The sequence below is a fragment of the Caballeronia sp. LZ028 genome (assembly GCF_031451415.1).
Classification (GTDB): domain Bacteria; phylum Pseudomonadota; class Gammaproteobacteria; order Burkholderiales; family Burkholderiaceae; genus Caballeronia; species Caballeronia zhejiangensis.
Window position 1 is genome coordinate 739,598 of the sequence record NZ_JARUXN010000001.1, and the last position, 100,537, is coordinate 840,134.

Annotated in this window: 91 protein-coding genes, 1 tRNA gene, 2 pseudogenes and 1 CRISPR repeat array (1 of these 95 only partly in view); of the genes and pseudogenes, 51 read left to right on the plus strand and 43 right to left on the minus strand. The window is 64.2% G+C overall.

Going from position 1 to position 100,537, the window contains the following annotated elements:
• A protein-coding gene (locus tag QCE58_RS03505; RefSeq protein WP_033536572.1) for a hypothetical protein crosses the window boundary here: on the plus strand, positions 1 to 270 show its 3' portion. It extends 243 nt beyond the left edge of the window; only the last 270 of its 513 coding nucleotides appear in the window; its start codon lies off the left edge, out of view; the stop codon is at positions 268 to 270.
• A 15-nt stretch (positions 271 to 285) separates the two neighbouring features.
• On the opposite strand, the gene QCE58_RS03510 is transcribed toward QCE58_RS03505, so the two are convergent.
• The 4 genes from QCE58_RS03510 to QCE58_RS03525 all read right to left on the minus strand — a co-directional run bounded on the left by QCE58_RS03510 (position 286) and on the right by QCE58_RS03525 (position 4,810).
• On the minus strand, positions 286 to 1,794 hold the full coding sequence (locus QCE58_RS03510) for a DEAD/DEAH box helicase (RefSeq protein WP_175979824.1): 1,509 nt from the start codon (positions 1,792 to 1,794) through the stop codon (positions 286 to 288).
• A 236-nt stretch (positions 1,795 to 2,030) separates the two neighbouring features.
• The gene (trhA, locus tag QCE58_RS03515) at positions 2,031 to 2,651 is read right to left on the minus strand and encodes a PAQR family membrane homeostasis protein TrhA (RefSeq protein WP_008351409.1); all 621 of its coding nucleotides are present in this window, start codon (positions 2,649 to 2,651) and stop codon (positions 2,031 to 2,033) included.
• A gap of 92 nt (positions 2,652 to 2,743) precedes the next feature.
• Entirely contained in the window at positions 2,744 to 4,042 is a 1,299-nt protein-coding gene (locus QCE58_RS03520; protein WP_008351407.1) for a cytochrome c, read from the minus strand.
• A gap of 21 nt (positions 4,043 to 4,063) precedes the next feature.
• Entirely contained in the window at positions 4,064 to 4,810 is a 747-nt protein-coding gene (locus tag QCE58_RS03525; RefSeq protein WP_008351405.1) for a cytochrome c, read from the minus strand.
• Positions 4,811 to 5,271: 461 nt separating this feature from the next.
• Here QCE58_RS03525 and QCE58_RS03530 point away from each other — a divergent pair, with 461 nt between their 5' ends.
• The gene (locus QCE58_RS03530) at positions 5,272 to 6,204 is read left to right on the plus strand and encodes a copper resistance D family protein (RefSeq protein WP_250433747.1); all 933 of its coding nucleotides are present in this window, start codon (positions 5,272 to 5,274) and stop codon (positions 6,202 to 6,204) included.
• An 18-nt stretch (positions 6,205 to 6,222) separates the two neighbouring features.
• Here QCE58_RS03530 and QCE58_RS03535 read toward each other — a convergent pair whose 3' ends face one another.
• From QCE58_RS03535 to hda, 7 genes are all read right to left on the minus strand, one after another.
• Positions 6,223 to 6,522 (minus strand): hypothetical protein, encoded by a 300-nt coding sequence (locus QCE58_RS03535; RefSeq protein WP_008351402.1) that lies wholly within the window; start codon positions 6,520 to 6,522, stop codon positions 6,223 to 6,225.
• A 109-nt stretch (positions 6,523 to 6,631) separates the two neighbouring features.
• Entirely contained in the window at positions 6,632 to 7,447 is an 816-nt protein-coding gene (gene panB, locus QCE58_RS03540) for a 3-methyl-2-oxobutanoate hydroxymethyltransferase (protein ID WP_034470688.1), read from the minus strand.
• A 38-nt stretch (positions 7,448 to 7,485) separates the two neighbouring features.
• Positions 7,486 to 8,166, minus strand: coding sequence for a deoxynucleoside kinase (locus QCE58_RS03545; protein ID WP_008351398.1), 681 nt, complete (start codon positions 8,164 to 8,166; stop codon positions 7,486 to 7,488).
• Positions 8,163 to 8,717: a 2-amino-4-hydroxy-6-hydroxymethyldihydropteridine diphosphokinase gene (gene folK / locus QCE58_RS03550; RefSeq protein ID WP_008351396.1), complete on the minus strand. Its 555-nt coding sequence runs from the start codon at positions 8,715 to 8,717 to the stop codon at positions 8,163 to 8,165. Before folK ends, QCE58_RS03545 begins: the two co-directional genes overlap by 4 nt.
• 78 nt (positions 8,718 to 8,795) lie before the next feature.
• Complete coding sequence (gene pcnB / locus QCE58_RS03555; protein WP_008351395.1) at positions 8,796 to 10,373, minus strand: polynucleotide adenylyltransferase PcnB; 1,578 nt, start codon at positions 10,371 to 10,373, stop codon at positions 8,796 to 8,798.
• Positions 10,366 to 11,052, minus strand: a complete 687-nt coding sequence (locus QCE58_RS03560; RefSeq protein ID WP_008351393.1) for an HAD family phosphatase — start codon at positions 11,050 to 11,052, stop codon at positions 10,366 to 10,368. The genes pcnB and QCE58_RS03560 overlap by 8 nt, the downstream gene beginning before the upstream one ends.
• Positions 11,053 to 11,063: 11 nt before the next feature.
• Positions 11,064 to 11,858, minus strand: a complete 795-nt coding sequence (hda, locus tag QCE58_RS03565; protein ID WP_008351391.1) for a DnaA regulatory inactivator Hda — start codon at positions 11,856 to 11,858, stop codon at positions 11,064 to 11,066.
• Between the two features lie 250 nt (positions 11,859 to 12,108).
• Here hda and purM point away from each other — a divergent pair, with 250 nt between their 5' ends.
• Complete coding sequence (purM, locus tag QCE58_RS03570) at positions 12,109 to 13,164, plus strand: phosphoribosylformylglycinamidine cyclo-ligase (protein WP_008351388.1); 1,056 nt, start codon at positions 12,109 to 12,111, stop codon at positions 13,162 to 13,164.
• A gap of 63 nt (positions 13,165 to 13,227) precedes the next feature.
• Here the strand turns inward: purM and QCE58_RS03575 are convergent, their stop codons facing one another.
• The 3 genes from QCE58_RS03575 to mutL form a co-directional block, all read right to left on the minus strand.
• Positions 13,228 to 13,665 carry a hypothetical protein gene (locus QCE58_RS03575; RefSeq protein ID WP_250520936.1) on the minus strand — a complete coding sequence of 146 codons (438 nt, stop codon included), beginning with the start codon at positions 13,663 to 13,665 and terminating at the stop codon, positions 13,228 to 13,230.
• A 155-nt stretch (positions 13,666 to 13,820) separates the two neighbouring features.
• Positions 13,821 to 14,768, minus strand: a complete 948-nt coding sequence (gene miaA, locus QCE58_RS03580; protein ID WP_250480293.1) for a tRNA (adenosine(37)-N6)-dimethylallyltransferase MiaA — start codon at positions 14,766 to 14,768, stop codon at positions 13,821 to 13,823.
• The gene (mutL, locus tag QCE58_RS03585) at positions 14,765 to 16,726 is read right to left on the minus strand and encodes a DNA mismatch repair endonuclease MutL (RefSeq protein ID WP_250480294.1); all 1,962 of its coding nucleotides are present in this window, start codon (positions 16,724 to 16,726) and stop codon (positions 14,765 to 14,767) included. Before mutL ends, miaA begins: the two co-directional genes overlap by 4 nt.
• A 502-nt stretch (positions 16,727 to 17,228) precedes the next feature.
• Here mutL and QCE58_RS03590 point away from each other — a divergent pair.
• Positions 17,229 to 18,530, plus strand: coding sequence for a triacylglycerol lipase (locus QCE58_RS03590; RefSeq protein WP_250520937.1), 1,302 nt, complete (start codon positions 17,229 to 17,231; stop codon positions 18,528 to 18,530).
• 183 nt (positions 18,531 to 18,713) lie between these two features.
• Positions 18,714 to 19,373, plus strand: a complete 660-nt coding sequence (locus QCE58_RS03595; protein WP_008351380.1) for a DedA family protein — start codon at positions 18,714 to 18,716, stop codon at positions 19,371 to 19,373.
• Positions 19,374 to 19,431: 58 nt separating this feature from the next.
• Here the strand turns inward: QCE58_RS03595 and QCE58_RS03600 are convergent, their stop codons facing one another.
• The gene (locus tag QCE58_RS03600; protein ID WP_008351379.1) at positions 19,432 to 19,683 is read right to left on the minus strand and encodes a GlsB/YeaQ/YmgE family stress response membrane protein; all 252 of its coding nucleotides are present in this window, start codon (positions 19,681 to 19,683) and stop codon (positions 19,432 to 19,434) included.
• A 314-nt stretch (positions 19,684 to 19,997) separates the two neighbouring features.
• Between QCE58_RS03600 and QCE58_RS03605 the strand changes: the two genes are divergently transcribed.
• Genes QCE58_RS03605 through QCE58_RS03615 form a run of 3 tightly spaced genes read left to right on the plus strand, consistent with a single transcriptional unit; the run spans position 19,998 to position 21,922 of the window.
• Positions 19,998 to 20,927: a peptidoglycan DD-metalloendopeptidase family protein gene (locus QCE58_RS03605; protein ID WP_250520938.1), complete on the plus strand. Its 930-nt coding sequence runs from the start codon at positions 19,998 to 20,000 to the stop codon at positions 20,925 to 20,927.
• 42 nt (positions 20,928 to 20,969) lie between these two features.
• Positions 20,970 to 21,518, plus strand: a complete 549-nt coding sequence (locus tag QCE58_RS03610) for a lipoprotein (protein WP_033536569.1) — start codon at positions 20,970 to 20,972, stop codon at positions 21,516 to 21,518.
• An 8-nt stretch (positions 21,519 to 21,526) separates the two neighbouring features.
• On the plus strand, positions 21,527 to 21,922 hold the full coding sequence (locus tag QCE58_RS03615; RefSeq protein ID WP_008351376.1) for a hypothetical protein: 396 nt from the start codon (positions 21,527 to 21,529) through the stop codon (positions 21,920 to 21,922).
• Positions 21,923 to 22,243: 321 nt separating this feature from the next.
• Here QCE58_RS03615 and QCE58_RS03620 read toward each other — a convergent pair whose 3' ends face one another.
• Complete coding sequence (locus tag QCE58_RS03620) at positions 22,244 to 22,735, minus strand: hypothetical protein (protein WP_250520939.1); 492 nt, start codon at positions 22,733 to 22,735, stop codon at positions 22,244 to 22,246.
• 321 nt (positions 22,736 to 23,056) lie between these two features.
• Between QCE58_RS03620 and QCE58_RS03625 the strand changes: the two genes are divergently transcribed.
• Positions 23,057 to 23,944, plus strand: a complete 888-nt coding sequence (locus tag QCE58_RS03625) for a glutamate/aspartate ABC transporter substrate-binding protein (protein WP_034470816.1) — start codon at positions 23,057 to 23,059, stop codon at positions 23,942 to 23,944.
• A 16-nt stretch (positions 23,945 to 23,960) separates the two neighbouring features.
• Here QCE58_RS03625 and QCE58_RS03630 read toward each other — a convergent pair whose 3' ends face one another.
• The 7 genes from QCE58_RS03630 to QCE58_RS03660 all read right to left on the minus strand — a co-directional run bounded on the left by QCE58_RS03630 (position 23,961) and on the right by QCE58_RS03660 (position 31,305).
• On the minus strand, positions 23,961 to 24,515 hold the full coding sequence (locus QCE58_RS03630; RefSeq protein WP_175979832.1) for a carboxymuconolactone decarboxylase family protein: 555 nt from the start codon (positions 24,513 to 24,515) through the stop codon (positions 23,961 to 23,963).
• Between the two features lie 8 nt (positions 24,516 to 24,523).
• Positions 24,524 to 25,855 carry an aspartate aminotransferase family protein gene (locus tag QCE58_RS03635; protein WP_250520940.1) on the minus strand — a complete coding sequence of 444 codons (1,332 nt, stop codon included), beginning with the start codon at positions 25,853 to 25,855 and terminating at the stop codon, positions 24,524 to 24,526.
• A gap of 107 nt (positions 25,856 to 25,962) precedes the next feature.
• Positions 25,963 to 26,823, minus strand: a complete 861-nt coding sequence (locus tag QCE58_RS03640) for a MurR/RpiR family transcriptional regulator (RefSeq protein WP_175979834.1) — start codon at positions 26,821 to 26,823, stop codon at positions 25,963 to 25,965.
• Positions 26,824 to 26,942: 119 nt separating this feature from the next.
• A tRNA-Met gene (locus QCE58_RS03645) sits at positions 26,943 to 27,019 on the minus strand.
• A gap of 88 nt (positions 27,020 to 27,107) precedes the next feature.
• Entirely contained in the window at positions 27,108 to 28,766 is a 1,659-nt protein-coding gene (locus QCE58_RS03650) for an MFS transporter (protein WP_250480299.1), read from the minus strand.
• A gap of 233 nt (positions 28,767 to 28,999) precedes the next feature.
• On the minus strand, positions 29,000 to 30,571 hold the full coding sequence (locus QCE58_RS03655) for a sensor histidine kinase (protein ID WP_008351363.1): 1,572 nt from the start codon (positions 30,569 to 30,571) through the stop codon (positions 29,000 to 29,002).
• Positions 30,572 to 30,576: 5 nt separating this feature from the next.
• Entirely contained in the window at positions 30,577 to 31,305 is a 729-nt protein-coding gene (locus QCE58_RS03660) for a response regulator transcription factor (RefSeq protein ID WP_250480300.1), read from the minus strand.
• A gap of 282 nt (positions 31,306 to 31,587) precedes the next feature.
• Between QCE58_RS03660 and recA the strand changes: the two genes are divergently transcribed.
• The 8 genes from recA (at position 31,588) to QCE58_RS03700 (ending at position 40,116) form a co-directional block, all read left to right on the plus strand.
• Positions 31,588 to 32,658, plus strand: a complete 1,071-nt coding sequence (gene recA, locus QCE58_RS03665; RefSeq protein ID WP_008351360.1) for a recombinase RecA — start codon at positions 31,588 to 31,590, stop codon at positions 32,656 to 32,658.
• Positions 32,659 to 32,677: 19 nt separating this feature from the next.
• Positions 32,678 to 33,625 (plus strand): recombination regulator RecX, encoded by a 948-nt coding sequence (gene recX, locus QCE58_RS03670; protein WP_250520941.1) that lies wholly within the window; start codon positions 32,678 to 32,680, stop codon positions 33,623 to 33,625.
• Positions 33,626 to 33,737: 112 nt separating this feature from the next.
• Positions 33,738 to 34,376, plus strand: coding sequence for a DUF2889 domain-containing protein (locus QCE58_RS03675; RefSeq protein ID WP_034470713.1), 639 nt, complete (start codon positions 33,738 to 33,740; stop codon positions 34,374 to 34,376).
• Between the two features lie 105 nt (positions 34,377 to 34,481).
• Positions 34,482 to 35,648 (plus strand): ADP-forming succinate--CoA ligase subunit beta, encoded by a 1,167-nt coding sequence (gene sucC, locus QCE58_RS03680; protein ID WP_250520942.1) that lies wholly within the window; start codon positions 34,482 to 34,484, stop codon positions 35,646 to 35,648.
• A gap of 97 nt (positions 35,649 to 35,745) precedes the next feature.
• The gene (gene sucD, locus QCE58_RS03685) at positions 35,746 to 36,627 is read left to right on the plus strand and encodes a succinate--CoA ligase subunit alpha (protein WP_008351350.1); all 882 of its coding nucleotides are present in this window, start codon (positions 35,746 to 35,748) and stop codon (positions 36,625 to 36,627) included.
• Positions 36,628 to 36,735: 108 nt separating this feature from the next.
• Positions 36,736 to 37,446, plus strand: a complete 711-nt coding sequence (locus QCE58_RS03690) for a TerC family protein (protein ID WP_250481484.1) — start codon at positions 36,736 to 36,738, stop codon at positions 37,444 to 37,446.
• A gap of 111 nt (positions 37,447 to 37,557) precedes the next feature.
• A complete protein-coding gene (locus QCE58_RS03695; protein WP_008351347.1) occupies positions 37,558 to 38,148 on the plus strand; it encodes a pilin in 591 nt (196 codons plus the stop codon).
• Between the two features lie 162 nt (positions 38,149 to 38,310).
• Complete coding sequence (locus tag QCE58_RS03700; RefSeq protein ID WP_250496626.1) at positions 38,311 to 40,116, plus strand: Wzy polymerase domain-containing protein; 1,806 nt, start codon at positions 38,311 to 38,313, stop codon at positions 40,114 to 40,116.
• Between the two features lie 4 nt (positions 40,117 to 40,120).
• On the opposite strand, the gene moaC is transcribed toward QCE58_RS03700, so the two are convergent.
• On the minus strand, positions 40,121 to 40,618 hold the full coding sequence (gene moaC, locus QCE58_RS03705) for a cyclic pyranopterin monophosphate synthase MoaC (protein ID WP_250520943.1): 498 nt from the start codon (positions 40,616 to 40,618) through the stop codon (positions 40,121 to 40,123).
• Positions 40,619 to 40,785: 167 nt separating this feature from the next.
• Here moaC and QCE58_RS03710 point away from each other — a divergent pair, with 167 nt between their 5' ends.
• Complete coding sequence (locus tag QCE58_RS03710; protein ID WP_250520944.1) at positions 40,786 to 42,756, plus strand: M48 family metalloprotease; 1,971 nt, start codon at positions 40,786 to 40,788, stop codon at positions 42,754 to 42,756.
• A 5-nt stretch (positions 42,757 to 42,761) separates the two neighbouring features.
• On the opposite strand, the gene QCE58_RS03715 is transcribed toward QCE58_RS03710, so the two are convergent.
• From QCE58_RS03715 to QCE58_RS03740, 6 genes are all read right to left on the minus strand, one after another.
• Positions 42,762 to 43,346: a DUF2946 family protein gene (locus tag QCE58_RS03715; RefSeq protein WP_008351340.1), complete on the minus strand. Its 585-nt coding sequence runs from the start codon at positions 43,344 to 43,346 to the stop codon at positions 42,762 to 42,764.
• A gap of 6 nt (positions 43,347 to 43,352) precedes the next feature.
• On the minus strand, positions 43,353 to 44,435 hold the full coding sequence (locus QCE58_RS03720) for a YheT family hydrolase (protein ID WP_034470719.1): 1,083 nt from the start codon (positions 44,433 to 44,435) through the stop codon (positions 43,353 to 43,355).
• A 33-nt stretch (positions 44,436 to 44,468) separates the two neighbouring features.
• Positions 44,469 to 44,915: a nuclear transport factor 2 family protein gene (locus QCE58_RS03725; protein ID WP_008351336.1), complete on the minus strand. Its 447-nt coding sequence runs from the start codon at positions 44,913 to 44,915 to the stop codon at positions 44,469 to 44,471.
• 165 nt (positions 44,916 to 45,080) lie between these two features.
• Positions 45,081 to 46,154: a lipopolysaccharide heptosyltransferase II gene (gene waaF, locus QCE58_RS03730; RefSeq protein WP_008351335.1), complete on the minus strand. Its 1,074-nt coding sequence runs from the start codon at positions 46,152 to 46,154 to the stop codon at positions 45,081 to 45,083.
• A 126-nt stretch (positions 46,155 to 46,280) separates the two neighbouring features.
• Complete coding sequence (locus QCE58_RS03735) at positions 46,281 to 46,478, minus strand: zinc-finger domain-containing protein (RefSeq protein ID WP_008351333.1); 198 nt, start codon at positions 46,476 to 46,478, stop codon at positions 46,281 to 46,283.
• Positions 46,479 to 46,544: 66 nt separating this feature from the next.
• A complete protein-coding gene (locus tag QCE58_RS03740) occupies positions 46,545 to 47,465 on the minus strand; it encodes a branched-chain amino acid transaminase (protein WP_008351330.1) in 921 nt (306 codons plus the stop codon).
• A 355-nt stretch (positions 47,466 to 47,820) separates the two neighbouring features.
• Between QCE58_RS03740 and QCE58_RS03745 the strand changes: the two genes are divergently transcribed.
• From QCE58_RS03745 to fba, 5 genes are all read left to right on the plus strand, one after another.
• Positions 47,821 to 48,567, plus strand: coding sequence for an AzlC family ABC transporter permease (locus tag QCE58_RS03745; RefSeq protein ID WP_244808100.1), 747 nt, complete (start codon positions 47,821 to 47,823; stop codon positions 48,565 to 48,567).
• A complete protein-coding gene (locus QCE58_RS03750) occupies positions 48,564 to 48,887 on the plus strand; it encodes an AzlD domain-containing protein (RefSeq protein ID WP_008351327.1) in 324 nt (107 codons plus the stop codon). Before QCE58_RS03745 ends, QCE58_RS03750 begins: the two co-directional genes overlap by 4 nt.
• Positions 48,888 to 49,294: 407 nt before the next feature.
• A complete protein-coding gene (locus tag QCE58_RS03755; RefSeq protein ID WP_250480302.1) occupies positions 49,295 to 50,491 on the plus strand; it encodes a phosphoglycerate kinase in 1,197 nt (398 codons plus the stop codon).
• 352 nt (positions 50,492 to 50,843) lie between these two features.
• Positions 50,844 to 52,280 (plus strand): pyruvate kinase, encoded by a 1,437-nt coding sequence (gene pyk / locus QCE58_RS03760; protein ID WP_008351324.1) that lies wholly within the window; start codon positions 50,844 to 50,846, stop codon positions 52,278 to 52,280.
• A gap of 176 nt (positions 52,281 to 52,456) precedes the next feature.
• Positions 52,457 to 53,521 (plus strand): class II fructose-bisphosphate aldolase, encoded by a 1,065-nt coding sequence (fba, locus tag QCE58_RS03765; RefSeq protein ID WP_008351323.1) that lies wholly within the window; start codon positions 52,457 to 52,459, stop codon positions 53,519 to 53,521.
• On the opposite strand, the gene QCE58_RS03770 is transcribed toward fba, so the two are convergent.
• Positions 53,506 to 53,655, minus strand: coding sequence for a hypothetical protein (locus tag QCE58_RS03770; RefSeq protein ID WP_160172878.1), 150 nt, complete (start codon positions 53,653 to 53,655; stop codon positions 53,506 to 53,508). The genes fba and QCE58_RS03770 overlap by 16 nt on opposite strands.
• Here QCE58_RS03770 and QCE58_RS03775 point away from each other — a divergent pair.
• Genes QCE58_RS03775 through QCE58_RS03790 form a run of 4 tightly spaced genes read left to right on the plus strand, consistent with a single transcriptional unit; the run spans position 53,648 to position 57,313 of the window.
• Complete coding sequence (locus tag QCE58_RS03775; RefSeq protein WP_034470824.1) at positions 53,648 to 54,538, plus strand: phosphoribosylaminoimidazolesuccinocarboxamide synthase; 891 nt, start codon at positions 53,648 to 53,650, stop codon at positions 54,536 to 54,538. The genes QCE58_RS03770 and QCE58_RS03775 overlap by 8 nt on opposite strands.
• 9 nt (positions 54,539 to 54,547) lie before the next feature.
• Positions 54,548 to 55,060 (plus strand): 5-(carboxyamino)imidazole ribonucleotide mutase, encoded by a 513-nt coding sequence (gene purE / locus QCE58_RS03780; protein WP_008351321.1) that lies wholly within the window; start codon positions 54,548 to 54,550, stop codon positions 55,058 to 55,060.
• Between the two features lie 25 nt (positions 55,061 to 55,085).
• Positions 55,086 to 56,273: a 5-(carboxyamino)imidazole ribonucleotide synthase gene (locus QCE58_RS03785; protein ID WP_008351320.1), complete on the plus strand. Its 1,188-nt coding sequence runs from the start codon at positions 55,086 to 55,088 to the stop codon at positions 56,271 to 56,273.
• 20 nt (positions 56,274 to 56,293) lie between these two features.
• Complete coding sequence (locus QCE58_RS03790) at positions 56,294 to 57,313, plus strand: L-threonylcarbamoyladenylate synthase (protein ID WP_034470722.1); 1,020 nt, start codon at positions 56,294 to 56,296, stop codon at positions 57,311 to 57,313.
• Between the two features lie 76 nt (positions 57,314 to 57,389).
• Positions 57,390 to 57,783: direct repeats of the CRISPR family, unit length 28 nt; unit sequence GGTTCCTCCGCGTGCGCGGAGATAGACC.
• Between the two features lie 128 nt (positions 57,784 to 57,911).
• Here QCE58_RS03790 and QCE58_RS03795 read toward each other — a convergent pair.
• On the minus strand, positions 57,912 to 59,015 hold the full coding sequence (locus tag QCE58_RS03795) for an SGNH/GDSL hydrolase family protein (RefSeq protein WP_008351318.1): 1,104 nt from the start codon (positions 59,013 to 59,015) through the stop codon (positions 57,912 to 57,914).
• A 223-nt stretch (positions 59,016 to 59,238) separates the two neighbouring features.
• Positions 59,239 to 60,837 (minus strand): D-alanyl-D-alanine carboxypeptidase/D-alanyl-D-alanine-endopeptidase, encoded by a 1,599-nt coding sequence (gene dacB / locus QCE58_RS03800; protein WP_033536528.1) that lies wholly within the window; start codon positions 60,835 to 60,837, stop codon positions 59,239 to 59,241.
• A 263-nt stretch (positions 60,838 to 61,100) separates the two neighbouring features.
• Here dacB and QCE58_RS03805 point away from each other — a divergent pair, with 263 nt between their 5' ends.
• The 6 genes from QCE58_RS03805 to QCE58_RS03830 all read left to right on the plus strand — a co-directional run bounded on the left by QCE58_RS03805 (position 61,101) and on the right by QCE58_RS03830 (position 66,723).
• Positions 61,101 to 61,763, plus strand: coding sequence for a response regulator (locus QCE58_RS03805; RefSeq protein ID WP_008351316.1), 663 nt, complete (start codon positions 61,101 to 61,103; stop codon positions 61,761 to 61,763).
• Positions 61,763 to 63,064 (plus strand): ATP-binding protein, encoded by a 1,302-nt coding sequence (locus QCE58_RS03810; RefSeq protein WP_008351315.1) that lies wholly within the window; start codon positions 61,763 to 61,765, stop codon positions 63,062 to 63,064. The genes QCE58_RS03805 and QCE58_RS03810 overlap by 1 nt, the downstream gene beginning before the upstream one ends.
• Positions 63,065 to 63,197: 133 nt before the next feature.
• Positions 63,198 to 64,703, plus strand: coding sequence for a DegQ family serine endoprotease (locus QCE58_RS03815; protein ID WP_250480303.1), 1,506 nt, complete (start codon positions 63,198 to 63,200; stop codon positions 64,701 to 64,703).
• 138 nt (positions 64,704 to 64,841) lie between these two features.
• Positions 64,842 to 65,336 carry a hypothetical protein gene (locus QCE58_RS03820; RefSeq protein WP_008351312.1) on the plus strand — a complete coding sequence of 165 codons (495 nt, stop codon included), beginning with the start codon at positions 64,842 to 64,844 and terminating at the stop codon, positions 65,334 to 65,336.
• A gap of 143 nt (positions 65,337 to 65,479) precedes the next feature.
• The gene (locus QCE58_RS03825; protein ID WP_008351311.1) at positions 65,480 to 65,857 is read left to right on the plus strand and encodes a DUF427 domain-containing protein; all 378 of its coding nucleotides are present in this window, start codon (positions 65,480 to 65,482) and stop codon (positions 65,855 to 65,857) included.
• 74 nt (positions 65,858 to 65,931) lie between these two features.
• Positions 65,932 to 66,723: a CoxG family protein gene (locus tag QCE58_RS03830; protein ID WP_250433807.1), complete on the plus strand. Its 792-nt coding sequence runs from the start codon at positions 65,932 to 65,934 to the stop codon at positions 66,721 to 66,723.
• Positions 66,724 to 66,733: 10 nt separating this feature from the next.
• Here the strand turns inward: QCE58_RS03830 and QCE58_RS03835 are convergent, their stop codons facing one another.
• Positions 66,734 to 67,378 (minus strand): TetR family transcriptional regulator, encoded by a 645-nt coding sequence (locus tag QCE58_RS03835; protein WP_033536527.1) that lies wholly within the window; start codon positions 67,376 to 67,378, stop codon positions 66,734 to 66,736.
• A 449-nt stretch (positions 67,379 to 67,827) separates the two neighbouring features.
• Between QCE58_RS03835 and QCE58_RS03840 the strand changes: the two genes are divergently transcribed.
• From QCE58_RS03840 to QCE58_RS03865, 6 genes and pseudogenes are all read left to right on the plus strand, one after another.
• A complete protein-coding gene (locus QCE58_RS03840; protein ID WP_250520945.1) occupies positions 67,828 to 69,087 on the plus strand; it encodes an efflux RND transporter periplasmic adaptor subunit in 1,260 nt (419 codons plus the stop codon).
• A gap of 15 nt (positions 69,088 to 69,102) precedes the next feature.
• Positions 69,103 to 72,267: an efflux RND transporter permease subunit gene (locus tag QCE58_RS03845; RefSeq protein ID WP_250520946.1), complete on the plus strand. Its 3,165-nt coding sequence runs from the start codon at positions 69,103 to 69,105 to the stop codon at positions 72,265 to 72,267.
• A gap of 1 nt (position 72,268) precedes the next feature.
• On the plus strand, positions 72,269 to 73,795 hold the full coding sequence (locus QCE58_RS03850; protein WP_008351304.1) for an efflux transporter outer membrane subunit: 1,527 nt from the start codon (positions 72,269 to 72,271) through the stop codon (positions 73,793 to 73,795).
• 475 nt (positions 73,796 to 74,270) lie between these two features.
• Positions 74,271 to 75,446: an efflux RND transporter periplasmic adaptor subunit gene (locus tag QCE58_RS03855; RefSeq protein ID WP_051079036.1), complete on the plus strand. Its 1,176-nt coding sequence runs from the start codon at positions 74,271 to 74,273 to the stop codon at positions 75,444 to 75,446.
• A 17-nt stretch (positions 75,447 to 75,463) separates the two neighbouring features.
• Positions 75,464 to 78,643 (plus strand): efflux RND transporter permease subunit, encoded by a 3,180-nt coding sequence (locus tag QCE58_RS03860; protein ID WP_250520947.1) that lies wholly within the window; start codon positions 75,464 to 75,466, stop codon positions 78,641 to 78,643.
• 1 nt (position 78,644) lies between these two features.
• Positions 78,645 to 80,105, plus strand: a pseudogene (locus tag QCE58_RS03865) (efflux transporter outer membrane subunit).
• A gap of 79 nt (positions 80,106 to 80,184) precedes the next feature.
• Here QCE58_RS03865 and QCE58_RS03870 read toward each other — a convergent pair.
• Positions 80,185 to 81,576 carry a nucleobase:cation symporter-2 family protein gene (locus QCE58_RS03870; protein ID WP_008351297.1) on the minus strand — a complete coding sequence of 464 codons (1,392 nt, stop codon included), beginning with the start codon at positions 81,574 to 81,576 and terminating at the stop codon, positions 80,185 to 80,187.
• Positions 81,577 to 81,910: 334 nt separating this feature from the next.
• Between QCE58_RS03870 and QCE58_RS03875 the strand changes: the two genes are divergently transcribed.
• From QCE58_RS03875 to fghA, 4 genes are all read left to right on the plus strand, one after another.
• Positions 81,911 to 83,344 carry a xylulokinase gene (locus QCE58_RS03875; protein WP_250520948.1) on the plus strand — a complete coding sequence of 478 codons (1,434 nt, stop codon included), beginning with the start codon at positions 81,911 to 81,913 and terminating at the stop codon, positions 83,342 to 83,344.
• A 108-nt stretch (positions 83,345 to 83,452) separates the two neighbouring features.
• The gene (locus QCE58_RS03880; RefSeq protein WP_034474373.1) at positions 83,453 to 84,667 is read left to right on the plus strand and encodes an AGE family epimerase/isomerase; all 1,215 of its coding nucleotides are present in this window, start codon (positions 83,453 to 83,455) and stop codon (positions 84,665 to 84,667) included.
• A gap of 27 nt (positions 84,668 to 84,694) precedes the next feature.
• Positions 84,695 to 85,801: an S-(hydroxymethyl)glutathione dehydrogenase/class III alcohol dehydrogenase gene (locus QCE58_RS03885; RefSeq protein ID WP_008351283.1), complete on the plus strand. Its 1,107-nt coding sequence runs from the start codon at positions 84,695 to 84,697 to the stop codon at positions 85,799 to 85,801.
• 22 nt (positions 85,802 to 85,823) lie between these two features.
• Positions 85,824 to 86,672, plus strand: coding sequence for an S-formylglutathione hydrolase (gene fghA, locus QCE58_RS03890; protein ID WP_250480306.1), 849 nt, complete (start codon positions 85,824 to 85,826; stop codon positions 86,670 to 86,672).
• A gap of 115 nt (positions 86,673 to 86,787) precedes the next feature.
• On the opposite strand, the gene QCE58_RS03895 is transcribed toward fghA, so the two are convergent.
• The 4 genes from QCE58_RS03895 to QCE58_RS03910 are packed head-to-tail and all read right to left on the minus strand — an operon-like array spanning position 86,788 to position 89,843.
• On the minus strand, positions 86,788 to 87,576 hold the full coding sequence (locus QCE58_RS03895; protein WP_034474383.1) for a metal ABC transporter permease: 789 nt from the start codon (positions 87,574 to 87,576) through the stop codon (positions 86,788 to 86,790).
• A gap of 8 nt (positions 87,577 to 87,584) precedes the next feature.
• On the minus strand, positions 87,585 to 88,466 hold the full coding sequence (locus tag QCE58_RS03900) for a metal ABC transporter ATP-binding protein (RefSeq protein WP_008351261.1): 882 nt from the start codon (positions 88,464 to 88,466) through the stop codon (positions 87,585 to 87,587).
• The gene (locus QCE58_RS03905) at positions 88,463 to 89,344 is read right to left on the minus strand and encodes a metal ABC transporter solute-binding protein (RefSeq protein WP_051996842.1); all 882 of its coding nucleotides are present in this window, start codon (positions 89,342 to 89,344) and stop codon (positions 88,463 to 88,465) included. The genes QCE58_RS03900 and QCE58_RS03905 overlap by 4 nt, the downstream gene beginning before the upstream one ends.
• A gap of 40 nt (positions 89,345 to 89,384) precedes the next feature.
• Entirely contained in the window at positions 89,385 to 89,843 is a 459-nt protein-coding gene (locus QCE58_RS03910) for a Fur family transcriptional regulator (protein WP_008351259.1), read from the minus strand.
• Between the two features lie 334 nt (positions 89,844 to 90,177).
• Here QCE58_RS03910 and QCE58_RS03915 point away from each other — a divergent pair, with 334 nt between their 5' ends.
• The 6 genes from QCE58_RS03915 to QCE58_RS03940 all read left to right on the plus strand — a co-directional run bounded on the left by QCE58_RS03915 (position 90,178) and on the right by QCE58_RS03940 (position 96,309).
• Complete coding sequence (locus QCE58_RS03915) at positions 90,178 to 90,951, plus strand: L-iditol 2-dehydrogenase (protein WP_250456557.1); 774 nt, start codon at positions 90,178 to 90,180, stop codon at positions 90,949 to 90,951.
• A 233-nt stretch (positions 90,952 to 91,184) separates the two neighbouring features.
• Positions 91,185 to 92,552, plus strand: a complete 1,368-nt coding sequence (locus tag QCE58_RS03920) for a sugar ABC transporter substrate-binding protein (RefSeq protein WP_008351257.1) — start codon at positions 91,185 to 91,187, stop codon at positions 92,550 to 92,552.
• A gap of 63 nt (positions 92,553 to 92,615) precedes the next feature.
• Positions 92,616 to 93,554 carry a carbohydrate ABC transporter permease gene (locus QCE58_RS03925; RefSeq protein WP_008351256.1) on the plus strand — a complete coding sequence of 313 codons (939 nt, stop codon included), beginning with the start codon at positions 92,616 to 92,618 and terminating at the stop codon, positions 93,552 to 93,554.
• Complete coding sequence (locus tag QCE58_RS03930) at positions 93,551 to 94,402, plus strand: carbohydrate ABC transporter permease (RefSeq protein WP_008351255.1); 852 nt, start codon at positions 93,551 to 93,553, stop codon at positions 94,400 to 94,402. Before QCE58_RS03925 ends, QCE58_RS03930 begins: the two co-directional genes overlap by 4 nt.
• A gap of 10 nt (positions 94,403 to 94,412) precedes the next feature.
• Positions 94,413 to 95,126, plus strand: a complete 714-nt coding sequence (locus QCE58_RS03935) for an HAD family phosphatase (protein ID WP_008351254.1) — start codon at positions 94,413 to 94,415, stop codon at positions 95,124 to 95,126.
• A 46-nt stretch (positions 95,127 to 95,172) separates the two neighbouring features.
• On the plus strand, positions 95,173 to 96,309 hold the full coding sequence (locus tag QCE58_RS03940) for an ABC transporter ATP-binding protein (RefSeq protein ID WP_008351252.1): 1,137 nt from the start codon (positions 95,173 to 95,175) through the stop codon (positions 96,307 to 96,309).
• Positions 96,310 to 96,360: 51 nt separating this feature from the next.
• On the opposite strand, the gene QCE58_RS34055 is transcribed toward QCE58_RS03940, so the two are convergent.
• Complete coding sequence (locus tag QCE58_RS34055; RefSeq protein ID WP_404989939.1) at positions 96,361 to 96,762, minus strand: hypothetical protein; 402 nt, start codon at positions 96,760 to 96,762, stop codon at positions 96,361 to 96,363.
• Between the two features lie 9 nt (positions 96,763 to 96,771).
• A pseudogene (locus QCE58_RS34060) lies at positions 96,772 to 97,001 on the minus strand (glycosyltransferase family 2 protein); the annotation flags it as partial.
• Positions 97,002 to 97,271: 270 nt separating this feature from the next.
• On the opposite strand from QCE58_RS34060, the gene QCE58_RS03950 reads away from it, so the two are divergent.
• Both QCE58_RS03950 and QCE58_RS03955 read left to right on the plus strand, forming a co-directional pair.
• Positions 97,272 to 98,138, plus strand: a complete 867-nt coding sequence (locus QCE58_RS03950) for a hypothetical protein (RefSeq protein ID WP_175979864.1) — start codon at positions 97,272 to 97,274, stop codon at positions 98,136 to 98,138.
• An 85-nt stretch (positions 98,139 to 98,223) separates the two neighbouring features.
• Complete coding sequence (locus QCE58_RS03955; protein ID WP_008351246.1) at positions 98,224 to 99,075, plus strand: MOSC domain-containing protein; 852 nt, start codon at positions 98,224 to 98,226, stop codon at positions 99,073 to 99,075.
• A gap of 4 nt (positions 99,076 to 99,079) precedes the next feature.
• Here QCE58_RS03955 and QCE58_RS03960 read toward each other — a convergent pair whose 3' ends face one another.
• Positions 99,080 to 100,027 carry a sugar-binding transcriptional regulator gene (locus QCE58_RS03960; protein WP_008351245.1) on the minus strand — a complete coding sequence of 316 codons (948 nt, stop codon included), beginning with the start codon at positions 100,025 to 100,027 and terminating at the stop codon, positions 99,080 to 99,082.
• A gap of 179 nt (positions 100,028 to 100,206) precedes the next feature.
• Positions 100,207 to 100,537: transposase (locus tag QCE58_RS03965; protein WP_309779228.1), on the minus strand; the 331-nt coding region annotated here is incomplete at its 5' end.

The window sequence follows — 100,537 nt, forward strand, 5'->3', positions numbered from 1 at the left end:
CAGGCTGTCACCGCGAGCGGACGCGCGACACTCGCCTTCGTATCCGATGAGGCGTTTTATCAAGTGCATCTGGACGTGCGTCGCGTGCCGCTCGACGATGTGCCGCTCGCGTGCTTCGTCGGCACGATCGAGAGCGGTGAGGTTCAACGGGTGGGATATGCGCGACTCACGAACGGAATCGCCTTCGAACTGACCGAAGCGCAATCGGCGCTCGCGCGCTGGCGCGAGCAACTCGACTGGCTGAAGCGGGCGGCGAGCGTCGCCGCCTGAATCACGACAGATGCATTAACGGCTGCGATCGCCCGATCGCAATGCGTCGCGCCGTCCGCCGAGCAATGCGCCGGGATTGCCGCCAGGCTTGCGCGAGTTCGCGACCTGACCGGCCTGAACCGGCTCCTGACGACGCGGCGCGGAACCCGCGTTCACGTTCGGCTTGCTGTGAGTGCGCGCATCGCGCGAAGGCTGCGCGCCGCCGTTGTTCGGCTTCGCCGGACGCGCGCCGCGTGCATCGCCGTTCGGACGGCCGCCTTCGCGGCGTGCTTCGCCACTCGAACGTCCCTCGCCGTTACGCGGATTCTGGCGTCCCTGACCTTGACCTTGTCCCTGGCCGCGTCCTTGACTGCGGCGCTGGATCGGCTCCGGCTTCGCGTTCGGATCCGGCTCGAAGCCGGGAATCACTTCGCGCGGAATCGGCCGCTTGATGAGGCGCTCGATGTCCTTCAGCAGTTGATGCTCGTCCACGCACACCAGCGACACCGCTTCGCCTTCCGCGCCCGCGCGACCCGTGCGGCCGATGCGATGCACATAGTCTTCCGGCACGTTCGGCAAATCGAAGTTGACGACGTGAGGCAACTGATCGATGTCGATGCCGCGCGCCGCGATATCGGTGGCGACGAGCACCTGCAGCGTCTCGGCCTTGAATTCGCCGAGCGCGCGCGTGCGGGCCGACTGGCTCTTGTTGCCGTGAATCGCGAGCGCGCTGATGCCGTCTTTCGTGAGCTGCTCGGCGAGCCGGTTCGCGCCGTGCTTCGTGCGCGTGAACACGAGCACCTGGAACCAGTTGTTGCCGCGGATCAGATGCGTGAGCAACTCGCGCTTGCGATCGCGATCGACCGGATGGATCTTCTGATCGACGGTCTCAGCCGTCGTATTGCGGCGCGCGACTTCGATCAGCGCGGGCGAATCGAGCAGGCTGTCGGCGAGCGCCTTGATCTCGTCGGAGAAAGTCGCCGAGAACAGCAGGTTCTGGCGCTTCGCCGGCAGGCGCGCGAGCACGCGCTTGATGTCGTGGATGAAGCCCATGTCGAGCATGCGGTCGGCTTCATCGAGCACGAGAATTTCGAGCTGCGAAACGTCGATCGTCTTTTGCTGCATGTGATCGAGCAGACGTCCCGGCGTCGCCACGACGATATCGACGCCGCGCTTCAACGCGTCGATCTGCGGATTGATGCCGACGCCGCCGAACATCACCGTCGACTTGAGCTTCAGATATTTGCCGTACGCGCGCACGCTTTCTTCGACCTGCGCGGCGAGTTCGCGCGTGGGCGTGAGGATGAGCGCGCGCACCGGACGCTTGGCGCCACCCGTGACGGGCGCGAGTTGCGACAGGCGCTGCAGGATAGGCAGCGTGAAGCCGGCGGTCTTGCCGGTGCCCGTCTGCGCGCCCGCGAGCAGATCGCCGCCTTTCAGAACGGCAGGAATCGCCTGAAGCTGGATCGGAGTGGGACTGGAATAGCCGAGTTCGTTGACGGCGCGAAGCAGAGGTTCGGACAGGCCGAGTGAATCAAAGGACATAAATTGGATGCTTATTCGTTGTGTCGAACGGCGCGCATGCGAATGGGCCACGGCGAAAAGTTTCGGCCGGCAGAGCGCATGTGCATCGCTCGAAGGAAAATCGGGCGGCGGGCCAGTTGGCGATCAGCGATCGCCGGGCGTTGCCGCGAGGTTCGACGTGCTATCAAGACACGTCATCTGGCGCTTAGTTGCATCGATGGACACTTCGACGCTGCGGCACCCGTTCCAGCCGGCGCTCACGCGACATAGCGCGCGACGCTCACGAACTGGCACAGGCTGCCCGCGAGCACGAACAGATGCCAGATGCCATGTCCGTGCCGGATGCGCTCGTCGTTGATGAAAAACCAGATGCCCGCGGTGTACACGACGCCGCCCGCCACCAGCCACGCGGTTCCCGCGGGCGGCAGCGCCGTCACGAGCGGATGAATGGCTACGAGCGCGAGCCATCCCATCAACACGTACAGCACCATCGAAACGCTGCGGGTTCGCCGCCCGAGCGTGAGTTCCTGCACGATCCCGAGCGCGGCGAGCCCCCAGCTCACGCCGAAGAGCGACCAGCCCCAGGGACCGCGCAAGGTCACTAGTGTATACGGCGTGTAGCTGCCGGCTATCAACAAGTAGATGGCCGAGTGATCGCACTTCTGCAGTATCGCTTTCATGCGCGGCGAGCGCGCGCAGTGATACAGCGTGGAGATCACGTAGAGCGCGCAGAGCATCGCGCCGTACACCGCGAAGCTCACGACCTTGTACGCGTCACCGTCGAGCGCGCCCATCGTGACGAGCGCAGCCAGACCCGCAACCGACAGCAGCGCGCCGATCAAATGGCTGATGCTGTTGAAACGCTCGCCGACATGCATATCGAATTCACCAAAAGACAAGGGGCGCGGCCACGAAGGCTGCGCCCCATATGCGTATTGTACGCTGTCCCGGCGAAGGACCTATGAAGCCATCAGTCGAGCGGCGCCGAACGCAGGTTGCTCACCTGCTGCGGCGACACCGGCGTGCCGTGGTTGCCCCACGACATACGGATGTACGTCACGACTGCGGCGACTTCCGTATCCGACAGCGACTGTGCGAACGGCGGCATACCGTGCGGCATCGGGTTGCCTTCCGTACTCGGCGGATAACCGCCGTTCAGCGTCATACGGATCGGGTTGACGGCCGATTGCATCTGGATCGACTGGTTGTTCGCGAGCGGCGGGTATGCAGGCGGCTTGCCGAGACCGTTCTCCGCGTGGCACTTCGCGCAGTTTTCGGTGTAGACCTTCTTGCCGAGCGTGAGCAGTTCGCCGCCGAACTTCTCGGACGTCTCCAGCTGCATGACTTCCGGCGCTTCCTTCTTTTGCGGAATCGACTTGAGATACGTCGAGATCGCGTTGATGTCCGCGTCGGTCATGTACTGCAGGCTGTTGTGAACCACTTCCGCCATCGGGCCGAACACCGCGCCGCGCTGCGACACGCCGGTCTTCAGCAGATCGTTGATGTCCTTCAGGTCCCAGTCGCCCAGACCGGCTTCCTTGTTCGACGTCAGCGACGGCGCGTACCAGTTCTGCAGCGGGATGAGGCCGCCGGCGAAGGCCGCCGAGCTGACCGGGCCGCCCATCGCGTTGATCGACGTGTGGCACATGCCGCAGTGACCGAGGCCTTCGACGAGATACGCGCCGCGGTTCCATTCGACCGACTTGGTCGGATCCGGCTTGTACTCGCCTTCCGAGAAGAACAGCGTGCGCCAGCCGATCAGCAGGTTGCGGTTGTTGAACGGGAAGCGCAGTTCATGCGGACGGCTCGGTTCGGAAACCGGCGGCACCGAGCGCAGATACGCGTAGATCGCGTCCGAGTCCGCGCGCGTGACCTTCGTGTAGCTCGTGAACGGGAAGCCCGGATAGAGCAGCGAACCGTCTTTCGAGCGGCCCGTGTGCATCGCGCGATAGAAGTCGTCGGAGGTCCACTTGCCGATGCCGTATTGATCGTCCGGCGTGATGTTCGGCGTGAACATCGTGCCGAACGGCGTGGCCATCGGCAGGCCGCCGCCGAATTCCTTGCCGCCGCGAACCGTGTGGCACGCGATACAGTCGCCGGCGCGGGCGAGGTACTCACCTTGTTTGATGAGCGCGGCTTTGTCGGCAGGCGTCGCCGCGATGGCGCCGCCCGAATGCAGGTTGTCGCCGCCCGACCAGAGGACGGCGCCGGCTGCGACGGCTGCCACCACGACAGCCGAGGAAAGTGCGAACAGGGACTTGCGTTTCATTGTGTTGTCGCTCCAGACGCCTTATTGCGGTTCGCTGCCGCACTTGAGCGGCATCTTCAACGAGCCAGCGGGCGCGGGCACCGGGTTGGCGGGTGCGGTTTGCGTAGAGAGCCATGCGGCGACGGCGGTCACGTCGTCGTCCGTCAGGCGCGAGGCGATCTGCTGCATGCAATCGGGCGCCTTCGCGTGACGCGTGCCCGACTTCCATGCGCCGACTTGCGCGCTGATGTAGTCCGAATGCAGGCCGACGAGACCCGGGATGGCCGGCTGCATGCCGGTCAGACCCTTGCCGTGGCAGGCCGCGCACGCGGGAATGTTCTTCGATGCATCGCCGTTCAGCACGAGCTGCTGGCCGCGCGCGAGCGTCGTGGCCGACACGTTCGACTTCACGGGCGTCGGATACGGCGGGCGCTGGTTCGAGAAGTACGTCGCGATCTGATGAAGGTAATCGTCCGAGAGATACGTGACGAGGTAGTTCATCGGCGGGTACTTGCGCCGCCCTTCGCGGAAATTCTGGAGCTGGTTGTACAGATAGTCGGCAGGCTTGCCGGCAAGACGCGGGAAGTAATCGTTGTCCGTGCCTTCACCGTGAACGCCGTGGCACGCGGTACAGCCTTGCACGCGCGCGGCCATCGTGTCCGGTGCGATCGGCTGGTTCTGCGCCTGCGCGGCGGAGCTGAAAACGCCAGCGCTGCCTACCAGAGCCGAGGCAAAAGCCATAGCGAGCAGCGGACGAAAAATGCGTCTTGAAAACACGCGACACTCCATGAAATTCGGGGACCTGCCGAGCTTCGTGCGGCTCGGTGCGAAGGTGGCGAACCACGGCCACGCAGGGGGCGGTGGGTGGCGGACCACGGCCACAGCGGCTCGACGAGCCTCTGATGCGACGCGGCATTCTATCATCGATGCATGATGATGACTATTTGACACAATCTCGCTCTAAGTCCCGCTGCAGCGCATTCGCGACAATATGCCGCGCGGCTATTGACCACCCGCGACGAACTTCCTAGGCGCGTGTGGTTCATTGCCTCTCGACAAATATTCGACTCGATGCGAGACGCCCGATCGACGTGCTTCATGCAGTTTCGGAAGCGTCCGGCAAAAATTCAAGGCGTTTCGCTCGTGTTCGATGCTGTGCTGCACCGTGGACCTTCATTCAGACTCCGCAAAATTCCTTCGATGACCTTCCCTTTAGCAATGCGCGTTCACGCCGCGCCCGGTTCCGCATGATGAACGACGATCCTCTCTCGCTCGCGCAGACGGCCTTCGCCGCGCTCGCCGATCTGACCTTCGCCTGCGTGCTCGGCGCGCTGCTGCTGAACGTGTGGCTGTCGCGCGAACAGGCGTTCGCGACCGTATCGCCCGCGCGGCGCGGCTGGTTGCGGGCGGCGCGCGGCGGTCCGATCGCAGCCATCGCGCTCGTTCTGTGCAACTTCGCTTCGTTGTGGCTGCAGGCGGCGGCGATGAGCGGCGCGCCGATCGTGCAGGCGGGCGGCGCGTTGTGGCTCGTCGCGACGGGCACGCACGCGGGCATCGGCTGGTCGGTGGCACTGGCGGGCAGCGTGCTGTTGCTGCTCGCGTCGGCGGGCGGCGGCGCGCTTTCCGGTACGCGGATCGGCATGGCGCTCGTTGCCGCGCTGATCGTCGCGGCGGGCAAATCGGCGATCGGCCATGCCGCCGATGCCGGCGCGTTCTCGCTCGCCGAAGCGGTTCAGACGCTGCATCTGCTCGCGACGGCGGCGTGGGGCGGCATTGTGATCGCGGGTGCGTTCGTGTTGCCGGCGCTCGATACGTCGCTTGCGCGCGCATATCTGATCCGCACGGTCGCGCGCATGTCGCGAGCGGCGTCGATCGCGGTCGCGTTCGTCGTGCTGACGGGCGTGTTCAACGCGTGGCGCGGCATCGGCGGATCGGCCGCGGTGCTGACCGCGAGCGCGTGGGGTCATGCGTTGATCGTGAAGATGCTGCTGGTTGCGGCGGCGCTCGCGTTCGGCGCGCTCAACCGCTGGTCGGCGTTGCCGCGCCTGTCGCGCTCGGCATCGACGATGGACGCGCATACGGTCATCAACGTGATGCGCGTCGAAGCGCTGATGATGGCGGGTGTGTTCGTGGCGGCGGCGGTGCTGTCGCACAGCGTGCCGGGTTCGTCGCTCGCGGGATGAAAACGGCGACGCGCGGCGTTACTCGTAGCCGAGCCTGTGACTGACGATCGGCGCGCAAAACAGCGCGACCGCGCAGCCGATGATCTTGCCCTGCAACTCGACGAACGCCGTATGCGAACCGCCGACGAAGATCACTTCGACCAGTTGCGGCAGGCAGAACACGACCGCCGCACCGATGAACCAGCGCGTCACGGCCGCGATGCGCCAGCCGCGCTGCGCCCCGATTCCCGCGGCCACCACGCGCGCCACGCCCAGCGCGACGAGCGAGCCGACCGCGAGCTGGGCACGGACGTATTCATCGGGAAGGACCTGCCACATGATTGTTCTCGCTTTTTGGTGACTATCGGCAGCGTATGCGCAAGAAGCTCGCCAGTATGTACGAGAAAACGCAGATCGTGAAGCGCGGCCCGCGCGGGGCCGCATTCGCTCAAAACGTGTGCTCCGGCCCGGGAAAACTGCCGTCCTTCACCGCGCGCACATAGGCTTCGACGGCGGCGAAAATGTTCGGCTGACCCTGCATGAAATCCTTGACGAAGCGCGGCCGCTTGCCGTGAAAGATGCCGAGCATGTCGTGCAGTACGAGCACTTGTCCGGAACAGTCGACGCCCGCGCCGATGCCGATCGTCGGAATCGCGAGCGCTGCGGTCACTTCGCGCGCGAGCAACGTCGGCACGGCTTCGATCACGAGCAGTTGCGCGCCGGCTTCCTGCAGCGCGATGGCGTCGCGCTTCATCTGCTCGGCCGCCGCTTCGGACTTGCCCTGCACCTTGAAGCCGCCGAATGCGTGCACCGATTGCGGCGTGAGACCGACGTGCCCGCACACCGGAATCGAGCGCTCGACGAGAAAGCGCACGGTATCCGCGAGCCATTCGCCGCCTTCGATCTTCACCATCTGCGCGCCCGCGCGCATCAGTTGCACGGCGTTCGCATAGGCGTCTTCCTTCGAGCCGATGGTGCCGAACGGCATGTCCGCGACGATCAGCGCGCTGCGATTGCCGCGCGCGACCGACGCCGTGTGATACGCGATGTCCGCGAGCGTCACTGGCAGTGTCGTGTTGTGGCCTTGCAGCACATTGCCGAGCGAGTCGCCGATCAGCATGACATCGACGCCCGCGCGTTCGAGCAGCGCGCTGAAGCTCGCGTCGTAACACGTGAGCATCGCGATGCGCTCGCCGTTTTCGCGCATGGTCTGGAGCTTGGGGACGGTGATCGTCGCGCGATTCGTTTCCTGCAGATACGTCATGGTCGTTTCACTGAAGAGAGCGTGGCCGGGCTGCGAATTCAGACCGATACGCCTTTGACAAAGAATTCCTTGCGCCCGCGCATGGCGCCGATGCGCTCGATCAGAAGCGCGAGGTCGTCATCCGAGGCGAGCGGGTTCAGGTGCTCCGCGTTCACCGTGAGCAACGGCGTCGCGTCGTAGTGATAGAAGAAGTCGTTATAAGCATCGCAGAGCGCGCGCAGATACGAATCGGAAATTTGCAGCTCCATCGGCAGCGCGCGCTTCTGGATGCGCGAAAAAAGCACTTCCGGACTCGCCTGCAGATAGACGACGAGATCGGGTGCGGGCGCGCTCGCATGAATGCGCGAGGCGATGTCCTTGTAGAGCTGGAACTCGTCGTCGGGCAGGGTGAGGCGCGCGAAGAGCTCGCTCTTCTGCGTGAGAAAGTCGGTCATCAGCGCGGCGCCGCTCGTGACGATATCGGCGGCTTCCTGCGTCTGCGATGCGCGCTGCAACGCGAAGCTCAACTGCGTGGCGAGCGCGTGCCGCGTGGTGTCGCGATAGAAACGCTCGAGAAACGGATTGTCCTGCGGGCGCTCGAACAGCGTGCGCATCGACCACCGTTCGGCGAGCAGCGTCGCGAGCGTGGTCTTGCCGACGCCGATCGGCCCTTCGATCGCGATGTAACGATGCGGCGGCCGCAGTTGAGGCGCGGTGACGGTGAGTGGCGGAACGCTCATCGGCAGTCTGTCTTCGTGGAAGGGGAGTCGGTTGCGTTGGAGCCGCGCGGTTGCGTCGCGACCATGCACTGACACGTCGCGACTTTCTCGATGCGCTGATCGGCGACGCCGTCGATGAACGCATCGGCGCGACCGCGTTGAGGAAGGATGAGATCCGGCTCGAGCTCGACGAGCGGCACGAGCACGAAGGCGCGCTCGGTCATGCGCGGATGCGGCACGACGAGATCGGCTTCGTCGATGCTCGATGCGCCGTACAGCAGGATGTCGAGATCGAGCGTGCGCGGCGCATTGCGATACGGCCGCTCGCGCCCGAACTGCAACTCGATGTGATGACACAGGCGCAGCAGCGATCGCGCGGGCAGGCTCGTTTCGAGCTTGACGACGCAATTGAAGTAATCGTCGCCCGATGAATCGATCGGCGCGGTGCGATAGACGCTCGATTTCGCGAGCACGGTGATCGTGTGCTGCTGGGCGAGACACACGACTGCGTCTTTCAGGGTCTGGCGCGCATCGCCGAGATTCGCCCCCAGGCCCAGATAAGCAATCGTCATGGCAGAAGTCCTACGCGTGGGTCACAGCGGAAAGCGGGAGAACAGGATCGCTCTTCGCTACTGTAACCAAATCCGGCGTTACTCGTCGTCGGCGGCTTCGCGCCTGTTCGCCGCACTCGATACCGCGTCGTCATTGCCTGCCTGCGCGGCTTGCTCGTCCTGCGCGCCGGGTTCGCCCGAGCGACGCTTCGCGTTGCTGCGGCGCCGGCGCTTCTTCGGTGCGTTGCGATCCTTGCCGCCTTGCGACAGGAGTGCTTCGCGCTCGGCGTGATCGCCGTCGATGAAGTCGCTCCACCATTGGCCGATGGCCGCATCGAGCTCGCCCGATTCGCAACGCAACAGCAGGAAATCATACCCCGCTCTGAATCTTTGGTGTTCCAGCAGCTTCAGCGCGCTGCGGCCGCGTTTTTCCAGCCGATGCTGAAGACCCCAGATCTCGCGCATGTCGGACGAGTAGCGCTTGTGGATCGCGAGTTTCTCCGTCTGCATATCGAGGACATCGTCCATCGCGCGATGCAATGCGGGCACCGGATAGTCGCCGTTCGCGGTGTATTGCTGCCAGCGCGTCTGCACGTCGTGCCACAGGAGCGTCGCGAAGAGAAAGCCCGGCGACACGCCCTTGCCGGCGCGCACGCGCTCGTCGGTGCTGGTGAGCGCGAGCGTGACGAACTTCTCGCCGTGCGGCTGTTCGAGCACGACATCGAGCAGAGGCAACACGCCGTGATGCAGCCCTTCCTGACGCAGCCGCGTGAGACACGCGAGCGCATGGCCGGACAAGAGCAGCTTCAGCATCTCGTCGAAGAGACGCGCGGCCGGCACGTTGTTCATCAGGTCGGCGAGATCCTTGATCGGCGCGCGCGTGGCTTCGTCGATCTCGAAGCCGAGCTTCGCCGCGAAACGCACGACGCGCAGCATGCGTACCGGATCTTCGCGATAACGCGTGGCCGGATCGCCGATCATGCGCAACAGGCGCGCGCGGATGTCGGCCATGCCGTCGTGATAATCCAGCACCGTTTGCGTGGCCGGATCGTAGTACATCGCGTTGATGGTGAAGTCGCGGCGCGTGGCGTCTTCGTGCTGCTCGCCCCAGACGTTGTCGCGCAGCACGCGGCCGCTCGCATCGACGGCGTGCGTGCGCGCATCGAGCTCGCCGCGCTTGAGGCGTCGCGGCGGTTCGGCGGAAGGCTCCGGCGGCGCGTCCATGAGCGCGCGGAACGTCGATGTCTCGATGATCTCCTGCCCGAACTGCACATGCACGATCTGGAAGCGCCGGCCGATGATGCGCGCGCGGCGAAAGAGCTTCTGCACCTGATCGGGCGTGGCGTCGGTGGCGACGTCGAAGTCTTTCGGCGCGACGCCGAGCAGCAGGTCGCGCACCGCGCCGCCGACGATGAACGCGCGATGCCCGGCCTGCTGCAGGCCGTCGGTCACGCGTATCGCGTTCTTCGAGATCAGCGAAGGATCGATGCCGTGAATCTCCGACGACAGGATGACCGGCACGTTCGGATCGCGCTTCACGGGCGCGGCGGCTTTCTTGCGCGTGCTCTTGCGAGCGGGTTTCGGTGCGGCTTCGGAAGCAGCGGCGGGGACGTCGTGGCCTTCGTCGGCAGAGGCGGTTTCTTGCCCGAACAGCTTGCGGATGAGTTTTTTAATCACGAGTGTCGAACAGGTTCAGGATGCGCCAGCCTTTGGCTTGCGCGTGCGCGCGCAGGGTGTCGTCGGGATTGGTCGCGACCGGATCCGTGACGCGCTCGAGCAGCGGGATGTCGTTGTGCGAGTCGCTGTAGAAATAGCTGTGCTTGAAGTCGTCGAGCGTCTTGCCGAGCGTCGCGAGCCATTGCTCGACGCGCACGATCTTGCCTTCGCGATAACTCGGCGTGCCCGTCGGCCGGCCGGTGAGCGCGCCGAGCGGATGATCGTCGACCGTTTCGACTTCGCAGGCGATCAGCGTTTCGATGCCGAAGGCTTCGGCGATCGGCGCGGTGATGAACGCGTTCGTCGCGGTGACGAGGCAGCAGAGATCGCCTTCGTCCTGATGCTCGCGCACGAGCGTGACGGCGGCCGGCACGATGCGCGGGTTGATCACTTCGCGCATGAATTGCGCGTGCCAGTCGGTGAGCTGTTCGCGCGAGTATTTTGCGAGCGGGGCCAGCATCGCGTGCAGATACGCGTTGATGTCGAGCACGCCCGCCTTGTAATCGGCGTAGAAGGCGTCGTTCTGACGCGCGAAGGATTCCGCCTCGACGATGCCGAGCTTCACCATGAAGCGGCCCCATTCGTGGTCGCTGTCGGTGGGAATGAGCGTGTGATCGAGATCAAAGAGGGCAAGGTTCATGGGAGCGCATTCTACTTGAAGCGGGTCGGATCGTTGTCCGGCGCGGCGGGGCCGGATTCGGGGCCGTTCGGATCGGCGGGCGTTTCTTCCGGCGCCGATACGGGAACGAGGGGCGCGGCCCGGCCGGTTTGCTGGAGCATCGTGCGCAGCAGCGCTCGCGTCACCGCGCGCTTTTGTTCCAGGGAGAAGCGGTCGAGTTCGTCGAGCAGGGCCATGAGGCTCGGCATGTCGCGGCGAAAGTGCGTGAGCAGATAGGCGGGCACGTCGTCGGCGAGCACGATGCCGCGTTCGCGCGCCGCGTGCTTCAGCACCGATGCCTTCGCTTCGTCGGAAAGCGGCTGAAGATGGAACACGAGGCCCCAGCCGAGCCGCGTGCGCAGGTCTTCGCGGACCGTGAGCGCGAGCGGCGCGTCGTTGCCGGTGGCCACGAGCGCGCTCGCCGGATATGCGCGCACTTCGTTGAAGAGATTGAAAAGGGCGATCTGCTGCGCGGGGGAAAGGCGGTCGCAATCGTCGACGGCGTAAAGCGTCACGCGCGGATCGAACCCGAATGCGTTGAGCGCGCTCTGCGGGCCGAGATAGCGCGCATGGCCGTTCGCCTCGTGCGTGAGCGCCTGCAGCAGGTGGCTGCGGCCGCTGCCCGGCTCGCCCCACACGTAGAACGTGCGGTCGGCGACCGGCCCGGCCGCGAGCGCGCCTTCGAGTTCGCGCAGCCGCGCGATCAGTTCGTGATTGCCGGCGGCGAAAAAGTTATCGAAGGTGGCGGGCGGCGGCGTGCCCAGATCGAGCGTCAGTTGGCGTTGCACGGGAGATCGGTATCGTCGGGCCTTGAGTCGGGCGAATCTTGAAAACTGCCGGATGAGCTGCGGGTATACGCGCAAAGCCGCGGCGGACGGCCTTGCGCGCCAATGGCTCGGGCGCTTCTGAGATTGTCTGCGATCTCGAAAAAAGCGCCTTCGCGGATTCTGGCGTGCGCGGGAAAATCCGGCTGGCCGACCGTCGACGGGTCATCATCGGGTAAAATCGCATTTTACCGACCTTCTTGCTCCTCCCTCCATGAATCAACCGAAATCCGCACCGGACGCCCAAGGTTTGTCGTATCGCGACGCGGGCGTGGACATCGACGCGGGCGACGCGCTCGTCGACCGGATCAAGCCGTTTGCCAAGAAAACGTTGCGCGACGGCGTGCTGGGCGGCATCGGCGGATTCGGCGCGCTCTTCGAGGTGCCGAAGAAGTACAAGGAGCCGGTGCTCGTATCGGGCACGGACGGCGTCGGCACGAAGCTGCGCCTCGCGTTCACGCTGAACCGGCATGACACGGTCGGCCAGGATCTCGTCGCGATGAGCGTCAACGACATTCTCGTGCAGGGCGCCGAGCCGCTCTTCTTCCTCGATTACTTCGCGTGCGGCAAGCTGGATGTCGACACCGCGGCGGACGTCGTGAAGGGCATCGCCACGGGCTGCGAGCTGGCGGGCTGCGCGCTGATCGGCGGCGAGACGGCGGAAATGCCGGGCATGTATCCGGACGGCGAATACGACCTCGCGGGCTTCGCGGTCGGCGCGGTGGAAAAGAGCAAGATCATCGACGGCAGCACGATCAAGCCGGGCGATGTCGTGCTGGGCCTGGCATCGAGCGGCATCCACTCGAACGGTTATTCGCTGGTGCGCAAGATCATCGAGCGCGCGAATCCGGATCTCAACGCCGATTTCGACGGCCGAACGCTTGCCGACGCGCTGATGGCGCCCACGCGCATCTACGTGAAGCCGCTCTTGTCGGCGATGCAAAGCGTCACGGTGAAGGGCATGGCGCATATCACAGGCGGCGGTCTCGTCGAGAATATTCCGCGCGTGCTGCGCGATGGGCTGACGGCGGAGCTGGATCATCGCGCGTGGCCGCTGCCGCCGCTGTTCGCGTGGCTGCAGAAGCACGGCGGCGTCGCGGATGCGGAGATGCATCGCGTGTTCAACTGCGGTATTGGCATGGCGGTGATCGTTGCGGCGGAAGATGCCGATGCGGCAACCGGCCTGTTGTCGGGCGCGGGCGAGCAGGTGTGGAAGATCGGCGTCGTGCGCGAGAGCAAGGAAGGTGAGGCGCAGACGGTGGTGGTTTGATAGTGCCGTTGTCGCGCTGATACGAAAGACCCTCGCGGAGTGCGAGGGTTTTTTGTTTGGGGATTACATCGGCCGCATGTAAGGCGACCGAATTTGCTGCGGATTCGGCCCCAGTTGCGTGAGGAGGAAGTCCATAGCTGTCTTGTTATAGGCCGGTCTTGGATCGACGTGCGAAACGCCGTTGGGCAGGTAAGGCGGGCGCAATCCGGGTGTAAGCAACTCGCCCTTGTACAACGCGCCGTTGTATTCGACGATCCAGTTCGCGCTCTCCGTGAGCAGCCCGATAGAGGTCCCCTGCACCCACATGTAGCGATGGCCGCCAAACGATTGGATTTCTCGCTTGTACCACGCGCTCAATTGATCGAGCGTGCGTGGGTCGCTGTATTTTTCGGATAGATCGACCCGAAGGAGCGTCGTAAGCGCCTCGTAGCGCGGCACGTACATCTTCAAGCCAGGTGGCATCAACGCTGTATCGCCGGACGGAAACGACAGCCGCGGCATCAGGAGCGTTAAAGTGTCCTTCCTGCCTTGGAAGCTTTCGGCCGCGGCCGTGACTGTCTGACATTGGCAAGCCCGTGGCGCAGTGGCGCCGCTCAGCGAAGCCTTTTGATACTAAGCTTATAGAACGATCGTGTGCAAAATTTCAGTATGACTTTTCAGACTTTCGAAGTTTTCCTAATCGCTGCTACCGCCCGCTCCGTCGCGTCCCCCGCGCAGCACTCCACCACGACTCGCTCCGGCATCGCGCGCAGCCACGTCAACTGCCGCTTGCACAACTGCCGCGTCGCGAAAATGCCCTTGTCGCGCATCTCGTCGTAACCCGTCGCGCCGTCGAGATAGTCCCACGCTTGCCGATAGCCGACACAGCGCATCGACGGCATCGAAAGATCCAGATCGCCGCGCGCACGCAACGCGCGCACTTCGTCGATGAAGCCGTGCGCGAGCATCGCATCGAAACGTGCGGCGATGCGCGCATGCAGCACCGCGCGATCCGACGGCTCCAGCGCGACCGGCACGAAGCGATACGGCGCATCCGCATCCTGAACGCGCGGCGCGGCGAGCAGCGCGGACATCGGCTGGCCGGACAGCATGAAGATTTCGAGCGCGCGCTGGATGCGCTGGGAGTCGTTCGGCGCAAGCCGCGCGGCGGTTTGCGGATCGACCGCCGCGAGCCGCGCATGCAGCGCGGGCCAGCCATCGCGGGCGGCGTCGGCGTCGAGGGCGGCGCGCACGTCGGCATCGGCGGTCGGCAGATCGTTCAGACCTTGCGTCAGCGCCTTGTAGTACAGCATCGTCCCGCCGACCAGCAACGGCACGTTGCCGCGCGCGACGATCTCGCCGACGAGCCGCAGCGCATCCGCACGAAACTGCGCGGCGGAATACGTTTCGGCGGGATCGATGATATCGATCAGATGATGCGGCGCCGCCGCGCGCTCCTCGGCGTTCGGCTTGGCCGTGCCGATATCCATCTCGCGATAGACGAGCGCCGAATCCACGCTGACGATTTCCACCGGATGCAGCGCCGCGAACGCGAGCGCGGCCGCGGTCTTTCCCGACGCCGTCGGCCCGAGAAGACACGCAACAGGCAAGGCGGAAGCGCTCATTGTCCGCGCATGAAGAGTCGGTCGAGATCGGCGAGCGTGAGCTGATACCACGTCGGACGGCCGTGATTGCACTGATCGGCGCGCTCGGTCGCTTCCATCTGGCGCAGGAGCGCGTTCATCTCGTCGAGCGTGAGCCGGCGATTCGCGCGCACCGCGTTATGACACGCGAGCGTGCCGAGCAATTCGTGCTGACGTTCGGTGAGCACGCGCGAGCCGCCATACGCGTGCAGATCGGCGAGCACGGCGCGCGCGAGCGATTGCAGGTCGGCGTCCTTCAGCAACGCGGGCACGGCGCGGATCGCGATCGACGTCGGCGACAACACCGCGAGATCGAAGCCGAGCGCATCGAGCGTCGCGCGCTCTTCCTCGACGATGCCGATCTCGACCGGCTCCGCTGTCATCGACACGGGAATCAGCAGGGGCTGCACCGCGATCGCGCGATCGGCGAGCGCGTGCTTGAATTGCTCGTAAAGAATGCGCTCGTGCGCGGCATGCATGTCGACGATCACGAGGCCGCGCGCGTTCTGCGCCAAAACATAGATGCCGTGAATCTGGCCGACGGCGAAACCGAGCGGCTGTTCATCGGCGTGATCGAGCGCACTGTCCGCACTGTCACTGGCGATCAGCGGCGCGGGAGGGCGCTCGTTCATCGACGGATACGGCGTGTCGATGGTCGTCGTCGCGCCTGACGTACCCGCGCCGATGTCCTTGCGACCGAACAGCGCGTCGTAAAGCGCGAGCGGCTGCGCGACGGGCAGCGTGCCCTGCGTCATGCGCGACTGGCGCATCCAGTTCGTGCCGTTCTCGCTTTTCAGCGTGAGCGAATCCGGCGTGCCGGCGAAAGGCTTTGCGCTGAACGAAGCCGGGCCGGTCGGCTGCAATTGCGCCGCGTGTCCGCCCGCCGTCGTTTCCGGCGACGCGCCCGCATGCCGCGCCAGCGCGCGCTGCACGGCGTGAAAGACGTATTGATGAATCGAGCGCGAATCGCGAAAGCGCACTTCGATCTTCGACGGATGCACGTTCACATCGACGGATTCGGGCGGCAAATCGAGAAACAGCACGTACGCCGGATAGCGATTGCCGTGCAGCACATCTTCATACGCGGCGCGCACGGCGTGCGTGAGCAGCTTGTCGCGCACGAAGCGGCCGTTCACGAAGAAATATTGCTGATCGGCGCGCCCGCGGCTCGCGGTCGGCAAACCCGCGCAGCCGTAGACCGCAAGCGGCCCGGCGCGTTCGTCGAGCGGCAGATGCGCGGTTTCGAACACCTCGCCGAGAATCTTCGCGACGCGCGTCTGCGGATCGCTCGCGTTCCAGTGCTCGACGGCTTTGCCGTTGTGCATCACTGAAATCGCGACGTCGGGCCGTGCGAGCGCCGTGCGGCGAATCACGTCGAGGCAATGCCCGAGCTCGGTCTGCTCGCTCTTCAGGAATTTGCGGCGCGCGGGCGTGTTGAAATACAGCTCGCGCACTTCCATTGTCGTGCCGACGGTGCCCGCGGCGGGCGAGATGGCGCCGGTTTGCGCGTCGATGCGCGTCGCGTGCGGGCAGCTTTCGGTGCGGCTCGTGATGAACAGTTCCGCAACCGACGCGATCGACGCAATCGCCTCGCCGCGAAACCCGAGCGTCGCAACGGCTTCGAGTTCCGCGAGCGAGCGGATCTTGCTGGTCGCGTGGCGCATCAGCGCGAGCGGAAGCTCGTTCGGCGGAATGCCGCAGCCGTCGTCGGCGATCACGATGCGTTTCACGCCGCCTTCGTCGAGCGTGATGCGCAGTGTCGTCGCGCCGGCGTCGAGTGCGTTTTCCAGCAGTTCCTTGACGACCGACGCAGGCCGCTCCACCACTTCGCCAGCGGCAATCTGGCTGATGAGCTGATCGGGCAGCGGGGCGATGGCGCGCGGACGGCGCGCGGCATCGGCTGTCGAAGCGCCAGCGGAGGTTTCGTTTAGGTCGGACATGGCGAAATTATAACGATTCGCAACGTTCGGGCTTCGGGTGGCCGGCTGCATCGGTCCGGGCGCGCACGTATCCAAGAGCGCGGGCCAGAGCGGGACTTTCTTGCGCCGCAATTTATTTGCATTACTGAGTTTTTTTCGGGTCCACGCGTACAATGCATTACGCCGCCGCAAGAGAGTTCTGCCGGGCCGCGCGCAATCAATCCGTCGATCTCACTCACGCAATATTTCGCTCGCACCGCCAATTTGTTTGCCATCGAGGCGGCGATTCCTGCTGAGTATGAATTCGTTTGTGTTTCGAATGCCGCGTTCGCGAGCGTTGAATCGGGTAATCGTCACGGCCTAATAATCATTTCGGGCATTAATTGTTTAAGAGTTTTCGTATGGCCGCGACGATTTTGATCATGCCGGTTATCCGCAAATGCGGAGCGATTCAGCCACGGGATTCCGCCGGAGGCCAAATGTATTGGGTAATGTTTTCGAAACTTCAGAAAAAGGATAATTCATGTCCCGTATCGCTTCAGAAAAAAAGAAACCGACTGGAAATCATGCCGTGACCGAAGCGCCGCCGACGAAAGGCCAGCAGGCAGGCGCGCATTCCAGTCATAAGAACGCGGAAGCAAAAACTCAGAAAAGTCGTGTGGCGGCAAACGGTAAAAGCGGAAACAACTTTCCGAATGTGCTCGTGCATGGGTTTTGCGGTTGGGGTCGCGAAACGCTGACGAGCAAGATTTATCACTATTTCGGCGGCACAGGCGATATTCAGGAATATCTCAATAATAGGGGTTACCAGACTTTCACCGCTGCGGTCGGACCGTTATCCAGCAACTGGGACCGGGCCTGCGAGCTTTATTATTTCTTGAAGGGCGGCGTGGTGGATTACGGCGCGGTGCATTCGGCGCGTTACGGCCACGAACGTTATGGACGTTCGTATCCCGGCGTATTTCCCGAATGGAGCGAAGAACACAAGGTTCATCTGATCGGGCACAGCATGGGCGGTCCGACCATCCGCACTCTCGTGCAATTGCTGGAACATGGCGATCCGGATGAAATTGCCTTCGCGCCGAGTTCGCGGGAAGCCGGCACCTCCGAACTCTTCAAGGGCGGCAAGCAATGGGTACATAGCATCACGTCCATCGCTGGCGTCAACAACGGCACCCCGGTCGCAGACGATCTCGGCGAGCCGATGTCCGACCTGCTATTGAGCCTGGCGAGCCTGTGCGGCGCCGATAACCGCGATCTGCTTTTCGACTTCGACTTGAAGCAGTGGGGCATCCACCGCGAGAAGGGCGAGGATCTGGTCGAATACGCCAAAAAGATCATCCTCAGCAAGGCCTGGAAGACGACTGACAGCGCAATCTACGATCTTTCCTTCGCCGCGGCCCGACTGCAGAACATCTGGGTAAAGACGTCGCCGCACACTTATTACGCGTCGTATTGCGCCGATGGAACGGTGCCCGGCCTCGCCGACACGCGTGTTCCGATGTCGAACATGAACCCGTTGCTCCTCGGCGGCGGCGCGGCGCTCGGCCTCAATGAAAGGGATCTTGCGGGCGGATTCCTGAACTGGCGTCCCAATGACGGTTGCGTCCCGGTTCCGTCGGCGCAGTACCCGATCGGGCACGCGCACGAGTTCGTCGGGGACAACCCCGCTCATCCGCCGAAGAAGGGCGTCTGGTACGTTCATCCTCCGATCGCCGGCGTGGATCATATCGGCATCGTGCAGCCGGTCGGCAGCACGACGCTCGAGTGGCTGGAGGAATTTTTTGGGAAAATCGCGGCCTATAACAAGGCGCTGCCAATTTAGCGACCCGGCCGGAGCCTGATCTTTCCTGTGGGGCTTTCGGGCGCCCGGGTTGCGCGCGCTTCCGGGTGAACATTCGTGTGAGCGAGCCCGGCGCCGCGCCACTTCGGTATCATGGCGCGACTCCCGCATTTGTTGCCGATGCGCCGCTTTTCCGGCGCCGGCTTACTTTTTGAGGAAAGATTTTTGGACACGTTGCTGCAATTCCTGGGACTCATCCTTCACATCGACAAGTCGCTCGGTGTCTTCATCCAGAATTACGGCGCCTGGGTGTACGCGGTGTTGTTCCTGATCGTGTTCTGCGAAACCGGGCTCGTCGTGTTTCCGTTCCTGCCGGGCGATTCGCTGCTGTTCATCGGCGGCGCGTTCGCCGCGTCGCACGAAATGGATCTCTTCGCGCTGATCGCGCTCCTGCTCATCGCGGCCGTGACCGGCAACACGGTGAATTACTGGATCGGCCGCGCCATCGGGCCGAAAGTTTTCGATACGAACATTCCCGTGCTCGAGCGCTTTCTGGACCGCGCCGCGCTGCAGAAAACCCACAACTTCTACGAGAAGCACGGCGGCAAGACGATCGTGATCGCGCGTTTCGTGCCGGTGGTGCGGACGTTCGCGCCGTTCGTCGCGGGCGTGTCGTCGATGAGTCACGGGCGCTTCCAGCTCTTCAATATTCTGGGCGCGCTCATCTGGGTGCTGTTGCTCGTGTTGCTCGGCTATTTCTTCGGCAACATTCCGTTCATCAAGCAGTATCTGAACGTGATCGTGCTGGTGGGGATCGGCGCGGCCATCGTGCCGGTGGCGATCGGCGCGCTATGGAAGATGAGCCGTCGCAATTCGAAGGCTTGAGGAAGAGCGGGATGCGCGAGGCCGTCGGATGCCGGCCTCGCTCACGCCGCGAAACCGCTTAACGGCGCCGGAACAGGCGGATCACGAAAAGCAGCACGACCGCGCCGATCACCGCGGTGATCAGCGTGCCGAGGATGCCGCCGCCGAATGAGATGCCGAGCGTGCTGAAGAGCCATCCGCCGATCACACCGCCGACGATGCCGACGAGAATGTCGACGATCACGCCGAAGCCGCTGCCGTTCATGATGAGGCCGGCGAGCCAGCCCGCCACGCCGCCGATGATGAGGCTGAGGATGATTCCGTGTTGCATGATTTGCATGCGTTGAGACTCCAGTCGAATTGAGAGATGCGGGACGCAGGCGGGACCTGCAATCAGGCGCGGGCAATGTAGCGGAAATGACCGTGGCGGGGGATTGTCAACTGTCAAGGATTGTCGATGCAGCGTCGGCAAACAGCGCGGACGACAGATGACACATGGCCGGGGCAAAATACGTCAAAAATTTGGATTGCCAAAAGGTTCGGTCGGCGCTTGGGCGAAGTGTGTCGTTTAGGTCACTGAGGCGAATTTGTATCTGTAATGTTTTATGCTGGCGGAATTGGTTGAAAAAGTTCAAGACGACAAGCATGAGAAAGCTGGTGGTGATGCACAAGGAAGGTTTCGGATCGGGCCCGCGCGGGGCGATCGCGGGCGTGGCGCTCGCAGCGGGGTTGGCTGCCGGATTGACGGGATGTTCATCGACGCCGCGCGAGCCCGCGCCGATCGTCGAAAGTTCCGCGCTGAGCGCGCCGCCGGTGGTGCAGAGCGGGTCGCCGATCGTGACGCCCGCGCCAGTCGTGCCGCTCGGGCCGACGACACCCGCGCCCGTCGAACCGGGCTTTTATCGCGTTAAGCCGGGCGACACGCTTTACGGCATTTCGCGCACCTTCAAGCAGAAGCCCGCTGATCTGGCCAAGTGGAACACGTTGCCGGAAAGCAGGCAGGTGAACGTCGGGCAGGTGTTGCGCGTGATGCCGCCGGGTGCGTCGTCAACGACGGTGAGTTCGGCGACCGCCGGATCGAAGATGGCGCAGCCGCCGCTTCTGCCGACGCCGGAGAAATCTGTGGCGCAGAAGCCAGCGGCGGAAAAGCCCGCCGCTGCGGCCAGCGAAGAACATCAATCCGCAGTCACCGCGACTGCATCCAAGGGCACCTTCGTCTGGCCCGCGCACGGCGACGTCGTGCGCAAGTTCGGCGCGAGCGGCAACAAGGGCATCGACATCGAAGGCAAGGTCGGACAGCCAGTCAAGGCAGCGGCGTCGGGCAAGGTCGTGTATGCGGGAAGCGGCTTGCGTTCCTACGGGCGCATGATCATCGTCAAGCACGGCAACGATTATCTGACCGCCTACGCGTACAACGAGAAGCTGCTCGTGAAGGAAGGCGATTCCGTCAAGCAGGGCGCGACCATCGCCGACATGGGCACCGGCCCGGGCGGCACGCCCGCGCTGCATTTCGAAGTGAGAAAGTCGGGCACCGCGGTCGATCCGATCCCGTTGCTCGGCGCGGCCGGCGGCTGATTCCTGGCCGGGCGGGAAGGGAGCCGAAAGGTGAAGAAGATCATGATCGCCGCGCTGACCGCGGCGTCGCTGACGTCGCTGCTTTCCGGCTGCGAGCAGCAGCAGAGCGAGGAAGCGTTGAACAAGCTCAAGGCATTTTTCAATGCAGTGAAGCCGGACAACTTGCTGCTCAAGAACCTGCAGCCCGGCGTGACGACCGAGGCGCAGATCCGCGACCAAATGGGCGAACCCGAGACGGAGCGCACGTTCACCGACGGAAGCAAGCGCCTCGAATATCCGCGCGGCCCGGCGGGCACGAACACCTACATGGTCGATCTCGACCCCCGCGGGCATTTCGTTTCCGTGACGCAGGTGCTGACCGCCGAGAACTTCGCGAAAGTGCGCCTCGGCATGACGATGGACGAAGTGCGCAGACTGCTCGGCAAGCCGACCGAAATCGCGGAGTATCGGCTGAAGAAGGAGCGCGTCTGGAGCTGGCACTGGCTCGAAGACGGCGTGAATCAGGACGCCATGTTCAACGTGCACTTCGGACCGGATGGCACCGTGGTGACGACGTCGCGTTCCGAAGCGATCCGCGGCGGTCAACGCTGATTCCGGGCATGACGACGATGAGTGATTCGGTGACATACGACACGCGCCTTCGCCTGATGGACGAAGCGTCGCGCTATCGCGATCAGGCGTCGCGCCAGGCCGGCGCAAAGCAGCTTGTGCTCTGGGATTGCGGGCGCGGGCATCGCTGGGACAAGACGCTCGACATCGCGCAGAACGTGCGCTGCATGAATTGCGCGACCGAGCGGCGCGAATTGGAGACGAAGCGTCTGCAGGACATCGCGCAAGCGCGCGGCGGCGCGCTGCTTTCGCACCGCTATGTCGATGCCGCGACGCCCTTGAGCTGGCGATGCGCGTACGGTCACGTTTGGGATGCGACTCCCGATGCGGTGTCGCGCCATTGGTGCAGCGAGTGCGCGCGCACCGTGTTCGCGGCCGTCCGCTGACCGATCCAACGGCATCAAAGAAAAAGCCGGCGAATGCCGGCTTTTGAGCTTCTTTGTCGGGGCGCTGGCCTCTTTCGCCTGCGACTCGTCGCGCCGTTGGCAAAAACTCGCGCTTTGCTTTTTTATTCTCGCGCTTTGCTTTTACCCACGACCTGATCGAGTGCCGCCCATCCTGTTTGTCGGTCTCTCAGCGCGTTTTGCTGCTGCCCCCCGTGCGCTGGAAAAAGTATTGCAAATGGCCATTCCTAAGAATGTACGCTCGCAAACACATTCGCAAATTGATAAGCATCTGCGGGGAAGTCCCGATCCGCGAAGCGATCTTCAGTCGGCCGACGACACCGTTTCCACACGCCCGATACCCGAACGCATGTTCGCCGCGACGAGCGATTGCGTGACCATGCGCGCTTCCGCCTGCGCGATGTGCTCGAGCGTCGCTTCTTCCAGTTGCGCCGCGAAAACGGCGAGCGCCGTGCACAGACGTGCGTGCTGACCGGCATCGAGCGTCCAGACGCCTTCGTCCGAATGACGCGCGTCCAGTTCGACGAGCGCTTCGTGCGCGAGCGTGATGTCGTGGTCGCATTCCGCCGCGTGGCCCAACTGGCACAACTCTTCCGCGACCAACATGTGACGGCATAGCGTCATGAAGAGCGGCTGCGATCCGTGTCCGCCATGAAACGCGTCGAGCGCCACATAGGAGCGCAGCAGCATCGCGTCGATCATCGGTTCGCGGGCGGCGCGGCTGCAGGTCAGCGCGCGCAGAAGCGGCGACATCGCGGGACGGGCGGATTTCATGTTCGTCGATTTCTTCTTCACGGCAGTGCTCCCGAAAAAGGTGTTCGCCTAACGCCGGTGCTGTCTGTCGCGCCGGGACGCGAATGCGTTGGATGCGTTTGGATGCGTTTGACGTTGAAAGCATCATCGCACCGGAAAATTAGCTGTGTCTTAAGGCGCGTAACCGCCGGATGCCTGCCAGCTATAACGCCGCGCGACGACGGCGGTGGACGCATGTGCTGTGACATTTGTAAGTAAAAGTCGCAAGAGGCCGCCGTGCGATGCGCCCTAGGGTGAATACATATGTTGCGTTAATTTTGTCGATGGCAACATATGTATCATTCCACTCTCAAAGAGGACGTCATGAAATTTGCGTCGTTGCTCACATCGACTGTCGCGTTATCTCTGGTTGCGGGCGCAAGCTACGGCCAGTCCACGATTGCCAAGGTCCAGAGCGCCAATCTCATCGCGATCGGGCATCGCGAGACGTCGGTGCCGTTTTCGTACGTCGATGCGAACAACGACGTCATCGGCTTTTCGCAGGACTTGTGCAACAAGGTGATCGATGCGGTCAAGGCGAAAACGAAGCATCCGGATCTACGCGTGCGCTTCATTCCGGTGACATCGCAGAATCGGATTTCGCTCGTGCAGAACGGCACGGTCGATCTCGAATGCGGCGTGACGACGAATCTCACGTCGCGGCAGAATCAGGTTGCGTTTTCGGACACGTTCTTCGTCGCGACGACGCGTCTGCTGACGAAAAAGGATTCCGGCATCAAGGACTTTCCCGATCTCGCGGGCAAGACCGTCGTGACGAATCAGGGCACGACGTCCGAGCGCATTCTTCGCAAGATGAACGAAGAGAAGAAGATGAACATGAGCATCATCAGCGCGAAGGATTACGGCGAAGGGCGCGCGACGCTCGAAACCGGCCGCGCGGTGGCCTACATGATGGACGACGTGCTGCTCGCCGGCACGCGCTCGCTGACGGCGAAGCCGTCGGACTGGGTGCTCGTCGGCACGCCGCAGTCGTCGGAGGCGTACGGCTTCATGATGCGTCGCGACGATCCCGAGTTCAAAAAGCTCGTCGACGACGCCATGAGTCAGGTGATGAAAAGCCCCGAGATCAAGACGATGTACGACAAGTGGTTCATGAAGCCGGTGCCGCCGAAGAACATCAACTTCGATTTTCCGATGAGCGAAGCGATGCAGAAGCTCTACGCCGAACCGAACGACAAGGCGTTCGAATAGCGCGACGGCGCGCGCGTCATTCCGCGAAGGGCAGATCCGTCTGCCCTTCGGCGCGCATCGCGAACGTGTTGAGGGTCATCGCGACGAGCGCGTAATAGCCCAGCAAGCCGACGAGATTCACGACGACCGTGTGCCCGAAGCGCGCGACGGCGGCGTCGTAGGTTGCATCGCTCACGCGCTTCGTGTCGTAGAGTTCGCTGGCGAAATCGAAGATGAGCTTGTCGTCGGCATCGGCGAATGTCGGCGTCTTTCCCGTGCGCAGCGCTTCGGCGAGATCGGCGGGCAGGCCGGCATCGAGCGCGATCGGATGATGAATGTGCCATTCCGCCTGCGAGCGCCAGCGCGCCGCGGTCACGAGAATCGCAAGCTCGGAAAGGCGCAGCGGCAGGCCGGTCTCGTAGCGGCAGAACGCGCCGAGTTTTTGCGCGTGCTGCGCGAGTTCCGGGCTGAAGATCCAACCGAGAAACGGCCCGTTCAGATTGCCGCGCGGTCCGCTCACGATGTCCTGCAACACGGCTCTTTGCGCATCGGAAGCCTGCGCGATGTCGAAATCGGGAAGTCGCTTCTTCATGTTTGTTCTCACTGGATGACGGAAAGCGCGCCATCGATTGCATCGGAGAGCCGCTCGACGATCGTCTCGATTTGCGCGCTTGTCGTGATGAACGGCGGCGCGATGAGTACGTGATCGCCGATGCGGCCGTCGACGGTGCCGCCCATCGGATACACCATGAGGCCGCGCTTCATCGCCTCGCTCTTGATGACCGCGTGCAGCCTGTGCTTCGGATCGAACGGCATCTTGCCCGCGCGATCCTGAACCAGTTCGACGCCGGTGAACAGGCCGCGGCCGCGCACATCGCCGATGAACGGATGATCCGCATGCCGCTCGCGCAGCAACGCGCGCAGTTGTTCGCCGCGCGCCCTCACGTTGTCGAGCAGTTTCTCTTCGGCGATGACTTTCTGCACTTCGAGCGCCGCGGCGCACGCCGTCGCGTGACCGATATACGTGTGGCCGTGCTGAAAGAAGCCCGAGCCGCCGACGATCGTATCGAAGATCGCGTTGCTGACGAGCGTCGCGCCGATCGGCTGATAGCCCGCGCCGAGACCCTTCGCGATCGCGAGAATATCGGGCGACACGCCGTCTTCCTCGCACGCGAACAGATGACCGGTGCGGCCCATGCCCGACATCACTTCGTCGAGGATCAGCAGGACGCCGTATTTGTCGCAGACCGCGCGGATCTTGCGGAAGTATTCGCGCACGGGCGGCACCGCGCCCGCCGTCGCGCCGACGACCGTTTCCGCGACGAACGCCGCCACCGATTCGGCTCCGAGTTCGAGAATCTTCGCTTCAAGTTCATCGGCGAGACGTTGCGCGAAGGCTTCGTCGGTTTCGCCCGCCCGCTGTTCGCGATACGCGAAGCAGGGCGTGACGTGATGCGCTTCGATCAGCATCGGCAGGAAGGGCTCGCGCCGCCACGCGTTGCCGCCGATCGCGAGCGCGCCGAGCGTGTTGCCGTGATAGCTCTGCCGGCGCGCGATGAAATGCCGGCGCGCGGGTTCGCCTTTCTCGACGAAATACTGGCGCGCGAGCTTGAGCGCGGCTTCCATCGCTTCGGAGCCGCCGGACACGAAGTAGACGTGGCCGAGATTTTTCGGCGCGGCATCGATGAGCCGGTCGGCGAGTTCTTCGGCGGGCTCGGTGGTGAAGAACGACGTGTGCGCGTACGGCAACTGCTGCACTTGCCGCTGGATGGCTTCGATCACGCGCGGATGGCTGTGTCCGAGACACGAGACGGCTGCGCCGCCGCATGCATCGATGTAGCGTTTGCCGGTCGAATCGACGATCTCGATGCCGTCGCCGCGGACGGCGACCGGAAGCGTGGCGCGCGGCGCGCGATGAAATACCGTGGTCATGGTGCCTGCCTTTCGAATGCGGAATGCGCGTGCAACACGCGATGTGACATTCTAGCGTGATAACAACATATGTTGTCAATATCGCGTGTGACGCAACGCTCGGCCGATTAGCTCGCCGCGTAGGCGCCGTGCGCGTGCAGCGCGGCTTCGGCCTGTTCGAGATGGGCGACGGCGTCCTTGCCTTCGAGCGCGAGCAGATGCGCGACGAGCATCTCCGCCAGCGCCGACGCCGCGACGAGCGACGGAAAGAACGACGGCGATTCGTGCGCGAAGATTAGCGTGTGATCGGCGTTCAGCGCGATGGGCGACACGGCGCTGTCAGTGAGCGTGATGAGTTTCGCGCCGCGCTCGATCGCCGCCTGCGCGACGCGCACGGCTTCGACGGAATACGGCGCAAAGCTGACGACGACCACCGCGTGCTTTTTCTCGATGCCGCGCAGTTGCATTTCGAGCGTGCCCGCTTCGCCGCTGATCAAACTCACCGACGGCCGAAACAGGCGATATCCATAAAGCAGGCCGAACGCGACGGGATAGCACGACCGAAAGCCCGCGACGTGCACATGCGGCGCTTTCTTGAGCGTCTTCGCCGTATCGACGACGCTCTGCGCGTTTTGCGCGAGCGTGAGTTCGAGATTGTGCGATTGCGCGTGTGCGAGATCGCGGCTCAGGTGATTGTCGGCGCCGCCTTTGACGAGCGAACGGGCGCGCGTCGTCAGCGGTTCGGGGCGCGTGCGTACGCGGCTCACGAAAATTTCGCGCAACTCGTTCCAGCCGGGGAAGCCGAGTTGCTGGGAGAGACGGACCATCGCGGCGGGCTGGACCTTGGCGCGCTCGGCGACCTTGCGCATCGAGAGGACGGCGACTTCGTCGGGATAGTCGAGAAGGAAGGCGGCGCCGGCCTGGAATTGCGGGCTCAGATCGGGGAAGCGGTCGCGGATCGTCGCCGCGAGTTGGTCGAAGGTGGGCACGTTCTGGATGCTTGAGGAAGCGGACGCGCTATTTAAGCATGAGCGCGACGTGGAGAGCGGTCGCGCGCAGAAAACAAAAAAGCCGCTGTCCTTGTGGAACAGCGGCTTTTTCTTGAAGCTGGTGGCGAATCAGGGACTCGAACCCCGGACCTGCGGATTATGATTCCGTCGCTCTAACCGACTGAGCTAATTCGCCGAAAGAAGACGAGATTATGGCGAGCGTCGAAGCGCGTGTCAACCCCTTCTGCGCGATTTATTTAACAAATCGCGCAGAAGCCCGTCGATTAATCCTCGTGATAGACATTCGACTTGCGCGTGTCCTTCACGAACAGCATGCCGATCACGAAGGTGATCAACGCGATCACGATCGGATACCACAAGCCCGAGTAGATATCGCCCTTCGCGGCGACGATCGCGAACGCGGTCGCCGGCAGGAAGCCGCCGAACCAGCCATTGCCGATGTGATACGGCAGCGACATCGACGTATAGCGGATGCGCGCCGGGAACATCTCGACCAGCATCGCCGCGATCGGGCCGTAGACCATCGTCACGAAGATCACGAGGATCGTCAGCACCACGATCGCCATCGGCCAGTTGATCAGCGCCGGATCGGCCTTTGCCGGATAACCCGCGCTCTTCAGCGTGCCGGCGAGCGTCTTGTCGAACGCCGCGCCTTGCGTCTTCGCGTCGGCGGCCTTGCCGTCGTACGTGTTCACCACCGTTTCGCCGACCTTGATCTGCGCCTGCGTGCCCGCCGGCGCCGCCACGTTCTCATAGTTGAGACCGGCCTTCGACAGCGCGCTCTTCGCGATATCGCACGAGCTCGTGAACTTCGCCGTGCCCACCGGATTGAACTGGAACGAGCACTCGCCCGGATCGGCGATGACGACGATCGGCGACTTCTGCGTCGCGGCTTCGAGCGTCGGATTCGTGTAGTGCGCGAGCGCCTTGAAGAGCGGGAAGAAGGAGAGCGCGGCAATCAGGCAGCCCGCCATGATGATCGGCTTGCGGCCGATACGATCCGACAGCGACCCGAAGAACACGAAGAATGGCGTACCGATCAGCAGCGCCACCGCGACCATGATGTTCGCGCTGGTGCCATCGACCTTGAGCGTCTGCGTGAGGAAGAAGAGCGAGTAGAACTGGCCCGTGTACCACACGACCGCCTGTCCCGCCGTCAGACCGAAGAGCGCGAGCAGCACGATCTGCAGGTTCTTCCACTCGCCGAACGCTTCCTTGAGCGGCGCCTTCGAGGTCTTGCCTTCCGCCTTGATGCGCTCGAACACCGGCGATTCATGCAGTTTCATCCGAATCCACACCGAGATCGCGAGCAGCAGGATCGATACGAGGAACGGAATGCGCCAGCCCCAAGCGCCGAACTGCTCTTCGCCCATGATCGTGCGGACCGCGAGAATCACGATCAGCGAGATGAAGAGGCCGAGCGTCGCCGTGGTCTGGATCCACGCCGTCCACGCGCCGCGCTTGTTCGACGGCGCATGTTCCGCGACATACGTCGCCGCGCCGCCGTATTCGCCGCCGAGCGCGAGGCCTTGCAACAACCGCATTGCGATGAAGATGATCGGCGCCGCGATGCCTATGGTCGCGTATCCCGGCAGGAAGCCGATCAGGAACGTCGACAGACCCATGATGACGATCGTCACGAGGAACGTGTACTTGCGCCCGACCATGTCGCCGAGCCGCCCGAACACGATCGCGCCGAACGGACGCACCGCGAAGCCCGCCGCGAAGCCCAGCAAGGTGAAGATGAAGCCGGCCGTCGGATTGACGCCCGAGAAGAACGTCTTGCTGATATAGACGGCGAGCGAGCCCGCCAGATAGAAGTCATACCATTCGAACACCGTGCCGAGCGACGAAGCGAAGATGACCTTCTTCTCCTCCGCCGTCATCGGTGCGTGTGACACGCGCCCTTCGACCGTAGCCATGCATCGTCTCCTGTTCTGATTTTCGATTACATCGGTCCGCGATAAGGCGGCTCCCGGTGCAAAGGATTATTGGAACGAAAACTTACGGCGTTCTGACGCGGCGTGTCCGGACGCGAGTGACGTCCGAAACGACGATTTGCGCCGAAGCCGCGCATATGTGATGCGAACGACCGTCTAAATTCGTCTATGCTCGTGCTTCGTGCGCGCGAAATGCGAATCTGCCGCGCTCGCGCTCAGGGTTTGTCCCGGGCAGGAAAAACCCGCTGAAGACTGACGCGGACAAGCGTTCCGGCGAGTCGCGGGCTGTCCTGATACACGTGATCCTCGATGGCGAGCGCGCCGCCGTGCATCGCCGCGATCTCCTTGACGATGGCAAGACCGAGTCCGCTGCCGTCGCCGTCGCGCCCGAGAATGCGATAGAAGCGCTCGACCACGCGCTCGCGCTCCGCCGCCGGAATGCCGAGTCCCGTGTCTTCCACCTCCAGATGCACGAGATCGAGATCGTCGTCGTCGGTCCGCACGCGTACGGTGATGCGCCCGCCCGCCGGCGTGTAGCGGATCGCGTTGTCGATCAGGTTCGACAGCATCTCGCGCAGCATCACGACATTGCCTTCCACTTCGACCGCAAACGGCGGCTCCTCATAACCGAGATCCATGCGTTTCGCGAGCGCCGCCTGAACCCAGTCGCGCACCGCGAGCCGCGCGAGATCGGTCAGGACGATGCGCGTGAATATCTGCCCCGTCGCGCGATTCTCGGCGCGCGCGAGCGCGAGCAATTGCGTGACGAGACGCGCGGCATGCTCGGAACTCATCGCGATCTGTTCTAGCGAGCGCTGCACTTCCGTCGAGACGTCCTGGCGCATCGCGAGTTCCGCCTGCATGCGCAGGCCCGCGAGCGGCGTTTTCATCTGATGCGCGGCATCGGCGATGAAGCGCTTCTGGAACTCCATGTTCTGTTCGAGGCGCGTGAGCAGGTCGTTGAACGACGCGACGAGCGGCGCGATCTCCGGCGGCGCGCTGCCGGCCTGCAGCGGCGAGAGATCGTCGGGGCGGCGCGCGCGGATGTTCGACTGCAGCGCGTGCAGCGGCGCGAGCCCGCGCGAAAGCCCGAACCATACGAGGATGATCGCGAGCGGCAGGATCACGAACTGCGGCAGGATCACGCCCTTGATGATGTCGTTGGCGAGCTGGCTGCGCTTGTCGAGGGTCTCCGCAACCTGCACGAGCACCGGCTGCGCGCTGTGCGGATCGCGCCCGGGCGCGAGGCCGGGCAGATCGACCGTCGTGTATGCGACGCGGATATCGTTGCCGCGCAGCACATCGTCGCGAAACTCGACGATGCCCGGCTGCGGACGATCGTCGTCGTGCGGCAAGGGCATGTCGCGATCGCCGCCGACGAGTTCGCCGCGCGTGCCGAGCACCTGGAAAAACACGCTGTCGACGTTATCGGCGCGCAGGAAATCGCGCGTCGCGTCGGGCAGGCGGAGTTCCGCGACGCCGTTTACCGGCTGAATCTGGCGCGCGAGCACGTAGGCGTCGGCTTCGAGCGCGCGGTCGAACGGCCCGTTCGCGATCGATTTCGCGACCAGATACGTCACCGCGATGCTCATCGGCCAGAGCAGCAGCAGCGGCGCGAGCATCCAGTCGAGAATCTCGCCGAAGAGCGAGCGTGGATGCGTTTCGGCGTCGGGCTCGAGCTCGTCGGGCGGCGCGAACGGATTCGCGTAGCGCGCGTCGCGCAGCGCGTCGGAGTCGTCGTTCGCTTGTGCGTTTCGCTGAGTTTCGTGGGAAACGGGCGACGCCATGCGGCCTACTTATAGTGATGGCCGGCGGACTCGCCGGCGTGCGGCCCGCCCGCGCCGTTCGTCGTGGCGGCCGCTTTCTCCAGCGTGTAACCGAGACCGCGTACCGTGATGATCTTCGCGCCGCTCGGCTCGATCTTCTTCCGTAGCCGATGCACGTAGACCTCGATCGCGTTATTGCTGACTTCCTCGCCCCACTCGCACAGGTGATTGACGAGCTGCTCCTTCGATACGAGCCGGCCGGTTCGCTGCAGCAGCACTTCGAGCACGCCGAGTTCGCGCGCGGACAGATCGATGACCTGATCGCCGATGGTCGCAATGCGCCCGATCTGATCGAAGGCGAGCGAGCCGTGCCGGACGACGGTCGGACCGCCGCCCGCGCCGCGGCGCGTGAGCGCACGGACGCGCGCTTCGAGTTCGTTGAGCGCGAAGGGCTTCGCCATGTAATCGTCCGCGCCGAGATCGAGACCTTTCACGCGCTCGTCGACGGAATCGGCGGCGGTGAGGATCAGCACGGGCATCTGCGAATTGCGCGCGCGCAGGCGGCGCAGCACCTCGAGACCGGGCATCAGCGGCAGGCCGAGATCGAGGATCAGCAGGTCGAAAGTTTGCAGGGAAAGGGCGGTGTCCGCTTCGACGCCATGCTTCACATGGTCGACGGCGTATCCCGATTGGCGGAGTGATCGGACGAGCCCGTCCGCGAGTATGCTGTCGTCTTCGGCAATGAGGATTCGCATCGTCGTGTGCGCCTTTGTACGCCATGCATGCGCGATGAAGCGCATCGGCATTGCCGGCACCGTGTGTCGCCCGGCGCGGCGGTCTCCAGGTGTTCGTGGTTCTTGCGTGCTTGGGCGACGTGGAAAAAAAGCTGCGCCACGCCGCGACAGGCTTGCAAAAACTACTGTTTTTTTATACAGTGTCTGCGTGAGTGGGAAGGGCGGTTTCGTATGCTCGATCGAGCGGCGAAAAACCCCGTGAACACTGCCTCAGACGCCGTTCATCATAGCAAAGGACGATTCATGGAAGAAAGCAAGAAAGGCCCGGCTGGCATGACTGCGGAGAAGAGCAAGGCCCTGGCCGCCGCGCTCTCGCAGATCGAAAAGCAATTCGGCAAAGGGTCGATCATGCGGCTCGGCGCAGGTGAGGCGGTCGAAGACATTCAAGTGGTTTCCACCGGTTCGCTCGGGCTGGACATCGCGCTCGGCGTCGGCGGCTTGCCGCGCGGTCGTGTCGTGGAAATCTACGGTCCGGAGTCGTCGGGTAAAACCACGCTCACGCTGCAGGTGATCGCGGAGATGCAGAAGCTCGGCGGCACGGCGGCGTTCATCGACGCGGAACACGCGCTCGACGTGCAGTACGCCGGCAAGCTCGGCGTGAACGTGCCCGAACTGCTGATCTCGCAGCCGGACACGGGCGAGCAGGCGCTCGAAATCGCGGACGCGCTGGTGCGCTCCGGCTCCATCGACATGATCGTGATCGACTCGGTCGCGGCGCTCGTGCCGAAGGCGGAAATCGAAGGCGAAATGGGCGACTCGCTGCCGGGTCTGCAAGCGCGTCTGATGTCGCAGGCGCTGCGCAAGCTCACTGGCACGATCAAGCGCACGAACTGCCTCGTCATCTTCATCAACCAGATCCGCATGAAGATCGGCGTGATGTTCGGCAACCCGGAAACCACCACGGGCGGCAACGCGCTCAAGTTCTACTCGTCGGTGCGTCTGGATATCCGCCGTATCGGTTCGATCAAGAAGAACGACGAAGTCATCGGCAACGAGACGCGCGTGAAGGTTGTGAAGAACAAGGTCTCGCCGCCGTTCCGCGAAGCCATCTTCGACATTCTTTATGGCGAAGGCATTTCGCGTCAGGGTGAAATCATCGATCTGGGCGTGCAGGCGAAGCTGGTCGACAAGGCGGGCGCCTGGTACAGCTACAACGGCGATCGCATCGGTCAGGGCAAGGACAACGCGCGGGAATTCCTGCGCGAAAATCCGGACATCGCGCGCGAGATCGAGAACAAGATCCGCGAATCGCTGGGCGTCGCTGCATTGGGCGAAGCTGTCGTCGCAAGCGCCGCAGCGGCCGACGACGAGTAAGCATCGAGCCTGAAGGAAGATGCAGACGCGCCGGCTCGGATCCAAGGCAGACCCGGCGGATAACGGAACCGGCGACGATTCCGATTCCGTCGATCGCTACGAGCGAAGCAGCGAGCGGCGCGGTGCATCGTCGAAGTCAGGCGGCTTCAGGCGCAGCAACAAGGAACGCGCCGGCGCGAAGTCATTCGCGTCGGCGCATCGCGTTTTCGAGCCTGTTAAAAGGGATGAAAGCAGCGTAGACGCGAATGATCGCGCGGCCCGCCTGGAACAAGCTCGCGCCTTACTGAAGCAGGCGACAGCGCAGCCGAAGGCGCCCCCCGCCGATCGCAGCCCGCCGTCCGCTAACCCGCCGGACCCATTCGAAGACGCCGATCCATTCGAGCCCTTCGAACAATGCGTGCCTTCCGAGCCATTGCCAGCCGTTTCCGGCGAAACGGTTTATAGCCGCTCCAGCCAGCGCACCCGCAAGACATCGGCAAACGAAGTCAACAATCCCAAACGTCCGCAACGCTCGTTGAAGGGCCGCGCGCTCGCGTTCCTGTCGCGTCGCGAGTACAGCCGCGCGGAGTTGTCGCGCAAGCTGCGTCCGTACGTCGAAGAAGCCGCTCCGCTCGAATCCCTGTTGGACAGTCTCGAGCGCGATGGCTGGCTGTCGAACGAGCGCTTCGTCGAGAGCGTCGTGCATCGGCGGGCGTCGCGCATGGGCGGCAGCAGGATCATCAGCGAGCTGAAGCGGCATGCCGTCGGCGAAACGCTCATCAGCGAAACCGCCGACAAGCTCGCGCAGTCCGAAACCGCGCGCGCCAGGGCGGTGTGGGAAAAGAAATACGGCGTGCCGCCGGAGACGCCCGCCGAGCGCGCCAAGCAGGCGCGCTTTCTGGCTGCGCGCGGTTTTTCGAGCGGTACGATCGGCAAGATATTGAAGGGCGGTGACGAAGATTGGAGCGAGGAAATCGTCGACGACTGAGCGCCCGTTCGGCTTGATCCGCACGCGCGTTCCATTCGTCAGGCACATGCCCGGCTCGAAATACCCGATATGCTAAAATTCCACGGTTTTCCCCGTACCGGCTCACTCCAGCATGCCTCTCTCGCCTCCCGCTCCCCGACAATTGCGTCATAGCCGCGCGATTCGAGTGGAAGCGTTCGAACGCGACGACGGCCTGTGGGATATCGAAGCCTGTCTAACCGATGAGAAGCCGCGCGACTTCCAGCTCGCGACGGGCGTCCGGCCGCACGGCCTGCCGATCCATGAACTCTGGCTGCGCATCACCATCGATCGCACACTCAGCATCGTCGACGTCGAAGCGTCGTCCGACTGGGCGCCGTATGGCGGTTTGTGCGCCGAGTCCAATGCGGTCTATCGCAAGCTCATCGGGCTCAATCTCCTCCAGAATTTTCGCCGCGAAGCCAACACGCTGCTGCGCGGCACTGCCGGCTGCACGCATCTCACCGAGTTGTGCGGGGTCTTGCCGACCGCAGCCATTCAGGCATTCGCGGGCGACGTCTGGAAGATCGAGGACGGCAATCCATTCAAGCAAGCCGACGCCAACGCGCAGCGCGACGAGCCGCCGTTTCAGCTCGGCCGATGCCACGCGCTGCGTTTCGACGGACCCGCGGTCAGGGAACACTACCCGCGCTGGTTCGGCCACGCGCCCGGCGAACCATCCAGATCCGGAACAACGGTGCAAGACAGGCCGGAGACAAAGTCCGCCTCGTAGCGCGCAAGCAGCGCTCGCGCTCACGCACGGAATTCAAACAAGAAAAGAATCAGCGGTTCAAGCAAACAGAAGTTCACTCCAACTCTCAGACTGAAGGAATCACGCATGAAGATTCACGAGTACCAGGGTAAGGAAATCCTGCGGAAATTCGGCGTCGCGGTCCCGCGCGGCAAACCCGTGTTCTCGGTGGATGATGCGGTCAAGGCCGCGGAAGAGCTGGGCGGCCCGGTTTGGGTCGTCAAGGCGCAGATTCACGCCGGCGGACGCGGTAAGGGCGGCGGCGTGAAGGTCGCGAAGTCGATCGAACAGGTCCGCGAATACGCGAACCAGATCCTCGGCATGCAGCTCGTCACGCACCAGACCGGCCCCGAAGGCCAGAAGGTCAATCGCCTGCTGATCGAAGAAGGCGCGGACATCAAGAAGGAACTGTACGTCGGCCTCGTGCTCGACCGCGTTTCGCAGAAGATCGTCTTGATGGCGTCGAGCGAAGGCGGCATGGACATCGAAGAAGTCGCGGAAAAGACGCCGGAACTGCTGCACAAGTTCGCCGTCGAGCCGTCGACCGGTCTGCAAGACGCGGACGCCGATGATCTCGCACGCAAGATCGGCATTCCCGATGCATCGATCCCGCAAGCGCGCGCGATCCTGCAAGGCCTGTACAAGGCGTTCTTCGAAACCGACGCATCGCTCGCGGAAATCAACCCGCTGATCGTGACCGGCGAAGGCAAGGTCATCGCGCTCGACGCCAAGTTCAACTTCGATTCGAACGCGCTGTTCCGTCATCCGGAAATCGTCGCGTACCGCGATCTGGACGAAGAAGATCCGGCTGAAGTCGAAGCGTCGAAGTTCGACCTCGCATACATCTCGCTCGACGGCAACATCGGCTGTCTCGTGAACGGCGCAGGCCTCGCGATGGCCACGATGGACACCATCAAGCTGTTCGGCGGCGAGCCGGCGAACTTCCTCGACGTCGGCGGCGGTGCGACGACCGAGAAAGTGACCGAAGCGTTCAAGCTGATGCTGAAGAACCCGAACCTGAAGGCGATCCTCGTGAACATCTTCGGCGGCATCATGCGTTGCGACGTGATCGCCGAAGGCGTGATCGCTGCGTCGAAGGCCGTGGACCTGAAGGTGCCGCTCGTCGTGCGCATGAAGGGCACGAACGAAGACCTCGGCAAGAAGATGCTGGCCGACTCGGGCCTGCCGATCATCTCGGCGGACAGCATGGAAGAAGCCGCGCAGAAGGTCGTCGCGGCGGCCGAAGGCAAGTAAGCGCGTTCGCTTGTTGCCTTAAGAGAGCGTTCCACCAGATACGAATGGCGGCGCCTGGCTTTTTGCATGGCGACGCCAAACGAACAGAGGTCACTACATGTCGATTCTGATCAACAAAGACACGAAGGTCATCACGCAGGGCATCACCGGCAAGACCGGCCAGTTCCACACGCGCGCCTGCCGCGAATACGCGAACGGCCGCGAAGCGTACGTCGCGGGCGTGAACCCGAAGAAGGCCGGCGAAGACTTCGAAGGCATTCCCATCTACGCGTCCGTGAAGGAAGCGAAGGCCGAAACCGGCGCGACCGTTTCGGTCATCTACGTGCCGCCCGCGGGCGCTGCCGCCGCGATCTGGGAAGCCGTCGAGGCCGATCTCGATCTCGCGATCTGCATCACGGAAGGCATTCCGGTTCGCGACATGCTCGAAATCAAGGACCGCATGCGCCGCGAAAATCGCAAGACGCTGCTGCTCGGACCGAACTGCCCCGGCACGATCACGCCGGACGAGCTGAAGATCGGCATCATGCCGGGTCACATCCACAAGAAGGGCCGCATCGGCGTCGTGTCGCGTTCGGGCACGCTGACGTATGAAGCGGTCGGCCAGTTGACGGCGCTGGGCCTCGGCCAGTCGTCGGCGGTCGGTATCGGCGGCGATCCGATCAACGGTCTGAAGCACATCGACGTGATGAAGATGTTCAACGACGATCCGGAAACGGACGCCGTCATCATGATCGGCGAGATCGGCGGTCCGGACGAAGCGAACGCCGCTTACTGGATCAAGGACAACATGAAGAAGCCGGTCGTCGGCTTCATCGCGGGCGTGACGGCGCCTCCGGGCAAGCGCATGGGCCACGCAGGCGCGCTGATCTCGGGCGGTGCGGACACGGCTGACGCCAAGCTCGAAATCATGGACGCGTGCGGCATCAAGGTCACGAAGAATCCGTCGGAGATGGCACGTCTGCTGAAGTCGGTTCTCTGATCGAAGCAGGCAAATTACGCGAGGGTTTGGTACTCTTACTGATTCCTTTCGTAAAAGCCATTGAAAAGCGAGGGAGCGCTGCTTCCTCGCTTTTTTCATTTCAGCCTCATGCTTGAATTCTTTTCGACGCTCCATTGGGGCGCGGTCGTTCAGATCATCGTGATCGACATTCTGCTCGGCGGCGACAACGCCGTCGTGATCGCGCTCGCCTGCCGCAATCTGCCGGATCGGCAGCGCACGCGCGGCATCGTGTTCGGCACGCTCGGCGCAATCATCCTGCGCGTCGTGCTCATCGCGTTCGCGGTCTTTCTGCTCGACATTCCGTTTCTCAAGTTTCTCGGCGGCTTGCTGCTGCTGTGGATCGGCGTAAAGCTGATGCAGCCGGACCACGACGATCATCAGATCGACGCATCCGACCGGCTGTGGGCGGCGGTGAAGACGATCATCGTCGCCGATGCCGTCATGAGCCTCGACAACGTCATCGCGATCGCGGGCGCGGCCGAAGCCGCCGATCCGCGTCATAGGCTCACGCTGGTGATCTTCGGCCTGGTCGTGAGCATTCCGCTCATCGTCTGGGGCAGCACGCTGGTGCTGAAGCTGCTCGACCGCTTGCCCGCCGTCGTGCTGCTCGGCGCGGGTCTGCTCGGCTGGATCGCGGGCGGCCTCATCATCGACGATCCATTCATCGACCGATGGCCCGCGCTCAATACCGAACTCGTCGGATATGCGGCGCGTCTGGCGGGCGCGTTGCTTGTCGTCGCGTTGGGCTGGCTGCTCAAGCGGCGCGCGCTCGCCGACGGCAATCGCGCGGCGAGTTGATTTCTCCTAGGCCGTTCGGCTGACTGCCGCCGGAGCGGCTCCCTGAATACGATCGAAGCGTCCTGACCGCATTGCGCGGAAGGGCGCTTTTCTGTTTTTCAGGGAGTAGCAATGACGACGAAGGCTTCGGTTTTGGACGTGCCGCGCGAACGGCGCGCATGGTGGTTCGGGCGCACGAAAGATGCGCTGACACGCGGCTTCACACTGATCGAACTGATGATCGTGCTTGCGATCGTCGGCGTGGTCGCGGCGTATGCGATACCGGCGTATCAGGATTATCTTGCCCGAAGCCGCGTGGGCGAGGGCATGACGCTCGCGGCGGCCGCGCGCCTCGCAGTGGCGGAGAACGCGGCGAGCGGCGCGGATCTGGCGGGCGGATTCGCGTCGCCGCCGGGCACGCGCAACGTCGAGTCGATTCACGTCGACAGCGACAACGGGCAGATCACGATCGCCTATACGACGCGCGTCGCGCCGGCGGGTTCGAACACGCTCGTGCTCGTGCCTTCGACACCCGACAACGCCGATACACCTACGGCGCGCGTGTCGCTCAGCCGCGGTTCCGTGCAATCGGGGTCGGTGACGTGGGAATGCTTCGCGGGCAAGAAGACCGAGTCGTCGCTGCCCGCGCCGGGCGCCGGTCCGACGCCTGCGCAGGCGCCGACATTGCCAGGCAATCTCGCACCGCCGGAGTGCCGCGCGTAAGCACTGAGGCGAAGCGCGGCGGGAGGATTTACGTCGCCGCCGCGCCGTCGCGCCGTCGTTTTTGCGCGAAAGTTGGCGATTTGGTAGCAAAACCGGCCGTTCGACGGACAGCGGGGGCAAAGTTTTGTATAGTGCGCCGGTCGCCGACGTTCCCAGTTCCTCATGCCTTCCCAATACGCGCGCTTTCTCTGCTTCGCCGTTCTGTGCCTTGCGTTGACGTTTCCCTTCGCGGTCGTCAACCACACGTATCCGATTCCGACCTTCTACGCCGAATACAGCGCGCTCGCGCTTTATCTGGCGCTCGGTGCGACGGTTGCGCTCCTCGTGCGCGTCTCCGAGCCGAAGGTGCCGTTCGCATCGCCGGTCGTCGCATTGATGCCGCTTGCGTTCGGCGTGTTGCTCGTCGCGCAGACGGTGCTGTTGCCGATCGCGCAGCCATCGATGAACTGGCTCGGCGGCGCGTATCTGCTCGCTTCGTTTCTCGCGGTGCATACGGGCTTCGGTCTCGTGCGGGCGGGGCTCGGCGAGAAGACGCTGCGTATCGGCGCGGCTGCGCTGATGGTCGGCGGACTGTTCGCGGTCTTCTGTCAGATCGTGCAGTTGCTGCATCTCGAAGTGAAATTCACGCCGTTCGTGGTCGCGTACAACGTGATGATCGAACGGCGCCCGTTCGGCAACATGGCGCAGGCGAATCACCTCGCGACCGTGATCGCGTTCGCGCTGGCGGGCGCGCTTTATTTCGTGCAGGCGCGTCGGCTGCCGCTCGTTCTGTGGCTGATCTTGTCGGCGATCTACTCGCTCGGGCTCGCGTTGACCGTATCGCGCGGGCCGTGGCTGCAGACGGCGGTGATCGTCGTCGCCGGCTTCTGGATGGCGTTCGTGCTTGGGCGGCCGGTCGCGTCGGAAGGCTTCGACGGCCCCGGCCGCCGCGATACGCGCGCGTGGATCGTCCCGATTCTGCTCGCGATCGTCTTTTTCGCGGTGAACGCGGCCGTGCGCTGGGCGAACGTGCGCTTCGATTTCGGGCTCGCGCAATCGGCGGCGGAGCGCATGCAGGAAGCGAGTCAGATCGCGCCGCGGCTCGCGCTCTGGAAGTACGGCTGGACGATGTTCAAGACGCATCCGCTGCTGGGCGTCGGATGGGGCGAGTTTCCGCGCTATCAGTTCGACCTCGTGCGCGATCTGGGCGGCGTCGAGATCGCGAACAACGCGCACGACATCTTCATCGATCTGCTCGCGAAAACGGGTGCGCTCGGCGTCGCGATTCTGGTCGCGAGCGTCGTATTCTGGCTGATTCGCGTGCTGCGCGCGCCGCAGACGCCGGCGCGCATTTTCGGATTGTCGCTGCTCGGCGTCCTGATGATGCATGCGCTCGTCGAGTATCCGCAGCAGTACATGTTCTTTCTGATGCCGGCGATGCTCGTCATCGGCCTTCTGGAGACGCGTCCCTTGCGGCTGGTTCCGCGTCCGCTCTCTTATGGCGTATATGTCGTGCTGGTGCTCGGCGGGCTCGCGGCGTTGTATCCGACCTTACGCGACTACAACCGCGCGGAAGTGCTGTACTACGGCTCGCGCCCGGCCGAGCAGTATCGTGAAAATCCGTCTTTCCTGTTCACGGCGTGGGGCGAATACGGTGCGGCGACCTTGCTGCCGATCAACGCGCAGAACGTCGAGGAGAAACTCGCGGCGCATCGGAAGGCGATTGCGCTGTTGCCGGGCGAGACCGTGCTGCGCCGCTACGCGGTGTTGCAGGCGCTCGCCGGGCAGAAGGCCGAGGCGCTCGACACGATGGCGCGCCTGAAGATCTTCGCGACGCAGTTGCACGACTGGCCGAAGCAGCTTTTGGCCGTCTACGATCTGGCGGACGAAGCGGGCAAGCCGCTGGCGTCGTTCAAGGCGGATCTGGTGAAGCTGTATGGTGTGCCGCTGCCGAATCAGGAGCCTTCGGAGGATGAGGAAGAAGAGTGAGCGGTCAGGGCGCGGGCGACGGCTGGTCGTCCGCCACCCAATCCCCCGACTTCCCACCGTGCTTTTCCATCACTTTCACATTGGTGATGACCATGCCGCGATCGACCGCCTTGCACATGTCGTAGATCGTGAGCAATCCGACCTGCACGGCGGTCAGCGCTTCCATTTCCACGCCCGTGCGCCCGACCGTCTCCACGCGCACTTCACAGTGCACGCCGGGTAGCGCTTCATCGATCGTGAAATCCACCGCGACGCGCGTCAGCGCCAGCGGATGACACAGCGGGATCAGATCGGCCGTGCGCTTCGCACCCTGAATCGCGGCGATGCGCGCGACGCCCAGCACATCGCCTTTTTTCGCTCGGCCTTCGCGGATCAGCGCGAGCGTGGGCGCGAGCATCGCGATCGAGCCGCGTGCAACGGCCACGCGGCGCGTTTCGTTTTTCGCGCCGACATCGACCATATGCGCCTCGCCGGCGGCATCGAAATGGGTGAGTCCGGACATAGCGTCTCCTTCGAATGGGCGCCTATCATACCAGCGTGAATCCGCGCGATTTTCCGCAGAACGCCACGGTCCGGCGCGACGCACCGCCGACCTGAGACGCGCCGCGCGCAACACTTGATACGATAAGCCCGTTTCGATTCTCGAGCCGACTATCGGCGCTTCGCGCCATGCATTTCACACGTCCGAGCCGCGCGCTCGCCTCCCTCCTTTGCGTCGCCCTCGCCATGCCGCCCGCGGCGCTGGCGCAATCCAGTTCGCCTTCCGCGGGCTCGACCGGCACGCTCGCGGCCGCGCAACTGCGCGCGTCGCAGGAAAGCGCCAGCGGCGACGTGCCGGACAACATCGCGGAAGGCGTGTTCGGCGTCTACGGCGGTGCGGAAAGCCGTTTCGCGAACCGCCCCGGGACGATGTCCGGTTTGCGCGCGCCGCTGTCGTCGGTGCAGCTTCCGGATCTCGGCGACGGCTCCGGCGGCTCCCTCACGCCGCAGGCCGAGCGCAAGGTCGGCGAGAAGATGATGCGCGAAGTGCGCGCCGATCCCGATTATCTCGACGACTGGCTGCTGCGCGACTATCTCGACTCGATCTCGTCGAAGCTTTCAGCGGCGGCGACGACGCAGTATCTCGGCGGCTATCGGCCGGATTTCGATCTCTTCGCCGTGCGCGACGCGCAGATCAACGCGTTTTCGATGCCGGGCGGCTTTATCGGCGTGAACACGGGGCTGATTGCCGCGACGCAAACGGAATCGGAGCTGGCGTCGGTCATCGGCCATGAAATGGGGCACGTCCTTCAGCGGCACATCGCGCGGATGCTCAGCACGCAGGAAAAGAGTTCCTACGCCGCACTCGCCGGGATGCTCGCCGGCCTGCTCGCGGGCCTGCTCGCCCATAGCGGCGATCTCGGCATGGGCATCGCGATGGGCGGCCAGGCGTTCGCCGTCGACAATCAGTTGCGCTTCTCGCGCGCGGCCGAGCACGAGGCCGACCGCGTCGGTTTCCAGATGCTCGCGGCCGCCGGCTACGATCCTTACGCGATGGCAGCGTTCTTCGAGCGTCTCGATCGCGCGTCGATGGCCGATAACGGCGTGCCGCCGTACGTGCGCACGCACCCGCTCACGATCGACCGCATCGCCGACATGGAAGGCCGCGCGCGGCGCGTGCCGTACCGGCAGCCGCGTCAGTCGGCCGAATATGCGTTCGTGCGCGCCCGGGCGCGCGTGCTGCAGGTGAATTACGCGAGTGATTATCGCGAGGTCGCGAGCCGGCTCAAATCGGAAATCGAGGATCAGACGGCGCTCAATCCCGCGTCCAACTGGTACGGCATCGCGCTCGCGCAATCGCTGCTGGGCAATTACGACGCGGCCAGCGACGCGCTCGCGAAGGCGCGCGCGCTATTCGAGGGCGAGGAGGCGAGCGCGGCGGCGGCATCGGCGCAAGTGCAAAAGGAGGATCGCGCGGTTGGTCAAACGCAGCCGGCTCCGCGCAAGAAGAGCGGCGAGCCGTCGCTGCGCAACGCGGATGCGTCGACGATCGCGACGCCGCTCGACAACGCGCGCACGCCGCTCAATCTCGGAGACTCCGGCAACGGCAATGCATTGCGCGCGAAGAGCGACATCGTGCTTCCACCGGTTCGCGTCGAAGCCCGATCGGCTCCGTCGGCGAAACCTCAATCCGCACCGCCGGCGCTGCGCAGCACGCCGAGCCTCGACGTGCTCGCCGCCGACATCGCGCGCCGCGCCGGTCGCAACGACGATGCGATCCGCCTCGCGGACCTCGCGCAAAAGCGCTGGCCGGCGTCGCACGCCGCCATCGACGTGCATCTGCAGACGCTGCTTTCCGCGCGCCGCTTCGCCGACGCCCAGACGCTCGCGCGCCGCGAAACACGCGCCGAGCCGACGCGCCCCGACTGGTGGTTCTATCTCGCGCAGGCAAGCGCGGGTCTCAACGATCCGCTGCAACAGCATCAGGCGATGGCGGAAAAGTTCGCGCTCGATGGCGCGTGGGCATCCGCGATCCGGCAACTGAAGGAAGCGCGCGACGTCAAGACCGCGAGTTTCTACGATCTTTCGACGATTTCCGCCCGGCTGCGCGATTTCGAGACGCGCTACAAGGAAGAGCGCGAGATGGAGAAGAACGGCTAGCTAGCTCAGTCTTTCTTCGCGGCGGCGCGTTCGGCCGGACTCGCGACGAAGCCAAAGCGCGCGGCGACATCGGCGCGGGCGATCGGCTGCACGGTCAGATCGACCCCGTCGCGCCAGTGGAACACGCCGCGTGTGCCGGCATCGTCGAGCGACGCGTGGTCCGCGAACAGTTCGAGATCGTGATCGTGAAGGGCGGCGATGCGTGCGGGCGAGGCGTCATCGGAAAGGAGAATGCCGCCTGCGTCGTCGATCCAGACATGCGCCGGCTCGAACGGCGCGCCGCCCTGATCGATCAGCCGCAATGCGCCGTCCGCCGCATGCAGACGCACGATCCACGGCGTGTACACGAGCTCAACATACACGCGCTGCGGACCGTTCTGAAAGAACCACTGGCCGTCGGCATCGCTTTCGTAGTTGCGGTTGATGAAGCCCAGCAGCGCCTCATGCCGGATCGGCGTGCCGAGTTCGCCGGCGGCTTGCGCGGCGTCGTCGCGCATGCGCCACTGACCGCGCCGGTCGAGCAGCAGCCAGCCCGTGCAGTGCGGAACGTTGGGCCATTTGGCGAGCGCCTGCTTGACGATGTCATCCATGACGGTTCACGAAACGAAGTTCTCCAGATAACCGAACACGCGCTGCGACAGCCAGTCGATCCGGCCCGGAAACGGTCCCGTCATGAAGCCGACGTGCCCGCCGTGGTTCGGCTGATCGAGCGTCACGCGCGCCGATACTTCCGCCGTCGACGGCAACGCGAACTCGGGCAGGAACGGATCGTTGCGCGCGTTCAGCAGCAGCGCGGGCACTTCGATGTGCTTCAGATGCGCGCGGATCGTCGCCGTCGACCAGTAGTGATTGGTGTCGCGAAAGCCGTGCAGCGGCGCGGTGACGACGTTGTCGAACTCGTACAGCGTGCGCGCGGCGAGCACGGCGTTGCGGTCGTAGAGACCGGGATACTGCCCGAGCTTCGCGAGCGCCTTCTTCTTGAGCGACTTCAGGAAGCTGCGCGTATAGACCATGCCGAAGCCTTGCGAGATCGCGAGGCCGCCCGCGTGGACGTCGAGCGGCGCGGAAATGGCCGCCGCCGCGCTGATGATCGACGCGTCCGTGCCGCGCTGGCACAGCCAGTGCAGCAGCACGTTGCCGCCGAGCGACACGCCCGCCGCGACGATCGGCCCGCGATGCACTTGCGCGAGCCGCCGCAGAATCCAGTCGACTTCGGCGCTGTCCGCGAGATGGTAGAAGCGCGGCAGCAGATTGAGCGGGCCGCTGCAACTGCGGAAATGCGGCACGACGCCGTGCCAGCCGCGCGCCCGGGCGGCGGCCATCATCGTGCGAGCGTAGTGCGAATCGGAACTGCCTTCGAGGCCGTGGAAGAGCACGAAGAGCGGGGCGTTCGCGGCGGGTTGATCGGCGGGATCGGCGGGATCGTGCGCGAGAAAGTCGAGATCGATGAAATCGCCGTCGGGCGTATTCCAGCGCTCGCGCCGGTAACGCACGTCGGGCTTGCGGCCGAAGAGCGCCGGGACGATGGTTTGCGCATGGCTCGTGGGCAGCCAGCGCGGCGCGCTGTAGAGCCATTCGGCGGCGCCCGGCGAAAGCAGGCGCGCGGTTTCCTTCAGTGCCACGGCGGGCGCTTTGTCCACGAACGACGAATCGTGCTTCAACAACGGATCGCGCTTCATGGCCCCTCCCGACAGACGTCTTCTTCGAATTTCTTAGTGCAGCGGTCCCTGACCGTGACGCAGCTTCGCGGCGAACTGGCCCGCGGTTTCGATCGGCATCTCGCTTGCGTGAATATGCGCGATGCGCCACTCGCCGCGTTCGTGAACCATCACATACGTCGTGTAGATCATGCGCGGCGCGCTGGCTGGCTCGGCCGGCTGATGCGCCTCGGCGATCGCATAGACGACCGTGCCCAGGCTGTCGTACACGCGAATATCGAGCGGCTCGACGGTCACGGGCTGCGTCTCGAACTGCTTCGCGAGACCCGCGCGGATGCTTTCCAGCCCGTGCAGATGCGTGCCGTCCGCGCACACGCAGGTGGCGAACTCCTCGTCGATCCACAACGACATCACCGTGTCGATGCTGTTGTCCGCGACTGCCTGATAGTAAGCGTTGAGGGTATCGGCGGCGGCTTCGAAGAGGCGGGCGAAACGTGGCATGGCTCGTGGGTCTCTGGCATTCGATGCTTCACGCCAACGAAACGGCGCGCTGCAACGGTCATTGGTCAAAGCATGCCCCCGTTCGGAGACATTCGCGTGTCCGCACCCGCACACACGGCCGGAAACCGCCGGTACGAACACGCGTTTCGACGCGTGAGCGCAACATCAACGATGCGCGAGCAGCATGCCGCGCACATCGGCGAAGACCTGTTCGGCCGAGAGTTCGCGAAGGCAGTTCAGATGGCCGAGCGGACACTCGCGGGCAAAGCACGGACTGCATTCAAGATGCAGCCATTGTACCTTTGCGAGATCGGACAAGGGCGGCGTGTGGCGCGGATCGGTCGAGCCGTAGACCGCGACGAGCGGCCGGCGCGAGGCGGCCGCGACGTGCATCAGCCCCGAATCGTTCGTGACGACGGCGCTCGCCCGCGAAATAAGCGCGCACGCCTCACCGAGCGAAGTCTGGCCGCACAGGTTGCGCACCATCGGCGCGCGCTCCGCGATGGCCTGCGCGATCGGCGCATCCTTCTTCGAACCGAGCGCGATCATGCGCGCATACGGAAACGACTGCGCGATGAACTGGGCGAGCGAAGCGAAATGCTCCGGCGGCCAGCGCTTGGCCGGACCGTATTCCGCGCCGGGGCAGAACACGACGAGCGGCGCGCGCGTGTCGAGGTTGAAGCGCGTCGAGACGCGCGCGGCTTCGTTCGGATCGGCTTCGAGGCGCGGCACGGGCAGCGTCTGCGCGTCGGGAAGCGCGGCGGCTTCCGGCTGCGCGAACCGGTCGACGAACGGCAGCTTCGCGCCCGGCGCATAGGCGAGCGCCGCGTAATGCGCGGTCATCGGCGGACGGTCGGTTTTCGGCGGATTCGCGTGGCGCACGTTCAAGAGCCCGTAGCGGCTCTCGCCCTTGTAGCCGATGCGCAGGTTGATGCCCGCCATCCACGGAATCAGCGCGGATTTGACGGAGTTGGGCAGCACATAGGCGGCGTCGTAACCGACATCGCGCAAATCGCTCGCGAGCTGCCAGCGGCGCAGCAGTTGCAGCTTGCCGTGGGCGAGGTCGGTCGCGTAGACATCGCGGATTTCCGGCATGCGCTCGAGCACGGGTGCGACCCAGGTGGGCGCGACGGCGTCGATCGCGATACGCGGATGAAGCTTGCGCAAGAGCGTGAAGAGCGGCTGCGCCATCAATGCGTCACCGATCCAGTTCGGTGCTATAACCAGCGCGCGGCGCATCTGTTGTTATCCGATCTCAAAATGAACGCGGCCCGCCGCCTTGGGGCGAGCCGTCGATTGTCGTGGGTATGTTTCGCGCCGCGTACGGCGCGCATGAGCCAGGGCGCGGCCAGCGCCCCGCGGGCTTCAGTGACCGCCCTTGAGCACTTCGCCGTCTTTCAGCTTGTAGCGCGTGCCGCAATACGGGCAGCGCGCCTCGCCGTGCGTCACGTCGATGAACACGCGCGGATGCGTGCTCCAGCGCTGCATCTTCGGGTTCGGGCAGAAGGCGGGCAGATCCTTCGCCGACAATTCCACCAGCGGCATTTCCTTCAGGTCGCTCATTGCTATCTCTTTTCGTGATGTACGTCGCGCGGCGAGCGAACGGCCCGCCGCGTCGCATGAGATTGTTTAAACCTTCGCGAGCCAGCTCGCGTACTTCTCGTTCTTGCCGCCGACGACGTCGAAGAACGCGCTTTGCAGCTTTTCCGTGATCGGACCGCGCGCGCCCGAACCGATGGTGCGGTTGTCCAGCTCGCGGATCGGCGTGACTTCGGCGGCGGTGCCGGTGAAGAACGCTTCGTCGCAGGTGTAAACCTCGTCGCGGGTGATGCGCTTTTCGATCACCGGGATGCCGAAATCGCGCGCCAGCGTGATGACTGTGTCGCGCGTGATGCCGTCGAGGCACGAAGCCAGATCCGGCGTGTAGATCTTGCCGTTGTTCACGAGGAAGAAGTTTTCGCCGGAGCCTTCCGACACGTAGCCGTCGACGTCGAGCAGCAGCGCTTCGTCGTAGCCGTCGGCGACGGCTTCCTGGTTGGCGAGAATCGAGTTCACGTACCAGCCGGACGCCTTCGCGCGGACCATCGACACGTTCACATGATGGCGCGTGAACGACGACGTCTTCACGCGGATGCCCTTGGCGAGCCCGTCTTCACCGAGATACGCGCCCCACGGCCACGCGGCGATCGCAACATGGATGGTGTTGCCCTTCGCCGACACGCCGAGCTTTTCCGAGCCGACCCAGATGATCGGGCGGATGTAGCACGACTCGAGCGCGTTCGCCTTCACGACTTCGAGTTGCGCGGCTTCGAGCGTCGCGGCATCGAACGGGACGTCCATCTGGAAGATCTTCGCCGAGTTGAGCAGGCGCTTCGTGTGTTCCTTCAGGCGGAAAATGGCCGTGCCCTGCGCGGTCTTGTACGCGCGCACGCCTTCGAAGACACCCATGCCGTAGTGCAACGTGTGGGTCAGAACGTGGATCTTGGCATCACGCCAGTCGATCAGCTTGCCATCCATCCAGATCTTGCCGTCGCGGTCGGCCATTGACATACGGTTCTCCTAGCTGTCTCGTTCAAGTGAGTTCGGGCAGGCCGCCAAAGACTTCCGGGCGGCGGCGCTCGCGCATCTCGCGCCGCGTTCGTGCATCGGCGATTGCCGGCGAACGCGCGCATCGGAGGCGCAAAGGCTGTGAAAGACCGTCATTTTAGCGTCTTTTCGCGACGAAACCGATCTTGGAGCGCCTTTCACGACGCTATAATTTGCCTTTCGCCGTCCGCTGAAAACAGCGGGACGAAACGGCGAAGCCCGCCATTCCCGATTTTCCCGGTTTTTCCCGATCCATCGCGCAATCGCTCGAGGCCGCGCATTGGCATCACGGGTGGTCTTCATCGCCTCGCATTCGCTCATGCTTGACCGGCTGTCCGACACCAATCGCCGCGCGTTTTTCGAGGGCGTGCGTACCTTTTCTCCCGCCGTCCTGGCGACGTTTTCCTGGGGTCTCGTGACCGGCGTCGCGATGACGAAGTCCGTGCTCACCGTGCCGCAGGCGCTCGGCATGTCGTTCGCGGTGTACGCGGGCTCGTCGCAGCTCGCGGTGCTGCCGCTCTTCGCCGCGAAGCTGCCGCTCTGGACGATTCTCCTGACCGCCGCGATGGTCAATCTGCGCTTCGTGATCTTCAGCGCGGGGCTCGCGCCGCATTTCTCGTGGCTGCCGCTGAAGCGGCGTCTGCTGCTCGGCTATTTCAACGGCGACATCATCTATCTGATGTTCTCGAAGCGGAATTTTCCTGCCGGCTGGCAGCCCGGCAAGGAGGCGTTCTTCTGGGGACTGGCGATATCGAGCTGGTTGTCATGGCAAACATCGTCGGTGCTCGGCATCTTGCTCGCGAGCCTGATTCCCGATGACTGGGGCCTCGAACTCGCCGGCACGCTCGCGCTGATCCCGCTCATCGTTTCCGCTATCGCGACGCGTTCGACGCTCGCGGCGGTCGCGGTGGCGAGCGTCGTCGCGTTGCTGGCGTTCGATCTGCCGTATCGTTTCGGCTTGCCGCTCGCGGTGTTCGCGGCGCTTATCGCGGGCACGCTCGCGGATGTCGTCGCCGAGCGGGCCGCGCCCAAATCCGCATCCGATGCCACGAGGTCCAGCCGATGAGCGCGCTGCAAGTCTGGCTCGCGATCATCGGCATGGGCGTGGTCACGGCGGTGACGCGCGCGCTCTTTCTGATCGGCGGCGAGCGCATGGTGCTGCCGCCGCGCGTGCAGCGTGTGCTGCGGTATGCGCCGGCCGCCGCGCTCGCCGGCGTCGTCGTGCCGGATCTGCTCGAAACGCCCGCGGGCATTTCGCTGTGGCTGTCGAACCATGCGTTGTGGGCATCGGCGGCGGGACTCGCGTATTACCTGTGGCGGCGCGGCATGATGGGCACGATCGCCGTCGGCATGGTGGTGTTCACGCTGCTGCGGCTCGTGGCCTGACCGCGGCGTGGAGATGGCTACGCGCCGCGTCAAATACGCGTCATCAACGATTGCCCGCTAAAAGCGGCCGGGTTGATCGGTTAAAATGAGGGTCTTTCCCGAGTGAGCGAGGTCGAAAGTGTGTCCGGCAGTCACCGCGCTACGGTTTTGCAACTCATTTTGCAACACGCCGCTCCCGGCTCCATCGCCGCGCCCGGGCAGGGCTTGCGCGCCTCTCCGGATTCATCTGTCTCATCCCTTTCTCCCGCATCCCGCGCGCGCGTTCGGCTTAAGCGCGCGGCCTTCGCCCCCAGCTTGAACCGCGCGCGAGCCGTCCTGCCCGGCGGCCTGCGCGCGGCGACTCCACGAACCGGCCCGCCCCGACGGCCGTTCCCGCCCGAACCGCTTCTTTATCTACGTTGACTCCCATGACGAAAGTACTGCGTTTCACCGATCTGATCGCCGAAGGCAAAGTCTCCGGCAAGCGTGTGTTCATCCGCGCGGATCTCAACGTGCCGCAAGACGATAACGGCAACATCACCGAAGATACGCGCGTGCGCGCCTCGGTCCCGGCGATCAAGGCCGCTCTCGACGCGGGCGCGGCCGTGATGGTCACGTCGCACCTCGGCCGTCCGACCGAAGGCCAGTTCAAGCCGGAAGACTCGCTCGCGCCGGTCGCGAAGCGTCTGTCGGAGCTGCTCGGCCGCGACGTGCCGCTCGTCGCCGACTGGGTCGACGGCGTTCAGGTCCAGCCGGGCAACGTCGTGCTGTTGGAAAACTGCCGCTGCAACAAGGGCGAGAAGAAGAACGAGGACGGCCTCGCGCAGAAGATGGCGAAGCTCTGCGACGTCTACGTCAACGATGCGTTCGGCACCGCGCACCGCGCCGAAGCCACGACGCACGGCATCGCGAAGTACGCGCCTGTCGCGTGCGCGGGACCGCTCTTGGCCGCTGAACTCGATGCGCTCGGCAAGGCGCTCGGCAACCCGAAGCGTCCGCTCGTCGCGATCGTCGCGGGCTCGAAGGTGTCGACCAAGCTCACCATTCTCAAGTCGCTCGCCGAGAAGGTCGATCAGCTGATCGTCGGCGGCGGCATCGCCAACACGTTCATGCTCGCGTCGGGCCTGAAGATCGGCAAGTCGCTCGCCGAAGCCGATCTCGTCGGCGAGGCGAAGGAAATCATCGAACAGGCGCGCACGCGCGGCGCATCGGTGCCGATTCCGAGCGATGTCGTCACCGCGAAGGAATTCGCCGCGACCGCGAAGGCGGAAACGAAGCCCGTCGCCGACGTCGCCGACGACGACCTCATCCTCGATATCGGCCCGGACACCGCGAAGGCGCTCGCCGCGCAACTCGAAACGGCCGGCACGATCGTCTGGAACGGGCCCGTCGGCGTGTTCGAATTCGACCAGTTCGGCAACGGCACCAAGACGCTCGCGCAGGCCATCGCGAATTCGTCGGCGTTCTCCATCGCCGGCGGCGGCGACACGCTCGCGGCCATCGCGAAGTACGACATCGCCGACAAGGTGAGCTATATCTCGACCGGCGGCGGCGCGTTCCTGGAATTCCTCGAAGGCAAGAAGCTGCCCGCGGTCGAAGTGCTCGAATCCCGCGCCGGGGCTTGAGGCGTTGGCCGCCCGAAACAATCCGGCGAAAGCAGGAAAGAAGGGCGCGCCAGCCGGCGGCGCGCAAACCGAAGAAATGGAAAGCGGCGCCGCGCTCGACGCGGCCGCCGAAGCAGCGCGGGTGATCGCGGAAGCGGCTCAACCCGATCAGACGGCGCCCGAAGACGAATCGGTGATTCCGGAAACGCCTCCGGTCATCATCGGCGGCGTGCCCGCCCATGCCCTGAATGAAATCGACAAAGCGACGCCGGCACGAACCGGCGCGCGCGCGCAACCGGTGAGCAACACCTCACTGCAAGCGCAACGTGCTCGCGGCCTCAACACGGGCGTTCCTACAGAGACGAGGAAAGACATGCATCGCGCTACCAAGATTGTTGCCACCATCGGCCCGGCTTCAACGAGCCCGGACGTCCTGCTGCAAATGCTGCAGGCGGGCCTCGACGTCGTTCGCTTCAACTTCTCGCACGGCACCGCCGACGATCACCGCCAGCGCGCCGAAATCGTCCGCGAGGCGGCGCGTCAGGTGGGCCGGGAAGTCGCGATCATGGCGGACCTGCAGGGCCCGAAGATCCGCGTCGGCAAGTTCGAGAACAACAAGACGATGCTCGTCGCGGGCAATCCGTTCATCCTCGATGCGAACTGCACGCTCGGCAACAACGAGCGCGTCGGGCTCGACTACAAGGATCTGCCGCGCGACCTGCGCGCGGGCGACGTGCTCCTGCTCAACGACGGCCTCATCGTGCTCGACGTGGTGCGCGTCATCGGCGAAGAGATTCACACGACGGTGAAGGTCGGCGGCGAGCTCTCGAACAACAAGGGCATTAACCGTCAGGGCGGCGGTCTCACCGCGCCCGCGCTGACCGAGAAAGACATGGAGGACATCAAGACGGCGATGTCGCTCGGCGCGGATTTCGTCGCGGTGTCGTTCCCGAAGAACGCGACCGACATGGAAATGGCGCGTCAGCTCGCGAACATCGCGGGCGCGCCGTACGGCATCAAGCCGAAGATGATCGCGAAGATCGAGCGCGCCGAAGCCATTCCGGCGCTGCAAGGCATTCTCGACGCATCGGACGGCATCATGGTCGCGCGCGGCGATCTCGCGGTCGAAGTCGGCAACGCGGCGGTTCCGGCGCTGCAAAAGCGCATGATCCGCATGGCGCGCGAGTCGAACAAGCTCGTGATCACCGCCACGCAGATGATGGAATCGATGATCCACGCGCCCGTGCCGACGCGCGCCGAAGTCTCCGACGTGGCGAACGCCGTGCTCGACGGCACCGACGCCGTGATGCTTTCCGCCGAAACCGCGGCCGGCAAGTATCCGGTGACGACGATCGAAACGATGGCCGCCATCTGTATCGAAGCGGAGAAGTCGGAAGAATCGCAGCTCGATCGCGATTTCCTCGACCGCACGTTCACGCGCATCGACCAGTCGATCGCGATGGGCGCGCTCTTCACCGCGTTCCATCTCGGCGCGAAGGCCGTCGTCGCGTTGACGGAATCCGGCTCGACCGCGCTGTGGATGTCGCGTCACTGGACGCACGTGCCGATCTTCGCGCTGACGCCGCGCGTGTCGAGCGAACGGACGATGTCCCTGTACCGCAACGTGACGCCGCTGCACGTCGACACCAACATGGACCGCGACACGGCGCTGAATCAGGCGCTGGAAGTGGTCGTGTCGAAGGGTTACGCGGCGCGCGGCGATATGGTCGTGCTGACGGTCGGCGAACCGATGGGCCAGGCAGGCGGCACGAACACGCTCAAGATCGTGCGCGTGGGCGATCACTTCTAAGCGTTTTTGAGAACGCTGCGCGGTCAAACGCCGCGCGATTTGTCGCAAGTCCGGAGCGAGCGCGGTCCCAGCAGCCGCGCTCGTTTCGTCAAGCGCGCAGGACGATGAAGCCGAAAACCGCCCGAGAGCGAGTTCGCGCGCTGAAGAATTCGTTTCACTTATGGAGTCTCACCACAATGCCTCTCGTATCAATGCGTCAACTGCTGGATCACGCTGCGGAAAACGGTTACGGTCTCCCGGCGTTCAACGTCAACAATCTGGAACAAGTGCAGGCGATCATGTCGGCGGCGAACGAAGTCAACGCGCCCGTCATCATGCAGGCGTCCGCTGGCGCGCGTAAGTACGCGGGCGAAGCGTTCCTGCGTCATCTGATCGAAGCGGCGGTCGAGTCGTATCCGCATATTCCGGTCGTGATGCATCAGGATCACGGTCAGTCGCCCGCGGTGTGCATGGCCGCGATCCGCTCGGGCTTCACCAGCGTCATGATGGACGGCTCGCTCGAAGCCGACGGCAAGACGGTCGCTTCCTACGAGTACAACGTCGCGGTGTCGAAGCAGGTCGTGGAGTTCTCGCATTCGATCGGCGTCACGGTCGAAGCCGAACTGGGCGTGCTCGGCTCGCTCGAAACGATGAAGGGCGACAAGGAAGACGGCCACGGCGCCGAAGGCACGATGACGCGCGAGCAGCTTCTGACCGACGTCGAGCAGGCCGCCGATTTCGTCAAGCAGACGCAATGCGATGCTTTGGCGATCGCGATCGGTACGTCGCACGGCGCGTACAAGTTCTCGAAGAAGCCGACGGGCGATATCCTCGCCATCGACCGCATCCGCGAAATTCACCAGCGCATTCCGAACACGCACCTCGTGATGCACGGTTCGTCGTCGGTACCGCAGGAATTGCTGGCCGAAATCCGCGAATTCGGCGGCGACATGAAGGAAACCTACGGCGTGCCGGTCGAGGAGATTCAGGAAGGCATCAAGCACGGCGTTCGCAAGGTGAACATCGACACCGATCTGCGCCTCGCGATCACCGGCGCGATCCGCCGCTATCTGTTCGAAAATCCGTCGAAGTTCGATCCGCGCGATTATCTGAAGCCCGCGCGCGAAGCGGCGAAGGAAATCTGCCGCCAGCGCTATATGCAGTTCGGCTGCGAGGGCATGGCCGGCAAGATCAAGCCGGTTTCGCTCGACAAGATCGCCGAAAAGTACAAGTCCGGCGCGCTGGCTCAGATCGTGAAATGAGACTGATCTGAATCAGCCGGGTTTTGTAAAGTAAAATCAACGGGTTCCGGGTTCGGAACCCGTTCGTCTTTCTCCTCGCCGCTTCCCACGTCGAAGCGGCGAATCACTTTTTTCCGGTACATGACGATGTCCACGCTATACGAATCCACGATCAAATCGCTGCCGCTGCTCGGCCGCGGCAAGGTCCGCGACAACTACGCCGTCGGCGACGACAAGCTCCTTATCGTGACGACCGACCGGCTTTCCGCATTCGACGTCGTCATGGGCGAGCCGATTCCGAACAAGGGCCGCGTGCTCAACACGATGGCCGATTTCTGGTTCGAGAAGCTCGGCCACATCGTGCCGAACCACAACACGGGCATCGATCCGGCGACGGTCGTCGCGGCGGACGAAGCCGAGCAGGTGAAGGGCCGCGCGGTCGTCGTGAAGCGCCTGGAGCCGATTCTCGTCGAAGCCGTGGTGCGCGGTTATCTCGCGGGCAGCGGCTGGAAGGACTATCAGGCGACGGGCGCGGTGTGCGGCGTCGAACTGCCGCCGGGCCTGCAGAACGCGCAGAAGCTGCCCGAGCCGATTTTCACGCCTGCGGCCAAGGCCGAAATGGGCCATCACGACGAAAACATCACCTACGATGAGATGGAACGCCGCATCGGCACGGAGCTTTCCGCGACGATCAAGCGCATTTCCATCCAGTTGTACAAGGAAGCGGCCGAGTACGCGGCGACGCGCGGCATCATCATCGCGGATACGAAGTTCGAGTTCGGCCTCGACAACAAGGGCGATCTCTATCTGATGGACGAAGTGCTGACCGCCGATTCGTCGCGCTTCTGGCCCGCCGATGGCTATCAGGTGGGCACGAATCCGCCGTCGTTCGACAAGCAGTTCGTGCGCGACTGGCTCGAAACGCAGCCGTGGAAGAAGGAACCGCCCGCGCCGAAGCTGCCCGACGACGTGATCGCGAAGACGTCGGAGAAGTATCAGGAAGCGCTCCAGCGTTTGACCGGCAAGACGCTCGACTGAGTAAGAAAGATGACGAACGAAGTACACAAGAACGAAGCGCCGCTCGTCGGCGTGTTGATGGGCTCCAGTTCCGACTGGGACGTGATGAAGCATGCCGTCGCGATGCTGCAGGAATTCGGCGTGCCGTACGAGGCACAGGTCGTCTCGGCGCACCGGATGCCGGACGAGATGTTCGCCTACGCGGAAAGCGCGCGCGAGCGCGGCCTGCGCGCGATCATCGCGGGCGCGGGCGGCGCGGCGCATCTGCCGGGCATGCTGGCCGCGAAAACCACGGTGCCGGTGCTCGGCGTGCCGGTGGCGAGCAAGTATCTGAAGGGCGTCGATTCGCTGCATTCGATCGTGCAGATGCCCAAGGGCGTGCCGGTCGCGACGTTCGCCATCGGCGAGGCGGGCGCGGCGAACGCGGCGCTCTTCGCGGTATCGATATTGAGCGTCACCGATGCGAAATTCGCCGATGCGCTCGCCGCTTTTCGCGTGAAGCAGAATCAGGCGGCGCGGGACATGACGCTGCCGCCGCTGTGATCCCCCTTCGCAATCTGGCCCAACGATGAATCCACAAAACTCCCCGATCTCTCCCATCCTGCCGGGCGCATGGCTCGGCATGGTCGGCGGCGGCCAGCTCGGCCGCATGTTCTGCTTCGCCGCGCAATCGATGGGCTATCGCGTCGCCGTTCTCGATCCGGATGAGACGAGCCCCGCTGGCGCCGTCGCGGATCGCCATATCCGCGCCGCCTACGACGACCGCGCCGCGCTCACGGAACTCGGCCGACTGTGCGCGGCAGTATCGACGGAATTCGAGAACGTGCCGTCCGCCAGCCTCGAATTTCTCGCGTCGTGCACGTTCGTGAGCCCGGCGGCGAGTTGCGTGGCGATCGCGCAGGATCGCGTCGCGGAGAAACGCTTCATCGCGGAATCGGGCGTGCCGGTCGCGCCGCATGTCGTGATCGAATCGACGGAAGCGCTCGCCGCGCTGCCCGACGAGAAGATCGCGGCCGTGCTGCCGGGCATTCTCAAGACCGCGCGTCTCGGCTATGACGGCAAGGGGCAGGTCAGCGTGCGCAACGTCGCGGAACTGCGCAACGCGCATGCGTCGCTGTCGGGCGTGCCGTGCGTGCTGGAAAAGCGCATGCCGCTGAAGTACGAAGTGTCCGTGCTGATCGCGCGCGGCGGCGACGGCAAATCGGCCGTGTTTCCGCTCGCGCAGAACGTGCATGTGAACGGCATTCTCGCGAGGACGGTCGTGCCCGCCCCCGATGCGCCCGATGCGCTCGTCGCGCAGGCGCAGGACGCCGCGCTGACGATCGCCGCGAAGCTCGGTTACGTCGGCGTGCTGTGCGTCGAATTCTTCGTGCTGGAAGACGGCTCGCTCATCGCCAACGAAATGGCGCCGCGCCCGCACAATTCCGGCCACTACACCGTCGATGCCTGCGCCACGAGTCAATTCGAGCAGCAGGTGCGCGCGATGACCGGCATGCCGCTCGGCGACACGCGCCAGCATTCGCCGGCCGCGATGCTGAATCTGCTCGGCGATATCTGGTTCGATGGCGACAAGGCGCGTTCGCCCGCGTGGGCGGAAGTCGCCGCGATGCCGGCGGCGCGGCTGCATCTGTACGGCAAGGAAGAGGCGCGCCGGGGCCGCAAGATGGGCCACATCAACTTCACGGCGGCGACGCTCGAGGAAGCGCGCACGGCGGCGCGTGACTGCGCGCGCATGCTGCATATCCCGCTCGATTGAGTTTTTTCGTAGTAGAAGCAATGACCATCATCTATCCGAGCGCCGCGCAGATCGACGAAGCCGCGGCCCTGCTCGATGCCGGCGAACTCGTCGCGTTTCCGACCGAGACGGTCTACGGGCTTGGCGGCGACGCCGAGAATCCCGAGGCCATCGCGCGCATCTATGCGGCGAAAGGGCGGCCGGCGAATCATCCGGTGATCGTGCATCTCGCGCCCGAGGCTGATCCGGGCTATTGGGTGCGCGAGTTGCCCGCCGATGCGCAGAAGCTCATCGATGCGTTCTGGCCCGGTCCTTTGACGCTGATTCTCAAGCGCGCCGCGCATATTCCGGCGGCGGTCAGCGGCGGACAGGATTCGGTGGGCGTGCGGTGCCCGTCGCATCCGGTGGCGCAGCAATTGTTGTCGGCGTTTCATCGGCGGCGAATGGGGACGGGCAAGCAGGGCGGCGTCGCGGGGCCGTCGGCGAATCGTTTCGGGCATGTGAGCCCGACGACCGCGCAGCACGTTCGCGACGAGTTCGGCGATGCCGTGCATGTGCTCGATGGCGGCGCGGCGGATGTCGGCATCGAATCGACGATTCTGGATTTGTCGCGGGGCTTTCCGGCGCTGCTGCGGCCGGGGCATGTGAGTCCGCGGCAGATCGCGGATGTCATCGGGATCGCGCCGAAGCTGCCGGATGGATCGGATGCGACCGCGCCGCGTGCTTCCGGGACGCTGAAGGCGCATTACGCGCCGCGCACGCCGCTTTTGCTGCTGCCGTTCGCGTCGATCGAGCCGTTGCTTCGTAATCGTGACGGGAAGATTGCGCTGGTGGCGCGGGCGTCGAGCGCGGGGGAATGGGCGCGGGCTGCCGATGTTCACTTCGTGGCGGCGCCTGAGGATCCGCAGACTTACGCGCGCGATCTTTATGGCTTGCTGCGGGCGCTGGATCGGGCCAATGTCGAGCGGATTCTGATCGAGAAGCTGCCGGAGACGGTGGAGTGGATTGCTGTCAACGATCGGCTTGGCAGGGCGGCGGCGGCGTTCGAGGCGGAAGAGTGATTACTGGACTTTGCGCCTGTTTGTGAAAGATGGGTTTGGGGGATTTTGCTTTCCGGTCAGGAAGTTATGATGCAGGGGTTCCTCCGCGTGCGCGGAGATAGACCGTTGAAGAGAAGTCGGAGGAAGTAGAAACCGGGGGTTCCTCCGCGTGCGCGGAGATAGACTCGGTTGGGGACACTGCACGATCTGGCTGCCGCAGGTTCCTCCGCGTGCGCGGAGATAGACCGTACGTCTACACCCGACTGGGCCAATGCGGCCAGGTTCCTCCGCGTGCGCGGAGATAGACCCCTCTTCATGGCCGGCGAAAAGCTGGCATTCCCGGTTCCTCCGCGTGCGCGGAGATAGACCTTGCGAAGTGCGCACCGGCGTCTTGTATCTATCGGTTCCTCCGCGTGCGCGGAGATAGACCCAACGATCTCATGCCGCTCACGCTCACGCCAAAGGTTCCTCCGCGTGCGCGGAGATAGACCGTACTAGAACGTCAAACTGGACCGTATCGACGAATTCCTCCGCCCCGCGGAGCCTTTCTCACCGCAACAAAAAAAACCGCTCGGGCGATCCCTCGCCCGAGCGGTTTTTCATCCTAAAACCCCAACCCTTACTTCCCCAACCCCGTCGCCGCAATCGTCTGCTCCGCGGCCTGCGCGTACAGCGCGTGCAGATGCGTCGTCGGATGCACGGTATCGGCGTACATGTACGTCTGATCCGCGCCCGCGACCGTCAACGTTTCCGGCGAGCAGAACAGCGACGTCGCGAAATCCTGCGGATTCGGCTCGCCGTACTTCTGCGCGGCCGCGGCCATCGCCTTCAGGTTGCACGCGGTGCCCGTATTCGACACCGTGAAGCCTAACTGCTGATAGTTCGCGGTGATCTGCGCCAGCTTCGGCGGCGTATCGAGGTAGATGACTTTCGACTTGATGTTGAGCGCCTGCAACGTCTGATCGAGCGCAGTATTGAACCCGATCGAAGCGCTCGAAAGACCGGCGCGCGTGACCGCGTCGCTCATCGTGCCCTGCGGCGTCGTGCCGATATCCGGCACGTTCGATACCAGCACATGCGTCGCGCCGTGCTGCAGGATCGTCGCGACGATTCCGCCGAGTTGCTTGGCCGCCGTGATGATCGCAGTGGATGCATCGGCCTGCGAGATCGCGCCGGCCTTAACCAACTGCAAGTTGTAAAGGACGTCGTTCGCGCCGCCATTCACGATGACGAGCTGATTCGCGTTGAAACTGCCGTGCGCCGCAAGGTAGTTCTGCACTTGCGTCGCGACCGGCACGGTCAACGCGCCCGCGTAGCTGTTCGGATCCGTGGCGTGACCGATGCCCATGGGATTCGTCACGCGCGCGCCGCCTTGCGCATAGCCGAGTCCCGACTGATTCGTCGGCGCAACCCCAAACCCCCCCGTCATCGCCGGCGTCAGCGTATCGCCGTAATACTGCGCGACGTTCTGCACCCAGACCTGTCCCGGATTCGTCGTGAACCGTCCGCCGCCGAAGTTCGCGGCCGCGACCGGCGCATACGTGCCGACATCGGAAAGGCTGTCGCCGAACGACACCACCTGCAGCTTCACGCCGCCCGCGGGCGTCGAATTGTTGTCATCGCCGCCGCCGCCGCACGCGGCGATCAGGGCGAAGGCCGCGCTGGCCGTCGCGACTTGGGCAAAGCGCACCAGTGCGGCGCGCGTCGAGCGTTGCTTCTTCATGACCTCGTCTCCCTTCTTACCTGTTTTCTAGTTCGATTACGGCGTCAGACCGTGTCGCGGTCTTCATGCCGCTAGCTGCGAGTTTAAGCGATGCCGCGCGCCATCCTGGCGCGCGCGCAGCTTACGGCCGAGCGCCGTGCCCGACAGCGTACACGCGGCGCGCGTCTTTCCGAACGCGACTTCGTAGAAGAAATCTTCGGTGTTTGCAGACGCCCGTGCCCGCTCAATCCGCCACGCCCGGCCGACGCGCGCCTTCGTAGACCCATTCGAGCAGCGCATCGTGCGCGGCGCGCGCGGCCTCGGCGCGCGGATCGTTGATGAAACTCACGACCACATAGCTCTCGCCGTTCGCCGCGCCGACATAGCCCGCGATCGCGCGCACGTCGCGCAGCGTGCCGGTCTTGATGTGCGCGTTGCCGAGCGCGCCCGCGTTGGTGAGACGGTTGCGCATGGTGCCGTCGACGCCCGCGATCGGCAGCGATTCGACGAACACCTGCGCGACCGGACTCGCGTTCGCGGCCATCAGCAGATCGGCGAGCGAGATCGCGGAAATATGCTCGTCGCGCGAAAGGCCCGAGCCGTTGTCGAGCACGAGACCGTTCATCGGCAGGGCGCTGCGTTTCAGGAACGCCTGGATCGCCGTCGCCGATTTCGCCGTCGTCGCGGGCGGCTTCAGTTGCGCCGCGCCGATCGTCAGGAACAGGTTGCGCGCCATCACGTTGTTGCTGAACTTGTTGATGTCGCGCACGACATCCGACAGCACCGGACTGCGATGCGTGCCGACGAGGCGCGCATTCGACGGCGTCGGGCCTTCGCGCGTCGTGCCTGCGAACGTGCCGCCCGCCTGCTTCCAGAGCGCGAGGAAACCGCCCGCGAAGAAGGTCGAATGATCGAGCGCCGCGACGTTGATCGTGCGCGAGCCGCAACGCAGCGGATAGTCGCCGACGAACGACGCCTGCACGAAGCCGCCCTGCGTCTGCGCGACGCTCGGCGACGCCGCCGAAAGCGAGCCGACGCACGCGCCGCGCGTCACGCGCAGTTCGTTGTCGATCTGGAGCTGCGCGAGTTGCGGCAATACGTCGATGGATACTTGTCCGTCGGCGTTGGGCGTCAGCGTGAAGGACAGCGATTTGAACGCGTAAAGCAGCGGATCGGGGCCGACGTTGTAGGGCGCGCTGTCGTCGTTGTCGAACGCGGGCAGATCGCGCGTCGACGCGTCGAAGTAGCGCTTGTCGAGCACGAGCGCGCCGTCGATGCCCGTGATGCCGTTCTTGCGAATCTGATCGACGAGATCGATCAGCTCTTCCGGCACGAGCTTCGGATCGCCCGTACCCTGAATGTACAGATTGCCGTGCAGCACGCCTTGCGCATCGAGCTGGCCGTCGGCGTACGCGGTCGTCTTCCAGCGATAGTCCGGGCCGAGCATCGAAAGGCCCGAGAAGGTCGTGACGAGCTTCATCGTCGATGCGGGCAGCATCGGCTCGTTCGCGTTCACCGAGACGAGCGGCAGCGGCGCGCCGACACGCTGCACGACGACGCTCATCGACGACAGCGGCACATGCGCGTGCGCGAGCGCCGTCATCACCGATGCGGGCAGCGGGCCGGCCGGCACGACCGCTTTCGCCGCGCGCTCGGCTTTCGCGCGCTTCGACTTCGCCCCGCCGATGGCCGCGCGCTGCGGCGCGTGACCTTGCGCATCGGCCTTCGAGCCGCCGCCGCGCGCATCGGCATCGGGCATATGGCCGAGGGCCGCGCAGGCGAACGCTGCGGCGAGAGCGTACGAAGACAGTCGGCGAGAGAAGGAACGGAAAACGGGCGGCATGGACGAGCGTTGTTCTTGGCTGGATGACGAGCGGCGGCGCGTGGCCGGGCGGGGTCGCGCCGCGAGGAAGCGGCTATTGTAGACAAGCTGGCTTGCGGAAATCGTACGGGTAAAAAATCATCGCACGACGCGCTTCGGGTGCGGCATGCGGTTGTCCTCCGATGCTGGACGATCGGCGCCGTTAAGTCCCGTTTAAGCCCCGCGCGGATACAATGACTCGCGGCCCGCGGGCTGCCCCACGTAACCATCAACAGACATGTGCCATGCGAATCCTGCTTGTCGAAGATGACCGGATGATCGCCGAAGGCGTGCGCCGTGCGCTGCGCGCGGACGGCTTCGCAGTCGACTGGGTCCAGGACGGCGAGGCCGCGCTCACGGCGGTCGCGGGCGAGTCGTACGATCTGATGCTGCTCGATCTCGGCCTGCCCAAGCGCGACGGCCTCGACGTATTGAAGACCCTGCGCGCGCGTTCGAACTCGCTGCCGGTGCTGATCGTGACGGCGCGCGACGCCATCGCGGATCGCGTCAAAGGACTCGACGCCGGCGCGGACGATTACCTCGTCAAACCTTTCGATCTCGACGAACTCGGCGCGCGCATGCGTGCGCTGATCCGCCGTCATGCGGGGCGCGGCGAATCGCTCGTTCGGCACGGTGAACTGACGCTCGATCCGGTCGGTCATCAGGTGACGCTCGCGGGCAATCCCGTGTCGCTGTCGGCACGCGAATTCGCGCTGCTCGAAGCGCTGATGGCGCGGCCCGGCGCAGTGCTGTCGAAGAGCCAGCTCGAAGAAAAGATCTACGGCTGGGGCGAGGAAATCGGCAGCAATACGGTCGAGGTCTACATCCATTCGCTGCGCAAGAAGCTCGGCGCCGATCTCATCCGCAACGTGCGCGGCCTCGGCTACATGGTCGCGAAGGACGCCTGATGCGGTCGATCCGCCGGCAATTGCTGATCTGGCTGCTTGCGCTCGTGATCGTCGGCGTGGGCTTCGCGGGCTGGCTCATTTACCGGCAGGCGCTCGCCGAAGCCAACGAACTCTTCGACTATCAGCTTCAGCAGATCGCGGCCGCGCTGCCGTCCGAGCCGTTTTCTTCGGTGCTCAGTTCGCGCAGCGAAAGCGACGAAGGCGTCGTCATCCAGATCTGGAATCGCAACGGCGCGCTGATGTACTTCTCGCATCCGCGCGTGCCGCTCGCGCCGCATGCCGAACTCGGCTTCTCCACGGAGATGACGCCGCGCGGCGAATGGCGCGTGTATAGCGCGATCGTCGGCGATAACGTCGTGCAGCTCGCGCAGCCGCTGTCGATCAGAAATCGCGTCGCGGCGGGCGTCGCGTGGCGCACGCTGTGGCCGCTCGTGCTGCTGCTGCCGCTGCTCGGGCTCGCGATCTGGGTGATCGTCGGGCTCGGGCTCGCGCCTTTGCAACGCGTCACGCGCGCGCTCGACACGCGTCATCCGGAAGCGCTCGATCCGCTGCCGGATCGGCCGCTGCCGCAGGAAGTGCGGCCGGTCGTGCGTGCGCTGAATGCGCTGCTGTCGCGCTTGTCGGCGGCGCTCGACACGCAAAAGGCCTTCGTCGCCGATGCCGCGCACGAGCTTCGGACGCCGCTCGCCGCAGTGCAGATTCAGGCGCAGCTCGTCGCGCGCGCGCAGGATGACGAAACGCGTCGCGAGGCGCTCAGGGATCTGCACGAAGGCATCGCGCGCGCGACGCGGCTTGCGGAGCAACTGCTGGCGCTCGCCCGCTCGGAACCGGATGGCAAGGCGGCGTTCGCATCGGTCGATCTCGCCGCGCTGCTCGAATCATGCGTGCGCGGCTCGGTGCTGGTGGCGCAGCAACGCGGCGTCGATCTCGGCATCGAGGAGAGCGAACCGGCGACCGTGAACGGCGATCCCGATTCGCTGCGCGTGATGTTCAACAATCTCATCGACAACGCGACGAAGTACACGCCTCGCGGCGGCCGCGTGGACGTGTGCCTTCGTCTCGCCGATGGCCGTCCCGTCGTCGAAATCTCCGATACCGGACCGGGCATTCCTCAAGAAGAACGAGAAAGGGTGTTCGACCGGTTTTATCGCGTGGGCGAAGGGGCGAATCGCGCGCGCACGGATGTGTCCGGCAGCGGCCTCGGGCTCGCGATCGTGAAGCGGATCGCGCAGCAGCATGGCGCGACGGTGACGTTGGCGGAGTCGAGCGCGAGCGGTCTCAAGGTGGCCGTAACGTTCTGATGCGCGTGGCCGCCGCGCCGAAGCAAGCCGCTCTTTCTCCTCTTTTAAGAGCGGTTTAAGCGACGCCCCGTAACCTTGCTCCATCGATAAAGCGCGCTCCGTGAGAGCGCATCCCTCGTCAGGAGCACACACGATGAAAGCGAAGATTCTTACCCGCAGCGCCGTCGCGGCTGCCGTTGCCGTCGCCTTGTCGGCGGGTTACGTGGCGGGTCATAACAACGTTCCTGCACCGCAAGTCATCGCGCCCGCGCAAGCCGCCGCGATGATGCCCGCCGAAGCCGCGGCCAAGACGGGCATCCCCGATTTCTCCGGTCTCGTGGAAACGTATGGCCCGGCCGTCGTCAACATCAGCGCGAAGCACGTCGTCAAGCAGACGTCCGCGCGCAGCGGCCAGAATCAGTTGCCGATGGACCCCGACGATCCCTTCTATCAGTTCTTCAAGCGCTTCGGCGGCATGCCCGGCTTCGGCGGCGGCGATGGCGGCCCGCGCGCGGATCGTCCGAGCGAAGGCCTCGGCTCCGGCTTCATCGTCAGCAGCGACGGCTACATCCTCACCAACGCGCACGTCGTCGATAACGCGAACGTCGTCACCGTGAAGCTCACGGACAAGCGCGAATACCGCGCGAAGGTCATCGGCGCGGACAAGCAGTCGGACGTCGCCGTGCTGAAGATCGACGCGAAGAGCCTGCCGACGGTGAAGATCGGCGATCCGAACGGCAGCAAGGTCGGCCAGTGGGTCGTCGCGATCGGCTCGCCGTACGGGTTCGACAACACGGTGACGTCGGGCATCATCAGCGCGAAGTCGCGCGCGCTGCCCAACGAGAACTACACGCCGTTCATCCAGACCGACGTGCCGGTGAATCCGGGCAACTCCGGCGGGCCGCTTTTCAATCTGCAAGGCGAAGTGATCGGCATCAATTCGATGATCTATTCGCAGACGGGCGGCTTCCAGGGCCTTTCGTTCGCGATCCCGATCAATGAGGCGATCAAAGTCAAGGACGCGCTCATCAAGACGGGTCACGTCGATCGCGGCCGTCTCGGCGTGACGGTGCAGGGCATGAATCAGACGCTCGCGAATTCCTTCGGCATGAAGTCGCCGCAAGGCGCGCTCGTGAGCTCGGTCGAGCCGGGCGGGCCGGCCGCGAAGGCGGGTCTGCAACCGGGCGACGTCATCACGGCGCTCAACGGCGAGCCGGTCACGGATTCGACCTCGCTGCCGTCGCAGGTCGCGGGTCTCGCGCCGGGCACGTCCGCGAAGGTCACGGTGTGGCGCGACAAGAGCGCGAAGGATCTCAGCGTGACCATCGGCGCGTTGAAGGACACGAAGACCGCGAGCGCGAAGACCGGCAGCGGTGACGAATCGTCGGCGCAGGATGCGCGCCTCGGCGTCGCGGTGCGTCCGCTTACGCCGGAAGAAAGGCAGAACGATTCGCTCTCGCGCGGCCTGCTCGTGCAGCAGGCGGGCGGCGCGGCAGCGAACGCGGGCATTCAGCCGGGCGACGTGATTCTCGCCGTCAACGGCCAGCCGGTGACGTCCGTGCAACAGTTGAAGTCGATGGTTCAGCACGCGGGCGACAGCATCGCGCTCCTGATCCAGCGCGACGACGCGCAGATCTTCGTGCCTGTCGATCTCGGCTGACGCAGCGCATCGGGCCGCGACGCGGGCACGAAGCATGCTCCCGGGTTCCCTGGTGCCCCATCGCGTGAAACCGACGCATCGGGCGTGACGCCGCCGGCGCTTTCGAGCGCGGCGGCATCGGAAAAAGGAGCTGAAAACATGACGAGCAGAACCACGGGCAGGCTGGCGGCCGCGCTTCTCGTTGCGGCGGCGAGCGCGAGCATGGCGGGCAGCGCCTGGGCGCAGCAGGCGAGCGGCGCCTCGGGCGGCACGGCGACCGATTTGTCGAGCGCCGGCAACACCAACGGCGGCGGCCTGCCGCAGATCGAGCAGCAAGGCGACGTTTCGTATACGTCGGGCGGCGTCGGCCTCGACGAGTCGCGCGCATTGTTGCGCGAACAGGCGCACTGGCCGCTATCGCTGCGCTTCACGGGTCCGACTTCCGATTACCTTTCGGGCGTGCATGTGCGCGTCGTCGGCGGCAAGGGCGGCGAGGTGCTGTCCACGGAATCGATGGGACCGTACATGCTCGTCAAGCTGCCGCCCGGCAACTATACGGTCTACGCGAAGTACAAGGATCAGGAGAAAAAGCAGGCCGTGACGGTCGCGGGGCCGGGCAAGGCCAAGGCGGCATTCCACTGGAACATTCAGTAAGCGCGGGCGTCGAAAGGGAAACGCCCGGGCCATCGAAAGCGCTCACGCAGGATCGGAAGTTTGTCTCATAATTAAGCCACGGGTGTCTCGATGACTCGTGGCTTTTTCTTTGGAAGCCGGTTCTTACGCGGAGGGGCAGCACGATGGGCACGGAACTGAACGTCGGGCACGAAACGGCGCATCACATCGAGATCACGCTGAACGGCCGGCGCTGCCGCGTGATCCATCAGGGCGTGACCTACGCCGATACGCACGCATCCCTCACGCTCGTCGAGCAGGGCGCGGAAAAAGTGCACTACTTTCCGCGCGCCGACGTGAACATGGCGCGCCTCGAACGCTCGATTCACACCACGCACTGCCCGACGAAGGGCCAGGCGACGCACTATCATCTGCTGACCGAAGACGGCCCGGTCGAGAATGCCGCGTGGAGCTACGAAGCGCCGCTCGACGCCGCCGCGAAAATCAAGGGCTATCTCGCGTTCTACGGTTCGCGCGTCGATCGCATCGACGAGACTTCCTAGGCGCGCATCCGAACAGACACCTTACATCCGCTCCGCCATAACGAACGCATGCGATCCTTGTCCCGGAGGCTCGAATGGAAGTCACCGATGCGCTGTGCGTTCCGCTCGATTGCGCGCACGTCCGCGAGGCGCTCTCCGATCTCGCGTTGCTGCGCGCGAGCCTCGACAATTGCGAATCGTTCACGCGCACGCCCAACGGCGAGTATGTCCTCACGCTGATCGTGCCGCTCGGCGCGCTGCGGGCGCGCTACGAAATTCGCGCGCACGCCGCCGGGCGCACGCGACAGGCGGCGCATGAAGAAGGGGAAAGCGACGCGTCGCACGACGGCGCGTACGCGCGCACGCTGAGCTTCAAGGCGCGCGGCGAAGGCGTCGGCTCATTGCGCGGGCAGATCGCGGTCGCGCTCAATCCCGATGACGACGGCGCCGCGACGTGGATCGAATACACCGTCTGGGCGACGGTCTCGGGACCGCTCGCCGGCTTGCCCGCGCGTCAGATCGAAAACGCGCTTCGTGAAGGCGCCGACGATTTCTTCGCCGAGTTCTGCGAAGTGGTGCGTGCGAAGCACGGCTTGCCGTCGATGCGCGCGGCAGGCGCAAGCGCCGAGCGCCGGCATGTGTTCTTGCGGCCGGGCGCGATGTCGGCGGCGTTCTCGCGTCGCTCGGGCGCGATGCGCGGGCATTCCGCCGACGCCCACGCGAGCGGCGTGCTGCGGCATCGGCTGCACGGACACGGATTCGTGCACAACGACCGCGATCATTCCCACGATCCGCATCCGCTCGGCCTGCCGATATGGGCGTGGGCGGCGATGCTCGTGTGCATCGCGCTGTTCGCGTATTTCGCGCAGCACATCGGTTCGCAATAGACGGCGCGAATCAGGCGCTCGCGGGCATCAGCAGCGACGGGCTGCAGCGCAATGCGTCGAAGCATGCGTCGATGAGCGCTTCGGCGTCGCGTTCCGGATGAACGATGTCGGGCAGCATCAGCGAATCGTGCAGGATGCCCGTGAAGAGACAGTGGAGCATGGTCATCGCGCGGCGCGTGTCGAGCGTCGCCGGAAGCTGCTTCTTTTCGACGGCGTTGCGCAGCGCGCGCTCGATGCGCTCCATGCCGTCGCGCATGTTGTTCTGATGCCGCTCGCGCACCGGCCCCATTTCCTCGACGAATTCGCATTTCATGAAGAGGATGTCGAAGACGCGGCGCCGCTGCTCGTCGGTCGTGATGTTGCGCATGCACCAGACGAAGAGTTCATGTAAACGCGCGAGCGGGTCTTCCTCCTTGCCGTCCAGCGTGGATTCCACGAGTTCGTCGAGCGGCAAAAGGCTGCGGTCGAACATCGCGTTGAAGAGATCGCCCTTGTTGGCGAAATGCCAGTAGATCGCGCCGCGCGTGACGCCCGCCGCCTGCGCGATGTCCGCGAGCGTCGTGCGCGATACCCCTTTCTCGTAGAAGACGCGCTCGGCCGCGTCGAGTACGCGGTTGCGCGTCAACTGCGCTTCTTCCTTGGTTCGTCTGACCATATCCTGCGGCCGGTGGCCGTCTGCTCCTGCTACTGCCGTTTGAAAGCCGCTCTGTGGACGACTCTGTCGAAGGTTCGTCGAACGTAATCGATTCCCCTGAGCGGTTTCTTCTCATCGCCAATGGGGAGAAACACGTACGGTTTTTTACATTCATTCGTGAATGTATATACAATACCACCCGTTTACGAATATTCACAAATTCATCCGGCGGGCGGATTTCGCATAAGCTTGCGTTTCCATTGCCCGTTCTGGCCGTCCTGTGGCCACGGGCGACGCCTCCGAGCGTCGCGCACGGGTATGAGGCGTCACGCGCAGGCTGGCGTCGCCGCTCACTCGCCGGACAAGTTGGTGTATTCACAGCGTCCCGAAGGACGCTCGTGCGCGGCGTTGCCCGGGGAAGGCCGCCGCGTGCCCAAACTTCACTCTCAGTCTTAGACAGAGGTCGCTCCATGCGCGTCGAACGGGTTCCACTCCGCTTAATCACCGCCGCGACGGCTGCCGTGTTCCTGGCAGCGTGCGGGCAAAAACAATCAGCGCCTCCGCCGCAAACGCCCGAAGTGGGTATCGTCACCGTGCAGCCGACGAGCGTGCCGGTCATCGTCGATTTGCCGGGCCGCACCAACGCCTATCTGGTCGCGCAAGTGCGCGCACGGGTCGATGGCATCGTGCTGCGCCGGGAGTTCACTGAAGGCTCCGAGGTCAAGGCCGGTCAGCGTCTCTACAAGATCGATCCGGCGCCGTACATCGCCGCGCTGAACAACGCCAAGGCGACGCTCGCGAAGGCGCAGGCGAACGTCGCGTCGCAGAACGCGCTCGTGGCGCGCTACAAGATCCTCGTCGCGGCCAATGCCGTGTCGAAGCAGGATTACGACAACGCCGTCGCGGCGCAAGGCCAGGCCGTCGCGGATGTCGCCGCGGGCAAGGCATCGGTCGATACCGCGCAGATCAACTTGGGCTACACCGACGTCGTCTCGCCGATCACCGGCCGCACCGGTCTCTCGCAGGTCACGCCGGGCGCCTACGTTCAGGCGAGCGCCGCGACGCTGCTCACGACCGTGCAGCAGCTCGATCCGATCTACGTCGATCTGACGCAATCGAGCGTCGAAGGCTTGCGCCTGCGCCGTCAGATTCAGGAAGGCCGTCTGCAGACCGAAGGCATCCACGCCGCGAAGGTCACGCTCCAGCTCGAAGACGGCCGCACGTACACCGAGCAGGGCAAGCTGCAGTTCTCCGACGTGAGCGTCGACCAGAGCACCGGTTCGGTGACGGTGCGCGCGATCTTCCAGAACAAGGACCGCGTGCTTCTGCCGGGCATGTTCGTGCGCGCGCGGATTCAGGAAGGCACGAACGACCACGCGCTCGTCGTGCCGCAGATCGGCGTCACGCATGACCAGAAGGGCACGCCGACCGCGCTCGTCGTCAACAAGGACAACAAGGTGGAACTGCGCCAGCTCGTCACGGGCAGCACGTTCGGCAACAACTGGGTGGTCGACAGCGGCCTGAACCCGGGCGACCGCGTGATCGTGAACGGCGTGGAGAAGGCGAAGCCCGGCATGCAGGTGAAGCCGGTCGACGCGAAATTCCCGTATCCCGTAGCCGGCGCATCGGATGCGCAGGCGGCATCGGCGCCGGCCGGTGCCAGCGGCGCGAGCGCTGCCAGCGGTCCGCAAGCCGCATCGGCCGCCTTCGCTGCATCGGGCGCGCAATAAAAGGGAGCCTGTTACATGGCAAAGTTTTTTATCGATCGACCGATCTTCGCGTGGGTGATCGCGATCATCCTGATGCTGGCGGGGATGGCGTCGATCTTCACGCTGCCGGTCGCGCAGTATCCGACGATCGCGCCGCCCGCGATCCAGATCAGCGCGACGTATCCGGGCGCATCCGCGAGCACCGTCGAAAACACGGTGACGCAGGTGATCGAGCAGCAGATGACCGGCCTCGACCACTTGCTGTACCTGTCGTCGACGTCCGATGACTCGGGCACGGCCACCGTCACGCTGACGTTCGCGGCGGGCACGAACCCGGACATCGCGCAGGTGCAGGTGCAGAACAAGCTGCAGCTCGCGACGCCGCTGCTTCCGCAAGTCGTGCAGCAGTTGGGCACGAAGGTCACGAAGTCGAGTTCGAGCTTCCTGCTCGTGCTCGCGTTCGTGTCCGAAGACGGCAGCATGAGCAAGTACGACCTCGCGAACTACGTGGCGTCGAACGTGGCGGATCCGCTCTCGCGTATCGACGGCGTCGGTACGACGACGCTGTTCGGCTCGCAGTACGCGATGCGCGTCTGGCTCGATGCGACCAAGCTCACGAACTTCGCGCTCACGCCTGTCGACGTGAAGAACGCGATCACGAACCAGAACGTGCAGGTGGCGGCGGGTGCGCTCGGCGGCACGCCGGCGGTGCCGGGGCAGATGCTCCAGGCGACCATCACGGAAGCGACGCTGCTGCGCACGCCCGAGCAGTTCGGCAACATCCTGCTGAAAGTGAATCAGGACGGCTCGCGCGTGTTGCTGAAGGATGTCGCGCGGATCGAACTCGGCGGCGAAAACTACAACTTCGATACGAAGTACAACGGACAGCCGACGGCCGGCTTCGGTATCCAGCTCGCGACGGGCGCGAACGCGCTCCAGACCGCGAAACTGGTCCGCCAGAAGATCGACGATCTGTCGAAATACTTCCCGCATGGACTGGTGGTGAAGTATCCGTATGACACGACGCCGTTCGTGCGACTGTCGATCGAGGAAGTGGTCAAGACGCTGATCGAAGGCATCGTGCTCGTGTTCCTCGTGATGTATCTGTTCCTGCAGAACCTGCGGGCGACGATCATCCCGACGATCGCGGTGCCGGTCGTTCTGCTCGGCACGTTCGCGATCATGTCGGCGGTGGGCTTCTCGATCAACGTGCTGTCGATGTTCGGCCTCGTGCTCGCGATCGGCCTGCTCGTCGACGATGCGATCGTGGTCGTGGAGAACGTCGAGCGGGTGATGTCGGAGGAGCGTTTATCGCCGCGCGAAGCGACCCGCAAGGCGATGGGGCAGATCACCGGCGCGCTGGTCGGCGTGGCGCTCGTGCTGTCGGCGGTGTTCGTGCCGGTGGCCTTCTCCGGCGGCTCGGTCGGCGCGATCTACCGTCAGTTCTCGCTGACGATCGTCGCGGCCATGGTGCTGTCCGTCATGGTCGCGCTGATTCTCACGCCGGCGCTGTGCGCGACGATCCTGAAGCCGCATCCGGAAGGGCACGAGCCCGAGAAGAAGGGCTTCTTCGGCTGGTTCAACCGCACGTTCAACAAGAGTCAGGAGAAGTATCACAGCGGCGTGCAGCACGTCATTCGCCGCTCGGGACGCTGGCTCATCATCTATATCGTCGTGATCGTCGCGGTGGGCATGCTGTTCCTGCGTCTGCCGAAGTCGTTCCTGCCCGATGAAGACCAGGGCACGATGTTCGTGCTCGTGAACGCGCCGTCCGGCTCCACGCAGGAGTACACCGCGCACGTTCTGAAGGACGTGCAGGACTATCTGCTGAAGGACGAGAAATCGATCGTCGAATCGGTCTTCACGGTGAACGGCTTCTCGTTCGCGGGCCGCGGCCAGAACTCCGGCCTCGTGTTCGTGCGGATGAAGGACTACGCGGAACGCCAGCACAGCGACCAGAAGGTGCAGGCGCTCGTCGGACGCATGTTCATGCACTTCGCGCCTTACAAGGACGCGATGATCTTCCCGGTCAATCCGCCTTCGATTCCGGAACTCGGCACGGCGGCGGGCTTCGACTTCGAGCTGCAGGATCGCGGCGGCCTCGGCCACGCGAAGCTGATGGAAGCGCGCAACATGCTGCTCGGCATGGCCGCGAAGGATCCGACGCTCGCACAGGTGCGTCCGAACGGCCTGAACGACACGCCGCAGTTCAAGGTGAATGTCGATCGCGAGAAGGCGAGCGCGCTCGGCATCGCCGTATCGGACATCGATCAGACATTCTCGATCGCGTGGGCGTCGCAGTACGTGAACAACTTCCTCGACGTCGACAACCGGATCAAGAAAGTCTACGTGCAGGGCGATGGTCCGTTCCGCATGAACCCGGACGACCTGAACAAGTGGTACGTGCGCAATGGCGCCGGAACGATGGTGCCGTTCGGCGCCTTCGCGACGGGCAACTGGACCTACGGTTCGCCGAAGCTCGAACGCTACAACGGCATCTCGGCGGTGGAAATCCAGGGCGCGGCGGCCGCGGGCAAGTCGACCGGCCAGGCGATGACCGCGATGGAAGCGATCGCGGCGAAGCTGCCGGCGGGCATCGGCTACGAATGGACGGGCCTTTCCTATCAGGAACGCCAGTCGGGTTCGCAGGCGCCGATTCTCTACGGCATCTCGATCCTCGTCGTGTTCCTGTGTCTCGCGGCGCTGTATGAAAGCTGGTCGATTCCGTTCTCGGTCATCATGGTCGTGCCGCTCGGCGTGCTCGGCGCGCTGCTCGCGGCGACGCTGCGCGGTCTGGAAAACGACGTGTTCTTCCAGGTCGGCCTGTTGACGACGGTGGGTCTGTCGGCGAAGAACGCGATTCTGATCGTGGAATTCGCGCGCGAGTTGCGGATTCAGGGCATGTCGACGGTCGAAGCGGCGATGGAAGCGGCGCGCCTGCGGTTGCGCCCGATCCTGATGACCTCGCTCGCGTTCATTCTCGGCGTGATGCCGCTCGCGATCAGTAACGGCGCGGGCTCGGCGAGCCAGCACGCGATCGGCACCGGCGTGATCGGCGGCATGTTGACCGCGACCTTCCTCGCCATCTTCATGATTCCGATGTTCTTCGTCGTTATCAGCAAGTTCAGCAAGAGCAAGGACGTGCCGGCGCCGGGTTCGTCGGGCGACATCGAAGGCACGAACGGTAAGGAAGGACACTGAGATGCTTAAACATTCCTTGATCGCGGCCGCCGTGGCGGTATTCGCCGCGGGCTGCACGCTCCAGCCGAAGTACGAGCGTCCGCCCGAGCCCGTCACGCAGACGTTTCCGGAAGGCGGCGTGTACGCGCACCAGCCGGATGCGAGTTCGAGCGCGAGCAACGGCCGCACGGCGAACGGCCAGAGCGCGCCGGACATCGGCTGGCGCGATTTCTTCGCCGATGCGCGCCTGCAGAAGATCGTCGAGCTCGCGCTGAAGAACAATCGCGACCTGCGCGTCTCGGTGCTCAACGTCGATGCGGCGCGCGCGCAGTATCAGATCACGCGCGCGGGTCTGTTCCCGACGCTCGATGCGGCCGCGTCGCAGACGAAGCAGCGCACGCCGAAGAATCTGTCGTTCTTCGGTAACACGATCTCGAACGAGTATTCGGTCGGCCTGAATGCGTCGTGGGAAATCGACTTCTTCGGGCGCATCCGCAGCCTGAAGGATCAGGCGCTCGCGCAATATCTGTCGACGGCGGAATCGCGCAAGGCGGCGGAGATCTCGCTGGTGTCGTCGGTGGCGGACCAGTATCTGACGATGCTCGCCTACGACGATCAACTCGTCGTCACGCAGAACACGCTCAAGACGGCGCAGGAGTCGTTCCGCATCACCAAGCTGCAATACGAGAACGGCACCGGCACCGAACTCGATCTGCGTCAGTCCGAAGGCGTGGTCGAGGAAGCGCAGGCGAATCTGCAGACGCAGTCGCGTTTGCGCGCGCAGGCGGAAAACGCGCTCGTGCTGCTCGTCGGGGAGCCGTTGCCTGCGGATTTGCCGGCCGGCATGCCGCTCGATACGCAGAATCTGCTCTCCGACATTCCCGCGGGTCTGCCGTCCGATCTGCTGACGCGCCGTCCCGACATCGCGGCGGCGGAGCAGTCGCTGCTCGCGGCCAACGCGAATATCGGCGCGGCGCGCGCGGCGTTCTTTCCGCGCGTCTCGCTGACGGGCAGCTTCGGCACGCTGTCGCCGACGCTCGGCGGCCTGTTCAAGCCGGGGTCGGCTGCGTGGTCGTTCGCGCCGCAGATCACGGTGCCGATCTTCGAGGGCGGCCAGAACAAGGCCAATCTCGATCTGGCGAACGTGCAGAAGCGCATCGAGATCGCCAATTACGAGAAGGCGATCCAGACCGCGTTCCGCGAAGTCGCGGACGGCCTCGCCGCGCGCGGCACCTTCGACGAGCAGATCAAGGCGCTCGAGCGCTTCGTCAATTCGCAGAGCCGGCGTCTGGAGCTGTCGGACCTGCGCTATCGCAATGGCGTGGACAGCTATCTGTCGGTGCTGACCGCGCAGACGGCGCTTTACGAAGCGCAGCAGCTGCTCATCACGGCGCGGCTGAATCGACTGACGAACCTCGTCGATCTGTATCAGTTCATGGGCGGCGGATGGATCGAGCGTTCCGGCGACGCGCCGCGTCCCGCCGATGCGCCCGTCGACTACGGCTCGCAAGGCGCGCCGCAAGCAGCCTCGGCGCCCGCGGCGAGCTGATTCGCCTAAAACCGTCGCACTCGAAGCCCGGCCGCGCCGGGCTTTTTTTCGCGCTTTCGAACTTGTTCCACATCGTTTTGCATCGATGTCTGGGTGATGCAACAGACTTGGCACATTGTTTCAGTTGCCATCAAAGATCCACACATCTGCCTACTCTTTAGTCTTCCTCACTGCGCGCGATAACTATAATCGGCTGCTTGCCGCAGTCGTGACGGCGCGATCCGTTCCATCGATCGTTCGAAAAAGTCGTTGACGAAGCTCGCCGCGAGCGTCGCATACATTCAGTTATCCAAAAAATATGGCCGCATTTCTTCCGAAAGCGGCCAGCCCCATCCAAGGCGCGCGGGCCGCACGAATGCCCCGGTCGCCGCGGTCAGCGACTTTCGCATCGCACGACAGCACATTGCGCGCGGCTCGCGGTCAACGCGAAGACGCGCGCCTTTCATTGTCAGTAACCTCAGAGGTCTCGCGTTCCATGCGTCTCATACGGATTCCATACCGCCTCATCGGTGTCACGACGGCCGCCTTGCTGGCAGCCGGTTGCGGAGAGAAGCATCCCGCGATGGCGCCGCACACGCCGGAAGTCGGCGTTGTCATCGTCGAGCCGGCCGCTGTGCCGGTCACGACAGAACTCTCGGGCCGCACGAGCGCCTTTCTCGATGCCCAGGTGCGCGCGCGCGTCGATGGCATCGTGCTGCGCCGCGAATTCACGGAAGGCAGCCTCGTCAAGGCCGGGCAACGCCTTTACAAGATCGATCCGGCGCCGTATATCGCGCAACTGAACAACGCGAAGGCGTCGTTCGCGAAGGCCCATGCGAATCTCGTCTCGACCGCGGCGCAGGCCGAGCGCTACAAGGTGCTCGTCGCGTCGAACGCGGTCAGCAAGCAGGACTACGACAACGCCGTGGCGGCGCAAGGCCAGGCCGAAGCCGATGTCGCGTCGGCCAAAGCCGCGATCGACACCGCGCAGATCAAGCTTGGCTATACCGACGTCACGTCGCCGGTCTCGGGTCAGGCCGGCATTTCCCAGGTCACGCCGGGCGCATACGTGCAGGCGGCGCAGGCGACGCTGATGGTCACCGTCCAGCAGCTCGACCCGATGTACGTCGATCTCACGCAATCGAGTCTCGACGGTCTCAAGCTGCGCCGTCAGATTCAGGAAGGGCGTCTTTCGACCAACGGCCCGAACGCGGCGAAGGTCACGCTGATCCTCGAAGACGGCCGTGAGTATCCGGAGCAGGGCAAGCTGCAATTCAGCGATGTGAGCGTCGATCCGTCGACCGGATCGGTGACGCTGCGCGCGATCTTCATGAACAAGGACCGGGTGCTGCTGCCGGGCATGTTCGTGCGCGCGCGCATCGAGCAAGGCGTGAATCCGAAGGCGCTCGTCGTGCCGGTGCAGGGCATCACGCACGATCAGAAAGGCACCGCGCTCGCGATGGTCGTCGGCAAGGACAACAAGGTCGCGATGCGCCCGCTCGTCACCTCCGGCACGCTCGGCCAGAGCTGGATCGTCGACAGCGGTCTGAACGCGGGCGATCGCGTGATCGTCGAGGGCATCGATCACGTGCGTCCGGGCATGGAAGTGAAGGCCGTGCCCGCGCGTCAGCCCGAAGCGAAAGCCGACGCAACGGCCGCCTCCGGCGCGTAAGGACGGGAGACACGTCCATGGCCAAGTTCTTTATCGATCGCCCGATTTTCGCGTGGGTGATCGCCATCATTCTGATGCTCGCGGGTCTCGCGTCGGTGACGACGCTGCCCGTCGCGCAATATCCGACCATCGCGCCGCCCGCGATCCAGATTTCCGCGAACTATCCGGGCGCATCCGCTCAGACCGTCGAAAACACCGTCACGCAGGTGATCGAGCAGCAGATGAGCGGTCTCGACCATCTGCTGTATCTGTCCTCGACCTCCGATGACAGCGGCACCGCCACCGTCACGCTGACGTTCGCGGCCGGCACCAATGCCGACATCGCGCAGGTTCAGGTGCAGAACAAGCTGCAACTGGCCACGCCCAATCTGCCGGCCGTCGTTCAGCAGCTCGGCATCAGCGTGACCAAGTCGAGCAGCAGCTTCCTGCTCGTGCTGGCGTTCGTGTCCGAAGACGGCAGCATGAGCCGCGAAGACCTCGCGAACTACGTGGCGTCGCACGTGCAGGATCCGATCAGCCGGCTGAACGGCGTCGGCACCGTCACGCTCTTCGGCTCGCAGTACGCGATGCGAATCTGGCTCGATCCGAACAAGCTGACCAAATTCAGCCTGACGCCGGTCGACGTGCAGAACGCGCTGACTTCGCAGAACGTGCAGGTCGCGGGCGGCCAGCTCGGCGGCGTGCCCGCGGTGCCGGGCCAGTCGATGCAGGCGACCATCACCGAAGCGACGCTGCTGCGCACACCGGAGCAGTTCGGCAACGTGCTGCTGAAGGTGAATCAGGACGGCTCGCAGGTGCGTATCCGCGACGTGGCGCGCGTCGGTCTCGGCGGCGAGAACTACAACTTCGAGACGCAGTACAACGGCCGTCCGGCTGCCGGATTCGGCATTCAGCTCGCGACCGGCGCGAACGCGCTCGCCACTGCGAATCTGGTGCGCGCGAAAGTCGACGAGCTCGCGAAGTTCTTCCCGCACGGTCTCGTCGTGAAGTATCCGTACGACACCACGCCGTTCGTGAAGCAGTCGATTGCCGACGTCGTCAAGACGCTCATCGAGGCCATCGTGCTGGTGTTCCTCGTGATGTACCTGTTCCTGCAGAACCTGCGCGCGACGCTCATTCCGACCATCGCCGTGCCGGTCGTGCTGCTCGGCACCTTCGCGATCATGGCGGCGGCGGGCTTCTCCATCAACACGCTGTCGATGTTCGGGCTCGTGCTCGCCATCGGCTTGCTGGTGGACGACGCGATCGTGGTCGTCGAAAACGTCGAGCGCGTGATGACCGAAGAGGGACTGTCGCCGAAGGAAGCCACGAAGAAGGCGATGAGTCAGATCACCGGCGCGCTCGTCGGCGTGGCGCTCGTGCTCGCGGCGGTGTTCGTGCCGGTGGCGTTCACGGGCGGCTCGGTCGGCGCGATCTATCGCCAGTTCTCGCTGACGATCGTCTCGGCGATGGGTCTCTCGGTGCTCACCGCGATGGTGCTCACCCCTGCGCTGTGCGCAACGATGCTCAAGCCGCACCCGGAAGGCCACACGGAAAAGACGACCGGCTTCTTCGGCTGGTTCAACCGCACGTTCGCGAAGAGCCAGGCGAAGTATCACGGCGGCGTGGCGCATGTCATCAGGCGTTCGGGGCGCTGGCTCGTCATCTATGTGGTGATCATCGTGGCGGTCGGCATGTTGTTCGCGCGTTTGCCGAAGGCGTTCCTGCCCGATGAAGACCAGGGCACGATGTTCGTGCTGGTGGCGACGCCCGCCGGCTCCACGCAGGAGATGACGCAGCGCGCGCTGGACGATGTCGCGGGCCATCTGCTGAACAAGGAAAGCGCGCTCGTCGAGTCGGTGTTCACCGTGAACGGTTACAGCTTTGCCGGTCATGGCCAGAACTCGGGTCTCATCTTCGTGCGGCTGAAGGACTTCGCCCAGCGCACGAGCGCCAACGAGAAGGTGCAAGCGCTGGTGGGCCGCACGTACGGCGCGTTCGCGGGCTACAAGAACGCGCTCGTGTTTCCGGTGAATCCGCCGTCGATTCCGGAACTGGGCACGGCGTCGGGCTTCGACTTCGAACTTCAGGATCGCGCCGGTCTCGGCCACGAAAAGCTGATGCAGGCGCGCGCGATGCTCCTCGGCATGGCCGCGAAGGACGAGACGCTCGCGCAGGTCCGGCCGAACGGCCTGAACGACGCGCCGCAGTTCAAGGTGAACATCGACCGTCAGAAGGCGCTGGCGCAGGGCGTCGATCCGTCGAGCATCGACCAGACGTTCTCGATCGCGTGGGCGTCGAAGTACGTGAACAACTTCCTCGATACGGACAGCCGCATCAAGAAGGTGTACATGCAGAGCGATGCGCCGTTCCGCATGTCGCCGGAGAACATCAACAGCTGGTACGTGCGCAACGCGTCGGGCTCGATGGTGCCGTTCTCGTCGTTCGCGACGACCGAATGGAGCTACGGCTCGCCCAAGCTCGAACGCTACAACGGCCTGTCGTCGATCGAAATCCAGGGTGTCGCGAAGCCGGGCAAATCCGCCGGCGAGGCGATGGCCGCGATGGAAGCGCTCGCGGCGAAGCTGCCCGCGGGCATCGGCTACGAATGGACGGGGCTGTCGTATCAGCAGATCCAGTCCGGCTCGCAGGCGCCGATTCTTTACGGCATCTCGATCCTCGTCGTGTTCCTGTGTCTCGCGGCGCTGTACGAGAGCTGGTCGATTCCTTTCTCCGTGATCATGGTCGTGCCGCTCGGCGTGGTCGGCGCACTGCTCGCCGTGTCGCTGCGCGGACTGGAGAACGACGTGTTCTTCCAGGTCGGCTTGCTCACGACAGTGGGCTTGTCGGCGAAGAACGCGATTCTGATCGTCGAGTTCGCCCGCGATCTCCAGCTCTCGCAAAAGATGGGGCCGATCGAAGCGGCGCTCGAAGCGGCGCGCCTGCGCCTGCGTCCGATTCTCATGACATCGCTCGCGTTCATTCTCGGCACGATGCCGCTCGCGATCAGCAACGGCGCGGGCTCGGGCAGCCAGCACGCGATCGGCACGGGCGTGATCGGCGGCATGATGACCGCGACTTTCCTCGCCATTTTCATGGTGCCGATGTTCTTCGTCGTGGTGCGCTCGCGTTTCGGCGGCGACAAGGAGGACACGGATGCCGCGCTCGCGCGTTACGAAGCGCAGCGGCGCGCGCAACAGGGCAACGAAGGACACTGACATGCGTAGACTTTCCTTGATTGCAATGGCCGTCGCCGTACTGGCGACCGGCTGCACGATGGCGCCGAAGTACGAACGCCCCGCCGCGCCGGTGTCGGCGAATTTTCCGGCGCACGGCGTCTACGCGACGCAGCCGGTCGCGACGCCGGACGGCGCACGCAGCGCGAACGGCGTGGCCGCGGCCGATATCGGCTGGCGCGATTTCTTCGTCGATGCGCGTTTGCAGCGGCTCATCGACATCGCGTTGAAGAACAACCGTGACTTGCGCGTCGCGATGCTCAACGTGCAGGCCGCGCAGGCGCAGTATCAGGTCGTCACGACGCTTCTGCTTCCGTCCATCACCGCCGTGGGCGCGCAGTCGAAAACGCGCAAGCCCGACAATCTGTCGTTCTTGAATCAGACCATCTCGAATACCTACACGGTGGGCCTGAATGCGTCGTGGGAGATCGACCTGTTCGGCCGGGTGCAGAGCATGCGGAATCAGGCGCTCGCGAAATATTTCGCGACTGCCTATGCGCGCAAGGCTGCGGAGATTTCGCTCGTCTCGCAAGTGGCGGCGCAGTACCTTCAGGTCTTGCAGACGGACGACCTGCTGAAGGTGACGCATCAGACGCTGGCCAGCGCGAGCGAATCCTACCGGATCGTCAAGCTGCAATTCGACAACGGCGCCGCGTCGGAGCTGGACGTGAGCCAGGCGCAAACGGTGATGGAAGGCGCGGCGGCGAATCTGCAGGCGCAGGAGCGCGCGCGGGCGCAGGCGGTCAATGCGCTCGTGTTGCTGCTCGGCGAGCCGGTGCCCGACGATCTGCCGGGCGGCATGCCGCTCGACGGTCAAAACCTGCTCGCGGACATTCCTGCGGGTCTGCCGTCGGATTTGCTGCTGCGGCGGCCGGACATCATGGAGGCCGAATAGAATCTGCTCGCGGCGAATGCGAACATCGGCGCGGCGCGCGCAGCGTTCTTTCCGAACATTTCGCTGACCGGCATGCTCGGCACACTGAGCCCGACGCTCGGTGGTCTGTTCAAAGCGGGGTCGGCGGGATGGAGCTTTGCGCCGACCATCACCTTGCCGATCTACGGCGATCAGTTCGCGAATCTCGAGTACGCGAATATCCAGAAGAAGATCGAGATCGCCAATTACGAGAAGGCGATTCAATCCGCGTTCAAGGATGTCGCCGATGGTCTCGCCGCGCGCGGCACCTACGATCAGCAGATCGCCGCGCTCGTGCGCGATACGGCCGCGCAGCAACGCCGGCTGGAGTTGTCGACGCTGCGATACAAGCAGGGCGTCGACAGCTATCTCGGCGTGCTGACCGCGCAGCAGGATCTGTATTCGGCGCAGCAGACGCTGATTGCCGCGCGCACGCAGCGGTTGGCGAATCTCGTGACGTTGTATCAGGCGCTGGGAGGCGGGTGGATCGAGCGGACGGGCGATGCGCCGCGGGCGGCGGATGCGGGCTGACGCGGGGCCCTCGCTTCGATAAACAAAAAAACGCCGCGGCTCCCGCCGCGGCGCTCAACGCAAGCACAGCCCAAACTCCTCAGTGCGCGTCGCCCGCATGGGCCGCGCCTTCGAACTCATGCGCGGCTTCACGCGCATCGCGTTCGGCATCGCGTTCCTTGCGCACGCCGTTGAACACGATGTTCAACACCACCGCCGACACCGACGCCAGCAGAATCCCGCTGTGAAGGATCGGCTCCAGCGCGTGCGGCAGTTGCGTGAAGAACTTCGGCGCGACGACCGGCACCATGCCCATCCCGACGCTCACCGCGACGATGAACAGGTTGTGCTGATTCTTCGAGAAGTCCACGCGCGACAGCGTCTTGATGCCGTTCGCCGCGACCATGCCGAACATCACGATGCCCGCGCCGCCGAGCACGAACGGCGGCACCGACGCCACCACCTGCGCCATTTTCGGAAAGAGGCCGAGCACGACGAGAATCACGCCGCCTGTCGCGCAGACGAAGCGGCTCTTCACGCCCGTCACGCCGATCAAACCGACGTTCTGCGAAAACGACGTATGCGGGAACGAGTTGAAGATGCCGCCGATCAGCGTGCCGAGACCGTCGACACGCAAGCCGCGCACGAGCGCCTTCTGGTCGACCGGACGCTCGACGAGATCGCCGACCGCGAGGAACATGCCCGTCGATTCGATGAACGTCACGAACATGACGATGACCATCGTCGCGACGGAGAGCGCATCGAAATGCGGCATGCCGAAGTGGAACGGCAGCACGATGCCGACCCACGGCGCGTGCGCGACGCCGTCCATGTCGACGCGGCCGAGCATCGCGGCGATCACGAAGCCGACGACGATCCCGAGCAGCACCGAAATATTCGCGATGAAACCTCGCGCGAACTTGTTGATGAGCAGAATCAGCGACAACACGACGAGCGACAGCAGCAGGAAGACCGGATTGCCGTAGTCGGGATTGCCGATGCCGCCCGCCGCCCAGTTGATGCCCACGCCCATCAGCGAGAGGCCGATCACCGCGATCACCGTGCCGACCACGACCGGCGGGAAGAAGCGCAGGAGCTTGCCGATCATCGGCGCGAGGACGATGCCGATCACGCCCGCCGCGATGGTCGCGCCGAACACGTCGAGAATGCCGAGCGAAGGATTCGTGCCGATCGCGACCATCGGGCCGACGGCGGCGAAGGTGCAGCCCATGATGACGGGCAGGCGAATGCCGAAGATCCACAGGCCGAGCGTCTGGATCAGCGTGGCGACGCCGCACGAGAACAGATCCGCGCTGATGAGAAACGCGACCTGATCTTTCGGCAGGCCCATCGCGGCGCCGAGGATCAGCGGCACCGCCACCGCGCCCGCGTACATCACCAGAACGTGCTGGATGCCGAGCGTCAGCAGTTGACCGGCGGGGAGCCGTTCGTCGCACGGATGCACCGACGGGTTCACCGAACTTGAAGCCATGTCTCTCTCCTATGTCTACTTCCATTTGAATGGCCTCCAAGTTAAGTGCATCGGCAACCATGAACAAGACCACGCGGCGCTATACGTCGCGTTCGCGTGCCGATATGGGTCTCGCGCGCCGCGAGCGGCGCAAACGTGCGAACGGCCCTGTCACAAGGGGTTTGACGCAAATCAAGGGAAATTCGTCGCCTGACGGAAGGCCGCGATCTTCGGACGGTCGTTATGATGTGCATCACGCCCCGCGTATAGTCCATTTTTCACGTTCATCGCGCGATGGCGGGGTTAACCCCCGTTTTACGCGTTTTCCCTAACGCCTTTTCAGACTCGGAATCCCATGCGTTTTTTAGGCATCGATCTCGGCACGGGCTCCCTCAAGCTCGCGATCGTCGATGAAGCCGGACGCGACATCGCGTCGTCGAGTGCGGCGTACGCGGTGACGAGCGCGCAGCCCGGCTGGGCCGAAACCAGCGTCGATGCGTGGCATGCCGCGCTCGTCGACGCAGCATCGCGTTTGCCCGCCAACGAGCGTCAAGCGGTGCGCGGCATCGGCTTTTCGGGGCAGATGCACGGCGTCGTTTTGACCGACGCGCATGGCCACGCGCTTCGCCCCGCGATGCTGTGGCCCGACACCCGTGCCCGCGATCTGCTCGACGCGTGGCGCGAGCCGCAGCCGAATCCGGTCGCGCCCGGCATGGCGGGGCCGTTGCTGCGCTGGCTCGCATCGAACGAACCGCGGATCGCGGCGCAAACGCGCTGGGCCTTGCAGCCGAAAGACTGGCTGCGCGCGAAGCTCGGCGGTGCGTTCGTCACCGATGCATCCGATGCGTGCGCGACCGCGCTCGCCGCGCCATCGGGCGAATGGGACGAGGCGCTGATCGACCGGCTCGGCTTGCCGCGCGCGTGGTTCGCGCCGCTCGCGGCATCGCATGAAGTCGGCGGCGCGTTGTCTGCGGCGTCGGCGTCCGCGCTCGGTCTCGAAGCGGGCATTCCGATGGCCGTCGGCGCCGGCGATACGCCGTGCGCTGCGCTCGGCAGCGGCCTTTGCGCCGATGGCGACGCGCTCCTCACCACCGGCACCGGCGGGCAGATCGTCGTCATGTGCGCCGACGCGCCCGCGCCCGTGCACGGCCTGCACACGTATCGCGCGGCCAACGGCGCGTGGTATCGCATGGCGGCGATGCAGAACGTCGGCGTCGCGCTGGAAGCGGTGCGCGGCTGGCTCGGTTACGCATCGTGGCCCGACGCCTACGACGACGCCTTCGCCGCGTCCGCGAGTGCATCGGCGAGCTTTCTGCCGTATCTGAGCGGCGAACGCTCACCATGGATGAACCCGAACGCGCGCGGCGGCTGGCTCGGACTCGGCCTCGAGGACACGCGCGGCACGATGATGCGCGCCGCGTTCGAGGGCGTGGCATTCGCATTGCGTGCGGGACTCGACGCGATTCGCGCCAACGGCACGCCGCTCGATGCGATGCTGCTCGCGGGGGGCGGCTCGGTCGATCTGCGCTGGCGGCAGTTGCTCGCCGATGCATTGCGCGTCGAGCTGCGCGCCGTCGATTGCCCGAACGCGGCGACGCGAGGCGCGGCGCTGCTCGGCGGCATCGCGGCGGGGCAGTGGCGCATCGGCGATATCGCTTCGCTCGCACCGAAGGCGACGCTCGCCGCGACGCCGCGTCCGAATCCGTCGCTCGATCAGCGGCTCGCCCGTTTCATCGATCTGTACCGGCGCACCGAAGACTGGTTCGCGATCGGGCGCGAGTCCGCTTAAACTTGCGTACCTTGGATCCCGACGCCATGCGCGCCGGGGAGTATGAAGCGACGCTTCATATGAGCGGTAACTGAAGCTCGCTTCGTCACGACAACATCGAACTCAGCCATGCCCGCACCGTCACCGTCACATCCCGATTTCCGCTCGCGCGCGTTCCTGCTCGATCACGCGCTGCGCACGATGACCTTCTATCATCCGCACTGCATGGACCCGGCGGGCGGCTTCTACCACTTCTACAAGAACGACGGCACGATCTACGACCGCACGTCGCGTCATCTCGTGTCGAGCACCCGCTTCGTCTTCAACTATGCGATGGCCTACAAGCACTTCGGCCTCGACGAATATCGCGGCGGCGTGGCGCATGGCATCGAATATCTGCGCGAGGTTCATCGCAATCCGCAGACGGGCGGCTATGCGTGGACGTTGAACGGCCGCGACGTCACGGATGCAACGAATCATTGCTATGGCCTCGCGTTCGTCGTGCTCGCGTATGCGAAGGCGGTCGAAGCCGGATTCGACGAAGCGCGCGCGTATCTCGACGAAACCTGGCATCTGATGGAGACGCACTTCTGGGACGCGCAGCACGGCCTTTACAAGGACGAGGCGAGCGCGGACTGGCAAGTGTCCGACTATCGCGGGCAGAACGCGAACATGCATACGTGCGAAGCGCTGCTCGCCGCGTTCGAAGCGACCGGAGAAGCGCGCTATCTCGATCGCGCGGCGCTGCTCGCGGACAACATGGTGAATCGGCAGGCCGCGCTCGCGGGCGGGCTCGTGTGGGAACACTACAAGCCGGACTGGTCGATCGACTGGGACTACAACAAGGGCGATCGCAGCAATATTTTCAGGCCGTGGGGCTTTCAGCCTGGGCATCAGACGGAATGGGCGAAGCTGCTGCTGATCCTCGATCGTCATCGGCCGGAGGCGTGGCACGTCACGCGTGCGCGCGAGCTGTTCGATCGCGCGCTGCAATTGTCGTGGGATCACGAGCACGGCGGCATGGTCTATGGCTTCGACACCGAAGGCAAGTTCTACGACGAAGACAAGTATTTCTGGGTTCAGGCGGAATCGTTCGCGGCGGCCGCGCTGCTCGCGGATCGCGCGCAACGCGATGGCGACGCGGCGCTTGCCGCGCGTTACTGGAACGATTACGACCGCCTGTGGACTTATAGCTGGGAGCATTTCGTCGATCACAAGTGGGGTGCGTGGTATCGCATTCTCACGCGCGACAATCGCCAGTACAGCGACGAGAAAAGCCCGGCGGGCAAGACGGACTATCACACGATGGGCGCATGCTACGAAGTCCTGAATATCGTGCGCTGAAAGAATCACAACCTTGGGAGTCAGACGATGAAAACGAAAGCAGCAATCGCATGGGAAGCCGGCAAGCCGTTGACGATCGAAGAGGTCGATCTCGAAGGTCCGCGCGCGGGCGAAGTGCTGATCGAGGTGAAGGCGACGGGCATCTGCCACACCGATTACTACACGCTCTCCGGCGCGGATCCGGAAGGCATTTTCCCCGCGATTCTCGGGCATGAAGGCGCGGGCGTCGTCGTCGATGTCGGGCCGGGCGTCGGCACGTTGCGAAAAGGCGATCACGTCATTCCGCTCTACACACCGGAATGCCGCGAGTGCAAGTTCTGTCTGTCGCGCAAGACCAATCTCTGCCAGAAGATTCGCGCGACGCAAGGCAAAGGCCTCATGCCCGATGCGACTTCGCGCTTCTCGCTCGATGGCAAACCGCTGTTCCATTACATGGGGACGTCGACGTTTTCGAATTACATCGTCGTGCCGGAGATCGCGGTGGCGAAAGTGCGCGAGGACGCGCCGTTCGACAAGATCTGCTATATCGGTTGCGGCGTGACGACGGGCGTCGGCGCGGTCGTGTATTCGGCGAAGGTGGAAGCGGGCGCGAATGTCGTCGTATTCGGGCTGGGCGGCATCGGCCTGAACGTGATTCAGGGCGCGAAGATGGTCGGCGCGGACAAGATCATCGGCGTCGATATCAATCCGGGCCGCGTCGAGCTCGCGAAGAAGTTCGGCATGACGCACTTCATCAACCCGAAGGAAGTGGAGAACGTCGTCGATCACATCGTGCAATTGACCGATGGCGGCGCGGATTATTCGTTCGAATGCGTCGGCAATACCACGCTCATGCGTCAGGCGCTCGAATGCACGCACAAGGGCTGGGGCCAGTCGTTCATCATCGGCGTGGCGGCGGCGGGGCAGGAAATCAGCACGCGTCCGTTCCAGCTCGTCACGGGCCGCGAATGGAAGGGCTCGGCGTTCGGCGGCGCGCGCGGCCGCACGGATGTGCCGAAGATCGTCGACTGGTACATGGAAGGCAAGATCAACATCGACGATCTGATCACGCATCATCTGAAGCTGGAGCAGATCAACGACGGCTTCGACCTGATGAAGAAGGGCGAGTCGATTCGTTCCGTCGTCATCTATTGAGCTACTGAGCGAGGAAAACGCGATGCTGGAACTCGTGGAAGAACATCGTTGTTTCGATGGCGTGCAGCGCATCTATCGGCATGAATCGCAGACTATCGGCCTGCCGATGCGCTTTTCCGTCTTTTTGCCTGCTGCCTCGTCTTCTTCGAAGGTGCCGGCGTTGTTTTATCTCGCCGGCCTGACTTGCACCGAAGAGACGTTCCCGATCAAGGCGGGCGCGCAACGTTACGCGGCGGAGCACGGCATCGCGCTGATTGCGCCGGATACTTCGCCGCGTGGCGCGGATATTCCGGGCGAGAAGGATTCGTGGGATTTCGGCGTCGGCGCGGGGTTTTATGTCGATGCGACGCGCGAGCCTTGGGCGCGGCGTTATCGCATGTACTCGTATGTGACGCAGGAGTTGCGCGAGACAGTTCTCGCGGAGTTGCCGGTGCGAGAGGATCGTATCGGCATCTTCGGGCATTCGATGGGCGGGCACGGGGCGCTCGTGCTCGCGTTGCGCAATCCGGATCTTTATCGGAGTGTGTCGGCGTTTGCGCCTATTGCGGCGCCGTCACAGTGTCCGTGGGGCGTGAAAGCGTTTTCTGGCTATCTCGGCGATGATCGTTCGGCGTGGGCGCAGTACGATGCGAGCGAGTTGATTCTCGGCGATGCGGCTGCTCGGTTCGAAGGCGGGATTCTTATCGATCAGGGACTGGCGGATCAGTTTCTCGCCGAGCAGTTGCACCCTGATGTCTTGGAGCGCAATGCGCGTGATGCCGGACACAGTTTGATCGTGCGGCGGCATGAAGGCTATGACCACGGGTATTTCTTTATTTCTACCTTCGTCGGGGAGCATGTCGCGCATCATGCGCGGGTTTTGTGTCGGTGAGGTTTGGTCTTCTTGTTGTTGCCGGATCCCGTGATCGTGTCGGTCTATTAGCGTTGCCCCTGTGCGGGGCGGCATTGCTGACAGACCGACGCGATCACGGGCTCCAGCGAAGAAATCAATTCCCCCGCTTTCCCAACAAGCTCGCCCCATAAACAACCGCAGCCAGCATAGTGATCCAGAAACTAGTAGGCCAATCGGTATAGAAGGCGAGCGTAAGCCCAACCCAAGCCTGTGCGAGTGCAAACAGCGCCGCAAGCACGAGCCCTGACGACAATCGCGTCGTGACGTTCTGCGCCGCCGCCGCGGGCCCGACCATCAACGCAAAAACGAGCAGCACCCCGACGATCTGCGTGCAAGCCGCGACTGCCAGCGCGGTGATCGCGAGAAACATCACGGAGACGAGCCGCAACGACACGCCCTTGGCCTCCGCGAGCTCCGGCTGCAAGGACGCAAACAACAAAGGCCGCATGATGACCGCAAGCGCACCGAGGCTGACGACAGCGAGCCCGGCAAGCACGACCAGCGTGTCATGACTCACGCCAAGCACGTTGCCGAACAGAAGCGCAGTAGCCTGAGTCGCATACGCGGTGAAGAAGTGCAGAAACAGCAACCCGAACCCGAGCGAGAGAGAAAGAATCACGCCGATGGCCACATCGCGGCCCGAGAGCCGCTCGCCGAGCGCACCCATCCCGACGCCCGCCGCGAGCGTGAATCCGACCATCCCCCAGAGCGGCGGCATGCCGAGCAGCACCGCGCCCGTCGCGCCGGTAAAGCCGACGTGCGATAGCGCGTGACCCGCGAAGGTCTGTCCGCGCAGCACGAGAAAATACCCGACGATCCCCGACAGCACCGCGACGATCCCCGACGCCGCGAATGCATTCACCATGAAGTCGTATTCGAACATTGCGCTTTCTATTTGACGTGACTGTGGCTGTGGCCGTGATCGTGCTCATGGCCGTGATCGTGTTCATGCTCGTGCTCTCCGCCTTCCTCGTGCGCGTGATCGAGCTTGTCGATTTCGACATCGCCCGACATCACGAAGATGCGGCCGTTCACGCGCATCACGTCGATGGGCGAGCCGTACAGACGCGAGAGCACCGGCTTCGAAATGACTTCATCGACAGTGCCGAGCGCCGCGCGCCCGCTGCCGAGATAAAGCACGCGGTCGAGCGAATTGAGCAGCGGATTGAGTTCGTGCGCCGAGAACAGCACGGTGATGTTCAACTCGCGCTGCACGCGCCGCACGAGTTCGACGACCCCCGTCTGATGCCGCGGATCGAGGCTGATCAGCGGCTCGTCGAGCAGCAACAGACGCGGATTGCCGAGCAGACACTGCGCGAGCAAAAGACGCTGGCGCTCGCCGCCCGACAACTCCGACAACGGACGCGAAGCAAGCTGATGCGCGCCGACGAGCTCCAGCACGCGCTCGACATCCGCACGGATGCGGGCATTGCGATGCGGCAGTCCCCAGTGATGACCATCCGCGGCCATCGCGACGAAATCGCGGCCGAGCACGCGCCGGTTCGCGAGACCCGTGCGTATCTGCGGCATATAGCCGATCGACGGATTGCCGCGCACGACCGCTTCGCCATTCACGCGAATCGTCCCGCTCTTCACAGGCACGAGTCCGAGCAGGGCGCGCATCAGCGTGGTCTTGCCCGCGCCGTTCGGCCCGAGCACGCCGATGAACTCGCCGTTCTTCACCGTGAAACTCGCGTCGTTGAGAATCTCGCGCCCGCCGAGTGCGAGCGTCACGCGATCGACTTCGAGCGCGGGCTGCATCGTCGCATTCATCGCTGCCATCCTTGCAAGGCGCCCGCTAGCGAGTCGAGCTGCGACTGCATCCATTGCTGATACGTCTTCTTCGCGGGCAAAGTCTCCGTCACGCTGATGCTCGGCACATGCGCGTCCTTCGCGATGTCCAGCAGACGCTTCGTCAGCGCGCCCGTCGCCTGGCTGTTGTAGATGAGCACATGCACGCGACGCTCGCGCAGATCCTTCTCGAACGCGGCGATGTCGGCGGGACTCGGCTCGGTCTCGTTCATCGACGCGAGCTGGAAGCGCTGGTTGCGCATCTCGAAGCCGATCGCATCGGCCATGTAGCCGAACACCGGCTCGGTCGCCGTCACGGGCACGCCCTTGTAATGCGACTTCATCTGCGCGACGGTCGCGTCGATCGGTTTCATCGAATCGAGGAACGCTGCGAGGCGCGCGTCGTAATCGCTCTTGTGCGACGGGTCCGCGCTCACGAGATACGCGCTCACCGCCTTCGCGACGACGGGCATCGTCGCCGGGTCGTACCAGAGGTGCGGATTGTCGCCGCCCTTCTTGCCGACGAGCTTCGCCGCGACGATCGCCGTGCGCTTGCCATTGCTCTTGGATGCCGCGAGCAGCTTGTCCATCCACGGATCGTAGTCCGCGCCGTTATAGACGACGAGCGCCGCGTGCTGCAACGCGCGCGCGGTCTTGGGACTGGCTTCGAAGAGATGCGGGTCTTCGTCCGGATTGTTGAGGATGCTCGTCACCTGCACGTGATCGCCGCCGAGCTGGCGAATGACGTCGCCGTAAAAGTTCTCCGCCGCGACGACCGGCACGCGCGCGGTCTGTGCCGATGCCGCGCTGCAAAAGCCGAGCGCGAGGGCGAAGCAGGTCAGGACGTGCGCGAGTTTCATCGATTTCCTTGCAAGTGAGATGTTCTTGAGACGCGGCGATTCAGACATCGCGATGCTTTCGCTGGCAATCGGCGCACAGCCCGCTCAACTCCACGACCTGGTGATGCACCTGAAAGCCGTGCGCGGGCGGGCTCGCCGACAGCGACGATGCGAGTTCGCGGCCCTGAATTTCGAGCGTCGCGCCGCATTCGTCGCAGATGAGGAACTGGCTCTCGTGAGGCTTGCCGGCATCGCAACACGCGATGAACGCGTTCTTCGACTCGATGCGATGCACGAAGCCGTTATCGACGAGAAACTCCAGCGCGCGATACACCGTGGTCGGCGGCACGCGCGCGCCGCGTTGCGGCTCCATCGCGTCGATGAGGTCATAGGCGCCGATCGGCTTGTGCGCCTTCAGCACGAGTTCGTAGACCTGACGGCGCAGCGGCGTCAGCGCGACGCCGCGCTCGATAGCGAGCGCCTCGGCGCGCGCCAGCATGTTTTCGACGGATGCGGTCATGTGAATATCGGCCACGCAGAGGTGGCTGCAAAAGGTTGAAGCGCGAGCGAGGGCCGCTCGTCGGACGTTTGGGCGATGATATAACGTATCACGTTCCGTTGCACATTCGCGCACGCTTTATTTTCGGCGGCCGCGGTACGCCTTTTGCTCTCGCGCGCTTGCCGGACGGGGTTTTCCCGAGGTTTTGCGATGTTTGCGCGTCGCAGCATCGAAAGCTGTGTTGACACCTTGACACGATCACGCGCAGCGCCGATCATTCGATCAAACAGAGAGCAATTGTTCATTCGCGGAGCGTTCGCTCGCCGCGAGGGACAAAAAACTATCGGAGACATCGGTGAGATTGAGAGACAAGGTCGCGATCATCACGGGCGCCGCGAGCGGCATCGGCGAAGCAGTTGCGCGGCGCTATCTGGAAGAAGGCGCGAACGTCGTCGTCGTGGATGTGAAGAACGAAGACGCCATGGCCCAGCGCTTCGCGGACGTGGCCGACCGCGTGCTCGCGCTGAAGGCCGACGTCACGCAGCGCGACGACATCGCACGCATCGTGACGCGCACCGTCGAACGTTTCGGCGGCATCGACATTCTCTTCAACAACGCGGCGCTTTTCGACATGCGCCCGATCCTCGACGAATCCTGGGACGTCTATGACCGCCTCTTCGCGGTCAACGTCAAAGGGATGTTCTTTCTGATGCAGGCGGTCGCGCAGCGCATGGTTGAGCAGGGGCGCGGCGGCAAGATCATCAATATGTCATCGCAGGCCGGGCGGCGCGGCGAAGCGCTCGTGTCGCATTACTGCGCGACCAAGGCGGCGGTCATCAGCTATACGCAATCGGCGGCGCTCGCGCTCGCGAAAGAGCGCATCAACGTGAACGGCATCGCGCCGGGCGTCGTCGACACACCGATGTGGAAGGAAGTCGACGCGCTCTTCGCGCGTTACGAGAATCGTCCGCTCGGCGAGAAGAAACGGCTCGTCGGCGAAGAAGTGCCGCTTGGACGCATGGGCGTGCCCGACGATCTGACGGGCGCGGCGCTCTTTCTGGCGTCATCGGATTCGGATTACATCACCGCGCAGACGCTCAATGTCGACGGCGGCAACTGGATGAGCTGACGCGCCGCACGCGCGCCACGCAGCTTGAAGCGCGGGAAGCACCGTCTATAGTGAAACGGCGTCGAGTCGATGGCGCCAAGTCGGCGAAGGCAAGGGCGGCAACAAGGATAACCCCGGCAACCACGCGATCCACGATCGCGCACCCTCAAAAAGCAGGCAGCGGCATCCACGGCGCTTGCGTCATGCAGCGAGACCATCACGGCGCCCGTGCCAACAAAAAGGAGACGAACTCAATGAAACGCACTCAACGCATCGTTCGAGCACAACCGCGCGCGCGTCGCGCTCCGTTCGCGACCGCGGCGCTGTCCGCCGCGCTTGCAGCGGCCGCGCTCGTGCCGCTGTCGGGGCATGCCGCGACGACCATCACCATCGCGACGCTGAACAATCCGGACATGATCGAGCTGAAGAAGCTCGCGCCGGCGTTCGAAAAGGCCAATCCGGACATCCAGCTGAAATGGGTGATTCTCGAAGAGAACGTGCTGCGCCAGCGCGCCACGACCGACATCACGACCAACAGCGGCCAGTTCGACGTCATCACCATCGGCACGTACGAAGCACCGCAGTGGGGCAAGCGCGGCTGGCTCTCGCCGATGACCGGCCTGCCCGCCAACTACGATCTCGACGATGTCGTGAAGACCGCGCGTGACGGCCTCTCGTCGGGCGGCGTGCTGTATGCGCTGCCGTTCTACGTCGAAAGTTCGATGACGTACTACCGCAAGGATCTGTTCCAGGCCGCGGGACTGAAGATGCCCGATCAGCCGACCTACGACCAGATCAAGCAGTTCGCCGACAAGCTCACCGACAAGTCCAAAGGCCAGTACGGCATCTGCCTGCGCGGCAAGGCGGGCTGGGGCGAGAACATGGCGTACGTGTCGACGGTCGTGAACACGTTCGGCGGCGAGTGGTTCAACGAGAAGTGGCAGGCGCAGCTCGACACGCCCGAATGGAAGAAGGCAGTCGGCTTCTACGCCGATCTGCTGAAGAACGACGGCCCGCCGGGAGCGAGCTCGAACGGCTTCAACGAGAACCTCACGCTGATGTCGTCCGGCAAGTGCGCGATGTGGATCGATGCGACGGTCGCGGCAGGCATGCTCTACAACAAGTCGCAATCGCAGGTGTCGGACAAGATCGGCTTCGCGGCCGCGCCCGTCGCCGTCACGCCGAAGGGCTCGCACTGGCTGTGGTCGTGGTCGCTCGCGATCCCGAAGACGTCGAAGCAGCAGGAAGCCGCGAAGAAGTTCGCCGCGTGGGCGACGTCGAAGGAATACATCGAGATGGTCGGCAAGGACGAAGGCTGGGCATCGGTGCCGCCGGGCACGCGCAAGTCGACCTACGCGCGCCCCGAGTACAAGCAGGCCGCGCCCTTCGGCGACTTCGTGCTGAAGGCGATCGAAACCGCCGATCCGAACGATGCGACGCTGCACAAGGTGCCGTATAGCGGCATCCAGTTCGTCGGCATTCCGGAGTTCCAGTCGTTCGGCACGGTGGTCGGCCAGTCGATCGCGGGCGTCGTCGCCGGACAGACGAGCGTCGATCAGGCGTTGAAGGCCGCGAATGCCGCGGCGGATCGCGCCGTGAAGCAAGCGGGCTATCAGAAGTAATTCCTGTGGTAACGGGCCGCGTCGCCTGATGCGGCCCGGGAAGCATCATCGAGAGGTGACACGATGAGTCAACTGAATCCCCCCATCACCGATCATCATCTGGAGGAGTCCGCCGCCGAACGCGACAAGCGCCGCGCGAAGTCGGTGCGATGGCTGATCTCGCCGTCGACCGGACTGCTCTTCCTGTGGATGGCCATTCCGCTCGCGATGACGATCTGGTTCTCGTTTTCGCGCTACAACCTGCTGAATCCCGATGTCAAAGGTTTCGCGGGCTTCGATAACTTCGAGTTTCTCGTCACCGATCCCGCGTTCGGGCCGTCCATCGGACATACGCTGACGCTGATCGTGTCGGTGCTCGTCATCACGGTCGTAGGCGGCGTGCTGCTCGCCGTGCTGTTCGATCGCAAGTTCTTCGGACAGGGCATCGCGCGTCTGCTCGTGATCGCGCCGTTCTTCGTGATGCCGACGGTCTCCGCGCTCATCTGGAAGAACATGATCCTGCATCCGGTGTACGGCCTGATCGCGAGCCTGATGCGCTCGATGGGCATGCAACCGATCGACTGGTTCGCCGACTATCCGCTTTTCGCGGTCATCGTGATCGTCGCGTGGCAGTGGCTGCCGTTCGCCTTCCTGATTCTCTTCACGGCGATCCAGTCGCTCGATCAGGAGCAGAAGGAAGCGGCGCGCATCGACGGCGCGGGTCCGTTCGCGATGTTCTTCTTCATCACGCTGCCGCATTTGAAGCGCGCGGTGGCCGTGGTCGTGATGATGGAAACCATCTTCCTGCTGTCGATTTTCGCGGAAATCTATACGACGACGGGCGGCGGTCCCGGCACCGCGACGACGAATCTGTCGTACCTGATCTACGCGCTCGGCCTGCAGCAGTTCGACGTCGGCCTTGCATCGGCGGGCGGCATTCTCGCGGTGATTCTCGCCAATATCGTCGCGTTCTTCCTCGTGAGAATGCTCGCGAAGAACCTCAAAGGGGAGTACGAGTCATGAGCACGCAATCGGTCAATGTTCCGCCGCGGACTTCCGCGCTCGGCCATGCGAAGAACATCGTGCCTGGCATCGTCGCGTGGATCGTGTCGATCCTGCTGTTCTTCCCGATCTTCTGGATGACGATCACCGCGTTCAAGACCGAGCAGCAGGCGTATTCGTCGTCGCTGTTCTTCACGCCGACGCTGGAGAGCTTCCGCGAAGTGTTCGCGCGCAGCAATTACTTCGGTTTCGCGTGGAATTCGGTGCTGATTTCGGTCGGCGTCACGGTGCTCTGCCTGATCCTCGCCGTGCCGTGCGCCTACGCGATGGCCTTCTTTCCGACCAAGAAGACGCAGTCGGTGCTGCTGTGGATGCTGTCGACGAAGATGATGCCGTCGGTCGGCGTGCTCGTGCCGATCTATCTGCTGTGGAAGAACACGGGCCTGCTCGATACCGTGTCCGGCCTCGTGATCGTGTACACGCTCATCAATCTGCCGATCGCCGTATGGATGGCCTACACGTACTTCAACGAAGTGCCGAAGGACATTCTGGAAGCGGGCCGCATCGACGGCGCGACGACGTGGCAGGAAATCGTCTATCTGCTGATGCCGATGGCGTTGCCCGGTCTCGCATCGACGGGGCTCTTGCTCATCATCCTGTCGTGGAACGAGGCGTTCTGGAGCATCAACCTGTCGAGCTCGAACGCGGCGCCGCTGACGGTGTTCATCGCGTCGTATTCGAGTCCGGAAGGCTTGTTCTGGGCCAAGCTCTCGGCGGCTTCGTTGCTCGCGGTCGCGCCGATTCTGATCGTCGGCTGGGTCTCGCAGAAGCAACTGGTGCGCGGCCTTACGTTTGGCGCGGTGAAGTGAGGACGCACTCGTGAATCTCACTCCATCCCGAGACGCCAATCTCGAAGATCGCCTGCTGATCTGCGATTGCGACGGCGTGCTGATCGACAGCGAAACGGTGGCGGCGCGCGTGCTCGTCGCCGAGTTGCAGGCGCTGTGGCCGGGCGTCGATGTCGAGCCGGTCGTGATGCCGCTGCTCGGCCTGCGCATCGAGGCCGTGCTCGCCAGCGCCGCCGATACGGTGAACCGGACGCTGACGCACGATCAGGTCGTCGCCATCCGGCGGGCCGTCGAAGCCGCGGCGATGCAGGCGCCGACCGTGCCGGGCATCGCCGAGGCGCTCGCGGCCGTGCCCTTCACGAAGGCGTGCGCGAGCAACAGCTTCTCGACGTATGTCGATGCCGTGCTGCAGCGCACGGGTCTGCTGCGCTTTTTCGGCGAGCGGCGTTTCTGCGCGGACATGGTCGCGAATCCGAAGCCCGCGCCGGACGTGTATCTCGCGGCGGCGCGCGCGATGCGCATCGATCCGCTGCGCTGCCTCGTCGTCGAAGACAGCGTGACCGGCGTGACGGCGGCGCGCGCGGCGGGCATGCCGGTGCTCGGCTTCATCGGCGGCGGACACGCGACCGAAGGGCAGATCGGCGCGCTCGAAAAAGCGGGCGCGCAGGCGGTATTCGACGACATGACGCGACTGCCTGCGCTCGTCGAGCAATGGCTGCAGAACGCGACGTTCGAACTCAGATAGCGATGGCGTTTCATCGCATCGCCAATGAAGACTGGAGACACACACCATGGCTAGCCTGACACTTCGCAACATCAGCAAGCGTTATGAAGAAACCGAGGTGATGCGCAACATCAACCTCGATATCAACGACGGCGAGTTCGTCGTGTTCGTGGGCCCGTCGGGCTGCGGCAAGTCGACGTTGATGCGGATGATCGCCGGCCTCGAAGACATCAGCGGCGGCGACCTGATGATCGACAATGCGCGCGTGAATGAGCTCGCGCCCGCGAAGCGCGGCATCGCGATGGTGTTCCAGTCGTACGCGCTTTATCCGCACATGACGCTGTACGACAACATGGCGTTCGGCCTCAAGCTCGCGGGCGAGAAGAAGCCCGCGATCGACGCCGCCGTGAAGAACGCCGCGAAGATTCTGCACATCGATCATCTGCTCGATCGGAAGCCCAAGCAGCTTTCGGGCGGCCAGCGTCAGCGCGTCGCGATCGGGCGCGCGATCACGCGCAAGCCGAAGGTGTTCCTCTTCGACGAGCCGCTCTCGAACCTCGACGCCGCGCTGCGCGTGAAGATGCGCCTGGAATTCGCGCGCCTGCACGACGATCTCAAGACGACGATGATCTACGTGACGCACGATCAGGTCGAAGCGATGACGCTCGCGGACAAGATCGTGGTGCTGTCGGCGGGGAACATCGAGCAGGTCGGCACGCCGAACACGCTTTATCACGCGCCGGCGAACCGGTTCGTGGCGGGCTTCATCGGCTCGCCGAAGATGAACTTTTTGTCGGGCACCGTCGCCGCGGTGCAGAACGACGGCGTCCTCGTGAAGTACGCGACGGGCGAGACGCAACTCGTCGGCGTGCTGCCGGGCAATGCGAAGCCGGGCGATGCGGTGACGGTCGGCGTTCGTCCGGAGCATCTGCAGCCGAATTCGCCGGAAGCGGGCGATTACGGTCTCTCCGCGACGGCGATGACCGTCGAGACGCTCGGCGATGCGGCATATCTGTACGCGGAAACCGAAGTCGCGCCGGATGGATTGATCTCGCGCATTCCGCCGCTGGAGAAGCACGCGCGTGGCGAGAAGCTGAAGCTCGGCGCGTCGCCTGAGCATTGTCATCTGTTCAACGCGGAAGGGCAGGCGTTTACGCGCAAGGTGGTCGATTCGTGGCTGCGGGAGCACGCGACGGCCGCTTGAGCGTTCCTCGGGTGTTGCGGGCGCGGTTCGTCGGGACCGCGCTTTTTCGTTTTATGCCGCGTTATTCGACCTGACACCTTCCCAAAGGGCTTCGGTGCAAAGCGCAATGTGCTCCGGACTGCGCGGATAGACTTGCTCGCGGGCCTTTACGACTTCGTTGAGCATTCCCAGCAACCGGCCTTCGAGCTCGACGCGGCTTGCGCCCCAAGTCATATCGATATCGGAGATGGCAACGCCTACGGATCGGTGCAGCTTGATCAGGGCATCGACGATATCGAGATTCGGGTCGTAGCGGATAGCGTGTTTCTGAATGAACGCGCGCCGGAACATGGTGCTCGGATTGGCTAGATAAGCCGCTCCGAGAAGAAAGCGGCCTTTGATGGTCGCATCGTCGAGCGGAAAGTCGGTTATGGATTCTTCGTCGCCAAAGAGCCTGATCTGAGAGCCGACCACGGTCACATCCGGATTCGCATCGAGAAAATCTGCCTGTTTTCGGAGACGCCCCGGTTCGGCCAGATCGTCGTGATCGATGCGCGCGATGTATTCGCCCCGGCACAGATCGAAACCGCGATTGGCGAGATGCGGATGCGCTCGTCGTTCAGGCTTCGAACGAGTGAGAGCGTGTCGTCGGTGCTGGCGTCGTCGAGAACGAGGATTTCGAAGTCGGCGTCCTGGTTGAGCAACGATTTCAACGTTTCGACGATATGCGATTAGGTGTTATAGGTTGGAACGACGATTGATATTCTTGGCATTACTAATAGTGAAGGAATAAAGTCGGCGCGTAGCTTACGTCCCAATGTCGCTCAAAAGGAACCAGCGCATCGATTAATCATTTGAGTTGCCTGCAAATCGATGATCCGCGTCAAAACCTTGTTTCTCTCGGCTTCCTCCTAATCAAATCACGGCGGCGTACCGCTAGCATGTCGTGCACATTTATGCACCTGACGCGACAAGGAGAAGCAGTGCGATTCGACGGCTATTTCATCAATCTGGATCGGAGTCAGGATCGGCGCAAGTCGATGGAGACGCAACTGGCGAGCATCGGCTATCAGGATCGAATCGTGCGTTTCCCCGCGGTTGACGGCATCGCCCAAGGACCGTTCGACAACGCGGGCAAGAACTGCGTCTGGGCATGTCGGCAATCGCACGAACGGGTGATCCTCAACTCCTCCGCCGACACCGCCACCGTCGTGCTGGAAGACGACGTGGAACTGAGCCCGCTCTTTCCGACGCTCATCAACGATCACATACTCGCGGCGCACATCGGCAACAATCCCGACCTCGACCTGATGTTCCTCGATTGCGCACCCGTATTCGACCGCGTGTCCCTTCTGCTGCTGGAGGCGGAGAAGCGCATGAACGGCCGCGCGAATCCGCAATTGCTCGGCGATGGCCGTCACTATTTCGACAATGTCAGTTTGTTCGACGCGAGGGCAACCTACGCGTTTTGTGCGGCGGCGTACGTTGTCACGCCGAAGGGAAAGCAGAAACTTCGTACGCTGTATTCAGCGTCGGAAGACCAGGCCGTGCCGGTCGACATGCTTTTCAGGCACTGGCTGCACTTCGACGGGCTTTCCGGCCAACTGGTCGTTCCGTTCCTCGCAACGCCGGAATACATGAGCGCATCGACGATTTCGTACGATGCACTCGACGCGCCCGTCATCGATCAGACAGTCGGCCTGGCGATCGGCGCCATCCGCAGGCTGCTCTTCGCCGGCGATGCCAATCTCGACACGAACAGGATCGATGCGCTCATCGAAGCCGGCCCGCGTTCGCCCGAATACAAGCTAGGGCTGGAACTTGCCGCAGCGATGATGAGGGCGTCGTAAAACCGTACTCGTATCGGGCGATGCGCGATAATCTCGGCTTTCGACCGGCCACATCCGATGACCGGCGCCGAACCCCCATACCGCCATGCCCGTCCTGAACGAAATCTTCGTCTATCCGATCAAGTCCTGCGCGGGCATTTCACTGCGCCGCGCGACGCTCTTCGAGACCGGCCTCGAATACGACCGCCACTGGATGGTGATCGACACCGCCGGCGCCATGTTCACGCAACGCTCGCATCCGCGCATGGCGCTGGTCCGCACCGCGTTCGATGCCGATGATCTCGTCATCGACGCGCCCGGCATGCCGACCCTGCGCACGCCCTTGCGCGCCGAAGCGCTCGCCGATGCGAAGCCGATTCGCGCGACCGTCTGGCGCGACACCGTCGATGCGCTCGACGCGGGCGAACAAGCCGCGCACTGGTTTAGCACGTTCCTCGGCGTATTCGCGCGTCTCGCGCGATTCGCACCGGCATCCCGCCGCGATGTCAGCGATAAATGGACCGCGCCGCAATCCACGCACACGCGTTTCGCGGATCAGTTTCCGTTGCTGGTCGTCGGTCAGGCATCGCTCGACGATCTCAACGCGCGGCTGTCGGCCAAAGGCGCGCCGGGCATCGCGGCGAATCGCTTCCGCCCGAACCTCGTGATCGGCGGACTCGATGCTTACGAAGAGGACTACGTCGGCGAAATGCGGATCGGCGATGCGCAATTGCGGCTCGTGAAGCTCTGCACGCGCTGTCCGATTCCGTCGATCGATCAGGCGACGGGCGCGCCGAACCCGGCATGGCCGCACGAACCGCTCGACACGATGAGCGCGTACCGTGGCAGCGACCAGTTCGACGGCGCGCTCACCTTCGGCAAGAACGCGATCGTTCTGGAAGGCGAGGGCGTTGCGCTGGAGATCGGACAGGAAGTGGAAGCGGAAATCGACTTCTGAGCCGTCAGGCTTCGAGTGCGGCCTTCGCGCACAGTTCGTCGGTGACGAGCCCCGACAGCCACTTTCCCTTCAACGCCGCGACCAGTGCTTCGCGCTTGCGCTCGCCGCCCGCGAAGCCGATGGTCGGACGTTTGGGCGGCGAGTCGAGCGCGAGGCTCGTCGCGCGCGCGCCGGTCTTCGATTGCACGCGGCGGCCGTCTGCATCGATCGGCAGGCCGAGCCATTCGGCGACGGCGCCTGCCGACATCATTTCATCGACTTCCGCGCGCGTGATGAAGCCGTCCTCGTGCAGCGGGCAATTCACGCCCACGTTGCCGATGCCGACGAACGCCACGTCCGCCTTCTGCGCGAGTTCGCCGACGATGCGATACAGCCGGTGATTGACCCACTGCGCGCGCTCGGCGACGTTATCTGCCATGAGCGGCGCGGGCAGCATGAAGTGCTTGCCGCCGGTCTTTTCCGATAGCTGCTGCGCGACGTCGTAACGATTCGACGAGCCGTCCTGCGCGATTGCGCCGACCATCGACACGAAACGATGCTGCGGCCGGTCGATCTGTCCGATCTGCGCGACGCAGGCTTTCAGCGTGCGCCCGCTGCCGATCGACACGACGAGCGGCTTTTCTTCGAGCAGATAGCGCTCCATGACCTGCGCGCCGGCGACGGCGAGCTTGCGGTCGACTTGTTCGGGCGCATCGCCGTCGATGGGCACGACTTCGCACATCGCGAGGCCGTAGCGGTCGCTCAGCGCTTTGGCGAGCGAAAGACAATCGGCGATGCGGTGATCGACGCGCACGCGGATCAGGTTTTTTTCGACCGCGAAGGCGACGAGGCGCTGCGCCACCGGACGCGAGATCTGGAGCTTTTCGGCGATCTCGTTTTGGGTGTTGCCGGCGACGTAGTAGAGCCACGCTGCGCGCGTTGCGAGATCGAGTTTTTCAGTGGATTTGGGCACTGGGGGTTTGGTTTTCGGTTCTTGGTTTTTGATTTTCGCTTTCTGGCGAGGGTGTTCGTCGTGGAATCCTGATTACATGTCGGTCTATTAGCACTGCCCCTGTGCGGGGCGGCAGTCACTTTCTTTGCTGCTGCAAAGAAAGTGACTGTATTGAGCGTCAAGGGTTGAGTTGGTAAGGATCATGGTTTTGGGGGGTTCCAAGTTGTGCCGTCGCGCATCATGGCGTTGAGCTGGGTGAGCATCTTGCGCATTGCTGCGACGAATGCGACTTTGGTCTTTTTGCCTCTGGCGCGCAGGCGGTCGCAAAACGCCTTGATGTGCGCGTTGGATCGCTGGGCGGCGACGCAGGCCATGTAGAGGGCGCGCCGCACGATGGGGCGGCCGCCCGAGACGTGCCGCTGGCCGCAGTGGGCGCCGCTATCGGAATTGAACGGGGCGAGCCCGGCGAGCGAGGCGATTTCGCGGGCGTTGAGGGTTCCGAGTTCGGGCAGAAAGGCAATGAGCACGGCC

Coding starts and splice junctions, on each gene's coding strand:
- QCE58_RS03510 (WP_175979824.1), bottom strand. CDS start 1,794: ATGTCCTTTGATTCACTCGGCCTGTCCGAACCTCTGCTTCGCGCCGTC.
- trhA (WP_008351409.1), bottom strand. CDS start 2,651: ATGCATGTCGGCGAGCGTTTCAACAGCATCAGCCATTTGATCGGCGCG.
- QCE58_RS03520 (WP_008351407.1), bottom strand. CDS start 4,042: ATGAAACGCAAGTCCCTGTTCGCACTTTCCTCGGCTGTCGTGGTGGCA.
- QCE58_RS03525 (WP_008351405.1), bottom strand. CDS start 4,810: ATGGAGTGTCGCGTGTTTTCAAGACGCATTTTTCGTCCGCTGCTCGCT.
- QCE58_RS03530 (WP_250433747.1), top strand. CDS start 5,272: ATGAACGACGATCCTCTCTCGCTCGCGCAGACGGCCTTCGCCGCGCTC.
- QCE58_RS03535 (WP_008351402.1), bottom strand. CDS start 6,522: ATGTGGCAGGTCCTTCCCGATGAATACGTCCGTGCCCAGCTCGCGGTC.
- panB (WP_034470688.1), bottom strand. CDS start 7,447: ATGACGTATCTGCAGGAAACGAATCGCGCGACGATCACCGTCCCCAAG.
- QCE58_RS03545 (WP_008351398.1), bottom strand. CDS start 8,166: ATGAGCGTTCCGCCACTCACCGTCACCGCGCCTCAACTGCGGCCGCCG.
- folK (WP_008351396.1), bottom strand. CDS start 8,717: ATGACGATTGCTTATCTGGGCCTGGGGGCGAATCTCGGCGATGCGCGC.
- QCE58_RS03560 (WP_008351393.1), bottom strand. CDS start 11,052: ATGAACCTTGCCCTCTTTGATCTCGATCACACGCTCATTCCCACCGAC.
- purM (WP_008351388.1), top strand. CDS start 12,109: ATGAATCAACCGAAATCCGCACCGGACGCCCAAGGTTTGTCGTATCGC.
- QCE58_RS03575 (WP_250520936.1), bottom strand. CDS start 13,665: ATGCCGCGGCTGTCGTTTCCGTCCGGCGATACAGCGTTGATGCCACCT.
- miaA (WP_250480293.1), bottom strand. CDS start 14,768: ATGAGCGCTTCCGCCTTGCCTGTTGCGTGTCTTCTCGGGCCGACGGCG.
- mutL (WP_250480294.1), bottom strand. CDS start 16,726: ATGTCCGACCTAAACGAAACCTCCGCTGGCGCTTCGACAGCCGATGCC.
- QCE58_RS03590 (WP_250520937.1), top strand. CDS start 17,229: ATGTCCCGTATCGCTTCAGAAAAAAAGAAACCGACTGGAAATCATGCC.
- QCE58_RS03600 (WP_008351379.1), bottom strand. CDS start 19,683: ATGCAACACGGAATCATCCTCAGCCTCATCATCGGCGGCGTGGCGGGC.
- QCE58_RS03605 (WP_250520938.1), top strand. CDS start 19,998: ATGAGAAAGCTGGTGGTGATGCACAAGGAAGGTTTCGGATCGGGCCCG.
- QCE58_RS03610 (WP_033536569.1), top strand. CDS start 20,970: ATGATCGCCGCGCTGACCGCGGCGTCGCTGACGTCGCTGCTTTCCGGC.
- QCE58_RS03615 (WP_008351376.1), top strand. CDS start 21,527: ATGACGACGATGAGTGATTCGGTGACATACGACACGCGCCTTCGCCTG.
- QCE58_RS03625 (WP_034470816.1), top strand. CDS start 23,057: ATGAAATTTGCGTCGTTGCTCACATCGACTGTCGCGTTATCTCTGGTT.
- QCE58_RS03630 (WP_175979832.1), bottom strand. CDS start 24,515: ATGAAGAAGCGACTTCCCGATTTCGACATCGCGCAGGCTTCCGATGCG.
- QCE58_RS03635 (WP_250520940.1), bottom strand. CDS start 25,855: ATGACCACGGTATTTCATCGCGCGCCGCGCGCCACGCTTCCGGTCGCC.
- QCE58_RS03650 (WP_250480299.1), bottom strand. CDS start 28,766: ATGGCTACGGTCGAAGGGCGCGTGTCACACGCACCGATGACGGCGGAG.
- QCE58_RS03655 (WP_008351363.1), bottom strand. CDS start 30,571: ATGGCGTCGCCCGTTTCCCACGAAACTCAGCGAAACGCACAAGCGAAC.
- QCE58_RS03660 (WP_250480300.1), bottom strand. CDS start 31,305: ATGCGAATCCTCATTGCCGAAGACGACAGCATACTCGCGGACGGGCTC.
- recA (WP_008351360.1), top strand. CDS start 31,588: ATGGAAGAAAGCAAGAAAGGCCCGGCTGGCATGACTGCGGAGAAGAGC.
- recX (WP_250520941.1), top strand. CDS start 32,678: ATGCAGACGCGCCGGCTCGGATCCAAGGCAGACCCGGCGGATAACGGA.
- QCE58_RS03675 (WP_034470713.1), top strand. CDS start 33,738: ATGCCTCTCTCGCCTCCCGCTCCCCGACAATTGCGTCATAGCCGCGCG.
- sucC (WP_250520942.1), top strand. CDS start 34,482: ATGAAGATTCACGAGTACCAGGGTAAGGAAATCCTGCGGAAATTCGGC.
- sucD (WP_008351350.1), top strand. CDS start 35,746: ATGTCGATTCTGATCAACAAAGACACGAAGGTCATCACGCAGGGCATC.
- QCE58_RS03690 (WP_250481484.1), top strand. CDS start 36,736: ATGCTTGAATTCTTTTCGACGCTCCATTGGGGCGCGGTCGTTCAGATC.
- QCE58_RS03695 (WP_008351347.1), top strand. CDS start 37,558: ATGACGACGAAGGCTTCGGTTTTGGACGTGCCGCGCGAACGGCGCGCA.
- QCE58_RS03700 (WP_250496626.1), top strand. CDS start 38,311: ATGCCTTCCCAATACGCGCGCTTTCTCTGCTTCGCCGTTCTGTGCCTT.
- moaC (WP_250520943.1), bottom strand. CDS start 40,618: ATGTCCGGACTCACCCATTTCGATGCCGCCGGCGAGGCGCATATGGTC.
- QCE58_RS03710 (WP_250520944.1), top strand. CDS start 40,786: ATGCATTTCACACGTCCGAGCCGCGCGCTCGCCTCCCTCCTTTGCGTC.
- QCE58_RS03715 (WP_008351340.1), bottom strand. CDS start 43,346: ATGGATGACATCGTCAAGCAGGCGCTCGCCAAATGGCCCAACGTTCCG.
- QCE58_RS03720 (WP_034470719.1), bottom strand. CDS start 44,435: ATGAAGCGCGATCCGTTGTTGAAGCACGATTCGTCGTTCGTGGACAAA.
- QCE58_RS03725 (WP_008351336.1), bottom strand. CDS start 44,915: ATGCCACGTTTCGCCCGCCTCTTCGAAGCCGCCGCCGATACCCTCAAC.
- waaF (WP_008351335.1), bottom strand. CDS start 46,154: ATGCGCCGCGCGCTGGTTATAGCACCGAACTGGATCGGTGACGCATTG.
- QCE58_RS03735 (WP_008351333.1), bottom strand. CDS start 46,478: ATGAGCGACCTGAAGGAAATGCCGCTGGTGGAATTGTCGGCGAAGGAT.
- QCE58_RS03740 (WP_008351330.1), bottom strand. CDS start 47,465: ATGTCAATGGCCGACCGCGACGGCAAGATCTGGATGGATGGCAAGCTG.
- QCE58_RS03745 (WP_244808100.1), top strand. CDS start 47,821: ATGCTTGACCGGCTGTCCGACACCAATCGCCGCGCGTTTTTCGAGGGC.
- QCE58_RS03750 (WP_008351327.1), top strand. CDS start 48,564: ATGAGCGCGCTGCAAGTCTGGCTCGCGATCATCGGCATGGGCGTGGTC.
- QCE58_RS03755 (WP_250480302.1), top strand. CDS start 49,295: ATGACGAAAGTACTGCGTTTCACCGATCTGATCGCCGAAGGCAAAGTC.
- pyk (WP_008351324.1), top strand. CDS start 50,844: ATGCATCGCGCTACCAAGATTGTTGCCACCATCGGCCCGGCTTCAACG.
- fba (WP_008351323.1), top strand. CDS start 52,457: ATGCCTCTCGTATCAATGCGTCAACTGCTGGATCACGCTGCGGAAAAC.
- QCE58_RS03775 (WP_034470824.1), top strand. CDS start 53,648: ATGTCCACGCTATACGAATCCACGATCAAATCGCTGCCGCTGCTCGGC.
- purE (WP_008351321.1), top strand. CDS start 54,548: ATGACGAACGAAGTACACAAGAACGAAGCGCCGCTCGTCGGCGTGTTG.
- QCE58_RS03785 (WP_008351320.1), top strand. CDS start 55,086: ATGAATCCACAAAACTCCCCGATCTCTCCCATCCTGCCGGGCGCATGG.
- QCE58_RS03790 (WP_034470722.1), top strand. CDS start 56,294: ATGACCATCATCTATCCGAGCGCCGCGCAGATCGACGAAGCCGCGGCC.
- QCE58_RS03795 (WP_008351318.1), bottom strand. CDS start 59,015: ATGAAGAAGCAACGCTCGACGCGCGCCGCACTGGTGCGCTTTGCCCAA.
- dacB (WP_033536528.1), bottom strand. CDS start 60,837: ATGCCGCCCGTTTTCCGTTCCTTCTCTCGCCGACTGTCTTCGTACGCT.
- QCE58_RS03805 (WP_008351316.1), top strand. CDS start 61,101: ATGCGAATCCTGCTTGTCGAAGATGACCGGATGATCGCCGAAGGCGTG.
- QCE58_RS03810 (WP_008351315.1), top strand. CDS start 61,763: ATGCGGTCGATCCGCCGGCAATTGCTGATCTGGCTGCTTGCGCTCGTG.
- QCE58_RS03815 (WP_250480303.1), top strand. CDS start 63,198: ATGAAAGCGAAGATTCTTACCCGCAGCGCCGTCGCGGCTGCCGTTGCC.
- QCE58_RS03820 (WP_008351312.1), top strand. CDS start 64,842: ATGACGAGCAGAACCACGGGCAGGCTGGCGGCCGCGCTTCTCGTTGCG.
- QCE58_RS03825 (WP_008351311.1), top strand. CDS start 65,480: ATGGGCACGGAACTGAACGTCGGGCACGAAACGGCGCATCACATCGAG.
- QCE58_RS03830 (WP_250433807.1), top strand. CDS start 65,932: ATGGAAGTCACCGATGCGCTGTGCGTTCCGCTCGATTGCGCGCACGTC.
- QCE58_RS03835 (WP_033536527.1), bottom strand. CDS start 67,378: ATGGTCAGACGAACCAAGGAAGAAGCGCAGTTGACGCGCAACCGCGTA.
- QCE58_RS03840 (WP_250520945.1), top strand. CDS start 67,828: ATGCGCGTCGAACGGGTTCCACTCCGCTTAATCACCGCCGCGACGGCT.
- QCE58_RS03845 (WP_250520946.1), top strand. CDS start 69,103: ATGGCAAAGTTTTTTATCGATCGACCGATCTTCGCGTGGGTGATCGCG.
- QCE58_RS03850 (WP_008351304.1), top strand. CDS start 72,269: ATGCTTAAACATTCCTTGATCGCGGCCGCCGTGGCGGTATTCGCCGCG.
- QCE58_RS03855 (WP_051079036.1), top strand. CDS start 74,271: ATGCGTCTCATACGGATTCCATACCGCCTCATCGGTGTCACGACGGCC.
- QCE58_RS03860 (WP_250520947.1), top strand. CDS start 75,464: ATGGCCAAGTTCTTTATCGATCGCCCGATTTTCGCGTGGGTGATCGCC.
- QCE58_RS03870 (WP_008351297.1), bottom strand. CDS start 81,576: ATGGCTTCAAGTTCGGTGAACCCGTCGGTGCATCCGTGCGACGAACGG.
- QCE58_RS03875 (WP_250520948.1), top strand. CDS start 81,911: ATGCGTTTTTTAGGCATCGATCTCGGCACGGGCTCCCTCAAGCTCGCG.
- QCE58_RS03880 (WP_034474373.1), top strand. CDS start 83,453: ATGCCCGCACCGTCACCGTCACATCCCGATTTCCGCTCGCGCGCGTTC.
- QCE58_RS03885 (WP_008351283.1), top strand. CDS start 84,695: ATGAAAACGAAAGCAGCAATCGCATGGGAAGCCGGCAAGCCGTTGACG.
- fghA (WP_250480306.1), top strand. CDS start 85,824: ATGCTGGAACTCGTGGAAGAACATCGTTGTTTCGATGGCGTGCAGCGC.
- QCE58_RS03895 (WP_034474383.1), bottom strand. CDS start 87,576: ATGTTCGAATACGACTTCATGGTGAATGCATTCGCGGCGTCGGGGATC.
- QCE58_RS03900 (WP_008351261.1), bottom strand. CDS start 88,466: ATGAATGCGACGATGCAGCCCGCGCTCGAAGTCGATCGCGTGACGCTC.
- QCE58_RS03905 (WP_051996842.1), bottom strand. CDS start 89,344: ATGAAACTCGCGCACGTCCTGACCTGCTTCGCCCTCGCGCTCGGCTTT.
- QCE58_RS03910 (WP_008351259.1), bottom strand. CDS start 89,843: ATGACCGCATCCGTCGAAAACATGCTGGCGCGCGCCGAGGCGCTCGCT.
- QCE58_RS03920 (WP_008351257.1), top strand. CDS start 91,185: ATGAAACGCACTCAACGCATCGTTCGAGCACAACCGCGCGCGCGTCGC.
- QCE58_RS03925 (WP_008351256.1), top strand. CDS start 92,616: ATGAGTCAACTGAATCCCCCCATCACCGATCATCATCTGGAGGAGTCC.
- QCE58_RS03930 (WP_008351255.1), top strand. CDS start 93,551: ATGAGCACGCAATCGGTCAATGTTCCGCCGCGGACTTCCGCGCTCGGC.
- QCE58_RS03940 (WP_008351252.1), top strand. CDS start 95,173: ATGGCTAGCCTGACACTTCGCAACATCAGCAAGCGTTATGAAGAAACC.
- QCE58_RS03955 (WP_008351246.1), top strand. CDS start 98,224: ATGCCCGTCCTGAACGAAATCTTCGTCTATCCGATCAAGTCCTGCGCG.